The following is a 114,500-nucleotide window of genomic DNA, read 5'->3' on the forward strand; positions in this document are numbered from 1 at the left end:
CGTCTCAACCGAGGCGCGCATTCTACAGCAGCCTCTGTTGCTGTCAAGCGGTTATTTTTAGAAGTTTTCAAAGTTTCGCTTGGAAATCTTTAACAACTTCAACCACTTGCGCTTCCGATCTCTCGTTAGCGGGAGGCGAATTCTACAGCGTTACTCGCTGCTGTCAACACCTCTTTTTCTCCGCTTTCGACCGAGAGGATCGAACCGTCAATAAGGCGAAAACACACTGCCTTACCAACTCCTTCTGGCTTCGATGAACTGAAGCGTAACCGCTGCCGAAAACTGCGTAACTCTTTGTTTACCAAGGAGTTTTCCGTTTCGACTGCGCCGGAAGTGGGGCGAATTATAGACGTCCAGAATCTGCCGTCAACCCCTGATTTGGTTTTTCTATCAGGATGTCCAAAATCCCTGCTTATATATAGACGCGCCCGTAACGAATGCGCAGTATATTGCCCAACACATACAATAATACTCTCGCTTGCTACTTCGGACGATGCCACGCAATGAATGACCACCCCCGCAGTCTTGCCTCGACCCTGTTCTCGGTTGGCCTGCTCTTGATAGCCATGGCATCAATCCAGTCCGGAGCCTCCCTGGCCAAAAGCATGTTCCCGGTTATCGGTGCTCAAGGAACGACCACCCTGCGACTGATCTTTGCCAGTGTGATCATGCTGCTGATATTGCGCCCATGGCGAGCGAAGCTCACTGCGAAATCCCTGCGCACCGTTATCGTCTACGGGATGGCGTTGGGCGGCATGAACTTCCTCTTCTATATGTCCTTGCGCACTGTCCCCCTGGGTATCGCCGTAGCCCTGGAGTTCACCGGCCCATTGGCAGTCGCTATTTACGCCTCACGTCGAGCGATCGACTTTCTGTGGATCGCTCTGGCAGCCCTGGGTTTACTGCTATTGATTCCGACAGGCGCCACGAGCACGGGCATCGATCTGGTCGGAGCAGGTTATGCCCTCGGTGCTGGTGTCTGCTGGGCGCTGTACATTCTGTTCGGCCAGAAGGCTGGTGCTGATAATGGGGTGCAGACCGCTGCGTTGGGCGTGATGATTGCCGCCCTGTTCGTAGCTCCCATTGGTATTGTCCACGCTGGCGCTGCGCTACTGACACCCTCGTTGATTCCCGTGGCCATCGGGGTCGCCATTTTGTCCACCGCCCTGCCCTACACCCTGGAGATGGTCGCCCTCACACGGATACCAGCCCGGACCTTCGGTACATTGATGAGCATCGAACCTGCGATCGGTGCGCTGTCCGGCCTGTTGTTTCTCCAGGAATACCTTTCCCTGTCACAGTGGCTGGCTATCCTGTGCATCATTCTGGCTTCCGTCGGCGCGACCATGACCATGGGAAGTAACGCCAAGCCTGTGGTCGCAGCAGATTGAAACAAGATTGACGCAGGTCTGGTATTTACCGCTCAATTAGGCCATGTTTAGGCTACGTAACTCAGTGTCAGACATGGATTTTTTCAGATAGGGATATCAGAACGCTTCAAGCAAAAGCGAATGCAGGCAGACCCAGGCACAGATCCGGGGCCGCTATTAAGGACAGCAATGAAACGAATTTTGATACTGATCGCCGTACTTGCAATTGCGGGCTGCGCAGCGACCTCGAAACCCCAGACGAAACACGGCAAGAAAGGACTGCATATCAATTGTTCGGGGCTCTCGTCCTCGTGGGACAAATGCTACACCAGCGCCGCCAACTCGTGCGCGCCCAAGGGTTACAAGGTCATCGCCAAGTCAGGGGATACGGTGGAAGAGCCCGGTGACTATCCGTTCGGCCTCAACCCTGCCGGCTACACCAGCCGCAGCATGATCGTCATCTGCAAGTAACCCTCGCTTCCTATCGGGCTTGCGTAGCCCGATAGGCGCTTCGCCCCGATGCTGCTAACGTTCGTCAGTCAATGACCGTTCAGCAAAGGGCGATATCCATGACCACCGCAATCAATAACAAGAAAACCGTATTGGTCGTCGGCGCAGGCGATGCCACCGGCGGCGCCATCGCCAAACGTTTTGCCCGTGAAGGGTATATCGCCTGCGTCACACGTCGCAGCGCAGACAAACTCCAGCCATTGGTAGACTCCATCACCGCCAGTGGCGGTGAGGCCCACGGTTTTGCCTGCGATGCGCGTAATGAAGAAGACGTGATAGCGCTCATCGAGCAGATCGAAACCGAGCTCGGTCCCATCGAAGCGTTTGTCTTCAATATCGGCGCCAATGTGCCGTGCAGCATCCTCGAAGAAACCGCCCGCAAGTATTTCAAGATTTGGGAAATGGCCTGTTTCTCAGGGTTTCTCAACGCCCGTGAAGTGGCCAAGCGCATGGTCACCCGCCAACGGGGCACGATCCTGTTCACCGGCGCCACTGCTGGCTTGCGCGGCGCCGCGGGTTTCGCCGCCTTCGCCGGGGCCAAGCACGGGATTCGCGCCTTGGCGCAAAGCATGGCCCGCGAACTGGGGCCGATGAACATCCATGTCGCCCACGTCGTAGTGGATGGCGCCATCGATACCGACTTTATCCGCGACAACTTCCCGGAAAAATACGCGACCAAGGATCAGGACGGCATCCTCAATCCCGAGCATATCGCCGACAACTATTGGTACCTGCACAGCCAGCCACGGGACGCCTGGACCTTCGAGCTGGATCTGCGCCCCTGGAACGAACGCTGGTAGCCCTCCCCTTCCAACAATAAGAAGAGCACATCGACCATGAGCAAAACCGTGGAGTTCTTTTTCGACCTTGGCAGCCCCGCCACTTACCTGGCTTATACCCAGCTGCCCAAGATCTGCAAACAGACCGATAGTCAGCTGATCTACAGACCGATGCTGCTGGGTGGCGTCTTCAAAGCTACTGGCAATGCTTCCCCCATCACCGTACTGGCCAAGGGTCGCTACATGTTTCAGGACCTGGATCGCTATGCCAAACGCTATGGCGTACCGCTGAAGTTCAACCCGAACTTCCCGATCAATACCCTGATGCTGATGCGCGCTGTCACAGGTATGAAACTACGCCATCCCGAACGCTTTCAGGCGTTTATCGATTGCCTGTTTCACGCCCTTTGGGTTGAGGGACGCAGCCTCGATGATCCAGCGACTGTTGCCGCCGTGCTGACGCAAAACGGTTTCGATCCGAACGAGGTGCTGGCACTGACCGCCGATGAAACCGTCAAAGCCGCCCTCAAGGAAAACACCGAGGAAGCGGTGCAACGTGGTGTATTCGGTGCACCGAGCATGTTTGTCGGTGATCAGTTGTTCTTCGGCCAGGATCGGCTGGACTTCGTCCTTGAAGCCCTGCGTGCGCAATAACCAGCGCCGGCCTATGACCTGAGCCAGGCGCTGGACACAGCGCCTGGACTCAAACCGCTCAAATAGCCGCGGTTCGGGTGTTCAACCATTCGAGGGCCGCACCGTTGAGCAACGGGCTCAAGCGTTCACGCACCTCGGCGTGATAACCGTTGAACCACTGCTTTTCGTCTTCAGTCAGCAGCGACGGTTCCAGGCAACGAGTGTCGATCGGGCACAGGGTCAGGGTTTCGAATTTCAGGAACTCACCGAATTCGCTCTTGCCTGCTTCGCGATTCAATACCAGATTCTCGATCCGCACACCCCAGCGACCCGGACGGTAAGTGCCCGGTTCGATGGACGTGATCATCCCCGGCTGCATCGCGGTTTGCGGTGCCGCCGCGGCCTGATAGGCGATGACTTGCGGGCCTTCGTGAACATTGAGGAAATAGCCGACGCCGTGACCGGTGCCGTGGCCGTAGTCGACGCTTTCGGCCCAGATCGGTGCACGGGCAATAGCGTCCAGCAACGGCGACAGAATGCCTCGTGGGAACTGTGCACGGGAGAGCGCAATCACGCCTTTGAGTACGCGGGTGCAATCGCGCTTCTGCTCGTCAGTCGGCGTACCCACCGGCACCATTCGGGTGATGTCGGTGGTTCCGCCCAGGTATTGGCCGCCGGAGTCGATCAGCAACAAGCCGTCACCCTCGATCACCGCGTGTTCTTCTTCAGTGGCGTGGTAGTGCGGCATCGCACCGTTGGCGTTAAACGCGGCAATGGTGTTGAAGCTCAGCGACACATAATCCGGACGTAGGGTACGCGCCGCGGTCAGGTGTTCGTCGATGGTCAGTTCGGTGATGCGCTCACGCCCCCAAGCCGCTTCCAGCCAGGCGAAGAATTCACACAGCGCCGCGCCGTCCTGCTCCATTGCCCGACGAATGTGCTCAGCATCGGCCAGGCTTTTCTGCGACTTGGCCAGAGTGGTCGGGTTCAGACCTTCGAGCAGTTTCACGCCGCTGTTCAGGTTATCCAGCAGACCGGCCGTGACCCGCGCTGGATCGACTTGCAGGCTCTCGCCGCTCGGCACGGCGCGCAAGGCGGCGGTGACTTCGCTGTAATCGCGCAGGGTCACGCCGTCCTGTTCAAGAATGGCGCGTAGCTCGGCGCTCACTTTGCTCAGGGCGACGAACAAGGTGGCCTGCTGCTGGCTGATCAGGGCGAAGGACACGAACACCGGATTGAACGACACATCGCCGCCGCGCAGGTTGAACAGCCAGGCGATGTCATCGAGGGTGGCGATGAAGTGCCAGTCGGCACCGCGCTCTTTCAGCACCTCACGCAGTTTGGCGAGTTTTTCGCCACGGCTGACCGTCGCCTGAGGCGGCAAGTGTTGATAGATCGGCTCATTCGGCAGACTTGGACGATCACTCCAGACTTCACTCAGCAGATCGATGTCGGTGCGCAGACGTGCGCCGCGTTCTTCAAGTTTGCTGCTCAAAGTACGCGCGGAGGCCACGGCCATCACCGCGCCATCGACTGCGACGACACCGCCTTCAGGGGTTTGCTCGGCCAGCCAATCGAGCGGGCCGGGTTGACCCGGTTGCAGCTTGACCAGTTCGATGCCGCTGCCCTTGAGTTCCTTGCTCGCTTGTTCCCAATAGCGGCTATCGGCCCAGACACCGGCAAAATCCGGCGTGACGATCAGCGTGCCCACTGAGCCATGAAAACCTGACAGCCACTGCCGTCCCTGCCAATAGCCCGGCAGGTATTCCGACAGGTGCGGGTCGGCCGACGGCACCAGCAGAGCATGAATGCCCTCCCGGCTCATCAGCTCGCGGGTTTGCGCCAAGCGCTGGGGTACCAATCCATTGGTCAAAGGCTGTGTACTCATCGTGTCTCCTGCTAACCACTCATCATTATTATTCGGTGCCGATCGGAGTCGGCGCTTAAGGACCTGTCGCCCAGAATGCCGGAGCACTGGCGCAAGTTGCTTTAATCAGGTGTACCGCCTGGTCGACATCCTGCTCGGTGGTGAAACGCCCCAGGCTCAAGCGAATGGTGCGACTGGCTGAGCGTGCGTCATGCCCCAGGGCCAGCAATACATGGGACGGTGCATTGCTGGCGGAATTACAGGCCGAGGTCGCGGAAAACGCGATCGAGGTGCTCAAAGCCGCGGAACTGAACTCGCCTTCGTTGAAAGTCAGGCTCAGGGTATGGGGAATGCGCTGGGTCGGGCTGCCATTGAGGCGCACCCCGGGAATGCTCAGCAGCGGCTCGAGCAAGCGTTCACGCAGACGTGTGATGGTGGCTTTTTCTTCATCGAACGAGGTGGCCGCCAACGCGAAGGCTGCCCCCATTGCGGCAATCTGGTGCGTCGCCAGCGTGCCGGAACGCAACCCGCCCTCGTGACCGCCGCCGTGGATCTGCGCCTGCAGACGCTGCTGAACACGAGGACCGACATACAGCGCGCCGATGCCTTTGGGACCGTAGACCTTGTGCGCCGAGAACGACATCAAATCCACCGGCCACCGGGCCAGATCGATCGCCACTTTGCCCGCGCCCTGAGCCGCATCAACGTGGAATAACGCATCGCGATCACGCACCATCTGGCCGATGGCCGGGATGTCGTTGATGGTGCCCAGTTCGTTATTGACCAGCATCAATGACACCAGAAAGGTGTCCTCACGCATCGCTTCACTGACCGCTTGTGGAGTAATCAGGCCTTCGGCATCGGGCACCAGATACGTCACCGCAATGCCTGCGTCCTGCAACTGTTTTGCAGTGTCGAGAATCGCTTTGTGTTCGATCTGGCTGGTGATGATGTGACCGCCGGATACACCGCGAGCCTGGGCCACGCCCTTGAGGGCAAGGTTGTTGGATTCGGTGGCGCCGGAAGTCCAGACAATCTGTTCCGCCTGGGCGCCCACCAACTCGGCGACCTGGCGCCGTGCTTGCTCGACCGATTGCCGGGCCTGTTGGCCGAAGGCGTGGGAACTGGACGCTGGATTGCCGAAGTTACCGGTGAATCCCAGACACTCGATCATGACCTTGATGACCCGCTCATCCACCGGCGTGGTGGCGGCGTAGTCGAAATACAACGGACGTTTATTCATAAAAGACTCGCAGAGCGTGTTCCGGGATCAGGAAGCTCGTCACTGGAAATGTCAAAGCGCCGCCTCATGAGCGACGCCGAATTTTCAGAACGACAGCAATACCTGATCGGAGGCCATTAAAGAAGAACAACTTCATTTAAAAGTGCGTAGGAACGCTCCTGAAGTCGAGCTTAACAGGCATCGGGCCACCGGATGAAGCAATGCGTCAGCTAAAACTTTCGAGCAATAACGGATACATCGAAGCCACCAACAATAAGGCCATACCCCAGTTGAACAGCCGCAACCAGCGGCGATCGCGCAGCACATTGCGCAACAGCGTGCCGCAACCGGCCCACACCCCGACGCTTGGCAGGTTGATCAAGGCGAAGACCGCGGCAATCACAATCACATTGGTGAAATAGCCCTGCATCGGCGTGTAGGTGCTGATGGCACCGATGGCCATGATCCAGGCCTTGGGGTTGACCCATTGAAACGCTGCCGCACCCAAATAACTGATCGGCGTGCCCTCGCCCTGTTCACCCTCGGCTACCGGCCCGGAATGAGCAATCTTCCACGCCAGGTACAGCAAATACGCCGCGCCGACATAGCGCAACACGGTGTAAAGCATTGGATAGGTTTGAAACACCGTGCCCAGGCCGAAACCGACGGCGACCACCAGGACGAAGAAGCCACAAGTGATGCCCAGCATGTGGGGAATGGTGCGCTGAAAGCCGAAATTCACGCCCGAGGCCAGCAACATGGTGTTGTTCGGACCAGGGGTGATCGAGGTGACAAGGGCGAACAGGGCAAAGCCCAGCAGCAGGTCGAGCGAGAGTGTCATGGGTGGCAGTCCATCAGGGTCAGTCAGGTATTGACCCTATCGCACGCCTTGAGGGAAACCCATGGACAGTTGCGTGAAAGTTCGAGCCGTACAGTTGTCACTCAGCTTTGGCGACCGTGCAGCTGTACTGCGCGTTCGGCGTTCATCTCGCCTTGTTTGTCGAAACTGAACGATTTTGCCGGCTGGCCGAGCAATTCGGCTTTCTTCGCGTGGTACTCGTCGAAGGACAAGCCACGACGATTCAGCGCCTCCAGCGCCAGTTCCCGGGTTTCTTCAGCGGTATAGGGCCGCAATTCCGGTGAAACATGGCTGGCACATCCGGCGAGAATGGAGATGGCGAGCAGCAAGAAAGTGGCGAGCAGAGATTTCATTTCGGGCGTCCGCAGATCTGTGTTTGGGGCAATGAACACAGGCTACCCGTGCCGCTCGAAGGGTAGAAATCAACGCTCTCGATAGTGGGTATCGGATCAAAAGATCGCAGTCTTTGGCAACTGCTCGTCGGGCACTCGGTTGCGGGAAAAGGGCTGACCTATAGTTATTCGACCGGAAATCGGCGAAGGAACACCTTAACCCCACAACAAAAGGAGAACCGTCATGAGCGTAAAACCTATTCCAGAGGGTTATCACAGCATCACCCCTTATTTAGGCATTCAGAAAGCTGCCGAAGCCATCGACTTCTACAAGAAGGCCTTTGGCGCCACCGAAGTCATGCGCCTGGCCATGCCCGATGGCGGGATCGGGCACGCTGAGCTGCGTATTGGTGACTGCCCGATCATGCTTGGCACACCCTGCGACCAGGGCCCATTGAGCAACCCGGACAAGTCGCCGTCCGTGGGGCTGCATCTGTATGTGAACGATGTGGACAAGTCCTTTAAACAGGCCATCGATGCCGGTGCCACGGTGGTGTCGGAGGTCAAGGATCAGTTTTATGGCGACCGTTCGGGGACTTTGAAGGATCCCTACGGGCATCTATGGTTTTTGGCCACGCACAAGGAGGATTTGACTCAGGAGCAGATCGAACAGCGGGCGAAGGAGATGTTTAAGCAGGGTTGAGATCTTCGGTGCCTGATCAGACCTTATCGCGGGCAAGCCCGCTCCCACATTGGACGGTGTACACAAAGCCACTGTGGGAGCGGACTTGTCCGCGATGGGGCCACCACATTCAACATCAATGTTGACCGTCAGACGCCTTCCGCGAGCAAGCCCGCACAGGGCAGTAGAAACACGAAACATTTACTTTCATATCCCCTTTCGGGATTTTCGATGCTCATACGTCTTATTTAGATGCAGTCGGTCGCGTAGGCAAAAGCCACGGCCGGACTTTTCATGGACCGCACCGCTGGGAAGCCCGCAGCAGTCGTCCTCTCATCGAAACAAGACCTTTAATCATGTCGAAGAAATCCCGCTCAAAACTCTGGTTTCTGGTCCATAGCTGGCTGGCGCTGCCCATCTGGTTTTTTGTATTGATCGTCTGTGTGACCGGCACGCTGGCGGTGGTCAGTCAGGAAATCGTCTGGCTGGCCAACCCGCAAATGCGCGCCAGCGCGCCTTCAGACGACGCGCCGCTGCTCAGCTATGACCAGATCATCGCCGCTATCAAAAAGGCCGAACCCCAAACGCTGGTCGAGAGCATCAGTCGCCCCGACGAGTCGCATTTCGCCCTGGACGTGGACGTCAGTTACCCGGACGGCCGCTCGGTGACGGTCTATGTGAACCCCTACAGCGGGGTGATTCAGGGCACCGCTCCACAATTCAACTTCAAGGCATTCACCCGCGCACTGCATGGCTGGTGGCTGGTGCCGTTCACCAACGGCTACAGCTGGGGCTGGTATCTGGTGTCGTTCCTCGGGTTGCCGATGCTGGCGTCGCTGGTGACCGGGTTGGTGGTCTACAAACGGTTCTGGAAAGGCTTCTTCCGACCGACCCTGCGCATTCGCCATGGCGCGCGGATTTTCTGGGGCGACTTTCACCGGCTCAGCGGCATCTGGTCGATCTGGTTCATTGCGGTGATCTCGATCACCGGTGTCTGGTTCCTGATCAAGGCGATTCTGTTCGACAACCAGATTTCGATTACCACGGAACCGGTGGTGTCGGTCGTCTCGCGCGAAAGCGTGCCGTTGACCAGCACCGGCAAACCGGCCCCGATGATCAGCCTGGAACAGGCGATCAAGGTCGCTCAGGAACAGATCCCCGGACTGGAAGCGAGTTTCGTCAGCCTGCCAGGCAACGCCTATAGCCACCTGTCGGTCGGTGGTCGAAGCTGGTATCCGCTGATGTTCCAGACGGCCGAGGTCAACCCGTACAACGGCGATATTGCCAGCACACGACTGCTGTCCGATCGCTCCAGCCTGGAATTCGTGACCGAGTCGATGCGTCCGTTGCACACCGGTGACTTTGGCGGGATCTGGATCAAGCTGATCTGGTTCTTCTTCGGTTTGCTGCTGAGCATGATGGTGCTCAGCGGCTTGCTGATCTGGACCAAACGCACCGCCCTGGCCACCGCCAATGCGTTCAAGCGCAGCAACAAGGCTCCGCTCCCGGTGCCGAGACCGCAAACGGTCATGAACCAACAGACTCCGGAGGGCAACCTGTGAGCAAGACGATCACTGCACCGCAGCCTTCCCGGGCGAGCCAGCTCTGGCGCAAATGGCGCTTCCACATCAACATTTTCTTGCTGCTGATCCCTTTGGGCTTCATGCCCAAATACTTTGCCGACGCCTCGCTGTTTCGCGGCGACAGCGGACTGGGGGAACGGGAAATCGGCGAAATCCAGGTCGGTCCCTGGAGCCTGCAACTGGCCGAACTGCGCAACGAGGCGCCCCTGTTGACTGGCCCCGCCGGCTACATGAAAGGCTTCAACGCAGCACTGTGCGAGCGCTGTCGCGATGAGGTCAAGGCGACTTACCTGCGCATCGGCAAACCCCGCAGCCTGCGCGCGGCCGGGGTGATTTTCTTCGGCACGCCGTACCGCATGGGCGCGATGCTGCCGGTGCCCGAAAAGACCAAAACCGACGCCGAGCTGTGGATCACCATGGAAGGTTGGGACGGCGCCATGCATCAAGCGTCCATCCCCCTGAGCCAGGCATCCCCGGCCACCCTCGCCTGGCTGAACAAACAAGGAGGCAAACCATGATCAACGCTTTTCGCCCCGTTCTATTAATGTTCTGCGCCGCCTTCAGCACCAGCGCCCTGGCTCACAACCCGATGTGCGAATGCAAGGCCATCGATGCCGAACAGATCCAGTGCACCGGCGGTTTCTCCGACGGCAGCGGCGCGCCGGGCGTGACCCTGGACGTGATCGGCTACGACGAAACCATTCTGGTGCCGGGCAAACTCGGCGCCGATTCGACCCTGACGTTCAAGAAGCCCGGCGCCGAGTTCTACGTGCTGTTCGACGCCGGTCCCGGCCACGTCGTCGAGATCGACCAAGCGGACATCCAAGCCCCATGACTACACCAACCACACACATCGTCCGCCCGGCCGGCGCCGGCCATGAAACCCTCTATGTGTTGCTGCTGTGCCTGATGATCCTGGCGGTTGCCGGCTCGGTAGTCGCCTGGCGTGGCGAGGCTCAGGAGGTGAGCAGCGTGGGCAGCCATCAGTTGGATGCCCGTCGTGACCTGAGCGCCTCCGAGCAAGGTATTTACGCCGACCTGCGGGTCACGCTGGATGAAATTCATCTGTTGCGTCAGGAACAGCAGGCGCTGCCCACACCCGCCACCCTCGCCGATGAAGGCTTTGCGCCGTTTGCCCAGGACGCCAGTTCTGTCAGCCGCGGCAGCCATGCCTGGCAGTTGCTGGGCGCGAAGGCGTATTTCGGCCAAAGCCAGACCCCAACCGTTGCCGGTTCGTTTCTGATGCGCTTGACCGCTGAAGACGACACTGCGCCGGACATCTGGCTCAACCGCGCCAGCACCCTCAACGCCCCGAACGATCTCACCGACGCTGCGCTCAACGGCGCCGGCTGGCAGCAGATCGTCGCGCAATTCGATGCCGGCGTCACCCGCCAGCATCGGCATTGAACCCTCGCCTTCACCCGAGAGAAGACCGCTTTCCCATGCCTAGTTCATCTCAACGTCATTCCTTTTTGCGCCTGCTACTGGTCGGTCTGTTTGCCTGTTTGCTGACACCTCTGGCCAGTGCCGACGAAGCCAAACGCCTGCGCATCGGCATCACCCTGCACCCTTATTACAGTTACGTGGCCAACATCGTCGGTGACAAAGCCGAAGTGGTGCCGCTGATCCCGGCCGGTTTCAATCCGCATGCCTACGAGCCGCGGGCCGAAGACATCAAACGCATCAGCGGGCTGGACGTGGTCGTACTTAACGGCGTGGGCCATGACGACTTCGCCGACCGCATGATCGCCGCCAGCGAAACGCCGAACATCAAAGTGATCGAAGCCAACGAAAACGTGCCCCTGCTGGCCGCCACCGGTGTCGCTGCACGGGGCGCCGGCAAGGTGGTCAACCCGCACACATTCCTGTCGATCAGCGCTTCCATTGCCCAGATCAACAACATCGCCCGGGAACTGGGCAAGCTCGACCCGGCCAACGCCAAAACCTATACCCAGAACGCCCGCGCCTATGGAAAACGCCTGCGGCAGATGCGCGCCGACGCCCTGGCAAAACTGACCCAGGCGCCGAACGCCGAGTTGCGCGTGGCCACGGTGCATGCCGCCTACGATTATTTGCTGCGCGAGTTTGGCCTGGAAGTGACTGCTGTGGTCGAGCCGGCCCACGGTATCGAACCGAGCCCCAGCCAGCTGAAAAAGACCATCGATCAGCTGCGGGAGCTGGACGTGAAAGTGATCTTCTCGGAGATGGATTTCCCGTCCACTTACGTCGAGACCATTCAGCGTGAATCCGGGGTGAAACTGTATCCGCTGTCGCACATTTCCTATGGCGAATACACCGCCGACAAGTACGAAAAAGAAATGACCGGCAACCTCAATACCGTCGTCCGCGCGATTCAGGAGTCCGGCGCATGACCGCTAAAGAAACCATCACTCAATCCCCTGTGGGAGCGGGCTTGCTCGCGAAGAGGGAGTATCAGTCGACATCAATGTTGACTGATCCAGCGCTTTCGCGAGCAAGTCGGATCGCCGCACCGCCGCTCCCACAGGTTTCGGGGCCGACCCTGGATTTCGCAGAGGTCAGCCTCACGCTGGGGCGCACGACGATCCTCGACAAGGTGACCTTTGAGGTTCGGCCCGGCAGCGTGCATGCACTGGTCGGCCCCAACGGTGGTGGCAAGAGTTCATTGATCAAGACTTTGCTCGGGCAGATGCCGCATCAGGGCCGCTTGAGCCTGCAATGGCCCGGTGAACCGGGGACCATCGGCTATGTGCCTCAGGCGCTGGAGTTCGATCGCGGTTTACCGATGACTGTCGATGACTTCATGGCCGCGATGTGCCAGCGGCGCCCGGCGTTTCTCGGGTTGAGTAAACACTACGCGGCGGCCATCGGCGAAGCACTGGAACGGGTCGGCATGCAGGACAAGCGCAAGCGGCGCATGGGCGCATTGTCCGGCGGTGAGCGCCAGCGCGTTTTGTTGGCCCAAGGTTTGATTCCGGCGCCGCAGTTGCTGGTGCTCGACGAACCGATGTCGGCCCTTGATGAGGCCGGTATTCAAGTGTTCGAACGACTACTGGGCGACTGGCGCCAAAGCGGCATCACCGTGCTGTGGATCGAGCATGATCTGGAGGCGGTCGGGCGACTGGCGGACCGGGTCACCGGGCTCAATCGCCGGGTGCTGTTCGATGCCACGCCGAAACAGGCACTGACCCCGGAGCGACTGCTGACCTTGTTCTCGACCCATCCCCGGAGCGCCGCCTGATGAGTTACGAAGCCTTTCGTTTGATGGTCCAGGGTTGGGCCTCGTCGGGTTACCTGCCGGAAGCGCTGGCCTATGGATTTGTGGTCAACGCGCTGCTCGCGGGGCTGTTGATCGGCCCGGTGTTGGGCGGCTTGGGTACGCTGGTGGTGGTCAAGCGTTTCGCGTTTTTCTCCGAAGCCGTGGGCCATGCGGCGCTGACCGGTGTGGCCATCGGCATTCTGCTGGGTGAACCCTACACCGGGCCTTATGGCAGCCTGTTTGGTTACTGCCTGCTGTTCGGCATTTTGCTCAACTATTTACGCAACCGTACGGGGCTGGCGCCGGATACTTTGATCGGTGTGTTCCTTTCTGTGTCGTTGGCGTTGGGCGCCAGCCTGTTATTGATTCTGGCAGGCAAAATCAACGTGCACATCCTGGAAAACGTGCTGTTCGGTTCAGTGCTGACAGTCAACGGCAATGACTTGCTGGTGTTGGCCATTGTTGGTTCGCTGGTGATGGCGCTGGCCCTGCCGCTGTACAACCGCATCATGCTCGCCAGTTTCAATCCGCAGCTGGCGGCGGTACGTGGTGTGGCGGTGAAGACTCTGGATTACCTGTTCGTGATTCTGGTGACCCTGATCACGGTGGCGGCGGTAAAAGTCATCGGGGCGATTCTGGTCGGCGCACTGTTGGTGATTCCAGCGGCGGCCGCGCGATTGCTCAGTCAGTCGCTCAAGGGTTTTTTCTGGTGTTCGGTGCTGATCGCCACGGTGAGCACGCTGTGCGGAATTCTCGCGCCGATTGTCTTTGACCTGCCTATCCCGTCCGGTGCCGCGATCATTCTGGTGGCCGGTATCGCCTTCGCCCTGGCCGCGATTGCTCGTGGCATCGTTCCAAGTCTGAAAGGGAACCTCGGATAAATGTCTTTTTCTCTGCGTCAATTGACCCTGGCGCTGACCTTGTGTGGGCCAGCCTCGTTCAACGCATCCGCCACCGATACCTTCGAACCGATGCGTCTGGTGGCCAATCACGGTGTCGGTAACACCGCGCTCTTCGCCTCGACTTCAACGCACAAAATGCTGGTGCTGGCGGCGTTGCCTGTGACCTACGGTCTGGGTGCCCTGCTGCTGGAGGGCACCGATGTCAGCCTTGAGCGCGCCGCGCCGGCCAACCTGCCCGGCAGTCGGCAGACCGCTTATTTCACCGGCCGTGGCGCTCAAGCGCTCAATAAGCTGGCGATCGACGCCGATGCGGTCATCGGCCTGCGTTCGCTATGGCCGGATGATCCGCTGTACCCGAACGCCCGTCGCAGCAATATCCGCATCATTGAAATCGACGCCGCCCGCCCGGTGGACGGCGCCCTGCCCGGCATCGCCGTACAGCCAGGCAGCAAGATCGACGGTTTGAACAGTCAGCCTTGGTTGTCCAGCAACAACATGGGCCGGATGGCGGATGTGATGGCGGCAGACCTGGTGCGCCTGGCGCCAGCGGCCAAACCGAAGATAGACGCCAACCTGGCAGCACTCAAACAGCGCCTGCTCAAGCTCAGCGCTGACAGCGAATCACGCTTGGCCAATGCCGACAACTTGAGTGTGATGAGCCTGAGCGATCATTTCGGCTACCTGATCGGCGGCCTTAACCTGGAGCTGATCGGCCTGGATGCACGGCCGGATGCCGAGTGGACGCCGGAGGCGCTCAAACAACTGGGTGCGACGCTCAAAGACAATGACGTGGCGGTGGTATTGCATCATCGCCAGCCGCCGGACGCGGTGAAAGCGTTGATTGCCGAGACGGGTAGTCGGTTGGTGGTGTTGAGTGTCGATGCGGCGGATCCGGTGGCCGAATTGGAAGGGAATGTGGGTTTGGTGATTAAAGGGTTGGACGGCGCGTAACGTCAGTTGCACCGTGTAATCGTTCTTCGCGAGCAAGCCCGCTCCCACATTTGATCGGTAGTGATCGTAGATTCTGTGATCGACACAAGTCCACTGTGGGAGCGGGCTTGCTCGCGAAGGTGGCCTGACAGGCAACACGGAATCCAGACCAAGAAAAAGCCCGCTGAACCGATAAGATCAGCGGGCTTCTTTTTGCGCGGTGACTCAGTGAGCCACAGCCGCCTGTTCTTCCATTTTCTGGCGCAGGCTCAGTGGACGCATGTCGGTCCAGACCTCTTCGATGTAGGCCAGGCATTCCTTTTTCAGGCCACTCTTGCCCACGGTGCGCCAGCCTTGTGGCACGGCTTTGTAGTCGGGCCAGATCGAGTATTGCTCTTCGTGGTTGACCACGACCTGAAAGAGGATGTCCTCGCGGTCGAATACTGACGTCATGCTGTCTCTCCATCGCTGTAGGGTGGGCTGCACGCCGTGCGCAGCCGTTATGTAGAAGGAACGTTCAAGGCACCAAAAAATTTAGAGGCTGGCAGTGGCTGCGGCCATGGCCCTGCCGAAAATGTCGGCCACCCGATCGATTTCCGCGGCTGTGATCACCAACGGTGGCAGGAAACGCACGACACCGCCGTGACGCCCGCCCAGCTCGAGGATCAATCCGCGTTTGAGGCATTCGCGCTGCACCAACGGCGCCAGCCGAGCGAATATCGGTGGATGCCCTTGAGCGTCCGGCGCGCCGGTCGGGTCGACCAGCTCAACGCCCAGCATCAAGCCCCGCCCGCGGATATCGCCCAGTTGCGGGAAGTCCCGTTGCAGGATGTGCAGGTGTTCACTCAAGCGTTCGCCCATGGCGGCGGCGTGCTCGCAAACCTTGTGCTCTGTCAGGTAGCGCATCACCGCAGAGCCTGCGGCCATCGCCATCTGATTACCGCGGAAGGTCCCGGCATGGGCGCCCGGCAGCCAGGTGTCGAGCCAGTCGCGATAGACCACCACCGCCAGCGGCAGGCTGCCGCCGATGGCTTTGGACATCACCACCACGTCCGGAATGATCCCGGCGTGCTCGAAGGCGAACATCTTGCCGGTACGGGCGAAACCGCTCTGGATTTCATCGACGATCAGCGCTACGCCGGCCTTCTCGGTGATGCGTCGCAAGCCGCGCAGCCAGTCGAGATCGGCCGGAATCACCCCGCCCTCGCCCTGTACCGCTTCGACGATCACCGCAGCAGGCAATTGCACGCCGGCCTCTGGATCATTCAGCAGGTTTTCCAGGTAATTGAGGTTGACCTGCACCCCCTGCGCGCCGCCGAGCCCGAACGGGCAACGGTAATCATAGGGATACGGCATGAACTGCACGCCACTGCTGAGCAACGCACCCAACGGTTTCTTCGGCCCCAGACTGCCCATCAGGCTCAGCGCGCCCTGGCTCATGCCGTGATAACCGCCCTGGAACGACAAAACCGTGCTGCGTCCGGTGGCGGTGCGCACCAGTTTCAGCGCGGCTTCTACCGCATCGGTGCCGGTGGGGCCGCAGAACTGAATCTTCGCTTCAGCGGCCAATGCCGGCGGCAACAGACCGAACAGGTCCTGAACAAACTGATCCTTGACCGGCGTGGTGAGGTCGAGTGTATGCAGCGGCAGTTCATCGGTCAGCACTTGCTGGATCGCTTCGATCACCACCGGGTGGTTGTGTCCCAAAGCCAGAGTCCCCGCACCGGCCAGGCAATCAATGAAACTGCGGCCTTCGACATCCTCGACATAAATGCCCTTGGCTCGCTTGAGTGCCAGGGGAATGCGCCGCGGATAGCTGCGAGCGTTCGACTCCTGCTGGCTTTGACGAGCCAGCAATGGCGATTCGTTGAACTGATAAAGCGTCTCGGCAGGCGTCGGAACGATCCGGGCAGGCTGATCTTCGATAAGGCTGATAGCGACTGACATCTCTCGATCCCTCAATACGCTGTTGATAGTGACCAAAACTGCACACCGGGCAGGTGCGCGTTCCGGTCACGGGGCGCACTTGCAGGTTTTCCTGTTTTGGAAACGCATCAGGACCTCAAGGATTTAGACCCTCGATCAGCTTTCTATGAAGGTGGTGACAGCGCCTTGTGCATGGGAATGGCGTGGAGTCCCGCCACGGTGAAGGTTTCAGCGCAAGCCCGGTAACCCAGACGGTGATAAAACGCCTCACCGGTACGGGTGCTGTTGAGCCGCGCGTGAGGCAAACCCTGAGCGATCAACCAGGTTTCGAGATCATGCACCAGCGCTTGTCCGGCGCCTCGCCGAAACCATTCCGGCTGTACATAGCAGAACGCGACCTTGCCGCTGATCGCCGCCATAGCGACGCCGATAGGTTTGTCCTGCAACAGGGCGATGTTCAGGTACAACCGCGAGTCGGCCAGCCAGGGCTGCACGTGTTCGATGGTTTTATTGTGGGTCCAGGTGGCGACGGTTCGCGGATCGTTGCGATGGTCCAGCGCGCAGCCGACGCGAATGGAGCGCTCGACGATGCGGCTGATGATGCCGGCGTCGGCAGCCGTTGCCTTGCAGATGTGTATCGATGCATCCATGGCGCTGTTACCTCAATCCATTGAGTCAAAGCTGCCAGGGACGATAGCGCTGTGGGGGCCGGGTGGCTAATGGAGAGACGTTACATTTGGTGTGCGACACAGAAACAGTGTGGGAGCGGACTTGCCCGCTCCCACAGGGTTTTGTGTTGTTGGTTAGACCGGTTGCAGAGGCATCGTCAATTCGACCCGCAAGCCATCCGGGCGGCTGTCGAAATGCAGGGTGCAGCCGCAACGCTGGACGATGGCCTGGACAATCGCCAGGCCGAGGCCGCAACCGGTGCTCTGGCCGTTGCGCCAGAAGCGTTGGGTCAGGTGTTGCAGGTCATCTTCGGCAATCCCCGGGCCGTGGTCGCGGACCAAAAAGCGCACACGATTGTTGGTGGTCTCCAGGCTCAGCTCCACGGCCCCATTTCCTGGGGTATGGCGCAGGGCGTTGTCGAGCAAGTTGCGCAATGCGGCAATCGACAGCACCGCGGGCATTTGCAGCGGCGCATCGGAGAATGTGGTCGGCAACTGAAACTTGATCCGCTGACGATCACCGCTGGCCGCATCCTGTATCGCCAGTTTCGCCACCTGTTCGGCGCTGCATTGCACGCCATCATCGAACGACAGACTGCCCTCGACGCGCGCCAGCAGCAGCAATTGTTCAAGCGTGCGGTGAAGTCGGTCAGCGCCCTCTTCAGCCCGCGCCAGGGACTGATCCCGGGCGCTGCCTTCAGTCATGCGCGCCACTTGCAGATGGGTTTTGATCGCGGTCAGCGGGCTGCGCAATTCATGCGCGGCATCACCGGTCAGGCGCCGTTCGCGCTCGATGGTCTTGCCAATGCGCAAGAACAACTGATTCTGAGTTTCCAGCAGCGGTTGCAGTTCGCTGGGCAGCGGCTGGATCTGCAACGGCTCCAGAGAATCGGCACTGCGCCGCATCAGCGCATCGCGCATACGATTGAGCGGTGCCAGCCCCTGACCGATGCCGAGCCACAACAGACACAGGCAGCCGAGCAGCGCCACGCCGACCGGTACCGAGGCCGCCAGCAGGATGGACATGTTCAGCGCTTCGCGCTCGATTTGCCGGTCGGCGGTGGTAATGCGCACATCACCGCGCGCCAGGGTGAAACTGCGCCACGGTGCGCCGTCGATCATTTGATCGTGGAAGCCCATTTTTTCGGCTTCCAGGGTTTGTTCGGGGCTACTGTGGCTGCGGGCCAGGATTTCGCCGCGCAACGAGCTGACCTGACAGGCCATGCCGCCAGGGATGCTCAGCTGTTCAGCGCTGAAATGGGTCCCCTCGCCCTTGCTCGGCAACGCCGGCAGTTGCTCCAGCAGCCCGGCCACCATCCGCGCGGACGCCACTAGCCGCTGGTCCAGGGAAAACATCATCTGGTTGCGCAGATCACTGAGCATCCAGGCGGCGGCCAGGGCCCAGATCAGCGCAAACGCGGCGCCGAGGGTCAGGCTCAGGCGCAAACGCAGACTCATCACTTCGATTGCTCTCCGCCATCGGCCGGCCCCAGGCGATAGCCCAAGCCACGCACGGTCTCGACGATGCCGTTGCCGAGTTTGCGCCGCAGGTGATGGATATGCACGTTGAGGGCGTTGCTTTCCAGTTCGTCGTTGAAACCGTAGACGCTGTCTTTCAATTGCTCGGTGGACAGCACCCGGCCACGGTTGTGCAGCAAGGCCTGCAACAGTGACTGTTCGCGACGGGAAAGGTCCACCGGCTGACCGCCGAGCAGGGTTTCGCGGCTGCTGGGGTCGTAGGTCAAACGGCCATGTTCAATCAGGTTGACGCTGCGACCCGCCACCCGTCGCAACAGCGTATGCAGACGGGCGGCGAGTTCGCGCAGGTCAAACGGTTTGAGCAAGTAGTCATCGGCACCGGCTTGCAGGCCGTCGACCCGGTCGGTGACCGAATCCCGCGCAGTGAGGATCAGCACCGGGATTTCGAGGCCATGGTGACGCAACTGCTGCAACAACTTGAGGCCATCTTCGTCCGGCAGGCCGAGATCGAGCACCATGACGTCGAACTCGGCCACCTTGAGCATCGCCCGGGCGGCGGAAGCGGTGGCCACGTGTTCCACCGTCAGGCCCTGGGCCGTGAGGCCGGCAACAATGCCGCTGGCAATCAGCTCATCGTCTTCGCAAACCAGTACGTGCATGGGAGCTCCATGAGCAAAAACGCGAGTCAAACAGATGTGGATTAAGCCGCAATTATGGCAAGCCCCACGGCCGACGAGAAGCAGGCCTTTCGTTCAGTGGTCGTCCAGCGTACCAGATGGGTATTTGATGATCGCCTTAATCATTTTGACACCCTCCTCTTAGTTGACATGAAACATAGCAGTCTCAAACCGAAACAATCAACCCACAAAAAGCCATATCAAAGATCAATATCTAACGATAGTCTAACTCCGACATTAACACCCCACACTATCAGGCTCGAAGATATGCCATTTATTTACTATAAACACTCTTCAGCCAACTGAAAGGAATCAGATCATGCCGACACTCAAGAATTTTGTTGCCGTCGATTGGCGCGCAGGAAAAGATAAAATTTACTTCTTCTTCAAAGACAGCAATACATACTCCAGATTTGATCTTGGCGAGGACAAGGTTGACGAGGGATATCCTGCCGAGATAACAGCCGATAACTGGGGAAGCTTTCACGCTCACGTCAAAGATCTGCGTTTCGGGTTTACAGTCACCGGGGTTGGGGGCTACCCGAACGGAGGGGATGACATTTTATGGCTGTTCTATTATGCCAATGGCACTCCGATGGTCTGTAAGTACGACCAGGATTACGACAAAGTAACCGGGACCTATCGTCTTGAAGATTCGTTGTGGCACTCGCTACTTCCTTATTTCGACCGCATCGTGGCCGGCACATGGTGGGAAATATTCGGCCACAAGTATCTGTTCAAATTTTTGACGAATGATGGACACTACATCAACTTCAATTACACAACACAAAAAACATCAATAGCTCCCATCACATCTGGCTCCTGGCCTGGATTGGATCTTTATAAAAACCAAATCATTACGGCTGTGCAAAACGATGCCCCACTTTTCAACAGCTATTTCTATATCTTTCTGACCAACAACAGATACATCAGATACAACATAAAGGACAACAGGGCAGAGACTGGGCCGACAAGAGTAGATGACGACTCCTGGCCAGGGTTGATACAAGACTGAGACGGCATCGGATTCCGCTTCTTGGGAGGATCATGCCTTGGGCCGGGGGACCGCTGGCTTTTCTCCAGACGACGGGTGATTCCTCGCGCGTCATATATATATGTAACGCACGTCCTCCTTCTCACCTGAATAACCTGTGTGCGTACCACCCCAATTGTCCACTCACACAGGTATTGACTATGTATACACACTCATCCGCTTTGACGACGCTGTTCAGCTTGCTCAACACATTGAGCTCGCTGATTGCCCGGTTGACCAATGAGCAAGAAGCCGCCAGAAAAAAGGGGCTGGAGCTCTACAACCTGGGGGAATACCGGGATTCGGAGGCTTATCTGACCATTGCCGCCACCGCTGGAGATCGTGAATCGCAGTACGCACTCGCGGAAGTCATCAGGCGCCGGGAAAACAACCTCAAGGAGGAGGATAAAACCCACGCCGACGGAGAATGGTACGCCCTGGCAGCAGCTCAGGGCGACGTCTACGCCCTGCTGCGATTGGCTGATGACGCGTCCCTTAGGCAAGCCAAATTACTTGCGCAAGGGCGTGCCGACAGCGGCGATGGCGAAGCCATGCTTCAACTTTATGAAATAACCAAGGATATCGCCTGGCTGAAAAAATCGGCTGAAGCAGGTTTTCTGGAAGGGCAATACATACTCGCCATCGTGTATGACAAGGACCACACCCTCATTCCGGATGCGATTGAACGCAGTTCCACTATCGACCGTTGGCTCAAACGTGCGGCCGAGGCGGGGTTCTCCCGAGCGATGCACTGGCACAGCAATCGCCCACCCATTAGCCATGATCTTCCCGCCAGGAGAGAGTGGCTGATCAAAAGGGCGCAATTGAACGATGTAAACGCGGTGCTCGAGTACGGCTATGGGTTGGGTGGCGTCTACGAGGATGAGAACGGCATCGATACTGAATATGGCTTCGAGAAGGACCTGATCAAAAGTTATGGCCTCATTTGGCTGGTGCTCGATAACTCCCGGGAATCCCCGCGCTACAACACCGCGTTAAACAATCTTTCAATCATTGCGCAGGACATGTCCAAAGAAGACATAGAAGCCGGCAAGGTATTTGCGCAGGAGTGGAAGCGTACGCATCCCCCACTGTCGGAATTCAGATTGACCTACAGCGATCTTCAGTAAGCCATTAAGGATGATTCGCGTTGTGAATCCTGGATTCCAGCGCGAATCAGCCTGGCTAATAAATCATGTCCTGCTCGTTAACACCGGGTTAATCGGCAGCCATCATCGTGCTCGGCAATTGCAATGTTTAAGGCCTTGTCGATGCGCGGTTTTCTTGTTTTTCTTCTCTGGCTGTTTGCCAGCCTTGCTCAGGCGCAGCCGGGGAACAATCCATTCGACAGAAAACCCGACTTTCTACCCATCGAAAAAGCGTTCATCTTCACCTCCGAGCGCCTGGCGTCCGGTGAAACGCAATTGTTCTGGCAGATTGCCAACGGTTACTACCTTTACCAAAAACGCCTGAAGTTCGACGATTTGCCTGCGCAGTACAAACCGGTGTTGCCTGAAGGTGAAGCTCACAGCGATGAGTTTTTCGGTGAACAGCAGGTTTATCGCCAAGGCCTGGAACTGAAGATCCCGGCGGGTGCCAGCGGCCAGATCAAGGTGGGTTTCCAGGGCTGTGCCGATGCCGGGTTGTGTTATCCGCCCCACACTCAAGTGGTGTATTTAGGCAACACCACAATGCCGAGCCTTTTAAATGAGGCACCGGATCAAGCCTTGGCCAGCGACCTGCAACAACGGGCGCTGGGCTGGAGCTTGCTGGTGTTCTTCGGCTTGGGCCTGCTGCTGGCGTTCACGCCTTGCTCGTTGCCGATGTTGCCGATTCTGGCGGGGTTGATCGTTGGCAGTGGCGCCACGCCCAAGCGCGGTTTTGCACTGGCCGGCAGCTACGTGATCAGCATGGCACTGGTGTATGCGGCGATGGGCGTGCTGGCGGCATTGCTCGGGGCGAACCTTCAGGCACTGCTGCAGAATCCATGGCTGCTGGGCAGCTTTGCGGCGGTGTTCGTGCTGCTGGCCTTGCCGATGTTCGGTTTCTTCGAGCTGCAGTTGCCGGTGGCGGTGCGTGATCGACTGGAACATGTTTCGCGCAATCAGCGCGGTGGCAACCTGATCGGTGCCGGTGTGCTCGGGGCTTTGTCCGGCCTGCTGGTGGGACCGTGCATGACCGCCCCATTGGCCGGCGCCCTGCTCTATATCGCCCAGAGCGGCAATGCGCTGCACGGCGGGCTGATTCTGTTCGCCATGGGCATCGGCATCGGTATACCGCTGCTGTTGCTGGTGACCGTCGGCAATCGTTTCCTGCCCAAACCCGGCGCCTGGATGAACCTGCTCAAAGGCGTGTTCGGTTTCCTGTTCCTCGCCACCGCGCTGCTGATGCTGCGCCCGGTGCTGGATGAATCGCTGTGGCTCGGGTTGTGCGGTGCCTTGCTGCTGATCGCCGCCTATAGCGCCTGGAAGCAATCGCAGGGGTTTGGCCGGATTGCCCATCTGTTCGGCGCCAGTTCGCTGCTATTGGGTCTATGGGGCAGTCTGCTGGTGGTCGGTGCGGCGGGTGGCAGTGACGATCCGTATCAGCCATTGCAGGTGTACAGCGCCGGCCGTACCGACGCCGCCGCGCCCAGCATTCATGATGCCTTCACGACGATCAAGGAACCCGCGGTGCTGCAACGCGAACTCGATGCGGCCAAGGCCCAGGGCCAATGGGTGCTGCTGGACTACTACGCCGACTGGTGTGTGGCGTGCAAAGTCATGGAAAAACAGGTCTTCGGCAAACCGCAGGTCCTGCAAGCGCTCAGCGATGTACGCTTGCTACGGCTGGACGTCACCGCCGACAATGCCGCCAGCCGCGAACTGCTCGGCCGTTATAAAGTGCCGGGGCCGCCAAGCCTGTTGTGGATCGGCACTGACGGCATCGAGCGCCGCAGCCAGCGCATCACCGGCGAGGTCGATGCCGACACCTTCCTGCAACGCTGGACCACCACCCGAGACGCTCGTTAATGCTGACCTTTACCCTCGGCACCTTTGCCATCGCGCTTAATCACCTGCTGCTGATCAGTGCCCTGGCACTGGCGACTTTTGTCGGCTGGCGGGTGGCCAAGCGTGGTGGCGAGAACCCGGAGTCGGTGCTGTTCAGCCTGTTCCTGCTGGGCCTGCTGGCGGCCCGGGTCGGTTTCGTGATTGCCTACTGGGCGCAGTATCGCAACGATCCATGGCAGATCATCGACCTGCGCGACGGTGGTTTTCTCGCCTGGCCGGGGGTGGTCGTGTTGCTGCTTGCTGCGTTGTATCGAGGCTGGCGTCGCCCGGGCATGCGTCGGCCGTTGGGCTTCGGCGTAGGCAGCGGTTTGGTGTTCTGGCTGCTGGCGACGTTCTCCCTGAGTATTTACGAACAAGGCACACGCCTGCCGCAGATCACCCTGCGCAATGCCGCTGGCCAAACCATACAGCTCAGCGACTACCAGGGCGGTCCGCTGGTCATCAACCTTTGGGCGACCTGGTGCCCGCCATGCCGCCGGGAAATGCCGGTGCTGGAAAACGCCCAGATGCAGCGCCCGGACCTGACCTTCCTGTTCGTCAACCAGGCCGAAAGCATGCAGAGCGTCGCCACCTTCCTCGAAACCCAGGGCCTGAGCCTGACTAACGTGCTGTTCGATGGCCGCGGTCGATTGAGTCAGGCCGTGGGTTCCATGGCATTGCCGACTACGCTGTTCTATAGCCCCGACGGGCACCTGCTGGGCAGCCATCTGGGCGAGCTCTCTGAAGCCAGCCTGACCCGCGCCCTGGAAAACTTCGACACCCCGAACCCGGCCACCTCGGCCACGCCTTCAAGGAAATTGCCATGCTCCGCCTCCGCCACCTGCTGACGTTAACCCTGGGTGCCGCCCTGCTGCACTTGCCGTCGGTACAGGCCGAAGAATTGCCTGAAGCGATCAAGAAGATCGAAGCCAAAGGCGCCAAAATTGTTGGCACCTTCGACGCGCCCGACGGCCTGCGCGGTTATGCGGCGCAGTACCAGAACCGTGGCATGGCGTTGTACCTGACCCCGGACGGCAAACATGTACTGCTGGGCAATTTGTACGACGCCGAAGGCAATGACCTGAGCAGCGCGCCGTTGCAAAAACTGGTCTACGCGCCGATGGCCAAGGAAGTCTGGAGCAAGATGGAAGCGAGCAACTGGATCGGTGACGGCAACAAGGACGCACCGCGAATCGTCTATCTGTTCAGTGACCCGAATTGCCCGTACTGCAACATGTTCTGGGAACAGGCGCGGCCGTGGGTCAAGGCTGGCAAGGTGCAGTTGCGGCACATCATGGTCGGCATCATTCGCGAAGACAGCCCGGGTAAATCCGCCGCGCTGCTGGCCGCCAAGGATCCGCAAAAGGCGTTGGCAGACCACGAGAAATCCGGCAAAGACAGTTCGCTCAAAGCCCTGAAAGATGTGCCCCCGGCGATTCAGGCGAAACTCGCGGCGAACATGCAGTTGATGGAAGAGCTGGAACTGGCCGCCACGCCGGCGATTTTCTACATAGATGACAAGGGCCAGCTGCAACAGCAGCAAGGTGCGCCGTCGCCGGAGAAACTGGTGAAGATTCTGGGGCCGAAGTAAGTAATTCAGCCCGTCGGATTTGTGGTGACAGCAGTAACGCCATCGCGGGCAAGCCCGCTCCCACAGGGTTATACGACCTCCTGTGGGAGCGGGCTTGCCCGCGATGGCGTCTGTATGACCGACTAATTTCTTTGGGCTAGAAATGCCAGCAAGGCATCTGTAACGAACTGCGGATTCTCCAGATTGGAGATATGCCCCGCCTCCGGCACCAGCACATACGGACAACCAATCAACTCGGCCATTTCTTTGGTTTCCGACGGCGGTCGCGGTTTGTCCTGATCGCCACACATCAACAGCGTGGTTTCAGGGTTCAGTTCACCCAGGCGCGGCAACAGATCGTCACGACCAAAGGTAATCCGCCCCATCGGCACAATGCTTTCACGCAGACGGTCGGCCGGCAGCGCAGCCAGTCTGGCGTGGAAATCCTGATACAGCGCCGACTGCGGATCGATGCCTGGACGGAAGAAGATCGGCACAATAATGTCGAGCAGTTGCGGCGAGATCACACCGCTGTCTTCGATCTGCTGGAACAGCGAGAAATAGTATTGGCGGGTCGGTTCCGGCTCGACGCCGACGTAGGTGTCCATCAGCACCAGACCGTTGAGCCGCTGCGGTGCTGACAGCGCCAGTCGAACGCCCCACATGGCACCGACCGAAAGACCGACCAGCGTGACGCGATCGATGTCCAGATGATCGAGCAATGCCAGGGCCTGGCGTGCCACGTCATCCAGCGAGTTTGTGCATTCGGGCATCCGCCCGGATTGGCCATGGCCCCACAGGTCCAGGGCGATGACCCGATAGTGCTGCGACAGCGCCGTAATCTGCGGCGCCCACATAGCCTGATCCCACAGGTAACTGCCGGCCAGCAGTACCGCAGGGCCTGTGCCTTGATCTATGTAGTGAAGCGCTTGTCCATCAACCGTTACGAAGGGCATCGACTGTCTCCCTGGTGAAATAATATCCATTAAAAAAGCACAGGAAGACTGAGCCGGTGGCGATCGGCAGTCAACCCGAACCTTATGTGGTGTTTGCACTGGCCCTTTCGCGAGCAAGCCCGCTCCCACACTGGATCTGTATTCACAAGCCCCATGTGGGAGCGGGCTTGCTCGCGAAGGGGCCTTCACCAACGCTAAAGAACTACAGCCCCTCCAACGCCGCCATCAGGTCATTCAACCGATCCACCTTATCTTCGGTAATGTCGCTCGCCGCCAACCCGTCGATGTACTCGGCCAGCTCCGCCACCGTGCTGCACTCGAACATCGCCCGCAGCGGCACGTTGCGTTGCAGGGCTTTTTGCACCCGCGAGGCGATCTGTGTGGCCAGCAGCGAATGCCCGCCGAGTTCGAAGAAGTTGTCACGCACGCCAACCTTCTCGACCTTCAACACCTCGGCCCAAATATCCGCCAGGGTCTGCTCCAGCTCGTTGCGCGGCGCCTGATAGTCCTGGCTCTGCAACTGGCCAATCTCCAGCGCTGGCAAGGCCTTGCGATCGAGTTTGCCGTTGGCGTTGAGCGGCAGCTTGTCGAGCCACAACCAGTGCAGCGGCACCATGTATTCCGGCAATTCGACGCGCAGACGTTGCTTGATACGCTCCAGTCGTTCGTTCGGATTCAGCGCCGACTCCGGTGCGACCAGATAGCCGACCAAATGCTTGCCGTTGACGCCTTCCTGCACACCCACCGCCGCGTCGCGAACTTCCGGTTGCTCGTGCAGACGGGCCTCGATTTCACCCAGTTCGATGCGGTAACCGCGGATCTTCACTTGATGGTCGATGCGTCCGACGTATTCCAGCACGCCATCACTGCGACGTCGGGCCAGGTCGCCGGTGCGATACAGGCGATCCCCCGGTGCGCCGAACGGGTTCGGCACAAACACTTGCGCAGTACGCAACGGATCGCTCACATAGCCACGACCCACGCCGATGCCGGCCACGCACAACTCCCCCACCGCTCCCAATGGCACCAACTCCAGCGCGCCATCGAGCAGGTACAAACGGTTGTTGTCGGTCGGCGTGCCAATCGGCAGATAACTGCCGCGCGTCGAAGCCAGGTCGACGCGGAAGAACGCCACATCGTCCGAGCATTCCGCCGGCCCATAGGCGTTCACCAAACCAATCTGCGGGTAACGCAGCAACCATTGATGCGCCAGCTCCGGCGGCATCGCTTCGCCGGTCGGCAGCATCCAGCGCAGGCCATCGAGGCTCATGCGGTCCTGGGCGAGCATGCCCTGAATCAGCGACGGCACGCTTTCCAGCACGGTGATGCCCTGGCTCTGAACGTGAGCCAACAAGCCTTGCGGATCGTGGGCGATGCTGTTCGGGACGATGTCCACCCGAGCACCGAACAACGGCGCGGCGAGGAACTGCCAGACCGAAATATCGAAGCTTTGCGAGGCGGTCTGGGCGATCACGTCGGCGTCGCTCAGTTTCAGGTATGGCACCTTGCTCAACTGGTTATTGAGCATGCCGCGCTGCTCGACCATCACCCCCTTCGGCAGACCGGTGGAACCCGAGGTGTAAATAACGTAGGCGAGGTTGTCCGGGCCGCTGTAAATGCCCGGATTGGCAATCGAAACATCGCTCGCCTGCACGTCTTCCCAGACCAGCAATCGAGGTCGGTTGGCACAACCGAACTCTTCCAGCAGTGCGACGGCTTGTTCACGACACGCCCGAGAGCAAACCAGCAACGGCGTGCGGCTCAGGTCAATGATCCGGCTCAAGCGCTGACTCGGCAGGCCTGGGTCCAGCGGTAGGTAACCGGCACCGGCCTTGAAGCTGCCAATGATCATGCCCAACAGATCGAGGTTACGTTCAGCGAGCAACGCCACCGGTTGATCCAGGCCGACGCCGGCCGCAATCAGCGCATGACCGAGGCGGTTACTGCGCTGGTTCAGCTCAAGGTAGCTGTGCTGCTGATCCAGGCAACTGGCGGCAACTCGCTGCGGATGCTCGGCAACCTGCGCTTCGAACAATGAGACATAGCTCTGCTCCAGCGGGTATTCGTGTTCACTCTGGTTGCAGCCATGAATCAGGAAGTCCTGTTCCTCGGTGCCCAGCAACGGCAGGTCGGCCATGTCGCCATGGAAGCCTTCGACCAGCGCCAGCAGCAGGCGCTTGAATTCGCCGAGCATGCGCTCGACCGTGGATTCATCGAAATAACGCTGGTCGTAGGACAGGTGCAAGCCAAGGTCATCGCCCGGATAACACACCGCCGTCAACGGGAAGTTGGTGTGGGTGCGGCCCGAATCCGAGGTCGCGTTGAGGCTCTGCGCACGGTCCAGCACCGAGACTTCCACCGGGGCGTTTTCGAACACGAACAGGCTGTCGAACAGCGGCTGGCCTTTAGGCAGTTCGCTGTTTTCCTGAATGCTCACCAGCGGCAGGTATTCGTACTCGCGCAGCTGCATGTTGCTGTCGAGCAAACCGCTGAGCCACTGCCGAACGCTGCAACGCTGATCCTCTTCGGGCATTTTCACCCGCAGGGCGATGCTGTTGATGAACAGCCCGACGGTGCGCTGCATCTGCGGCATTTCCACCGGACGCCCGGCCACCGTGACGCCGAACAGCACGTCGCGATCGCCGCTCAAGCGACGCAGCACCAGCGCCCACGCTGCCTGGGCGAAGGTGTTGATGGTCAGCTGATGGGCCTGGGCCAGTTCGCGCAATTGCGCACCGTCGCGGGCATCGAGTCGGGTATAGCGGTCGCCGACGATCATGCCGCCGCTGTCGCCGGCATGTTCACGCAGGAACGGCCGGTCGCTCGGAATCGGCGTGGTGCGCTCGAAACCTCGCAGGTTCTGCTGCCACCACTGCCGCGCTTCGGCCAGGCTCTGGCGTTGCAGCCAACCGATGTAATCGCGATAACGCGGCGGCACAGCCAGTTGCGCTTCCCGGCCTTCGCCGAGGGCGGTGTAGATCTCGAAGAAATCGTTCATCAGCAGCGAACGGCACCAGGCATCGATGAGGATGTGGTGGTTGCTCATCATGAACCAGTAACGCGCCGCGCCCACGCGGATCAAGCGCAAGTGGAACGGTGCCTGGTTGAGCAAATCGAACCCGGCCTCGCGCTCGCTTTTCAGCAGCGCCTGCAACTTCGGCTCTTGCTCGGTTTCGACAACCGCGCTCCAGTCCAGATATTCGATCGGCGTGCTGCCCGGTTTGTGGATCACCTGCAGCATGTCTTCGCCGACGTTCCAGCAGAACGAGGCGCGCAAGGCTTCGTGACGGGCGATCACCGCTTGCCAGGCCTGGGCGAAACGCTCGGGGTCGAGTTCGCTGTTGATGCGGTAGCGATCCTGCATGTAGTAGAGGCCGGTGCCCGGTTCGAGCAAGGTGTGCAGCAGCATGCCTTCCTGCATCGGGGTCAGCGGGTAGACGTCTTCAATCATCGCCGCTGGCACTGGCAATGCGTCGAGTTGCGGCTGAGTCAGTCTGGCCAGCGGGAAGTCCGACGGCGTCAGCCCGCCCGCGTTGTCGCTCAGGCAATGCTGGATCAGGCTGTGCAATTCGCCCAGATACGCCTCTGCCAGTTCGGTGATGGTTTGCAGATCGTGGCGTTCGGCGCTGAAGGTCCAGCGCAGCACCAATTCACCACCGTAGACCTGACTGTCGATGCTCAGCTCGTTAGGCAGCGGCGCGTGTGGATCGTGTGCCTCCCCGACCGGCTCATCGAGCGGACGGAACAGCGCATCACTGCCGAAGCTCTGATCGAATTGGCCCAGGTAGTTGAAGGTGATCGGCGCCACCGGCAACGCAGCCATGGTCTGACGGCACAGGCCATCGGCCAGGTAACGCAGCACGCCATAACCCAAACCTTTGTGCGGCACCGCGCGCAGTTGCTCCTTGATCGCTTTGATCGAGGCACCCTGTTCACTCACGGGCGTGAGGCGCAGCGGATAGGCGCTGGTGAACCAGCCAACGGTGCGGGTCAGGTCGATCTCGTCGAACAGGGTTTCGCGACCATGGCCTTCGAGTTGAATCAACGCCGATTCGTGACCGCTCCAGCGACATACCACACGGGCCAATGCGGTCAACAGCAGGTCATTGACCTGGGTGCGATAGGCCGTCGGCGCCTGTTGCAGCAGTTGGCGGGTGCGCTCGCTGTCGAGGCGCACGCTGACGGTTTGCGCGTGACGATTTTGCTGACCACCCTGCGGACGATCACAGGGCAGTTCAGCGCTTGGGCCGGCCAGTTGCGTCTGCCACCAGCTCAATTCTTCACGCAGGGATTCGCTGCCGGCATAAGCCTGCAACCGTGCCGCCCAGTCCTTGAAGCCGCTGGTTTTCGCCGGCAGTTTTACTGACTGTCGGGACTCGAGTTGACGATAAACCGTTTGCAGATCGTCCAGCAGCACCCGCCACGACACCCCGTCCACCACCAGGTGGTGAATGGCAATGAACAGCCGTTGTTGCCCCTCGGAATCGTCGACCAGCAGCGCCCGCATCAGCGGCCCTTGCTCAAGGTCGAGGCTGCGTTGGGCATCGGCGAACAGCGCCGCGCAGTTGTCCATGGCCGGCACGTGCACCTGCCACAGCACGGCAGCGTCGGAAACCGCCTGGTGCCGGGCCTGCCAATGGCCGTCAACCTCGGTGAAACGCAGGCGTAAGGCGTCGTGCTGTTCGATCACCGCCAGCAGCGCTTGCTCCAGACGATGAGGCTCGAGCGCCACGGTCGGCTCCAGCAGCAACGCCTGGTTCCAGTGTTGACGCTGTGGAATGTCGGTATCGAAGAACCAATGCTGAATCGGCGTCAGACGCGATTCACCGCTCAGCAGGCCTTGCTCGGCGCTGATCTGCTCGGTGCGGGTCGCGACGGCGGCCAGCGTCTGCACGGTCTGATGCTGGAACAGGTCACGCGGGCTGAAGTGGATGCCCTGCTGCCGTGCACGGCTGACCACCTGGATCGACAGAATCGAATCGCCGCCCAGTTCGAAGAAGTTATCGTTGAGGCCGACCTGCTGGACGTTCAGCACTTCACACCAGATGCCGGCCAGAGTCAGCTCGAGTTCATTGCTCGGCGCCACGTACTGCTGACGATTCAACTCCGGGTCCGGGGCCGGCAGTGCGCGACGATCGAGTTTGCCGTTGGCGGTCAGCGGCATGCTGGCCAGCAGGATCAAGTGCGTCGGCACCATGTAATCCGGCAACTGCGCTTTGAGGTGCGCCTTCAACGCTTCGCGCAATGCAGTTTGTTGCGCTTCATCCTGTTCGGCGACGTGGGTGACCAGGTAGCCGACCAATTGCTTGCCGCTCGGCGCATCGAGGGCCAGCACCACCGCTTCACGCACGGATTCGTGTTCCAGCAAGCGGGTTTCGATCTCGCCCAGTTCGATGCGGAAACCACGGATCTTCACTTGATGGTCGATCCGGCCGAGGTACTCGACCAGACCATCGGCGCGCTGACGGACAAGGTCGCCGGTGCGGTACAAACGTCCGCCGTTCGCTGCAAAAGGGTCGGCAACAAACCGTTCGGCGGTCATGCCGGGACGCTGGTGATACCCCTGTGCCAGACCGGCGCCGCCGACGTACAACTCGCCCGTCGCGCCTTGCGGCACCAACGCCAGATCAGCGTCGAGGATGTACGCCACCCGAGCGCCAATCACACTGCCGATCGGCACGCTGCCCAGCCTCTCCTCCAATTGCTCGGGGGCCAGGCTGGCGAGCGGCATGACCACGGTTTCAGTCGGGCCATAAGCGTTGAAAAACAGGCTCGGTTTGAACGCCGCGCGAATCCGGTGCAGGTGTTCGCCGGTCAACGCCTCGCCACCGGTGATGCACATGCGCACCGGCAGGGTTTCGCCCTGAGTCGCCAGCCATTGCGCCAACTGGCTGCCGTAGCTTGGGGTGAAACCAAGAATGTTGATGTTATGACGACGAATCAGCCCGCAGATTTCTTGCGCATCCCACTGGCCTTGCGCACGCAGGACAACCTGCGCACCACTCAACAGCGGCACCAGCAGACGCTCGGTCGCGGCATCGAAGTTGATCGAATAGAAGTGCAATTCGCAGTCGTCGGGTCGCATGCCGAAGCGTTCGATCACGGCGCGGCAGTGCATGGCGATTTCACCGTGGGACACCACCACGCCTTTCGGTTTGCCGGTGGAGCCCGAGGTGTAAATCAGGTACGCCTGATGCTGCGGCAGGCTGATAAACGGCAGCTCAGTGGCCGGGTAGTTGGCCAGTGCAGCGGCATCTTCTTCCAGGCACCAGCGGCCGACGCTGGCCGGCAACTCGCCGAGCGCGGCGAACATCGCCGCATCGCTGAGCAGCAAACCGATGCCGCTGTCTGCGATCATGTAGTGCAAGCGATCCAGCGGGTACTCCGGGTCCAGCGGCACATAGGCGCCACCCGCCTTGAGAATTGCCAGCAGGCCGATGACCATCTCCAGCGAACGCTCCAGCGCCAAACCGACCCGAACCTGCGGCCCGACTCCACGCTCGCGCAGCATCCAGGCCAGACGATTGGCGCGACTGTCGAGCTCGGCGTAGCTCAGGGTTTGCCCGGCGAACGTCAGGGCCGGTGCGTCCTTGCGCACCAGCGCCTGTTCGCTGAACAGGTGATGGATGCATTGATCGAGACGATGTTCGCCCGGCTCAATGCCGAGGCTGTCGAGCAGGTTTTGCTGTTCAGTGGCTTCCAGCAACGGCAGTTCGCTGAGGCGTTGTTGTGGGTCGGCGAGCAACGCTTCCAGCAGGTTGCACCAGTGCCCGGCCATGCGCGCAATGCGCGGCTCATCGAACAAATCGGTGCTGTAGGTCAGGCAGCAACCGAGGCGATGGTCGAGGTCGGTGACTTCCAGATTGAGGTCGAACTTGGTCGCTCGCGCATCGTTGGCCAGGTACTCGACCGTCATCCCGGCCAGGGTCCGGCTCTGCTGGAATTCCCAGCGCTGCACATTGCACATCACCTGGAACAGCGGGTTGTAAGCCGCACTGCGGGTTGGTTGCAAGGCTTCCACCAGATGATCGAACGGCAGGTCCTGATGGGACTGGCCTTCGATCACGGTATGGCGAACCTGCTCGAACAACTCGCCGACAGACATCTGCCCGTCGAGCTGGCAACGCAGCACTTGAGTGTTGAGGAACGCGCCGATCAGCCCTTCGCTTTCCGGGCGAATGCGGTTGGCCACCGGCGCCCCGATGCGCAGATCGGTCTGGCCACTGTAGCGATAAAGCAACACCGCCAGCGCGGCAGTCATGGTCATGAACAGGGTCAGACCGTTGTAGGCATTGAAGGCACGGACCCGCGCCGCAAGATCATCACTGAGGTCGAAGCGGAACAGTTCGCCCTGATGGCTTTGCACCGGCGGACGCGGACGGTCGGCCGGCAATTCCAGCAGCGGGTGTTCGCGGCCCAGTTGCGCGGTCCAGTAATCGAGCTGGCGCTGACGCTCGCCGGACTCCAGCCATTGACGCTGCCACACGCTGTAATCCAGGTACTGCACCGACAGTGGCTGCAGCGGCGAATCGCGATCATCGACAAACGCTTCGTAGAGCGCGCTCAATTCCCGAGCGAAGATGTCCATCGCCCAACCTTCGGTGACGATGTGGTGCAGGGTCAGGACGAAGTAATGCTCCTGCTCGGCAGTCTTGACCAGGCAAGCTCGCAGCAGCGGTCCGGTTTCCAGATCGAAAGGTTTATGGGCTTCGTCATCGGCCAGTTGCTGGACCTGCCATTCGCGGCTATCGGCATCGAGCGTGGTGTAATCCTTCCAGTCCATGCGCAGGCGGGTGTCTGGATGAACCTGTTGCCGGGCCACGCCGTCGACGCTCGGGAACGTCGTACGCAGGGTTTCGTGGCGCATGATCAGCGCTTGCAGCGCCGCCTCGAAACGCCCGACGTCCAGCACGCCGCGCAACCGCGCCATGCCGCCGACGTTGTAGGCCGGGCTGTCCGGTTCCATCTGCCAGAGAAACCACATGCGTTGCTGGGAATAGGACAACGGCACCGGTTGGCTGCGGTCGACCTTCTCGATCGGGGGCTGCTTGTTGGTTTTGCCGCTGGCCTGGATCAAGCGAACCTGTTCGGCAAACGCGCCCAGTTCACTGGCCTCGAACAGCGCCCGCAAAGGCAACTCAACGTCGCACGCCTGGCGGGTGCGGGAAATGATTTGCGTAGCCAACAGCGAGTGGCCGCCGAGGGCGAAGAAATCGTCGCGCAGGCCGATCTGCGTTTGGCCCAGCACCTCGCGCCAGATACCGGCGATCTGTTGCTCAAGGGCAGTGACCGGTTCGACATGTTCGCGGATTTGCCACTGGGGCTGCGGCAAGGCGCGGCGATCGAGTTTGCCGCTCGGGCTCAGGGGCATTTCGTCCAGACGCATGAGTTGCGCCGGGACCATGTATTCCGGTAGCTCGGCGGCGAGTGCGGCTTTCAGGCGGGTGGTTTGAGCATCGATGGTTTCGCGGGTTTCAGTGGCGGTGTAGTAACCAATCAACTGCCCACCCGCCGCCGTTTCGCGCACCAGCACCACCGCTTGGGCGACGCCAGACTGCGCCAACAGCCGCGCTTCGATTTCTTCCGGCTCGACACGAAAACCACGCAGTTTGACTTGCTGATCGAGACGTCCGAGGTATTCGATCACGCCGTCGGCGGTCCAGCGAGCACGGTCACCGGTGCGGTACAGACGTGCGCCCTGCTCGCCCAGCGGATCGACCACAAAGCGTTCCGCAGTCAGACCCGGGCGACCCAGATAGCCACGGGCCAAACCGATACCACTGATACACAGTTCACCCGGCACACCGGCCGGTACCGGGTTGAGGTCACTGTCGAGCACGCGGCACAGCACGTTGCCCAATGGCCGGCCAATCGGCGAGCGCTCGCCATCAGCCGTTGTGCAATACCAGTGGGTGACGTTGATCGCCGTTTCGGTCGGGCCGTAGCGGTTGTGCAGTTGCACCGCTGGCAGTTGCGTTAGCACCCGGTTGCGCAGTTCGGCGGGCAAGGCTTCGCCGCCGGAGAACAGCCGGCGCAGGCTGGTGCATTCGGCGGTCAGCGGTTCGTCGATGAACAACGAAAGCAGCGGTGGCACGAAGTGCAGCGTGGTCACGCCGAATTGCTGGACCAGTTGCGCGATGCGGTGCGGATCGCGGTGTTCGCCAGGGCCGGCGATCAGCAGGCGGCCCCCGGTGATCAGCGGCCAGAAGCATTCCCACACCGACACGTCGAAACTGATCGGTGCTTTTTGCATCAGCACATCGGTTTGGTCCAGACGGTAGGTGGCTTGCATCCATTGCAGACGTTCAGCGAGGGCCGCGTGAGTATTGCCAACGCCCTTCGGCTGACCGGTGGAACCGGAGGTGTAAATCACGTAGGCCAGGTTGTCGCCGTGCAGGTGCAGACCGGGCGCATGGCTTGGCCAGTTCTCCAGATGCAGGGCGTCCATGGCAATCACGCTGACGCCGTCGGTGGCCGGCAGGCGGTCGAGCAACCCGGTTTGGGTCAGCAGCAACTCGACGCCGCTGTCACTGAGCATGTAGGCCAGGCGCTCGGCCGGGTAGTCCGGGTCCAGCGGCACATAAGCGCCGCCGGCCTTGATGATCGCCAGCAAGCCAATCAACAACTGCGGCGAACGCTCGGCGGCGATGGCCACGCACACGTCCGGGCCGACGCCTTTGTCGCGCAGGTAATGCGCCAGGCGGTTGGCCTGGGTGTGCAGTTCGGCGAAGTCCAGGCTGCCGCCGTCCCATAGCAGCGCGGTGCGTTCCGGGGTCTGGCGCGCTTGTTCGTTGAGCAACTCCGGCAGCCATTGGCTGGCCGGCGTGCAAGGTGTGGCGCTCCAGGCAGATTGCTGATCGTGCTCACTCGGGGTCAGCAGTTGCAGGTCGCCGATGGCGGTTTTCGGTTGCTCACAAATGGCTCGCAGCAGGTTGCTGAAATGCTCGGCCAGGCGCTCGATAGTCGCCGCGTCAAACAATTCGCTGGCGTAGTCGAACGACAGGCTCAAGCGGCCATTGCGGTCTTCTTCACTGTGCAATTGCAGATCGAACTTGGCTTCGCGACTGTGCCACGGCAGCTCTTCGGCGAGCAGTCCCGGCAAGCGACGCAGCGCAGTGAGATCCCGTTGCTGATGGTTGAACATCACCTGGAACAAGCCCTGCTCGCGGGCCTGGGGGAAGGCTTCGAGCAGTTGTTCGAACGGCAGGTCCTGATGCGCTTGCGCACCCAATGCGGCTTGACGGGTTTGCGCCAGCAACTCAACGAACGGCCGTCGCGAATCCACCTCGGCGCGCAGCACCTGGGTGTTGATGAAGAAGCCGATCAGCCCTTGGGTTTCCAGGCGCGGACGGTTGGCATTCGGTACGCCGATGCGGATGTCGCGTTGGCCGCTGTAGCGATGCAGCAGGCTCTGGAATGCCGCGAGCAACAGCATGAATGGCGTCGATTCATGGGCCTGGGCGGTCTGGCGAATGGCGTCGCTCAGACGCTTGTCCAAACGCAGCGTGTGGCGGGCGGCGCTGTGAATGTGTTGCGCCGAACGCGGATGATCGGTGGCCAGGTTCAGGGTCGGATGCTCATCACCCAACTGTTCTTTCCAGTAAGCGAGTTGACGCTCGCCCTCCCCTTGCGCCAACCACTGGCGCTGCCAACTGCCGTAGTCGGCGTATTGCGTCAGCAACGCTGGAAGGCTGACGGTTTGACCTTGAGAGGTAGCCGCGTACAGGCGCGAGAATTCGTCGATCAGCACGTTCATCGACCAGCCGTCGGCGATGATGTGGTGCATCGTCACCAACAGTTGATGGTCCTCATCGCCGAGGCGCACCAGGGTCACCCACAGCAGCGGGCCTTTTTCCAGATCGAACCGGGTGCGGGCTTCGTCCTCGCGAATTTGCTGCGCGCGGGCTTCACGCTCGGCGGCTGGCAGGTCACTGATGTCGATCACTTGCAGGTTGAATTCGCCGGCAGTAATGACCTGTTGCAGGGCTACGCCATCACGCTCGAAAAACCGTGTGCGCAGGGATTCGTGACGCTCGATCAGTTGCTGGAAACTGGCGCGCAAGGCGTCTTCGTCCAGTTCGCCGCGCAGGTGCAAAGCACCGGGAATGTTGTAGGCGCTGCTCTGCGGGTCGAGTTGCCAGGTGATCCACAGACGGTTTTGTGCCAGGGATTGCGGCATGGCGTCACTGCGCGACAGCGTGGTGATCGCGCCTTGAGCCTGGCCGCCATCCTGTTGTTGCCGGGCGATCGCCGCAGCGAATGCGCCGAGGGTTGGCGCTTCGAACAACAGGCGCAGATTCAGCTCCAGCCCCAGCTCTTCACGCAGGCGTGCGACCACTTGAGTGGCGGCGATGGAGTTGCCGCCGAGCAGGAAGAAGTGATCGTCGGCGTTGACCTGCTTGACCTGCAATTGCTCACACCAGATCTGGCCGATCAACGTTTGCAGCTCAGAGCCCGATTCAGCTTCGGATGGGTTTGCGATGTCTGCCGACGGGAACAGCGCATAGCTGTCGAGGCTGCCATCGGCCAGGCGATTGCGGCACGCCGAGCGTTGCAACTTGCCGCTGGATGTCTTGGGCAGCGCCCCCGGATTGAGCAATACCACCACGCTCGGCGCTTGCTGATACGCCTCGGCCACCGCTTGACGGATGGCTTTTATCAACGCCTCGGGCGGCAGGATTTTCTGCACGCTGCGGCTGATTTCCGCGGCGATGCCGATGCCCTCCTGCCCCTCGACGTTGACTGCGAACGCGGCCACGCGACCTTTGCGCACCACCTCCACTTCACGCTCGATGGTCTGCTCGATGTCCTGCGGATAGAGGTTGTGACCGCGAACGATCAGCATGTCTTTCAGGCGCCCGGTGATGAACAGTTCACCGTCGCGTAAAAAACCCAGGTCGCCAGTGCGCAGCCAGGTGCGGCCAGCGTGCTGGACGAACGTTTGGGCCGTGGCTTCGGGGTTGCGCCAGTAGCCATGGGCGATGCTCGGCCCGGTGGCCCAGACTTCACCGATCGCGTTGTCGGCGAGTTCTTCGAGCGATACGGAATCGACAATCAGCACCGCGTGATCCGGCTGGCTGACGCCGCAGCTCATGATCGCGCTGCCGTCGCCCGGCTCGGCACGGTTCTGCGCCAAGGCCTGATCATCCAGGCGCAACGATGGAATGCCCTGGCCGCGCGGGCTGCCGGCAACGAACAACGTGGCTTCCGCCAGGCCGTAAGAGGCCATGAAACTGTCCGAGGTAAAGCCACACGCCGCGAACTTCTCGGCGAAGCGTTCCAGGGTGTCGAGGCGAATCGGTTCGGAACCGGAATACGCCACGCGCCAGCCACTCAGGTCGAGGCGTTCCAGCGCTGATTCGCTGACCCGTTCGCTGCACAGTCGGTAGGCGAAGTCCGGCCCGCCGCTGATGGTGCCGCCGTATTCGCTGATCGCCTCCAGCCAGCGCAATGGTCGGCCGAGGAAGTAGGCCGGCGACATCAACACGCACGGCACGCCGCTGAAAATCGGCTGCAACAGGCCGCCGATCAAGCCCATGTCGTGGTACAGCGGCAGCCAGCTGACGATCACGTCATCAGGGTTCAGATCGATGCCGAATCCGTGGCGAATCAGCAGTTCGTTGGCCACCAGGTTGCCGTGACTGACTTGCACGCCTTTAGGCAACGCGGTGGAACCGGAGGTGTATTGCAAGAAGGCGATGTGCTCGCCTTGCAGGTCCGGCGCGACCCAATGCTCGGCCAGGGTGCTGTCGAGGGTGTCGACACACAGCAGCGGCGGCGCCTCGTCTATTTGCAGTAACGCGTCGCGCAGGTCGGCGCTGGTCAGCAGCAAGCGCGGTTCGGCATCGCTAATGATCGACAGCAGACGTTCCTGGTGATGACGACGGGTCGATTCAGGCGGATAGGCTGGCACCGCAATTACACCGGCGTACAGACAGCCAAGAAACGCCGCGACGTAATCCGGGCCGCTGGGAAACAGCAATACCGCGCGATCACCGAACGATGCCTCTGCCTGCAACGCGCCGGCAATGGTTCGCGCCCGTTGATCGAGCTCACGATAACTGAGCACCACAGCCTGATCCTGGGTTTCGGCGAGAAAACGCAAGGCCACCCGGTCCGGCGTCAGGGCCGCGCGGCGCTGAAGGGCTTGGACCAGTGTGCTAGGGAGTTCGAACGCGTCGGTCATGAGGTTTCCTGCCTGAATTCGGCTTGCAAGTGGAATCGGTTTTCGTACGTCACGCCCGTTCATGGGCATGCAGGACGCGGTCTTCGCCGACCGCGCAAGGCTTGGGAATGCTGGTTTGGCCGGGGCTTGCGCCCGGAACCATTCACCAATGAGAACGGATGAAGTCTTGAAATAATTAGTCGCCAGGCTTGAGCGCCGGCAGGCTTGCAGCCAGGTAGGTGAGTCAGCGTGTCGCCGTTCTCACTCTGCTCTTATGTGGAGCATTAATTCTCTTTCTCAATTGACAATCATTATCATTCAGCCTAATTTGTCGCTCGATGTGTAGGACGACTCCGACCCACTTGTCGTCCCACGACCCTATTTGCAGCAAGGTGATTTCCAATGACGGAACAAGTATCCACAAGCAGGTGCGATTCACCGCTACTTCAGGCCTTCGTCGACAACCGACTGATTCTGGTCAAAATTGCCGCCCGCATCACCGGTTGCCGATCACGCGCCGAAGACGTGGTGCAGGATGCGTTCTTCCGGCTGCAATCGGCGCCGCAGATCACGTCGTCAATCAAGGCGCAGCTCAGCTATCTGTTCCAGATCGTGCGTAACCTGGCGATCGACCATTACCGCAAGCAGGCGCTGGAGCAGAAGTATTCGGGCCCGGAAGAGGAAGGTCTGAACGTGGTGATTCAGGGCGCTTCGCCGGAAACCTCGCACATGAATTTCTCGACCCTGGAAAACATTGCCGATGCGCTGACGGAGCTGCCCAGCCGCACCCGTTACGCCTTCGAGATGTACCGCCTGCACGGCGTACCGCAAAAAGACATCGCCAAGGAACTCGGCGTCTCGCCAACCCTGGTGAACTTCATGATTCGTGACGCGCTGGTGCATTGCCGCAAAGTGTCGGGCAATCGTGCGGATACCTTTGCGCGCCGTTAAAAGCTTCGCGGGCAAGCCTCGCTCCTACAGGATTGTGTCGATTACATTATTTGTGAACGACACAACACTGTAGGAGCGAGGCTTGCCCGCGAAGACTGACTCAAGACCGCAACAGGCCTTGAGCGTTACGCATCAAGCCAACGAACACCGATCAAAAAACCGCTCACGCCCCAACACCATCAGCGCCGCGCGCTTGTGCGGGAAGTCGAACTCTTTTTCGCAGTGGAAACACTGATTGTGCATATGCCCGATCATCTTCGCGTTGTCGGCGCGAGGCTCGGCGACCACCCGTTGCGTGCGTGGATCATCGAGAAACAGGTAATGCACCAGCGCTGATAGCCAGCTCGCCACCTTGTGCGGCCCGCGGTGATGTTCTTCGCCCACCAGCATGTGAATGCCACGGTCGTAATCGCCGGCATCGTAGAACGGCGCAATGCGATCTTCCTTGGCCCAATAGGCTTCGAAATAGGCAAACGGCTGATCATCGAAGCAGCCGATCAGCGTCAAGGTATGCGGGTCGGCTTCGAGCTTGCTCAGGTATTCACGATGCTTCTCGAGACTGCCCTCCTCCTGCCAGAAACTCGCCACCCGCGGGCTGTTCTGCCAGCGGTTGAAACGCGCCAGGTCATGCTCGATTTCTACCGTGCGCAGGGAAACCCACGCACCGAGCCGCGCATCGAAGCGTCGATACACCTCACCACGGGGTTTCAACGCACGCAATGGATGGCGCTTGCCGCCACTGATGACCATTTGCTGCGGATAGCTGCCAGTGCGCGACTCGCCCAGCCAAGGCTGAGGCAATTGCCAGAACAGCGTGCGTTCGCAGTGATACTGGCCGGTGACTTCGGTCGCGATCAGCAGTCCGCTGAGCAAGGCTTCGGTGGGCACATCATCGAGTTGCCAGGTCAGACGCTGACACGCCGCGTCACGGGCAAACAGCCAATAGCAAGCCGCCCAGAATGCCTGACCGTCAGGACGGCCGAAGCGCTCCTCCAGCCGCAGATGCAACTCCGGCTCATGGGTCAGCCGCAGCTCGATCAACGGTTGCCCTTGCAGGCTGAGGCTCAGGCGGCTGGCGGTTTCATCGGCTACAAGACAGTTGCCTGACGGCAAGGCCAGGGTGGTCAGGTCATTCAGATTGGACATGGGTGGGGCTCACGGTAATCGTCGACAGTTCAACGATGTGACGTGAGCCGGGGCTGGAAATTTAAGCGCAGTCGCCAAATGCGCGTCTCATGGCACTAATCAGGGGCACGACTCAGGGTTTACGCACCGGTACCAAGGCAATTTTGTAGGGATCGAAAATCTTCAGCATCTGGCCATTGTTTCGCAGGCCTTGCAGCAACTTGCCAAATGCTTCACCGGTAATCGGCGCCTGCGGGCGAATCAGCGCGTAATGGTGATAGACCTGATCGATGCGCTGCGACACCAGCAATTGCTCGCCGACTTTCTGGTTACGCAGCAGGTAATCGCTCAGGTAGGAACGTGTCACCAAGGCAATGTCCGCTCGTCCACGCAGCACCATCAGCAGGTTGCTGTCGTGGGAATAAGTCAGCGTGGCCTTATAGGTTTCGGCCAGATACTTGGGATCGGCATTGAAACTGGCAAACTCGTAGTGATAGCCGCTGTACAGCGCCAGACGCTTGCCAGTCAGGTCCTTGAAGTAATTCTCATCGCGACCGGGTTGCTTCTGCGCGACAAAGATTTCTGCATCTTCCAGGCCCATGTCGACAAGGGTATGCGCAATGTCCTTCCAGCCCCAGTCCGGGTTCTCGAAAATCGCCATATCGACCCGGCCTTCCTTGAAGTCATTGAAACGCCGGGGAATGGAGGTGGGCACCAGCACAAACCGATAGTCGGTTTGCAACTGATTCAGCGCTTCCACCAGTTGCGGCAACAGACCGGTGTCGGCACCGGACTCCGGGCGCACGGTATAGGGTGGAAAATGCGCGGCACCGACCCGCACCTGTTGCGCAGCCTGAGACGGCAACACGCAGCACACTGCAAGCGCCGCCAGCAAAAGCCGAGACGCTGTCCGAATTGGCGAAGACATCAAAACAGCCTACTCCCCGAAAAAAATATCCATCAATGCATTCAAGCTAGGCGGTTTCGCCAACTTAGCCAGTTTCTTGTCGAGATAGACGGCTCACTGCCGTTCCTCAAGCACCAGAATCAACGCCTCATCGGCCAATTGATCAAGGCTCATGCTGCCATCGGCACGAAACCAGGTGGTGGTCCAGGACAACGCGCCCGTCAGGAAACGGCGAGTGATGAACACGTCGCCACGGATAAAACCGGCGTCCTTGGCTTCGCCCAGCACCTGCAACCAGATGTCCTCATAAATATCACGCAGCGCCAGAACCTGCGCCTGGCCTTCTGCTGACAGCGAACGCCACTCATACACCAGCACCGCCATGGCCTCGCCGCTGCCGCCCATGATCGACTGCAATTCACAACGAATCAGCGCCAGCACCCGCTCGCGCACACTGCCGGCCTCGGCCAGGGCTGCGCGCATCAATGCGGTATTGTAGCGAATGGTTTCCTCCATCACTGCCCGCAGGATCTCATCCTTGCTTTTGAAGTGATGAAAAATACTGCCTGATTGAATACCCACCGCACTGGCCAGATCACGCACGGTGGTGCGTTCATAACCTTTGTTGCGAAACAGGTGAGCGGCCACTTGCAGCAGTTTGCCGCGGGCGCTGTCCGGGTCGGTCAATTGGCCGCTGTCGACCAATTCGCGCATCACCCTCAGGGCTTTTTGCTCGTCCACCCGTTCTCTCCTACAGTCGATCAATCAATTGCGCCGCTGGCCGCTAAAACAGCGGGGTTGCGCGGGCAATTTAAGCTGGCGGGGGCGACCAAGCAAGCGCTTGGGCAGAAGATATTTCAGCCGTTTACAAACCAAGCGCTTGCTTGGTAGTCTCGAAGCACTTCTGTCGGAGGTGGTTATGGAATTGACTGCGCCTAAAACAATCCGCATCGGTTGCGCCAGCGCATTCTGGGGCGACACCTCGACCGCCGCCGCGCAACTGGTGGAAGGCGGGCGGCTGGACTACCTGGTGTTCGATTATCTGGCCGAGATCACGATGTCGATCATGGCCGGGGCGAGGATGAAAGATCCGGGGGCCGGCTACGCCAGCGACTTCATCGAAGTCCTCAGTCCCCTCCTCAACCAGCTTGCGGAACAACAAATTCGCGTCATCAGCAATGCCGGCGGCGTCAATCCACAAGCTTGCGCCGCTGCCCTGCAAGCGGCTTGCGACAAGGCCGGGGTGACGCTGAAGATTGCCGTGCTGTCGGGTGACGATCTGCAACCGCAGTTCAAACACCTGAGCAGCCTTGGCCTGCATGAGATGTTCAGTGGTACGCCCCTGCCGCCGATGTGCGTATCGACCAACGCCTACCTCGGCGCGCCGGGCATCGTCGAAGCCCTGCGCCTGGGCGCCGACATTGTGATTACCGGGCGCGTGGTCGACAGCGCCGTGGTCAGCGCCGCGCTGGTGCATAAGTTCGGCTGGTCGTGGCACGACTACGACAAACTCGCCCAGGCTGCATTGGCCGGGCACCTCATTGAATGTGGCGCCCAGTGCACCGGCGGCAATTTCACCGATTGGCGCGACGTGCCCGACTACGAACACATCGGTTTTCCGATCGTTGAAGTCGGCGTCGACGGCCAGTTTATCGTCAGCAAACCCGATGGTTCCGGCGGTCTGGTCACGCCGCTGACGGTGGGCGAGCAGATGCTCTATGAAATCGGCGACCCGCAGGCCTATTTGCTGCCCGACGTGGTGTGCGATTTCAGTCAGGTCAAACTCGTGCAACAAGGCAAAAACGCGGTACAGGTGCATGGCGCAAAAGGCTTGCCGCCGACCGATCACTATAAAGTCAGCGCCACGTATCCGGACGGTTTCCGCTGCACCGCCAGTTGCCTGATCGCCGGGATCGATGCCGTGGCCAAGGCCCGACGGGTCAGCCAGGCGATCATCAACAAGACCTCGGAAATGTTCAGCCAGCGCGGCTGGGCGCCCTACAGCGAAGTGAATATCGAACTGCTGGGCAGCGAAGCGACTTATGGCCCGCACGGCCAGCGCCAGGACAGCCGCGAAGTGGTGATCAAACTCGCCGTGCGCCACCCAAGCAAACAGGCCTTGATTCTGTTTTCCCGGGAAATCGCCCAAGCTGCCACCGGCATGGCGCCGGGGTTGACCGGGATCGTCGGCGGGCGGCCGACGGTGTACCCGCTGATCCGGCTGTTTTCATTCCTGATCGATAAAACGGCCTGCACCCTGCAAATCGACCTCGCCGGTGAGCGTCACCCGTGCGCCCTGCCCGCCCTCGATGTACTCGACCCGGCTGACTTGCCGCTACCGTTCGATCCGCCCCAACCCACAGAACGCGCCGACGCCAGCGTAGCCCTGATCAAACTCGCCGTGGCGCGCTCAGGCGACAAGGGCAATCACAGCAACATCGGCGTCATGGCCCGCCATCCCGACTACCTGCCATGGATCGCCGAAGCGCTGACACCTGAGGTGATGGTCGACTGGATGAGCCATGTCCTCGACCCGATCCACGGGCGTGTCGAACGCTGGTATTTACCCGGCACTCAGAGCTTTAATTTTCTTCTGGAGAACGCACTCGGCGGCGGTGGCGTGGCCAGCCTGCGGATCGATCCGCAAGGCAAGGCGTTCGCCCAACAACTGCTGGAGATCCAGATTCCGGTGCCGCAGCACATCGCCGATCAGGTCAACTAGAGGACCTTCGCCATGGCTTATGACTCGATTTACAAACCCGACCTGTTCGCCGGCCAGAACATCATCGTCACCGGTGGCGGCAGCGGCATTGGCCGTTGCACCGCCCACGAGCTCGCAGCCCTCGGCGCGCAGGTGCTGCTGGTGGGGCGTAATGCCGAGAAACTGAAAAAGGTCGCCGCTGAAATCACTGAAGACGGAGGGAAAGCCAGTTGGCAGGTCTGCGATATCCGCGATGAAGACGCCGTCACGCAATTGGTCAGCGAATTGATCCGCAAACACGGGCCGATTCATGGGCTGGTCAACAATGCCGGCGGGCAGTACCCCTCGCCCCTGGCGTCGATCAATCAGAAAGGGTTCGAAACCATACTGCGCACCAACCTGGTGGGTGGTTTTCTGATGGCCCGTGAGGTGTTCAATCAGTCCATGAGCAAGCACGGCGGCGCCATCGTCAACATGCTCGCCGACATGTGGGGCGGCATGCCCGGCATGGGTCACTCGGGCGCGGCGCGCTCGGGCATGGACAACTTCACCAAGACCGCCGCGTTTGAATGGGGCTATGCCGGCGTGCGGGTCAACGCCGTCGCGCCAGGCTGGGTCGCTTCCAGCGGCATGGACACCTACGAAGGTGCGTTCCGGGCCGTAATCCCGACCCTGTGCGAACACGTACCGCTCAAGCGCATCGGCACCGAATCGGAAATCAGCGCGGCGATTGTTTTCCTGCTCAGCCCGGCAGCCGCTTTTGTCAGCGGCAGCACGTTGCGCATCGACGGCGCCGCCAGCCTCGGCGGGCGGGCCTGGCCAATGCACAAGGCGCAGAACAGTCATTCGTACAACGGCTTTCACCGCGCCTATTTACCCGAAGTACTCAGACCCGACGCGTCCAAACCTGACACCTCCAAACCAGACGAACTCAAGGACAAGGAATAACCATGCCGGTCATCCAGTCCCAGGTAGACCCGTTCAGCGAATCGTTCGCCCGTAACCGTGCGGCCATGCTGGCCGGCATCGAGCAGGTCCGCCAGCTCGAACAGAACCTGCGGAGCAAAGCCGCCGAAGCCAAGCCCAGGTTCGACAAGCGCGGGCAACTGCTGCCCCGGGAGCGACTTAACCTGCTGCTTGACCCCGGCGCGCCGTTCCTCGAACTGGCGAGCCTGGCCGGCTACAAGCTGCACGACGACAAGGACGGCAGTTCGGCCGGCGGCGGCTTGATCGCCGGTATCGGTTACGTGTCCGGCGCGCGGGTATTGGTGGTGGCGAACAACAGCGCGATCAAGGGTGGAACCATTTCCCCCAGTGGTTTGAAAAAGTCCCTGCGCCTGCAACAGATCGCCATGGAAAACAGACTGCCGGTGATCACCCTCGCGGAGAGCGGGGGCGCCAACCTCAATTACGCGGCGGAGATTTTCGTCGAAGGCGCGCGCAGCTTTGCCAATCAGGCGCGGATGTCGGCCATGGGCTTGCCGCAAATCACCGTGGTCCATGGCTCGGCCACGGCGGGCGGTGCTTATCAGCCGGGGTTGTCGGATTACGTGGTGGTGGTGCGCGGCAAGGCCAAGCTGTTTCTTGCCGGGCCGCCGCTGCTCAAGGCCGCTACCGGTGAAGTCGCTACCGACGAAGAACTGGGCGGCGCCCAGATGCACGCGCAAACCGCCGGCACCGCCGAATACCTGGCCGAGAACGATGCTGATGGCGTGCGCCAGGTGCGCGAGATCATGAGCCTGTTGCCGTGGAACGATCAGTTGCCATGGTTACCCGAACGTCGGTGGGAAGAACCGCTCTACCCCATCGACGAACTGCTGGGACTGATCCCGGATGACCCGAAAAAGCCCTACGACGTGCGCGAAATCATCGCCCGGATTGCCGACGCTTCGAACTTCCTCGAATTCAAGGGCGAGTTCGACCAGCAAACAATCTGCGGGCATTTGCAGCTTCAGGGTCGAGCCTGCGGCTTCATCGGCAACAACGGGCCGATTACGCCCAAAGGTGCGAGCAAGGCCGCGCAGTTCATTCAGCTCTGCGACCAGAGCCAGACGCCCCTGCTGTTTTTCCACAACACCACCGGTTTCATGGTCGGCACCGAGTCGGAACAACAAGGCGTGATCAAGCACGGCGCGAAAATGATTCAAGCGGTGGCCAATGCCCGAGTGCCTAAATTGACGATCGTCGTCGGCGGTTCCTACGGCGCTGGCAACTACGCAATGTGCGGCCGCGGCCTCGACCCGCGCTTCATCTTCGCCTGGCCCAACAGCCGCACCGCGGTGATGGGCGGCGCCCAGGCCGGCAAAGTGCTGCGGATCGTCACCGAAGCCAAACAGCTCAAGGACGGGTTGGTGCCCGACCCGAAAATGCTCGACATGCTGGAACAAGTCACCGCGCAGAAGCTCGACAGCCAATCCACCGCGTTGTATGGCAGCGCCAATCTGTGGGACGACGGGCTGATCGATCCGCGGGACACCCGCACGTTGCTCGGGTATTTGCTGGACATCTGCCATGAGGCCGAGGTTCGTTCGCTGCAACCCAACAGTTTTGGTGTCGCGAGGTTTTGATTGATCGTTCCTACGCTCTGCGTGGGAATGCAGCCCGGGACGCTCCGCGTTCCAATGGCGGACGCAGAGCGTCCATAGAGGCGTTCCTTTGCTACGCATGGGAACGATCGGGTTCGTCAGGAGAACAATAAAAAATGATCTTCACCCAGGAACACGAAGCACTGCGCCGCACCGTCCGTCAATTCGTCGATCACGAGATCAATCCTCATGTCGAGGAATGGGAAAAGGCTGGGCGCTTTCCGATCCATGAGATCTTCCGCAAGGCGGGCGACCTCGGTCTGCTGGGGATTTCCAAACCGGAAAAATTCGGCGGCATGGGGCTCGACTACAGCTATTCGATTGTGGCCGCCGAAGAGTTCGGCACCATTCATTGCGGCGGTATTCCGATGTCCATCGGCGTGCAGACCGACATGTGCACCCCGGCCCTGGCGCGTTTCGGCTCCGATGAACTGCGCGAAGAATTCCTCCGCCCCGCGATCACCGGCGAGCAGGTTGGCTGCATTGGCGTCTCCGAAGTCGGTGCCGGCTCCGACGTAGCAGGTTTGAAAACCACCGCCCGCAAGGACGGCGACGACTACGTGATCAACGGCAGCAAGATGTGGATCACCAACTCGCCGAGCGCCGATTTCATTTGCCTGCTGGCCAACACCTCAGAAGACAAACCGCACATCAACAAGTCGCTGATCATGGTGCCGATGAACAGCCCTGGCATAAGCCTCAGCTCGCATCTGGACAAGCTCGGCATGCGCAGCTCGGAAACCGCCCAGGTGTTTTTCGACAACGTGCGTGTGCCACAACGCAACCGCATCGGCCATGAAGGCGCGGGGTTCATGATGCAGATGCTGCAGTTCCAGGAAGAACGATTGTTCGGCGCCGCGAACATGATCAAAGGCCTGGAGTACTGCGTCGACAGCACCATCGAGTACTGCAAGGAGCGCAAAACCTTCGGCAATGCGCTGATTGACAATCAGGTCATTCATTTCCGCCTGGCCGAGCTGCAAACCGAAATCGAATGCCTGCGGGCGCTGGTCTACCAGGCCACCGAGCAATACATCAAAGGCCAGGACGTCACCCGTCTGGCGTCCATGGCCAAACTCAAGGCCGGGCGCCTCGGTCGGGAGGTCAGCGACAGTTGCCTGCAATATTGGGGCGGCATGGGCTTCATGTGGGACAACCCGGTGGCGCGGGCTTACCGCGACGTGAGGCTGGTGTCGATCGGCGGCGGTGCCGACGAAATCATGCTGGGGATCATCTGCAAACTCATGGGCATCCTGCCGGGGAAAAAAAAATGAACACCCTCCCCATTTGTCAGACCCTGTTGCTCGAACGGCATAACGGCGTGTTGCACATCACCCTCAATCGCCCCGACAGTCGCAACGCCATGAGCTTGCAAATGGTCGCCGAGCTGCGTGCGGTGCTGGTGGCGGTGCGCGATGACCGGCAGGTTCGCGCGTTGGTGATCGGCGGTGCCGGCGGGCATTTTTGTGCCGGTGCCGACATCAAGGACATGGCCAATGCCCGCGCGCAAGGCGCGACCGCCTACCGCGAATTGAACCGTGCGTTCGGCACCTTGCTGGAAGAAGCTCAGCATGCGCCGCAAGTGGTCATCACGGTGCTGCAAGGCGCGGTGCTTGGCGGCGGCTTCGGTCTGGCCTGCGTCAGTGACATAGCCATGGCCGATCATCAGGCGCAATTCGGCCTGCCGGAAACCAGCCTCGGCCTGTTGCCGGCGCAGATCGCACCGTTCGTGGTGCAGCGCATCGGCCTGACCCAGGCCCGCCGACTGGCCCTGACCGCCGCACGGTTCGATGGCACCCAGGCCCGGCGGATGGGATTGGTGCATTTTGTCGAGCATGACCCGCAAGCCTTGGCCGAGCGCCTCGATGAAGTGCTGGCTCATGTGTTGTGTTGTGCTCCGGGGGCTAATGCGGCGACCAAAAAACTCTTGCTGGCGAGTGCGGGGCAACTCTCGGATGGCCTGCTGGATCAGGCGGCCGAGTGGTTCAGCGAAGCAGTGACCGGGGATGAAGGGATCGAGGGGACGATGGCCTTTGTGCAAAAGCGAAAACCGGGTTGGGCGATTTAAAAGCATCGCGAGCAGACTCGCTCCCACAGAGATCTGTGTCGTTCACAAAATCCTGTGGGAGCGGGCTTGCCCGCGATGGGGCCATCACATTCACCGTAATACAAAGGGAATAACCCATGCCCGCCTTCAGCAAAATCCTGATCGCCAACCGCGGTGAAATCGCCTGCCGCATCCAGCGCACCGCGCAAGCGCTGGGCTACCGCACCGTCGCAGTATTCAGCGACGCCGACGCCGATGCCTTGCATGTGCAGATGGCCGACGAAGCCGTGAACATCGGCCCGGCCCCGGTGCAGCAGTCTTACCTGAACATCCAGGCAATCATCGACGCCGCCCGGCGCACCGGTGCCGATGCGATCCACCCCGGTTACGGCTTTCTCTCGGAAAACGCAGAATTCGCCCGCGCCTGCCAACAGGCCGGCATCATCTTCATCGGCCCGAGCCCCGAGGCCATCGAACTGATGGGCAGCAAACGTCTGTCGAAACTCGCCATGATCAAAGCGGGCGTGCCCTGCATCAAAGGCTATCAGGGCAGCGAACAGGACGACGCGACTCTGAGTCGCGAAGCCGAACGCATCGGCTACCCGCTGATGATCAAGGCCAGTGCCGGTGGCGGCGGTCGTGGCATGCGCCTGGTGCACAGCGCTGGAGAGTTGCTGGAGCAACTCCGTACCGCACGCTCCGAAGCGCAGCATGGGTTTGGCAGCGACGAACTGATCCTCGAGCAAGCCTTGATCGACCCGCGTCACGTCGAAGTTCAGGTGTTTGGCGATCAGCACGGCAACCTGATCTACCTCGGTGAGCGCGATTGTTCGATCCAGCGCCGGCATCAGAAAATCATCGAAGAAGCGCCCTGCCCGGTGATGACTGCCGACTTGCGCCAGGCCATGGGCGAAGCGGCGCTCAAGGCGGGGCGCGCGGTGAATTATGTCGGCGCCGGCACTGTGGAGTTCCTGCTGGATGCTCGCGGGCAGTTTTACTTTCTGGAGATGAACACCCGGCTGCAAGTGGAACACCCGGTGACAGAGCTGATCACCGGCCTCGATCTGGTGGCCTGGCAGTTTCACGTGGCCGAAGGACTGCCACTGCCGTTGCAACAGGAGCAGGTTCAGCTCAACGGCCATGCCATGGAAGTGCGTCTGTATGCCGAAGACCCAGCCCAAGGATTTCTGCCGCAAACCGGGCGAATCGCAGCCTGGGAACCTGCGTTGCCGGGCGGTGTGCGGATCGACCATGGCTTGATCGAGGGCCAGTCTGTCAGTCCGTTTTATGACCCGATGCTGGGCAAGCTCATCGCCCACGGCGCCACCCGCGAAGAAGCCCGGCGCAAGTTGCTGCGGGCGGTACAGGACAGCGTGCTGCTGGGCGTGCAAAGCAATCAGCGCTTGCTCGCCTGCCTGCTGGAACATCCGCAGTTCATCAGCGGCAAGTTCAGCACCGGGTTCATCCCCACGCACTTCGCCGATCATCCCTGCCTGCATCCCCATGTGCCGAGCGCCGAAGAACTGGCCATCGCTGCGGCGCTGTTTTATCAGGCTTCAGCGCAGGCTCACCGCACCCCGCTGGCCGGTTGGCGCAACAACGCCAGCGTGCCCTTGCACTACCGAATAGGCCTGGAGGATCAGGATTGGCCGGTGGAATTGAACGCTGAACCTGGCAAACCCTACCGTGCTCAGATCGGCGCTCGTACCCTCGAACTGAAGGTCATCCAGTGCGACGGACGTTGGGCCACGCTGGAAATCGACGGCATCCGCCAACGCCATGCCTATCGCCTCAAGGCCGGGCAACTCTGGTTGTTCACGCGCCCCGGCAGCCTGCGACTGGTCGATCGGACCCAGGCGCTGGTCAGCGGCCAGGCCAGTGTCAGTTCCGGCACGCTCAAGGCGCCGATGGACGGGGCGATCGTCGACGTACTGGTCAGTGAGGGCAGCCCGGTCAGCAAAGGTCAGCTATTGGTGGTGCTCGAAGCAATGAAAATGGAGCATCCGCTCAAATCGGGGATTGACGGAGTGCTTAAACGCTTGCAGGTCAGGGTCGGCGATCAGGTCAAAAATCGTCAGATTTTGTTAGAGGTCGAATAAGCCGCTAGGCGGATCCGCCGGGTTTGGCTACGCTCAAGCCCTATCAGGACGCGGATACCAGGAACCCTGCGATGCCTCACTGGTTGGTCATTGATCTGGAAGCCACCACCGATGAGGGTGGCTGGCCAGTAACGGAAATGGAAATCATCGAAATCGGTGCCACCCTCGTGGACCGCAAGGGCCAGGAACTGGATCACTTCCAGTGCTTCGTGCGCCCATTGCGCCGGCCCTTGCTGACGCCGTTTTGCCGGGAACTGACCCACATCACCCAGGCCAATATCGATGCCTCACAACCGCTCACCGACGTCTGGCCGTTGTTCGAACGCTGGCTCGGTCAACATCACGCGAGCCTGGAAGGCTGGGCCAGTTGGGGCGATTACGACCGCAAACAGCTGCTTCAAGACTGGCAGCGCCTGCAACTCGACAGCGCCCTGAGCCGGGTGCCGCACATGAACCTCAAGCAACGCTTCGCCAAGGCTCGTCGACTGGAGCGCCCACTGGGGCTCAATGGAGCCTTGCAGTTGGCGGGCCTGCAGTTCACGGGTCAGCAGCATCGGGCGCTGGAAGACGCGCGCAATACTGCGCGTTTGTTACCGCTGGTTTTCCCCGCGAATCCTTGAGTGCAGGAGGTGACGCCTATCGACACCTTGTGCATACTGGCCGGCCCTTTTTAGCCCTTTTCGAGGAACCGCCCATGTTTAAAGTCAACGAGTACTTCGACGGCACCGTCAAGTCGATCGCCTTTGGCACCGCTGAAGGTCCAGCGACCATCGGCGTCATGGCACCGGGCGAATACGAATTCGGCACCAGCCAGCGTGAAATCATGCACGTGGTGTCCGGCGCCCTGACCGTCAAACTGCCTGACAGCGATGCTTGGGAAACCTTCGCCGCCGGCAGCCAGTTCAACGTGCCCGCCAACAGCAAGTTCCAGCTGAAAGTGGCCGTCGACACCGCTTACCTGTGCGAATACCGCGGTTAACCCCCCGGGTTTTCACAGAGACAAAAAAAAATGCCCGTGTCCTTGGACGCGGGCATTTTTTATTTTGAAGGGCTTTTATTCGAGGATCGTCACGGGCATGCCGACTTCAAGCCGGCCATTGCCGTCGTTGACCAGATTCTGCCCGAACATCGCGCCGTCGGCCTCGGTGCGGTATTTCTGCAAGGTCGCCAGCGGTTCACGATCTTCGCTGCGTTCGCCGGTCTGCGGGTCGATGGTGGTCAGAATGCAGCGTGAGCAGGACTTGACCACGCGGAACTCGACATCGCCAATGCGGATGCGCTTCCAGCTATCTTCGGCATACGCCTCGCTGCCCTCGATCACCAGATTGGGCCGGAAACGCAACATCTCCAGCGGCCGCCCGACCTTGCTCGACAAGTCATCCAGCGACGCCTGACCAATCAGCAACAACGGGAAACCGTCGGCAAACGCCACCTGATCGTCGTCCCTGCCATAGCCGGCCTGGGTGGTCCGCGCGCGATCAAGCGGCACTTGCACCAGACGCGTCGGCTTGCCGATAAACTCACTGACCCAGGCACCCGCCGCATCGCCGGCATCGGGGACGCGCAAGGTGTCGCGCCAGATGGTCACGCCACGCAAATCGGCATCGCCGTCAGGCAACGCAATATCGATCGTTGAATGGCCCGGGGCACTGAGGGTCAAGCCGCCGTCGGCATTCCACAACGCCGACAGCTGACTCATTTTCGCGACCGCGCGTTGGGTCAGAAAGCGCCCGCTGGCCTCGTCCACCAGCATCCAGCGTCGATCACCGTCCAGTCCCAGCTTGTCCAGGCTGACCTGATTGAGGGTCTCGCCCTTGCCGGATTTCAATGGAAAACGATAAAGCGCGCTCAGACGCATGGCCAGCTCCCTGGTGGGTAAAAACGCCACCCTATACGAGCTTGATTGCCGAATCAAAGGCTGATGTCAAACCAGCCTCTACTCGTCCTGTCAGGCAGGTATTGCGTCGAGCATCAGGCGCTGGCGCACTACGTCGACGAGTTTGTCGGGCTGGAATTTGGAGAGGAAGTTGTCGCAGCCGACCTTCTTCACCATCGAGTCATTGAAGCTGCCCGACAGCGAGGTGTGCAAGACCACATAAAGGCCGCGCAAACGGGGGTCATTACGGATTTCGGTGGTCAGGCGATAGCCATCCATCTCCGGCATTTCCGCATCGGTGAAGATCATCAGCAGCTTGTCGGTCATGACTTCGCCCGTATCTGCCCAGGCCTTGAGCATGTTCAGCGCCTTCAAGCCATCGCTGGCAATGTGCATCTTCACGCCCAACTGACCCAACGTGTCGCGCAATTGCGACAAGGCCACGTTAGAGTCATCCACCAGCAGCACTTCACGGCCACGGGCACGCTCCAGCACTGGATCGTCGAGTTTGTCGCGCGATACCTTGGCGTTGTACGGAACGATCTCCGCCAGGACTTTCTCGACGTCGATGATTTCCACCAACTGATCATCGACCTTGCTGATGGCGGTCAGGTAATGCTGGCGACCGGCACTGGCCGGCGGCGGCAAAATGGCTTCCCAGTTCATGTTGACGATGCGGTCCACGCCACCGACCAGGAACGCCTGCACCGAGCGATTGTACTCGGTGACAATAATGGTACTGGTGGGACTTGGCACCAACGGGCGCATGCCGATGGCCTGGGACAGGTCGATCACCGGCAGCGTCTGGCCACGCAGGTTGACCACGCCGCAAACAAAGGGATGGCGTTGCGGCATCAGGGTCAGCTTCGGCAGCTGAAGCACTTCCTGAACCTTGAAGACGTTGATCGCAAACAATTGCCGTCCGGCCAGCCGAAACATGAGAATTTCCAGGCGATTCTCACCCACTAGTTGCGTGCGTTGGTCTACCGTGTCGAGAATGCCGGCCATTAATGACTCCTGGGCTTGTTCTGATGAATTCACTAAAGGGAGTTATCGGCTGTTTTTGCCGGACCTTGACCCCCAGACAAAATGCCAGGCTCAGGCATTGATGTCACATTAACATCATGCTTTACTGGCTCCGTGATTTTCATCTGCTTCCTCCCCTGCGGCGCGACCTCGGTTTGCACGTTAGGTTCCCCTGCGTAAGGGATTCCCCTAGTAACAATCAGGCCCAACCTGATATTCGCAATATCCAATAGCCATTAATGTGACGCCATTCTCATTGCATGAATGGAGTCAGGCTTTTGTGTGCGATTGCAGGTCAGTGGCCATCCACCCTCTCGAGTTCCCCTGCCGGCGCTCAAACCTGCCGGAGCGCGATATCACGAAGGCTTGGCAGCGCGGGGACACCTATGGTTCTCGTCGGCACACACGACATTCCCTCATCTGACACGACGTTGTGGAGATAAGCATGCCGAACGACACCAAAGAGTGGGCTCAGCGATTTCCGGAATTTCTCGTTGAGGCTGAAACACTCTTGGCCAAATCCGAGGAATGCCTGAGTCATTTGCAACTGATCAGCAATGACAAGGACGCCATCGATTGCATGCTCAGCACCCTTCTCAAGCTGTCCAGCAAGGCCGATGCCTTGGCACTGGCGGCGGTCTCGGAGTTCTCGCTGCATATCCATGGATTACTGAGCTGCGCGCAGAACCACATGGACCTGCACGATCAAGCCCTGGACGCGCTCAAGGACTGCTTCACATTATTGGCCTGGCAACTCGAACTCATCGATCAGACTACCGGCCAACTCAGTCTCGATGACACTGAACAGACCTCACTGATAGAAGCGTTTGCGTTTCAAGTGGGACAAAGTCAGTTTCAGCCGCCCAGCCATGCCAGACCCTTCAGGTTGGTTTCGTTCTCGGAACGGCAAGCTTAAGAACATCAGCCCTGGTCGTGTTGTGCTTTTCTATTGCCATGACGCCGCCCTATAACTTGATGCGCTCATGCCGCAATTGAATGGGTCATTGCGTCGAAGACAGTTCGAGATAGTTATCCCTGTCTCGACTTCAGATAGTGGGCAATAAAAACAAAATGCCTGGCAGTCGATATCTTCCGACGACAACAATCGAAAGTTTTTCCATTATGGAACCATCGTCCAAAAACTGTATTTTGACTATATAGAGCTATATACCGAACGCGACCAACGGTATGTTAAGTGGTAGTATGCGGACCATTAGTTGACGCCAATTAATGGCACAGTGAAGCCAGCCAAGCACTCTGAAGGCTGCATTTCCAGCACTGCACCACAGCCATGAAGGCGACTTCACACAACGATTTCCACACAGAGACCCGTCAGTCCTTACGGCCGGTCTGCCCGCAGCGAACATCCATTGGCTCCATCCGCTATGTACGCCAGCCTCAAGTCAATTACCCTGTGGCCACCCTCCCGAAAAAACGCGCGCCGGTTCACGCTTTTTCTGTGTATCTGTTCGGCGCTTGGCAGCCTGCTGGTCTACAGCTTGTCCATATCTGTGCCGTTGAGTCTGCTGGTGCTCAATAGTGCAGCGCTGACCTGTGTCTGGGTGGGACATTGCCTTTCGCGCAAATCGATAAAGTTTCAACCTCAAGAACTGGCTGACCGTCTGCTGCAAGTGCAGGAAAACGAACGCCATCGGCTCAGTCGGGAACTGCATGATGACATCGGTCAATTGCTGACCGCCGCGAAACTTCAAAGTGAATGGCTCAAACGTCGAATGCCCGAAGAACTGCAGGGTCAGTGTTCGGTACTGTGCGATACGCTGGACGAAACACTCACCAAGGTGCGAGATGTGTCGGCCATCCTGAATCCGCGGCAACTGGCCAGTCTCGGGCTGGAAGCCAGCCTGCGTGCACATTTACTCAGGACCTTGGCCAATACCTCCGTGCACTGGAGCCTGGAGTGCCATCAACGCCTGACGGGCATACCGGAGGAAATGGCGGTGGCAGCCTTTCGCATCACCCAAGAAGCGGTTACCAATATACTGCGTCACGCCGAGGCCAGTAATTTGTTGGTCCGCCTGCAACGCCTGCCCCAAGGCCTGACGTTGTTGATCAGCGACGACGGCCTGGGTTTCGCGCCAGCGGCAGATCCCGCTCGCGAGGGGCAACGCGGAATGGCCGGGATGTCGGAACGGATCGATCAGTTAGGTGGCACACTGACCGTGACCAGCGAGCCGGGCAAAGGCACTCAAATCGAAGCACTCTTCCCCTGGGCGCCGCGTGCGCTAGAACGGGCCAGTACGAATAAGGTTATGCATTGACTTGTAACTTACTTCTGGTGGATGACCACTCGCTTATCAGGGCCGGCGTGCGCGCCCTGGTGCTGGATATTCCCGGCTATGCGGTAATCGGGGAGGCCAATGACGGCTCGCTGTTAGTCGAGATGGTCGAGCAGCTGTCCCCGGACATCATTCTGCTGGATATTTCCATGAAGGAAACCAGTGGTCTTGAAGCCTTGCAGCGACTCAAGCGCGTACGCCCGCAGTGCAAAGTGCTCATCCTGTCGATGCACACCGACCCGGCGCTTATCATGCAGGCCCTGGAATCAGGGGCTCATGGCTACCTGCTCAAGGACACCACGGCCACCGAACTCGAACATGCCCTGGATGCCTTGCGCAATAACGAACGCTACCTGAGCCCGGCCATTGCCCATACCGTCATCAACCAGGCGCTGACCCGAACCCAGAAAAATCAGACGCAAACCCAGGACTCGCACAATCTGACGGCACGTCAGCTGGAAATCCTGCGACTGATTGTTCGCGGAAAATCCACCCGGGAAATCGCCAATGGCCTGGGCCTGAGCATCAAGACTGTCGAAACCCACCGCTCGCAGATCATGAAACGCTTGCAGATCTACGATGTGGCCGGTCTGGTGCTGTTCGCCGTGCGCGAGCAAATCATCAGTCTGGACGATTAGCTGGATTCGAGACACTCAATAGCGGCGAGCCCTCGGGCAAATGCACCCGCAATGCCGCCGGGCGCGCCGAGAAACGCAGACTATCGCCCTCCAGAGGTTCACCATCAAGGTTGATATAAAGGCCCTCCGAGACTTTGATCTCCACCCATGGCAAGCGAGCTCGCACAAACATGTTATCGATGCCGAAGCCATCGGCCAGCAAATCTTTCAAGGTACCGACCACTTCCTGTGGCGCGGGCAAAATGCTGATATCCAGCAGACCATCGTCCGCCAGCGCCTGCGGGCACAACACATGACCACCGCCAGCCTGTCGGCCATTGCCAATGCCCAATGCCAGCAATTCGCCGCGCCAGTGAAAATCTGGCCCCTGCAACTCGCCATAGGCCGCATGCAACTCACTGAAGCGCGATAAACCCGTGAAGAGATAAGCGGCGCCGCCAAGAATTTTTTTCAGATCTTCGGAGGTATTGGCCGTGACCTGACTGCCAAAGCCGCCAGTGGCCATGTTCAGGAAAACCTGACCGCCTACTTCTCCCAGATCAATGGTTCGCGGGACAGCCTCCAGAAGATCCAACGCCTGAGCGGGCTCCAGAGGCACACCGGCAGCACGAGCAAAATCATTGGCGGTGCCCAAGGGCAAAAGTACCAGGCTGGCCTGCGTCGAATGCGCCGCCATGGCTTCAGCGATGTCACGCAAGGTACCGTCGCCGCCGCCGGCAATCAGATGCGTATAGCCTGCCGTCAGCGCTTCTTCCACCAACCGCTGCGCATCACCGGCCTCCCAGGTCAGTCGAACAGCCAGTTTCCAGCCCTGCTGGCGCTTGCCTTCGACGGCTGCACGGACCTCCTCATTGAGTGCCTGCTTGCCATGCAGAATCAACAGTGCCTTGCGCTCGCTCATTTTTGCCACTCCCATATCCGCAATTCCATGGGATATGTTGACCTCGCAGCCCCTGATAAAAGTCGACTGGATTTCAATTATTTCCAAGGGAAGGAAACGTGAGTCCTACAGAGCGGTATTTTTTCGTACAAAACATGAGGAATCGGCTCAATTGACCCATCCGAACAATTGGTAGACCGTTGGATCTCGGTTATCCGTTATCACCCGTTAATTACACAGGGACGTGAAACAATGAATGAAACCTTCTTAAGGGCCTCAAAAAGCGCAAGCAACAACGGCATCGATCACCTGAATGGTTTTAACGCAAGGAGCCAGTCAGTCCATGCAAAGCCATGACCTCAGACTACCGGTAACTCCGGTCGCGCCGTTCGCAGAAAATCGCGCCAATCATCAGGCTGAACTCAAAAACAGCGCAAAGCACACCGGAGAAGTGGACATGGAACCTCGCGTCATTGAACTGGAGACACACCTCAAGTACATCCGCAGAGACATGGATGAAGTCCGGGGTGACGTCAAATCCATCAAACACAGGCTTGCCTATTCAGCTGGCGCAACAGCCGTGATCCTGGGTCTTCTGGCCTGGATCGCCAACAGCCGCTTCGATCAGGTCGTGACACTTCTGGCACATTAAGAAATGGTCACGCACGCAAGCCCGATGCGATCAACCGGGCTTGCGGGGCAAAACCAGTGCCTGTATCAGCTCAAGACTTCACTCAGCGGGATGAAGCTCACCCAATCACCCTCAATCAGCGTACGGTCCTCCAGCACTTCAACCAGACCGTCAGCCCAGGCAGCACTGCGCAGTACGCCAGAGCTCTGATTCCTGTAGATGATTGCCCGGCCATTCTCCAGACGTCCGCGCAAGTACTCACGTCGGTTACCAGCCTTTGGCCAGACAAACCCTGCCGGCACCTGAAACTTCAGGGGCTCAACTTCTTTTACGCCTTGGCGGCGCAAAAGGTAGGGCCTTGCCAACAGAGCAAAAGTCACCAGGGTAGACGCCGGATTGCCGGGTAAACCGATCACGGGCACGCCGCGAAAATGCCCGAACGTCAGCGGCTTGCCTGGTTTGATGGCAAGCTTCCACAGCGTCAATTCGCCCTCTTCCCGCAAAGCAATGCCCAGAAAGTCAGCCTCTCCCACCGATACGCCACCGGTCGAGAGAATCAGGTCGACATCCTTCAACTCACCGAGGCGGGCACGAGTGGTCGCTAAATCATCGGGAAGAATACCGGCATCGATCACCTCACAACCTAACCGCTGCAACCAGCTGCAAAGCAACACTCGATTACTGTTGTAGATCTGTCCTGGCCCAAGGGCCTGACCAGGCTCAATCAACTCATCACCGGTAGACAAGACCGCAACACGAACCTTGCGAACCACGTCCAGCTCAGCGCATCCCAGCGATGCCGCCAGCCCCTGCTCAATAGGCCCCAGACGCGTTCCGGCGGGCAGGATCAGCTCACCGACGGTGGCTTCCTGACCTTGTGGACGGATGTTCTTTCCTGGGGTCATGGTTTCGGTGAAACGTACTCGCTCATCCGCCTGAACCTCGGCGTTCTCCTGCATCTCGACACAGTCGGCACCGGCGGGCACAGGCGCGCCAGTGAAGATCCGCGCACAAGTACCTGGCTTCAAGGGCTCCGGGGCCTGGCCTGCAAAAATCTTCTGACTGACCACCAACGGCTCTCCCGTCCAGTCGGCCACGCGCAAGGCATAACCGTCCATGGCACTGTTGGGCCAAGGCGGCAAATCAAGTGTCGAGACCAGGTCAGCGGCCAGGACACGCCCCTGAACCTGCGCCAACGGCAAGCGTTCGTGCTCACGAATCTTCGAGGCATCGGCCATCTCCAGTAAACGCGCCAGTGCCACCTCGACAGCCATCAGACTGCCTGTCTTGCCTGGCTTACCCGCGGGTTTCACAGGGTGCCGCCTGTTTCAGATGGGCCACGAAATTGCACGGACGGTGACGAGAATCCAGTTGCTCGGCGAGAATGCCGTCCCAACCGGTGCGCACCGCGTTGGTCGAGCCCGGCAAGCAGCACACCAGCGTGCCATTGGCCAGACCAGCCAAGGCCCGGGACTGAACCGTCGAGGTGCCGATATCCGCTACCGATATCTGCCGGAACAATTCACCAAAACCATCGACCTGTTTATCCAGCAGGCAACTCACGGCTTCGGGCGTGCTGTCGCGACCGGTGAACCCGGTACCGCCGGTGATCAGCACCACTTGCACGACCTCATCAGCAATCCAGTTGGCGACTTGCGCGCGAATTTTGTAGAGGTCATCTTTAAGCAATACACGGGCCGCCAGGTTATGACCGGCAGCGCTCAAACGGTCGACGAAGACCTGGCCTGAGGTATCGGTTTCCAGGGTACGGGTATCGCTGACAGTCAGCACCGCGATGTTGAGCGGTGCGAAAGGTACATCAGCCTTGGCTTTCATAGGCTCGTCCAGTTGTAGGAGAAACAGCCCGGTGTTATATCACAGCGCCTCATTTTTTCGCCGCCCTCATGGAGAAGTACGATGACCTCGAATACAACTCTGGCGCCCTGCTCCATTCTGCTCCTGGCCGGCGGTCGCGGCCAACGCATGGGCGGTCAGGACAAGGGATTGCTGGATTGGCACGGCGAACCGCTGATCGCGCATCTGCACCGCAAGACGCGCCCGCTGAGTGATGACCTGATCATCTCCTGCAACAGAAACCTGGAAAAATATGCGCCTTATGCGGATCAGTTGGTCCATGACGACGAAGGCGACTTTCCGGGGCCGTTGGCGGGTATTCGCGCTGGCCTGAAGGCCGCCCGTCACGCCTGCTTACTCGTGCTGCCCTGCGATGTGCCACGCATCGATGCCGCGCTGCTCCAGAGCATGCGTGAAACCGCCGGACAGCATCCGGACAAACCGCTGATGCTGCGCCATGGTGAACATTGGGAACCCTTGCTGTGCATGATTCCCGTCGCCCTTTCAGCGGCTTTCGAGACTGCCTGGAACGAAGGCGAGCGCAGCCCGGGTCGCCTTATGCGCAAGCTGGGCGCCACAGCCCTGCAATGCCCGGATAACGACCCCCGCCTGGCCAATCTCAATACGCCGGAACTGTTAAGCACACACCACACTGTGTCAGACTGACACGCGAAGGAACTTGCGCGCGTTGTATACGTCTCAAGCTCAGCAACCAAAAGAATTCCCATTCGGAGACACACCCATGACTCAACGGACCCTCGCCACTTTCATGCTCGCACTGGGCCTTGCCACTCTCGCCGGTTGCGCATCGCCTACAGTGATCACCTTGAATGACGGTCGAGAAATCCAGGCCGTCGACGCGCCTAAGTACGATGAAGAATCGGGCTTTTACGAATTCGAACAACTGGATGGCAAGCACACCCGCGTCAACAAAGATCAGGTCCGTACCGTTAAAGATCTGTAATCTTTACGGCGACAACCAGATACAGAAAAGCCCGCTTTTAAAGCGGGCTTTTTCGTGGCTTAAGAAAAGCAGGGTCGTTAGCCCTGTGATCACCACTGCAAGGTGATGGTGCTTTCGAATTCTCTTTCCTGCCCCGTGACCGGATCGACAAATCGCAGCCCCTGGGCCAACAGCTTCAAGGGGTTGGCATAGTCATCTTCTACGTCCTTGAGCACCTGCGGATAGAACGGATCATTGCAGATGCTGGCCCCCAGGGCTGTCATGTGAACTCGCAACTGATGTTTCTTGCCCGTCACCGGGTACAACGCATAACGCCAGAGTTCACCGTTTTTTTCCCTGATCTCGACAGCCGTCTCGGTATTGCTGATGCCCGGACCTTCTTGCATGCGAAAAAACGGCTCGCCATCGATAAGTCGACTTTTATGAACCAGCGGGAAGGAGTGTTCCGGCAATGCCCGGGCGATTGCTTCATAGCGCTTTTCGATCTGGCGTGTAGGAAACAATGACTGATACGCCGACCGACTCTGAGGGTTGGCTGAAAACAGCACCAGCCCCGCCGTATGCCGGTCGATGCGATGCAAAGGCACCAGATGCGGGTTATCCAGGCGACGGATCAGCCGTCGCAGCAATGTCTGCTCCACGTATTCACCCGCCGGAGTCACAGGCAGAAAGTGTGGTTTGTCCGCCACCACCAGATGCTCGTCGGCATAGAGGATCGACTCCACTACCGGGATCGGTTTTTCGTCCGGCACCTCACGGAAATAATGAATCCGCAGACCTTCCTTGTAAGGCAGGTCCAGGGGGATCGGCAAGCCTTGCCCATCAAGGACACGACCGCGAGCAATTCTGTCCAGCCATTGTTCACGACCGATGGCGCTGAAGTGTTCGCACAGGCAATCGAGGACGGTCTGCCACGTCCCCGGCGGCAGATAGAGCGTGCTGGCCTGGTTGTGTGCGGCAGAAAAAGATGAAGTGGACATACGAAAAGCTCTAACCCCTCAATACAGAGCGGCATTATCCAACAGTGGCCGGAACGAACCTAGAAGAGAATCCTCAGGCCGGTATCGACTGTGCTCGAGCGGCTGCTTCGGTGAACTCCTTGAGCCAGCGCAGCACATCGACCGCTTCCCAGCGCCCCGGATCATAAAGCGCATACAACAACCCCTGATAGCCCACGACATCCAGCTGCCGGTGGTAGCCCGCACGCTGGAACAAGGCTTCGATTTCGGCGAAACAGGTATTGAAATGCAATTTGTTGAAGGGTGTTTTCCCCTCCGTGACCAGACCATCCAAACGCAGTTCGAGGACAGCCTCGCGCACCACGTCCGCCGACATCCGGTTCACGCTGTTCTTCAATTGCTCGACATTGACCAAGGTTCATCCCTCTGACGTCCGGGATCGCCTGCGTAAACCCGAAACCGGGGAAAGCATGGCAGGCAATCGGAGTAACTGTATGAACATACAGTAACCGAATAACCTGTCTTTGGCCAAGGGATGAAACGAGGATCGCGACAGGTGGGGCGCATCGATAGCAGCGTCAGGGTTCGCGCAGGAACGCCACCACTTCATCGGCACCGAACGGCCAGCCCAACTCAGCGCCGGTATCGACCCGTCGCAACACTGGAATACGCAGGCTGTAAGCTTCGAACCAGGTTTCATCGTCAGCGATATCCACCAGTTCCACCAACAGACCACGCTCGACAAACTCCATCAGCATGGCTTCGGCGACTTCACAAAGATGGCAACCAACGGTGCCGAACAACTGACATTCAGGAGGCATGACGACAAGACCCATCGAAGTAAGCGCTCATTCTAGGCCCGCGATCAAAAGCAGTCGAGCCGATGCCCTATCTGTCTGAGCAATGGCATTTCAAGAGATTTCGGTAAACTCCTGACGCACATCATTCGCCTTAACTGCCATTTGCACGATGCTCGCGTCTTTTTTACTTCTACGCTTGAGTAGCCAGAACCCTCACCGGAGTTTTTTGTGTTCGCCAATCTGTTGATCATCTTCATCTCCTCTCTGGTGGTGATTGCATTGTTCCAGCGCCTGCGCTTGCCTCCGGTACTGGGTTACCTGTGCGTAGGGCTGATGATCGGGCCGACAGCGTTCGACTGGGTGAATGAAAGCGAAGAGTTGCCCGACCTTGCCGAGTTGGGCGTGGTGTTCTTGCTGTTTTCTCTCGGGCTTGAATTTTCTCTATCGAAAATGCTCGCACTGCGCCAAGTGGTGTTTGGCCTGGGCAGCCTGCAAGTGCTGGTTTCCGGGATCGCCCTGGGGGTGTTGCTGATGCTGTTCGGCATGCCAACCACGCCTGCACTGTTACTCGGTGCCGGTTTGGCGCTGTCGTCCACCGCCATTGTCAGCAAGGAGTTAAGCAGCCTCGGTGAGCTTTTCAGCCGCCACGGCCAGAATGCCATCGCCGTGCTGTTGTTCCAGGACGTGGTCGCAGTGCTGCTACTGACCCTGGTGCCGGTGTTCGCCGGTAACAGCGACCAGGTCTGGTATTGGGCTCTGCCATTGACGCTGGGCAAGACGATCGTGCTGTTCGTCGGTCTGCTGCTGGTCAGTCGCTGGTTTTTGCCACGGCTGTTTCATGAAGTCGCCGCGTCCCGGTCCGCTGAGCTGTTCGTGCTGTTGGCGCTAGTGATCGTTCTGCTGACGGCCTGGCTGACTCACCTGCTTGGCCTCTCCCCTGCTCTGGGCGCCTTTCTCGCCGGCATGCTACTGGGGGAGAGCCACTACCGACATCAGATCGAGGCGGACATCCGTCCGTTTCGCGACATTCTGCTCGGGGTATTCTTCGTCAGCATCGGCATGTTGATCGACTTGCGCTTGTTTGCCAGCCACGGCTTGCTGATTCTCGGACTGACGCTGGGATTACTGCTGATCAAAGGCACCGTGGTCGCGCTGCTGGTCAAATGGCGCGGCAGCGATGTCGAAACCGCCTGGCGCAGCGGCCTGGCCTTGGCTCAAGGGGGTGAATTCTGTTTTGCCCTGATGACACAAATGCAACAGAACAAACTGATGCCCGCCGACTTCGGTGGCCTGCTGCTGGCCGCCACGTTCTGCTCGATGCTGGTGACGCCTTTACTGCTGCGCGCCGCTCCCCACATCGCCACACGCCTGCACCACAAGCCCAACGAAGAAGCCGAACTCGAAAAAATCAGCGCACTCAACGCTGGCTTGCACAATCACGTGGTGATCTGTGGGTATGGCCGCGTAGGTCAGTCCATCGGGCGCGTCCTGCGTAATGTAGATCAACCGTACATTGCGCTGGATACCGACCCGGTGCGGGTTCAGGAAGCAGCCGTCAATGAAAACTGCGTTCATTACGGCGATTCACGTCGCGGCGAACTGCTGGTGGCCATAGGGCTGGAACGCGCCAGACTATTGGTGGTCGCCGTGGATCAGACGGACATCGCACTGTTGATACTCAAGGAGGCACGCCGGTTCAACCCGAGTGTGTCGATTCTGGTGCGCACACGGGACGACAGTCAGTTGGCCGAGTTGAAGGCAGCCGGTGCCAGCGAAGTCGTACCCGAGTTGCTGGAGTCGAGCCTGATGCTCGCCTCCCACGCGCTGATCATGCTGGGCATACCCGGCCAGCAGGTGCGAGACCGGGTCGACCAGGTACGGCGTGACCGCTATCGCCTGCTGCATGGCTTTTACCCCGGTGCCGACGATGAGGAACGCTGATTCAATCCTGGCTCACGGCACCGATCTTGTGAACCGACAAGTCCGCGCCGTAATACTCCTCTTCCTGGCTCAGGCGCAGACCATGGAACGCCTTGATTACGCCATACACCGCAAAACCGCCAACCAGCGCCACGATCACCCCCAGAGAAGTGCCGATCAACTGGCTGATCAGGCTCACGCCCCCCAAACCACCCAAGGCGGTTTGACCAAAGATGCCGCAAGCGATCCCGCCCCAGACACCACACAGTCCATGCAGAGGCCAGACGCCCAGCACATCATCGATATGCCATTTGCCTTGGGCTGCGGTAAAGCACCAGACAAACAGTGCCCCGGCGATGGCACCGGTCACCAACGCGCCCACCGGGTGCATCAGATCCGATCCGGCGCAGATCGCCACCAGTCCGGCCAATGGGCCGTTATGCAGGAAGCCCGGGTCATTGCGCCCGGCGATCAACGCCGCCACGGTGCCGCCGACCATGGCCATCAACGAATTCACCGCGACCAGCCCGCTGACCCCTTGCAATGTTTGAGCGCTCATTACGTTGAAGCCGAACCAGCCAACGATCAGAATCCAGGAACCCAACGCCAGAAAGGGAATGCTCGACGGTGCGAATGCCACCAGTCGCCCATCGCGATAACGACCTTGCCTTGGGCCGAGCAACAACACCGCCGCGAGTGCCAGCCAGCCACCCATGGCGTGAACCACCACAGAGCCTGCGAAGTCATGGAAACTGGCACCGAAGCGTTCCAGCAACCAGGCTTGCAAACCAAAGTTGCCATTCCAGATCATGCCTTCGAAGAAGGGATAGATGAACGCCACGATCAGCGCCGTCGCACACAACTGCGGGACGAACCGGGCGCGCTCGGCGATGCCTCCCGAAATGATTGCCGGTATCGCCGCAGCAAAGGTCAGCAGAAAGAAAAACTTCACCAGCCCATAGCCATGATCGGCGGTGATCACCACCGCCGGCTGCATGAAAGTGACTCCGTAGGAAATCCAATAGCCTATAAAGAAGTAGGCCAGGGTCGAAATGGCGAAGTCGCTGAGGATCTTCGACAAGGCGTTGACCTGGTTTTTTTGTCGAACCGTACCCACCTCGAGAAAGGCGAAACCGGCGTGCATGGCCAGGACCATGACCGCACCGATAAGGATGAACAACGTGTTGGAGCTATGGACCAGACTGTCCACAGCACTTTGCAGATTTTCCATGGATTGGCAGACCTGAAGGCTGAAAAAAAGCACCAAAGCAGTTCGCGCAGAAGGATGACGCACCAAGTTGCAGCCGATCCAGACTGAAGCGCTGATCCGGATGAACCGCTTTGGCGCACAAGAACGGAACCTTTGCGCGAGTTTTGATTATTTGAGTTAAGGTTTTCCTGAAATCATGCCCGGCAACAGCGCAACGGCGCAGGCTGACGCACCACGACATAGCAAAAGTTGTACCAGTCATTTGTACTGAACCTTCACGCAAGGCTCATACTCGAACGCTTCAGTAGCCACTCACGGAGATAACCAATGGCACGCACCACAGCAAAGACTGCTCAAGAAGTTTTGATGGAAGATTTTCAGACACTGGTCACCGACACTGAAAGGTTGCTGGAACACACCAAATCCCTGGCTGGCGACCAAGCCGATGAGTTGCGCCAGCAGATCCATGACAGTCTGCTGCGCGCGCGGGAAACCCTGAAGTTGACCGAAGACTCTGTGCGCGAGCGCGGCAAAGCCGCTGTCACCGCCACGGAAGATTACGTCCAGGCCAACCCATGGCAATCGGTCGGAATCGCGGCTGGCGTGGGCTTCCTGATCGGCCTGCTGGCCACTCGGCGCTAATATGGCGATCGGCGAATCCGGCCCGTCCGCGACGGGCACCGGCTCATCCCCGCGGCGCCTCGGTGCCGCGTTTCTTGGACTGCTGCACAGTCATGTCGAACTGTTCGGCATTGAATTGCAGGAACAAAAAGCACGCACGGTAAGCCTGTTGTTGTTTGCAGGCCTGACGCTGGTCTTTGCCTTGTTATTGCTGGTGGGCTTGTCGACGCTGGTGTTGATCCTGTTTTGGGACACCTATCGCCTGGCAGCAATCATCGGGCTCTGTGTGTTCTATACCCTCGCCGCGTTGTTCTGTGCGATGCGCTTGAGAGCAGCGATTTTCGATGAATCCTCGCCCTTCCACGGCACCCTGGAAGAGTTGGCCAATGATCGGGAGCGTCTGTTGCCATGAGCCTGTCTGAACTTCCCCGCAACAGCTCGCGCACGGAAATGCGCAAGGCGCTGATTCGCCTGCGCATGGAAATGCATCGCCAGGAAATCCGCCACGAATCCCAACAGCTGCTGCATCCCTTGCAACGGGTGCGTGGCATGACGCAAAACCTGCAAGACGGTCTCGGCATCAAACACGCCCCGCTCTGGGGCATCGCGGCCGTGATCGGGTTGGGCTTTCTGACCGGCAAGGGGGCCAAGGGTGGCGGTATCGGCAGCCTGACTCGGCTGGCTCGCCTGGGCGTCACGCTGGGGCCACTGATCAAACTGATCATGCAGAACTCGCGCAAACACTAATCAGTCCTGTTTGGCTGCATTCTTGCAACACCACCAGGATTAACCTCTTTTTCGAGAGGTTAATCCTGCGTGCCTGCTTGGTGTCCAGGGTTACCCAGAACAAAACCTTACTAAGGAGGCTTCGTGATCGACGGGCAACCGCTCGCCTGCTTTCAGCCGTTCATCGATACCGCCACGGGCCGCATCGCTGGCGTCGAAGCGCTGGGTCGACTGCGTCAGGCCGACGGTCAACTGACCTCGGTAGGACCTCTGTTCGCCAACCCACGAACCCCCGCCATCGCCCTGCGTCGTCTTGATCGCCAGATTCGCGATGATGCGCTGAGCCGTTTGCATGAAGCGCCCCCGGACTGGTTTCTCAGCCTCAACATATCGCCCCGCTGGATCAGTCGCTTGCACCGGGACCAGGCACTGCCAAGTCTCAAGCAGCTGAGCAGGCATGGCGTCGACGCGCAACGAATCGTCTTTGAGATCACCGAACTGGGCGGTGACAGCCAGCGTCTTGCCGAAGTCGTGGCCCGTTACCGACAAGCCGGGGCGCGGATCGCCATTGATGATTTCGGTGCCGGTTACTCTCAGCTCGATCGCGTGCTGGCCCTGCAACCGGACATTCTCAAGCTCGACATGCGATTGTTCCAGGCCGCCGCATTGGGAGGCCCCAGCAGCGAGGTGGTGAAGGCACTGGCGCAAATGGCGGAGAAAACCGGTTGCTGGATTATCGCTGAGGGCGTGGAAACCGAAGCTCAACTGAATTTTGCCCTGGAGTGTGGTTCACGCTACGTACAGGGCTTTCTGTTCGCCCGTGCACAAGCTGATTTCTTCGCCACAGATGCCTTTGTCGAGCGCTTCGCGCAACTGCGTCAGCGCTATGTTCAGCAAAAACTGGCTGAGCGCGCTCGCCTGATGATCATGCGCCAGCAACTCAGCGAACTGATGACCATCCTGCAAGCCTGGGCTCAAGCCAGCGCGCCCCTCAGCACCTTGCCGCAACTGGAAGCGTTCCCCTGGTTGTTGCGCTTTTATCAATGCGACCGCCACGGCACGCAGCTGACCCCCAACCTGGAATGGCGCAACAACGGCTGGGAAGCCGATAACCGCTACCTGGGCCATAACTGGTCATGGCGCCCCTACTTTTATCACTTGCTGGCCGAGGGTTGGGATGAGCGCCGGCTGACGCTTTCCAACACCTACCGCGATGCCACCAGCAATCAGTACTGCCTCACCGCCGGGCAATTCTTCGATAACGGCGAGCGACTGCTGCTCATCGATATCGATGCCGCGGGGCTCTAGTTCTCCTTGCAGGGACCGGCGCGAACCGGGAAGCTAGGGGATCAGTCACCTGACGGAGAAACCAGCCTTGGATTGGCAAACCCTGCTCACCCGCGAACGCCTCGGAAAGCCTGTGCACAGCCCGGAAGAACTCGGCCGCAGCCCTTTCCATAAAGACCACGACCGCATCATTTTCTCGGGCGCGTTTCGCCGCCTCGGGCGCAAGACCCAGGTCCATCCGGTCTCCAGCAACGACCACATCCACACACGCCTGACCCACTCGCTGGAAGTCAGCTGCGTCGGCCGTTCGCTGGGCATGCGCGTTGGTGAAACCATCCGCAGCGCCCTGCCCGACTGGTGCGAACCGAGCGACCTGGGCATGGTGGTGCAATCGGCTTGCCTGGCCCATGACATTGGTAATCCGCCTTTCGGTCATTCCGGTGAAGACGCAATCCGCCACTGGTTCCAGCAGGCCGCAGGCCGTGGCTGGCTGGATGCGATGAGCGAAGCCGAACGCAATGACTTCCTCAATTTCGAAGGCAACGCCCAAGGTTTCCGGGTACTTACCCAGCTTGAATACCACCAGTTCGAAGGGGGGACCCGGCTGACCTACGCCACGCTGGGCACCTACCTCAAGTACCCGTGGACTGCTCGACACGCCGACTCACTGGGCTACAAGAAGCACAAGTTCGGCTGTTATCAGAGCGAACTGCCACTGCTGGAACAGATCGCTCACAAGCTCGGTCTGCCCCAACTGGACGAACAACGCTGGGCGCGCCATCCGCTGGTGTACCTGATGGAGGCCGCCGACGACATCTGCTACGCGCTGATCGATCTGGAAGATGGCCTGGAGATGGACCTGTTGGAGTACGCCGAAGTCGAGTCCCTGCTGCTGGACCTGGTGGGCGACGATCTCCCGGAAACCTATCGCCAGCTCGGCCCGCAAGATTCGCGTCGGCGCAAACTGGCGATCCTGCGGGGCAAAGCCATCGAACACCTGACCAACGCAGCAGCCCGAGCGTTCGTCGAGCAACAGGACGCGCTGCTGGCCGGCACGCTGGCTGGCGACCTGGTGGAACACATGCACGGCCCCGCCAAGCGTTGCGTCTTGAATGCCAAGGACATGGCGCGCAAAAAAATCTTCCAGGACAAGCGCAAGACACTCCACGAAATAGGCGCCTACACCACCCTGGAAATCCTGCTCAACGCCTTTTGCGGCGCGGCACTGGAGCAACACAACGGCCGTACGCCATCCTTCAAGCACCGCCGCATACTCGACCTGTTGGGCAACAATGCACCCGATCCTCACGGCCCTTTACACACCTCCTTCTTGCGCATGATTGATTTCATCGCCGGCATGACCGACAGCTATGCCGGTGAAATGGCGCTGGAAATGACCGGGCGTTCAAGCCACCGATAAAAACGTATCGATCAGCCTGTCAGAGAGCTCTGAGCGGCTGATCGAATTTTCGACATTCATCTGTATTTCAACGTCGACAGAATCGCCCTACACCTTGTGCGGAGCGGACTGATCGATTGTTCGGCCATCTCGCGAAATAATCGCACTCCCTTTGCTCGACAGATGACTCATGAAAGCTCCTATGTTCAAACATGATTGGCGCATCTTGCTGGTGGAAGATCATCCCTTTCAGCTACGGGCGACTCAGTCCCTGCTCGAGAGTTTTGGCTTCACCCAACTGACCCCCACTGACAGCGCCAGAGGCGCCTTGCAACAAATGCTCAAGGCTGCGCAACCGTTCGACATTCTTCTGTGCGACCAATGCCTGCCCGACCTTGCAGGCCTTGATTTGATCGAATACGCCAGTCACCGGGGGATGATCAGGCAGGCAATACTTCTGAGCAGCCTGACATCCGTCGAACTGGACAAACTTAAAGTCATGGCCTACGAACATGGATTGCCCTTGCTCGGTTACTTGATCAAACCATTGAAACAATCAGACTTCAGAAACTTATTGACCTTGGCCTCCATATAAAAACACGAAAACCCAAACACACTAAAGCAATGACCAGCGCATAGATTCAGACCTCTAACTCAATGCTTTCAATCGCTTGACTAGACCTATCAAACCTTTGCCTTTCCTCATGCAAAACCTAGTTGATACGTAGTCCCATTCTTCTTCAGTTGTAGGACTTTTCCTATATTGCCGCTATAGCTCCCTCAGTTCATGCGGCCCCATAACTATCTGAGCTAAGGTGCGCGCATTATTTGTGCACGTATGGGATTTGATTATGAACTCCGTTTTTATTGTCGACGATCACCCTGTCATCCGCCTTGCGGTTCGAATGCTACTGGAACATGAAGGTTACAAAGTCGTCGGCGAAACTGACAATGGGGTCGATGCAATGCAGATGGTTCGCGAATGCATGCCTGACCTGATCATCCTAGACATCAGCATTCCCAAACTGGATGGACTGGAAGTTCTTTCCCGTTTCAACGCCATGAGCACACCCTTAAAAACACTGGTATTAACTGCACAGTGTCCGACACTTTTCGGTATTCGCTGCATGCAGTCCGGTGCATCGGGCTATGTATGCAAACAGGAAGACCTCAGTGAACTGATGAGTGCGATCAAAGCAGTTTTATCTGGTTACAACTACTTCCCCAGTCAAGCGTTGAACCCTGTTCGTCATGACGACGCGCGCTGGGCCGACCTGGAATTGTTCAAATCCGTTAATGATCGAGAACTGATGGTATTACAACTTTTCGCCCAGGGTCGTACAAACAAAGAAATTGCCAAGGGCATGTTTCTCAGCAACAAGACGGTCAGCACTTATAAAAAACGACTGATGCAGAAACTCAAGGCCAAATCCCTGGTTGAACTCATCGATATGGCAAAACGTAACGCGTTAGTGTGAGAAACAGGATGCCCAGCCGTTTCAAGGATTGCCTGATACTCATGGCCGCGGGTTTATGCCTGAGCACTTCAGTACTCGCGGCTCAGACAGCCAGCGAACACTACACCCTGCTCAGTCGTTCAACGGCCGGGCACATGGAAGTCCAGCTGGATACCTCACAACGACAATGGGCCAAAGACAAACGTGAATTGATCCTGGGTACATCGGCCCCGGATTATCCTCCTTTCGACCTGACCCTCAGCGGCCACGACTATGAAGGTTTCACCGCCGATTACGCAGGCATCCTCGGCAAGGCCATAGGGTTGCCGGTCAAGGTTCAGCGCTTCGCCTCCCGAGGGGCCGCTATCGAGGCGCTGGAGAAAGGCCAGGTCGACATGCTTGGCACCGCCAATGGGTTCGAGGCCGACAATGCCGACATTGCCCTATCCACGCCTTATGCGGTGGATCAACCCGTACTGGTGACACGAGAAGGAGAAACCAGATCGCTGACCGATGGGCTTGCCGGCATGCGGCTCAGCATGGTGTATCACTATCTGCCTCTGGACGAAGTCAGGGCGCTGTATCCGAAGGCAATCATCACCTCTTACCCGTCCTACCAGAATGCAATCAATGCGGTTGCCTTCGACCAGGCCGACGTTTTTCTCGGCGACACCATTTCAACCCACTACATAATCAACAAGGGGTATTTGAACAACATCCGCATGGCCAACTTCGGTAAACACGAAGCCCATGGTTTCAGCTTTGCCGTGCAGAAGGACAATCCGGATCTGCTCGCTATCATCAACGCAGTACTCAAGGCCATCCCCACCAGCGAGCGAGAAAACATCGCCAAACGCTGGAGTGCCGGCAGCGACATTCTTCTCACCGATCACAAGCTGCAACTCAGCCACCGTGAAGAGCGCTGGCTGGCACAACATCCAGTCGTGCGCGTCGTGGTCAATGAAGCGTTTGCGCCACTGACGTTTTTCGATAGCGACGGCAACTTTCGGGGCGTCACGGCTGATCTGCTCGAGCTGATCAGATTGCGCACCGGTTTGCGTTTCGAAATCCAGCGTAGCCGAAGCGATGACGAGATGATCGAGCAGATCGCTAACCATCAGGCCGATCTGATCGCCGCCCTGCTCCCCAGCGTTCAACGTGAAACGACGTTGAGCTTCAGCCGCCCCTATCTGGAAAACTCCTTTGTGCTGCTGACGCGCAAAGCGGCCGACAGCCCGACAAACCTCACGCAATTGCAGGACAAACGCCTGGCCATCGCCCAAGGCAACCCACTGGTGGATTACCTGCGTAGCGAGTTTCCGCGAATCAACCTGGTTGAGACCCCGGACACGTTCAGTGCCGTTGAGTTGCTCGCCGAGGGCCAGGCAGAAGGTGCGGTGAACTCACTGGTGATCGCCAACTACTTCATCTCATCGCGGATCTTCGAACAGACACTTCAGATCAGCACCACCATCGGTACCCGACAGGCAGCGTTTTCCCTGGCGACCGGGCGCGACGCCAAGGAACTGAATGCCATCCTCGACAAGGCACTGCTGAGCATCGCCCCCGAAGAGCTGGGCATCATCAACAACCGCTGGCGCGGCTATTCAGCAGCCTCGCAAAGTACCTGGCGCAACTATCATCGCGTGTTCTATCAGATCGTTATAGGCGCCGGTGTGTTGCTGCTGATATCCGTTGCCTGGAACGCCTATATGAGGCGCCAGATCAAACAGCGGCAGGCGGCCGAGCGCGCTTTGAACGATCAGCTGGAATTCATGCGATCGCTGGTCAATGGCACGCCTCATCCCATTTACGTGCGTGATCGCCAGGGATTGCTGCAAAGCTGCAACGACAGCTACCTGGAAGCCTTCCGTGCAAAACGCGAAGACATCATCGGTAAAGGCGTCATACCGGGCACCCTTGGCAACCTCTTCGAAGCACGGGAATATCAGGCGGACTACCAGCGCGTCATGGCCGAGGGAACGCCGCTGATTCTCGACCGTCCGTTGCACATCGAAGACCGCAAGCTGACGATCTATCACTGGATTCTTCCCTATCGCGACTCGAGCGGTGACGTGCAGGGCATCATTGGCGGCTGGATCGACATCAGCGAACGCCGGCAACTGTTCGATGAACTACGGGCCGCGAAGGAACAAGCCGATGCTGCCAACCGAGCTAAAAGCACCTTTCTGGCGACCATGAGTCATGAGATCCGCACGCCCATGAATGCAATCATCGGCATGCTCGAACTGACGCTCAAACGTATCGATCACAGTCATCCGGATCGCCCCGCCATCGACGTCGCGTACCACTCGGCGAAAGACCTGCTGGAACTGATCGGGGACATTCTTGATATTGCGCGCATCGAATCCGGGCGTCTGAACCTGAGCCCGGAGCGCGTCAATCTGGCTGAAACCGTAGCCTCGGTGGTGCGGATTTTCGACGGGTTGGCTCGGCAGAAAAATCTCGGACTGCAACTGGAGTTCAGCCCTGCCAAACCGACCACCGATGTCGTGTTGGACCCGATGCGCTTCAAGCAGGTGCTGTCCAATCTGATCAGCAATGCCATCAAGTTCACGCAACAGGGCCAGGTCAGGATCAGCGTCGAGTTGCAGTCGACCGACGAGCCCGACCGGGCCCAGTTGCAGTTACTGGTGGAAGACAGTGGCGCAGGAATCAGCGAGCAGGATCAACAGCGGTTGTTCGAGCCTTTCGTCCAGGCCGATAACTCCGGCCAGTTAGCCAGAGGCGGTGCGGGGCTAGGCCTGGTGATCAGTCGCAATCTGTGCGAAATGATGGGCGGCAGCCTGCAATTGAACAGTCAGTCGGGCGTCGGCACGCAGGTCCGCATTTCGCTGAACCTGGCCACCCTGCCGACGGAACGGATGCCGGAATCTGTCGAGCCGCAAATCCAGCCAAGCACTACCCCCTTGAACGTGCTGGTGGTCGATGATCATCCGGCCAATCGCTTGCTCATGTGTCAGCAACTGGAGTTTCTGGGGCATCGGTTCAACGTCGCAGCGGATGGCAAGGCGGGGTTCGAAGCCTGGAAGAGTCAGCCATTCGACCTGGTGATTGCCGATTGCAACATGCCGATCATGAATGGATATGAGCTGGCCAGGGCCATTCGCCAACATGAACAGCACCTGCAACGCCCTCCCTGTACCGTTCTGGGTTTCACCGCCAACGCACAGCCGGAGGAAAGACAACGCTGCAAACTGGCCGGGATGGACGATTGCCTGTTCAAACCCCTCAGCCTGACGGCCTTGAGCCAGAGGGTCGAAGGCATCACGCCGACGGTCCGCGCACCCGCCTTCAGTCTGGAGGGGCTGCACCTGTTGACCGGTGGCAACCCGACACTGAACCAGCGATTGTTGACCGAACTGCTGAACAGCACCCGCCTGGACCGCAAAGCGCTGCTGGCGTTATCCGAGTCAAAGGACCGGCAATCACTCCTCGACATTGCCCACAAAATCAAGGGCGCGGCCCGAATCGTCCAGGCCTGCCGACTGATCGACAGCTGCGAGGCGCTCGAACAGGCCTGCAATAACAGACTCCACCACGATGAAGTGGCCGATTGCAGCAAGGCCATGGAGCGCGCCATGCTCGAACTGGAGCAATCATTGCAACAACAGATGGCACGCCATGACAAAAGCACAATGAAGGAGCATTAACTATGCTTGGGGGCTGAGCAGTGTGTTAATCATCATGGAGAAAGCTGCAATGCCCAGCCCACTGCGCCCGGATCAACGCCGGTTTCCTCTGCACATCCATATCAGCGTGATGTTCACCTTCCTGTTGTTACTGACCGGGGTGGTACTGGGTATTTTCAACTATGGGCAAACCACCCATATCATCCTTTCCAGCAGCGAAAAACTCTTCAACCGCATCGAGCAGGATGTCCGTCTGGACCTGCACCGCACCTATCAGCCGATTCGTCATCTGCTCAACCTGCTGGCGGACAACCCGGCGACCCAGGCGCCTGACCTTGAGCAACGCCTGGCGTTGCTCAAGCCCTTCAGCCAATCGCTCAAGGACAATCCCGATCTGGCCTCGCTGTACCTGGGCTACGCCAATGGCGACTTCTTCATGGTTCGCCCCCTGCGTACCGTCACCCTGAAAACACAGGTCAAGGCACCGGCCACGGCGACGTATCAGGTGTGGAGCATCGAACACCCAGGCGCCGGCCAGATCCGCTCCCAATCATTGTTCTTCGATCAGAACCTGGCCCTTGTCAGCCGCCAGGACAACCCCGACGAGACCTACGATCCCCGTACCCGCGCCTGGTTCTCCAGCGCCCTTGGCAACCACGATCAGATCACCACCGAGCCCTACCTTTTTTTCTCCACCCACAACGTCGGCACCACACTGGCCCGGCGCAGTGGCGAGCATGCAGTGATGGGGGCCGACCTCACGCTGGCTGAACTGTCCGCGACCCTGGCCGAACATGTGGTGACCCCCAGTACCGAAATTGTGCTGTTCGATGCCCAGGGCAATGCCATCGCTTACCCCGACAGCAGCAAGCTGATCGTCGACGATCAGACCGCCCGGTTGATCAAAGCCGCCGATCTGAGCCCCACGCTCGCGGCTCTGCTCACCAGCCCCTCCGAGGTCAATCGCTTGAACACCGCGGGCCGTCAATGGATCGTGGCGCGCAGCAGCATCCAGGAGGGTGGCCCGCAGGGACTGCAACTGGCGCTACTGGTGCCGGAGGACGAATTGCTCGTCGATGCCTACCGCATACGCTGGCAAGGCGCGTTGATTACCCTGGCGACGCTGCTGTTGTGCCTGCCGATGGGTTGGCTGACCTCGAGAATCCTGGTCAAACCCTTGCACGCCCTGGTGCAGGAAGCCGATGCGATTCGCAGTTTCGATTTCAACTTTCCCGCCTCCCGTCGCTCGCCGGTGCTTGAAGTCGACCAACTGAGCGTGTCGATGGCGCGCATGAAAGACACCCTGGCGAGTTTTTTCCAGATCACCGACAGCCTGAGCGCCGAGACCCGTTTCGCCCCGTTGCTGCAACGGGTGTTGTTTGAAACCGTGAAAATCGGCCAGGCCCAGGCCGGTCTGCTCTACCTGCGGGAAAGTGATGACGATCGCGTGGAGCCTCATGCGCTGGTCATCCATGGCAACTCACAGGCGTTGCCGTCATTCGCCATTCAAGGACACACGCCTCAGGATCCGCAGAGCCCTCAATGGATGCAGAAATTGTCGAACGCCGACAATGTCGTCACCAGCCTGGGGTTCGAAGAGGCGGGAGATTTGCAGAAGGTTTTGCTCGCACTGGAGTGCCCACGGGTTCATCTGATCGGTATCCGGCTGCACAATCGTCATAACGAAACCGTCGGGCTTCTGGTCCTGCTGCTGGCCGACAGCGGCACGCAAGACGACCTGGAAAAACTTCGCCCGGACCGCATCGCGTTTCTCCAGGCGGTTTCCGGTGCCGCCGCCGTGAGTATCGAAAGTCAGCGCCTGCAAGCCAAACAGAAGCAGCTGCTGGACTCTTTTATTCAACTGCTGGCTGGCGCGATCGATGCCAAAAGTCCCTATACCGGCGGTCATTGCCAACGGGTGCCGGCACTGACGCTGATGCTGGCGCAGGCGGCCGCAGCCAGTCAGGCCCCGGCCTTCAGCAGCTATCGGCCCACCGACGATGAGTGGGAAGCCCTGCACATCGCTGCCTGGCTGCATGATTGCGGCAAGATCACCACGCCTGAATACGTGGTCGACAAAGCCACGAAGCTTGAGACCCTGAACGACCGCATCCACGAAATCCGCACACGGTTCGAAGTGCTCAAGCGTGATGCCTGGATCAACTATTGGCAGGCCATCGCCCTAGGGGGTGACGAGCAGCCTCTGACGCAATTACGCCATGCCAACCTGGCGGCGCTGGATGATGATTTCGCGTTCATTGCCCGCTGCAATCTTGGCAGCGAGGCCATGGCCGAGGCCGATCTGCAACGCCTGAACACCATCGCCAAACGCACCTGGACCCGAACCCTGGACGATCGACTGGGGGTTTCGTGGGAAGAGAACCGTCGTCAGGCACGGACCCCGCCGCCGACTCTGCCGGTCAGCGAGCCGCTGCTGGCGGATAAACCCGAACACTTGCTCGAACGCGCCGACAGTGAACTGATTCCGGCCGACAATCCGTGGGGATTCAAGCTTGACGTGCCACGCTACAAGTACAACCGGGGCGAGCTCTACAACCTGAGCATCACCCGAGGCACCCTGACTCGCGAGGAGCGTTACATCATCAATCACCACATGGTGCAGACGATACTGATGCTCAGTCACCTGCCCTTCCCCGGCCACCTCAGTAACATCGCGGAGATCGCCGGTGGCCACCACGAAAAAATGGACGGCACCGGTTATCCCAAACGGTTGAAGCGCGAAGACATGAGCTTGCCGGCGCGGATGATGGCGATTGCCGATATTTTCGAAGCGCTGACCGCCGCCGATCGCCCCTACAAGAAAGCCAAGTCCTTGAGCGAAGCGCTGGGCATCATGGCCACCATGTGCCGTGACGCCCACATTGACGCTGAGTTGTTCGGGCTGTTCATCAACGACGAAGTCTACTTGCAGTATGCCAACCGTTTTCTCGACCCACGACAGATTGATGCGGTCGACCCGTCAAGCCTGTTGATCAAGGCCGGCTTGAAGACCTGATCAGCAGTCAGTCAGACGCAGGAAAATCGCTGCCAGTTGCTCGATACCGGCCTGATCTTCAGCGGTAAAACGTGCAAGTTTCGGGCTGTCGAGGTCCAGCACACCGATCAGTCGACCGTCCTTGACCAGCGGCACCACCAGCTCACTGTTCGAGGCACTGTCGCACGCGATGTGCCCGGGGAACGCATGTACATCTTCGACCCGTTGAGTCTGCAAGGTGGCCGCTGCCGCCCCGCACACACCGCGACCGAACGGAATCCGTACACAGGCGATCTGCCCCTGAAACGGGCCAAGCACCAGTTCTTCATTGCGATTAAGGTAGAAACCTGCCCAGTTCAGGTCATCGAGCTGGTTGAACAGAAACGCCGAAAATTGTGCGGCATTGGCGATAAAATCACGCTCGTCTGCCAGCAGTGATTCCAGCTGCGCCCACAGCATGCCGTAGCCCTCCAGGCCCTGGCCGCTCTTTTGTAAATCGATCATGCCTTGTGCTCCAGCAGCTTCAGCCCGACCCAATAGCGGGCAAATTGATACGCGCAACGTCCGTTGCGATTGCCCCGGCCCGTGGCCCAGCGCACTGCGAGGATGTCCAGCTCTTCGTCACGCTGCCACTCAAGGCCGGCCTTGTCGGCCAATTGGCCGATCCAGTGTTCGACGACGTTGAGGAAATGCTCCTGAGTAAACGGATAGAACGACAGCCACAGGCCAAAACGGTCCGACAGCGCGATCTTGTCTTCCACCGCCTCACTGGGATGGAGTTCGCCATCGACCCTTTTCCAGTTCTCGTTATCGCTTTCCTTTTCCGGCACCAGATGGCGACGGTTGGAGGTGGCGTACAGCAGAACGTTATCTGGCGCCTGTTCGAGAGAACCATCGAGCACGCTCTTGAGCACGCGGTAATCGCCCTCGCCCGAATCGAACGACAGGTCATCGCAAAACAGCACAAAGCGCTGAGGCAACTTGGCGATCTGCTCGACCACGCGCGGCAAGTCCGCCAGATGATCGCGTTCGATCTCGATCAGCCGCAGGCCGCTCTTGGCATGTTCGGACAGCAAGGCGCGCACCAGCGACGATTTACCGGTGCCTCGCGAACCCCAGAGCAAAGCATGGTTGGCCGGCATGCCGTCGAGGAACTGGCGGGTGTTGCGGCCCAGTTGCTCCAGTTGCCGGTCAACGCCGATCAGGTCGGACAAACGCGTGTCCAGGCTGACTTGCAGCGGCAACAGAAAACCGCTGCGCCCCTCGCGCTGCCAGCGTGCGGCCAGGCAGTGCGTCCAGTCGATGGCTTGCCGAGGCGCAGGGAGCAGCGGCTCGATGCGGGCCAAAACGGCATCGGCGCGTTCAAGAAAAGCATTCAATCGGGAATCCACGTCTTCTCCTCGGGCACGTTCAAGGTAATGATGGCGATACAGCGACGAAACACAGCGTCTATACCCCTACAAGTGTTTTGCCAGAACATCGGTATCCATTGATGATCGACTATGCTTGAGCAGCGAAGGGAAACGGAAGTGGTTCAACATCCCATGGATATCAAGTTCAGCCACCGGCTGTCATACAAACAAGCCAGGCTTACGGTGCTGGCTGGATTCATTCTGGGCACGCTGCTCAGCCTGCTGCAAATAGGCATCGATTATGCCAGCGAAGACGCCTCCATCAACCGCGAAATACTGTCCTTGCTGGAAATCAGCCATAACCCCGCATCTCGCATCGCCTACAACATCGATGCCGAACTTGCTCAGGAACTGGCCCTGGGTCTGTTGCGCTCCCCGGCAATCATCGGCGCGCAATTGACCGACAACAACAGTACCGTGTTGGCCAGCGTCAAACGTCCGGGCCTGGAAAACAGTGACCGGATGATCAGCGACTTCCTGTTCGGCGCCAACCGGCAGTTCGCAGACCGCCTTTACCTCGACCACTTGCCCGACGAATCCCTCGGGACCTTGCAACTGGAAGTCGATACCTACACCTTTGGCAGTCGTTTCCTGCGCCGGGCCGAAGTGACCCTGCTCAACGGCTTCGCGCGCAGCCTGATTCTCACGGGCATTCTGCTGGCGCTGTTTTATGTGATGCTGACCAAACCGCTGGTGCGGGTTATCCGCGAACTCAGTGGCCGTGATCCGCGCAGCGCGGAACCGACGTTGCTGGAGTGTCCGACGGGGCATGAAAACGATGAAATCGGGGTCTTGGTCAAGGTCGCCAACCAGCAGTTTGAAAACATAGCCACTGAAATCCAGCAACGGCGAAACGCCGAAAACCGCCTGACCGACTACCTCTCGCAACTGGAAAACATCGTCTCGGCCCGCACCGCGGAACTCAAGGCGATCAATTCCCGCCTCAGCCAATCGAACGAGGAGCTGGAGGTCGCCCGCAGCACTGCCCTGGACATGGCCGAAGCGCGTTCGGTATTCCTGGCCAACATGAGTCATGAAATCCGCACGCCCCTCAACGGTCTGTTGGGGATGATCGCGCTCTCGCTGGACGGCCCGCTCAATGCCGAGCAGCAACAACAGCTGTCCATCGCCCATGACTCGGGCAAAGTGCTGGTGGAACTGCTCAACGATATTCTCGACCTGTCGAAGTTCGATGCCGGCCAGCTCGAACTCGAACACATTCCGTTCGACCTTGGTTCGCTGATCGAAGACACCGCCAACCTGCTGTCCCAGAACGCCGCGCCCAGTGTCGAGCTGGCATGCCTGATCGACCCGCAATTTCCCGCACTGGTGCTCGGTGATCCGACCCGGGTCCGGCAGATCGTCAGCAACCTGTTGTCCAACGCCCTCAAGTTCACCCGTTTCGGACGGGTCGATGTGCGTCTTTCAACGTTCGAAGACGGTGTGCGAATCGAAGTCTGCGACACGGGCATCGGCATCGCCCAGGATGCGCAGGTCAAAATCTTCCAGCCCTTCACCCAGGCCGGAGCCGGTATTACCCGGCAATTTGGCGGCACCGGGTTGGGCCTGGCGCTGACTTATAGCCTCTGCGAAGCCATGCAAGGGCGTCTGACGATCAGCTCGGAAGCGGGCTTCGGCAGCCAGTTCTGCGCCGACCTGCCCCTGCCCTGCCATACCAGGGCCATTTCCCCGGCCGCACTGCGGGGCAACATCGTCGCGATCACCGCCGCCAGCAGCGGTCTGGCGGAACTGCTGCACAGTCTGCTGCCCAGCTGGGGCCTCGACTATCAGCAGCGTTCCATCGATGACCGGTTGATCGGGCTGAAGCCGGATGTGCTGATCACCGACTGCCCCGAATGCCTGTTTGGCCTGCGCCCTACCTTCACCGCGCCGATTCTGCTGGTGACCGCCTACGGCAGTTTCCTGCCCAGCGACCAAGTCAACGCCCTCGCGCCCTTGCAGCAACAGGCGCGACCTCTGGCGCGCAATGCGCTTTACCAGACATTGCGGCGGATATTGCAGCCGGAACTCACCACCATCAACGGGGCGCGGATCGAAGCCATCTCACCCCTGCGACGCGGACGCATCCTGCTGGTGGAAGACAACCCGGTCAATCAGTTGGTGGCCAAGGGCATGCTCGGAAAACTCGGTTGCGAGGTGAGTGTCGCGGCCCACGGCGGCGAAGCGCTGGATCAGCTTGAGCAGAGCGAATTCGATCTGGTGCTGATGGACTGCAACATGCCGGTGATGGATGGCTATGAAGCCAGTCGGCAGATTCGTCGCAGCGGGCGCTGGCCACAGCTGCCCATCGTCGCCCTGACCGCCAACGCCATGTCCGAAGAGCGTGAACGCTGCCGTGCGGCGGGCATGAGTGACTACCTGGCCAAGCCTTTTCGCAGGGAGGAACTGGCCGCCCTGCTCGACTTGTGGATACCCACTACGACAGCGCTTTGATTTGCCCCAGCAGGTGATCGAGGCCATCGCGCAGATCATTCAGGCGATCCAGATCGACGCCGCTATCGCATAACAGCCGGGCCTTGAGCGGCCCGACCTGATCGCGCAAAGCCTTGCCGGCGGGCGACAGGCTCAAGTGCACCTCACGCTCATCTCGCGCCGAACGCTGACGCTGCACCAGTTGCAGTTGCTCAAGGCGCTTGAGCAGCGGCGTCAAGGTTCCAGAGTCCAGCGCCAGGCGCTCACCCAGGGCCTTGACCGTCGGCTGCTCTGGCGCCGTCTCCTGCCATTCCCACAACACCAGCATCGCCAGGTATTGCGGGTAAGTCAGGCCCAACTGATCGAGCATAGGCTTGTAGGCACGGATCACCGCCCGCGATGCGGCATACAGCTTGAAGCAGAGCTGACTGTCGAGCTTCAGTGAATCAACTGACAACGTATTCATTTGAGCAGGGCTTCGATCTCGCGGCTCAGGTCCTGCGGCTTGGTCGCCGGAGCAAAGCGCTTGACCAACTTGCCGTCCTTGCCGATCAGGAACTTGGTGAAGTTCCACTTGATGCCCTGGGATCCCAGCACGCCCGGTGCGCGTTTTTTCAGCTGAACGAACAGTGGATGGGCGCCGGCACCATTCACTTCAATCTTCTTGAACAGCGGGAAGCTCACCCCGTAGTTCAACTCGCAGAACTCGGAAATCGCCCCCTCGTTGCCCGGCTCTTGCTTGCCGAACTGATTGCAGGGAAAGCCGAGCACCACCAGGCCTTGATCCTTGTAGGTCTGCCACAACTCTTCGAGACCTTTGTATTGCGGGGTGAACCCGCATTTACTGGCGGTGTTGACCACCAGCACTGCTTTGCCGGCGAAATCGGCCAGGGTCTTTTGCTCGCCCTTGATGGTGGTGCAAGGGATGCTCAGCAGGTTGTCGCTCATGGCACGAACTCCGAGTGGAAGAACAAAGACCAAACATAGCGAGCAATTGAATTGTGTGCAATTTAAAATATTGAACGCCGTTCATCTGTAGGAGCGAAGCTTGCTCGCGAAGGCGCCGGGCCAGTCAACATCAGTGCTGAATGCCAAGACGCCTTCGCGAGCAAGCTTCGCTCCTACGGGGCTCGCCTTACTCGCGGGGAACCAGGTCCAGGCACACCGAGTTGATGCAGTAACGCAGACCAGTGGGCGGCGGACCATCCGGGAACACATGCCCAAGGTGCGCATCGCACTTGGCGCAGACCACTTCGGTGCGGATCATGCCGTGGCTGACATCACGGATCTCGACCATCGCGCTGTCGCCGATCGGCGCGTAGAAGCTCGGCCAGCCGCAGCCGGAATCGAATTTGGTCTTTGAGTCGAACAGCGGCGCGTTACAGCAGATGCAGTGGTAGACACCGTCGGTTTTGGTGCCGTTGTATTTGCCGGAGAATGGCCGTTCGGTGCCCTTGAGGCGGCAAACGTTGTACTGCTCCGGATCGAGCATTTCACGCCATTCTTCCAGGGTTTTTTCCAACTTTTCCATTGTTACACCTCAGCAGCTGAAAAAGCCCGATCTGTACCTTTTCCACGGATCGGGCGGCACGTATGATTGCGCCTCGTCAAACGCCAGTCTGGCAGCCAGACCACGTGCATTCAAACGGATTTATGAGTGCCGCCACTCAAGGTGCCAGGCCTGTGTGAATACGCAGGATTCCCAGTACGGTCGTTCATACGCCGCCTGGATCGTTCATTTTCGGGAACACATCGCCATGCAGGTCAGCAAATCGAACAAGCTCGCCAACGTCTGCTACGACATTCGCGGCCCAGTGCTCAAGCACGCCAAACGCCTGGAAGAGGAAGGCCATCGCATCCTCAAGCTGAACATCGGCAACCCGGCGCCCTTTGGTTTCGAAGCGCCGGATGAAATCCTTCAGGACGTGATCCGCAACCTGCCGACCGCCCAGGGCTACAGCGACTCCAAGGGCCTGTTCAGCGCCCGCAAGGCCGTGATGCAGTACTACCAGCAAAAGCAGGTGGAAGGCGTCGGCATCGAAGACATCTACCTGGGCAACGGCGTTTCCGAGCTGATCGTGATGTCGATGCAGGCCCTGCTCAACAACGGCGACGAAGTGCTGGTGCCGGCCCCCGACTATCCGCTGTGGACTGCCGCAGTAAGCCTGGCGGGCGGCAACCCGGTGCATTACCTGTGCGACGAGCAGGCCAACTGGTGGCCGGACCTGGCCGACATCAAGGCCAAGATCACCCCGAACACCAAAGCGCTGGTTATCATCAACCCGAATAACCCGACCGGTGCGGTGTACTCGAAGGAAGTGCTGCTGGGCATGCTGGAACTGGCCCGCCAGCACAATCTGGTGGTGTTCTCCGACGAGATCTACGACAAGATCCTGTACGACGATGCCGTACACATCTGCACCGCCTCACTGGCGCCGGACTTGCTGTGCCTGACCTTCAACGGCCTGTCCAAGTCCTATCGCGTGGCCGGCTTCCGTTCCGGCTGGATCGCCATTTCCGGTCCGAAACACCATGCACAGAGCTACATCGAAGGCATCGACATGCTGGCCAACATGCGCCTGTGTGCCAACGTGCCGAGCCAGCACGCCATCCAGACCGCGCTGGGCGGCTATCAGAGCATCAACGATCTGGTGCTGCCGCAAGGGCGTCTGCTGGAACAGCGCAACCGTACCTGGGAGCTGCTGAACGACATTCCGGGCGTTAGCTGCGTCAAGCCGATGGGCGCGCTGTATGCGTTCCCGCGGATCGATCCGAAAGTCTGCCCGATCCACAACGACGAGAAATTCGTGCTCGATCTGCTGCTCTCGGAGAAGCTGCTGGTGGTACAAGGCACGGCCTTCAACTGGCCATGGCCGGACCACTTCCGTGTGGTCACCCTGCCACGACTCGACGACCTGGATCAGGCAATCGGCCGGATCGGTAACTTCCTCAAATCCTATCGCCAGTAAGTGGCCTGTCACCGTGCGACGCGGGTTAAAGTCGCACGGTGATTAATTCAGCAACACATCTGTGCACCCTACCCTGTATCGTTGTTTCAAGCGCTGACGGACGACACGTTTCATGCCCGCGCCTAACAACTGCGGGGGCCTGCGACGCTAATTGGCTGACAACCGTTTCCCATGCCGACATCGGAAATGCCCTTCAAGCCGCTAGACTGTTGTTGTAGGACACAGTTTGAAATAGTCACTCGGTTGAATAGCCCGGTGCAGCACCTTATATACCCCGCAGTACGCTACATCTTTAGCACGAGGAGATTTCTACAACCATGATGCGCATTTTGCTGTTTTTGGCCACTAACCTGGCGGTCGTGCTGATTGCCAGCATCACCCTGAGCCTTTTCGGCTTCAACGGGTTCATGGCGGCCAATGGGGTTGATCTCAACCTCAATCAGCTGCTGATTTTCTGTGCGGTCTTTGGTTTCGCCGGCTCCCTGTTCTCGCTGTTCATCTCCAAGTGGATGGCGAAAATGAGCACCAGCACCCAGATCATCAGCCAGCCGCGCACCCGGCACGAGCAATGGCTGCTGCAAACCGTCGAGCAATTGTCCCGCGAAGCCGGGATCAAGATGCCCGAAGTCGGGATTTTCCCGGCCTATGAAGCCAACGCCTTCGCCACCGGCTGGAACAAGAACGACGCACTGGTCGCGGTCAGCCAGGGCTTGCTCGAGCGTTTCTCGCCGGATGAAGTGAAAGCCGTTCTGGCCCACGAAATCGGCCACGTGGCCAATGGCGACATGGTTACCCTGGCGTTGATCCAGGGCGTGGTGAACACCTTCGTGATGTTCTTCGCCCGGATCATCGGTAACTTTGTCGACAAGGTGATCTTCAAGAACGAAGAAGGTCAAGGTATCGCCTACTACGTAGCGACCATCTTCGCCGAACTGGTTCTGGGCATCCTGGCCAGCGCCATTGTCATGTGGTTCTCGCGCAAACGCGAATTCCGGGCCGATGATGCCGGCGCACGCCTGGCGGGTACCAGCGCAATGATCGGTGCCCTGCAGCGTCTGCGTGCAGAACAAGGGCTGCCAGTGCACATGCCGGACACGCTGAATGCCTTCGGCATCAACGGTGGCCTCAAACAAGGGTTCGCCCGTATGTTCATGAGCCACCCGCCGCTGGAAGAGCGCATTGACGCATTGCGTCGTCGGGGCTGACAGGCTCCGCACCAAAAGAAAAGGCCCGCAGCGCGATGCGGGCCTTTTTTTGTTTGTTTGATTAGTGCGGTGCTCTTCAGGGCCTCTTCGCGGGCAAGCCTCGCTCCTACAGGTTTTGTGTTATTCGCCGATTATGTGAACGACACAAGATCTGTAGGAGCGAGGCTTGCCCGCGAAGAGGCCGGTACAACCGCCACATATCTATCGGCTGGCAACCCGATAGACTCGCTCCTCCAGCCGCGTGACTCCGGCCTCGAGAAACTTCCAGCTCTCACCCAGGACGTCCTGGTCTTCCAGAATCTTCAGCGCCCACACATCGCCGAACAACCGTTGCACTTCATCATCCAGCACCGCAAACGGCGGCCCGTCCATCTGCGCCTGATCGTAATCCAGGGTAATCAACAGCCCCAGAGAATCCTTCGGCAGAATGCGAATCAAATGAGCCGCGTATTGCTCACGCATCGCCGGCGGCAGGGCAATCAATGCCGCGCGGTCGTACAAACCGCTGCAGTCGGCCACATCGCCTGCCGTCAACTCAAAGAAATCGCCACACCACAACTCGATTGAACCGGCACGGTAGACCTTGAACGGCCCCTGCTCACTGACATCCGGGTCAAATTGATGCTCACTGAAGAAATCCTCCACGGCCTTTTCCGACAGCTCAATCCCCAAGACCTCATGACCTTGGTGCGCCAGCCACAACAGATCCAGGCTTTTCCCACACAGCGGCACCAGCACGCGAGCGCCCTCTTCCAGGCTCAACGCTGGCCAGAACCGTTGCAGATGAGGATTCACTTCCGGCAGATGAAAGCCGATCTGATTCGACGCCCATCGTTTGTGCCAAAACTCCGGCTGCATAATTAACCCCGAAAAATTCGATCAAAAGACCCTAAAACTTATATTAGATTTAGATCAATGATCTGACTGAAGATGGTGCCATCTTACTCTCAGGAGCTCATTCATGTTTCCCAGCCTGTATATCTCTCATGGCTCTCCGATGCTAGCCCTGGAACCGGGCGCCAGCGGGCCGGCCCTCGCGCGCCTGGCCGCCGCATTGCCGAAACCCAAAGCCATCGTGATAGTTTCCGCGCACTGGGAAAGCAGTGAACTGCTGGTCAGCGGCAACCCTCAGCCTGAAACCTGGCACGACTTCGGCGGCTTTCCGCAGGCCTTGTTCGAGGTGCAATACCCGGTCCCGGGCAATCCGCAACTGGCGGCGGAGGTGGTCGAGCTGCTGAAGGCCGATAGCCTGCCCGCACGCATCGACCCCCAGCGACCGCTCGATCATGGCGTCTGGGTACCCTTGTCGTTGATGTATCCGCGAGCTGATATCCCGGTGGTGCAGGTCTCGCTGCCCACCCGTGGCGGCCCCGCCCTGCAAACCCGCGTCGGCCATGCCTTGGCCAGCCTGCGCGAGCACGGCGTGCTGTTGATCGGCTCCGGCAGCATCACCCACAACCTGCGCGAACTGGACTGGCACGCCGGCCCGGAAAGCGTCGAACACTGGGCCAAGGCGTTCCGCGACTGGATGATCGAGAAACTCGAAGCGAACGACGAAGCCGCGTTGCACGACTATCGTCAGCAAGCTCCTAATGCTGTGCGCAGCCATCCGAGTGACGAGCATCTGCTGCCACTGTACTTTGCCCGTGCGGCTGGGGGTGAGTTCAGCATTGCGCACCAGGGTTTCACCATGGGGGCGCTGGGGATGGATATTTATCGCTTTGGCTGACACTTGATCGTTCCCACGCTCTGCGTGGGAATGAATCAATGGACGCTCTGCGTCCGCTTCTGGGACGCGGAGCGTCCCGGGCTGCATTCCCACGCAGAGCGTGGGAACGATCAGGCAAAAAAAATCCCCGAACCAGTCGGGGATTTTTTATGTGCGATCAATCAGCTCGAGAGCGGATCAATCTTCGCGATAGCGACGCAGCTTCAATTGCTTACCGGCAACGCGAGTGTCCTTCAGTTTGGTCAGCAGCTTCTCCAGACCATCTTCCGGCAGCTCGACGAGGCTGAAGCTGTCACGCACCTGGATGCGGCCGATGGCTTCACGCGCCAAACCGCCTTCATTCAGGATGGCGCCCAGCAGGTTCTTGGCAGCGATACCATCACGCGCACCCAGCGCGGTACGGCAACGAGCACGACCTTCGGCCAATGGAACCGGAGCACGACGCTCGCGATCACCACGGTCCGGACGATCACCGGTACGCTCTGGACGATCGCCACGCGGTGCGTTGTTCGGCACCAATGGACGTTCTTTCTCGATTGCGGCCAGGGTCAGCGCCTGAGCGTTGGTTGCCTTGCGCAGCAGAGCAGCGGCCAGTGCACGCGGGGTGCAACCGATGTCGGCGGTCAGGCGATCCAGCAGATCACCGTGAGTCGATTCGGCATCAGCGACCAGCGGCGACAGGCTGTTGGTCAGTTTCTTGATGCGAGCATCGAGAACGGCCTGGGCGTCCGGCAGACGAACTTCGGCAACTTTCTGACCGGTTACACGCTCGATCACTTGCAGCATGCGGCGCTCACGAGGAGTCACCAGCAGCAGTGCACGACCTTCGCGACCGGCACGGCCGGTACGGCCGATACGGTGAACGTAGGATTCCGGGTCGTACGGCATATCAACGTTGAATACGTGAGTGATACGCGGAACGTCCAGACCACGAGCGGCAACGTCGGTCGCCACAACGATGTCCAGACGGCCATCCTTGAGGGATTCGATCACGCGCTCACGCTGGTTCTGAGCAATGTCACCGTTCAGCGCAGCGGCTTTGTAGCCTTTGGCTTCCAGGGCACTGGCCAGGTCCAGGGTCGCTTGCTTGGTGCGCACGAACATGATCAGCGCGTCGAAATCTTCCACTTCCAGCAGGCTCAATACAGCCGAGGTCTTCTGGTCAGCGTGAACCAACAGGTGAGCCTGTTCGATCGCGGTAACGGTCTGAGTCTTGGTCTGGATCTTCACGTGTTGCGGATCGCGCAGATGGCGTTCGGCAATGGCACGGATCGACTGCGGCAGGGTGGCCGAGAACAATACGGTCTGACGGGTTGCAGGCAGTGCCTTGAAGATAACTTCGAGGTCGTCCATGAAACCCAGTTTGAGCATTTCATCGGCTTCGTCGAGAACCAGGTGGTTCACGGTTGCCAGGACTTTTTCGTCACGACGCAGGTGGTCGCACAGACGGCCCGGCGTGGCGACAACGATCTGTGCGCCATTACGGATTGCTTTCAGTTGTGGGCCCATAGGCGCGCCGCCGTAAACGGCCACAACGGTAACGCCCGGCATTTGCTTGGCGTAGGTTTCGAAAGCGGTTGCTACTTGCAGCGCCAACTCACGGGTTGGCGCCAGGATCAGGGCTTGCGGCTCGCGCTTTGCAGGATCGATGCGGTGCAGGATCGGCAGGGCGAACGCGGCGGTTTTACCCGTACCGGTTTGCGCCTGACCAATCATGTCGTGACCGGCCATGATGATCGGGATCGATTGCTGCTGAATAGCCGAAGGTTCTTCGTAGCCGGTCGCAATGACAGCTGCAAGAATATTCGGATTAAGATTAAAAGCGGCGAAGCCGCCGGTTTCCTGGGTCATGGGTCTGCCTCTAAGTGCATCCGCAAAGACCCATGCTCCAAAGCTGCGCATGCCGTGTAAGACTCAAGAGTCGCCCTGGCTGCTTTGTCGGCGGGGATTTGCGAAAACGAATGAATGAAAAAGATTCGTCAAGGAAGAGTCCGCTGTGCGGACGTGCAGCCGAAGCTGGCTTCGGGGAATTGCGCTACCTAAACGCGGCCCGGTTAAAGGCCGGCGCGCACTATACCGGAATTCGCCCAAAAAGGGAGCTTTTTTTATCGGAAAAAACCGGCGCATACCGTTGTGTCACGGGCTTTGCGGATAATTGTGCGACGGTCTATTTTGCAAAGGCCCGGCCCTGCTGACGATGGCGCTAAAACGGTTCACTCTAGCGACGCAGCCCCTTCGGTCTGACACCCGCTTCCCCACCCGAGGAAATGTCCCATGAATCAGCCCAGTCCCAGTCGTGTAACCCGTGAACGACACGGTCATGTCCTGATGATCGGTCTGGATCGGGTTGCCAAACGCAATGCCTTCGACCTCAACCTGCTCAACGAACTCAGCCTGGCCTATGGTGAGTTCGAGGCCGACAGCGAGGCGCGGGTGGCGGTGGTGTTCGGTCATGGTGAGCATTTCACTGCAGGGCTCGATCTGGTCAGCGCCGGCGCCGCCCTGGCCGAAGGCTGGCAGGCGCCGCCCGGTGGCTGCGACCCATGGGGCGTGCTCGCAGGCCCTCGGGTCAGCAAACCGGTGATTGTCGCTGCGCAAGGCTACTGCCTGACCGTTGGCATCGAGCTGATGCTGGCCGCCGACATCAACCTGTGCGCCAGCAATACCCGTTTTGCCCAGAAGGAAGTGCAGCGCGGAATCTTCCCGTTTGGCGGCGCGACCTTGCGCCTGCATCAGGTCGCCGGCTGGGGCAACGCCATGCGCTGGCTGCTTACTGGCGATGAGTTCGATGCTCATGACGCCTTGCATCTGGGATTGGTGCAGGAGGTCATGGCCAGCGAGGACTTGTTGCCGCGGGCCATTGAATTGGCGGAGCGGATTGCCCGACAGGCACCGCTGGGGGTTCAGGCGACGTTGATGTCGGCCCGGCAGGCGCGCTATGAAGGTGAAATGACGGCAGCTCAGGCCTTGCCGGCGCTGGTGAAAAATTTGCTGAATAGCGAGGATGCCAAGGAGGGTGTGCGGTCGATGATCGAGAAGCGACCGGGGGTTTTCAAAGGGGTTTGAGGGATGTATTGGCTGCGAGGCCCTCTTCGCGAGCAAGCCCGCTCCCACAGGTCCGTGAACGACGCAAATCACTGTGGGAGCGGGCTTGCCCGCGATGAGGACCTCACAGACGCCGACTTATGTCGCCGGCCGAATAGCCTTGATCAACGACTGCAACGAATACCCCAATCGCGGCGCCAGGCCTTCAGCGCGAGCGATCAGCCCATCCAAATCCAGTTCCTGATCCAGCTCGGATGGAACGATCAGAATCACGTTGCCCTCCTTCACTGGCAGTTCCCAGTAATGCCGGTGATAGAGGCCGCGCAACAACGCCGCGCCCAACGGCTTGCCATCGTCGGTGGCCCACTGGTTGATCACCAGCCAGCCACCCGGATTCAGCCGTTTCTGGCAGTCCTCCAGAAAACTCCAGGCAAGATGCCCGACACCCGGCCCGACATCGGTATAGAGGTCGACGAAAATCAGATCGGCCGGTTCAGCCGTTTCGAGTAGCTCCAGGGCATCGCCGACGCGGATGTACAGCCGCGGATCGTCATCCAGCCCGAGGTATTCGATGGCCAGGCGCGGCACATCGGGGCGCAGCTCGATGGCTTCGACGTCTTCCAGTGGCAGGAACTTGAGGCAAGCCTGGGTCAGCGTGCCGGCGCCGAGCCCGAGGAACAGCGCGCTTTCCGGCAGTTCGTGGCACAGCGCGCCAATCAGCATCGCCCGGGTGTAATCGTACTCGAGCCAGCTCGGGTCAGCGGTGAACACGCAGCTCTGTTCGATGGCATCACCGAACTCCAGGAAACGGTAATCGGCCACTTCCAGCACGCGAATCACGCCGAACTCATCCTGTACCTCGGCGAGCAGATGCTCGACGCGCTCCTCAGTCATTTCGTCTCCTGATCGTCACCGGGATCCGGCAACGTAATAAGACCGCGTGGGTGGGGCGGCAAAGGCGCGATTGTCCGCGAAGCGACGGGAACAGGTCACGCACTAATTGCTGATAACATAACCGTCCGAGCGTAAAACACTAGAGACTGCAATGAGCCAACCCTGGAGCCCTGACAGCTGGCGCGCCCTGCCGATCCAGCAACAACCTCAATACCCCGACGCAGCGCATTTGCTGCACGTCGAGCAAACCCTGGCGAGCTATCCGCCGCTGGTGTTTGCCGGTGAAGCCCGGGAGTTGCGCCGTCAGTTTGCCGAAGTGACCCAGGGCCGGGCGTTTCTGTTGCAGGGCGGCGACTGCGCCGAAAGCTTCGCCGAATTCTCCGCCGCGAAAATTCGTGACACGTTTAAAGTGTTGCTGCAAATGGCGATCGTCATGACCTTCGCCGCCGGTTGCCCGGTGGTCAAGGTCGGGCGCATGGCCGGCCAGTTCGCCAAACCCCGTTCGGCCAACGATGAAACCATCAACGGCGTGACGCTGCCGGCTTACCGTGGCGATATCGTCAACGGCATCGGTTTCGACGAAAAAAGCCGTGTACCGGACCCTGATCGCCTGCTGCAGTCTTACCACCAGTCCACCGCAACCCTGAACCTGCTACGTGCCTTTGCCCAGGGTGGCTTTGCCGACCTGCATCAGGTGCACAAGTGGAACCTGGACTTCATCGCCAACTCGGCGCTGGCCGAGAAATACAGCCATCTGGCCGACCGCATCGATGAAACGCTGGCCTTCATGCGCGCCTGCGGCATGGACAGCTCGCCGCAACTGCGCGAAACCAGTTTCTTCACTGCCCACGAAGCGCTGCTGCTGAACTACGAAGAAGCCTTCGTGCGTCGCGACAGCCTGACCAACGACTACTACGATTGCTCGGCCCACATGCTGTGGATCGGCGACCGTACCCGCCAACTGGACGGCGCGCATGTCGAATTCCTGCGCGGGGTGCACAACCCGATCGGCGTGAAGGTCGGCCCGAGCATGAACCCCGAAGACCTGATTCGCCTGATCGATGTGCTCAACCCGGACAACGATCCGGGTCGCCTGAACCTGATTGCGCGGATGGGCGCGAACAAGGTCGGCGATCACCTGCCGCAGCTGATTCGCGCGGTGCAGCGCGAGGGCAAGCAGGTGCTTTGGAGTTCCGACCCGATGCACGGCAACACCATCAAGGCCAGCAGCGGCTACAAGACCCGCGACTTCGCGCAGATCCTTGGCGAGGTGAAACAGTTCTTCCAGGTTCACGAAGCGGAAGGCAGTTATGCCGGCGGCATCCACATCGAAATGACCGGGCAGAACGTCACCGAATGCATTGGCGGCGCGCGGCCGATTACCGAGGATGGGTTGTCGGACCGTTACCACACCCACTGCGACCCACGGATGAATGCCGATCAGTCGCTGGAATTGGCGTTTTTGATTGCTGAAACCCTGAAGCAGGTTCGGCGGTGAGTCAGTAGGTTTTTTATTACCTGACAGGCCGCCATCGCGGGCAAGCCCGCTCCCACAATGACCGCGTCGTTCACAAATTATGTGTTTGGCACAAACCCTGTGAGAGCAAGCTTGCCCTCATCCTGAATGACCTGTCGTTCACAAATTATGTGTCTGGCACGAACCCTGTGGGAGCGGGCTCGCCCGCGAAGGCGTCAGCTCAATCACCCTCAATCTGTGCCAATGCCACCCGCAACCGCGCCGCACTCGCCCGCGGGCAATTCAATTGAATCTGCGCCAGCCCCAACCAATCCGCCATCCGCCGCAGATTGACCGCCAACGCCAACATCCCCGCCTCATCCAGCCCCGGCTCTTCCTCATGCACGGCATGCACCGCCAACCGACCCAACGCCCGTTCGGCCCGTAAGTCGACCCGCGCAGCAACCCGCTCATTGTGCAAAAACGGCAATACGTAATACCCATAGACGCGCTTGTGCTGCGGCGTATAAATCTCCAACCGATAACGGAAATCGAACAATCGCTCGGTACGGCTGCGTTCCCAGATCAGCGAATCGAACGGTGAAAGCAGCGCACTCGCCTCGACCTTGCGCGGCACTTTCGGCTTTGCCAGGCAATAGGCCGGTTGCCGCCAACCTTCAACCTCACACACCAGCAGATCACCCGCCTCTACCAGCTCCACCAGACGCGGCCGACTGTCTGCCGGGCTCAGGCGAAAATAATCCCGCAGGTCCTTTTCCGTCGCCACGCCCAACGCATTGGCGGCATGCAGCAACAGGCCGCGCTGAGCCTCGGCCTCGCTGAGCAAGGGCTGTTGAAGTATCGCCGAAGGAATCACCCGCTCCGGCAAATCATAAAGCCGTTCGAACCCGCGCCGGCCGGCCACGGTCACTTCGCCGGCGGCGAACAGCCATTCCAGTGCATGCTTTTCCGCGCTCCAGTCCCACCACGGCCCTGCCCGCTCCTGACGGGTCGACAAACTGCCCGCACCCAGCGCACCGAGTTCCTGAACCGACGCCAACACGCGGCGAATCGTTTCTTGCTGCTCACGACCGAAACGCGCCAGTTGCTGATAGATGTCTTCGCCGCGGGTCGCGCGCTGCATTCGCCAGCGCATCAAGGGGTACATCGACAAGGGCAACAAAGACGCTTCATGGCCCCAGTACTCGAACAACGTGCGCCGACGGCCCTGACTCCAGGCAGCCTGATCGAGCAAGTCGGAGGAGTAATTGCCAAGACGGGAAAACAAGGGAAGGTAGTGCGAACGCACTAACGCATTGACCGAATCGATCTGCAGAATGCCCAGGCGCTCGATCAGCCGGTTGAGCTGAACCGGTTTGACCGCCGCCGGCGGCTGACGCCCGTTGAACCCTTGGGCAGCCAGCGCCAGACGCCGAGCCTGTTTGAGGGAAAAAGACAGTGTGGCGGGCATGAGCATCTCCTTGTCTGCTCGCAACCTACCTCACCCGCAAGTGGTTTGTGTAGCGATGGCATCATCATTTATGCATCGGATCATCCCAGAACGGTCTTACCGTCTCATGCTCCACATCCGCACGGCTCACGCCGATATCCTTCAGTGCTTCGTCGCTCAAACCCGCCAACATTTCACGTTCACGGTGAAGTTCGTACCAGCGACTAAACTTGTGCAGCAGATCGGATACCGCGTGGATTGAGAATTTTTGTTCCGTTACATGCTCGTTGTGACCTTTCATCGTATTGCCCTCCTTTAGGGATGGCCCAAGTCTCGCGCCAGCGATAAGATCAATCCAACGAATGTTTCTGATGGCATACATCTCGGAGATTGATGAATGTCCGCCTACCCCAGTATCGACACCGATGTACTGCGCACCTTCGTCGCGATTGCCGATCAGGGCGGTTTTACCCGCGCCGGTGAAATGGTCAACCGCACCCAGTCGGCGGTGAGCATGCAGATGAAACGCCTGGAAGAAGACGTGTTGCAGCGCCAGCTGTTCGAACGCGACGGGCGCCAAGTCAAACTGACCGCCGAAGGCCAGGTATTGCTGGGCTATGCGCGGCGCATCCTCAAACTCCACAGCGAAGTCTTCAATACCTTGCGCGAGCCGCACATGGTCGGCACGGTGCGCATCGGCACACCCGACGATTACGTCATGCGCTTTCTGCCGGGCATCCTGTCGCGCTTTGCGCAGTTCTACCCGCTGATCCAGATCGAGGTTCATTGCGAATCGACCCGGCAACTGTTGCAGCGCCAGGACCTGGACCTGTCCATCGTCACCCGCGAGCCGGGTAACGAAATCGGCCAATTGTTGCGCAAGGAGCGTTTTGTCTGGGCCGAAGCCCAATGCTTCAGCGCCCATGAGCAAACACCGTTGCCGCTGGCGATGTTCAACAGTGATTGTTTCTGCCGCCTCTGGGCATGCAATGCCCTGGATGCCATGGGCCGCGACTACCGCATTGCCTACAACAGCTCCAGCCTGTCGGCGTTGATGGCCGTGGTCAGCGCGGGTCTGGCGATCACCGCGCAGCTGGAAAGCCTGATCACACCGGACATGCGCATCCTCGGCGCCAACGAAGACCTGCCGCTGTTGCCGGAGGCCAGCATCATGCTGATCCGCAACCTGAACAATCCTTCGCCGATCACCGAATGCCTGGCCGAGCACATCGTCGAAGGTTTCAAACTTTAAACGCGAGCATCACCGCACAGACCACCAGAAAACCACAGAACAGCCCGCGCAGGAGCCGCTCCGGCAATGCGTGGGCAATTCTCACGCCCCAACTGATGCTCATCAATCCACCGACCGCCAACGGCACACCGATCGCCCAATGCACCTGATCGTGCACCGCATAAGTCGCCAGGGTGACGCCCGTACTCGGCAACGCCAGCGCCAGCGCCAACCCCTGGGCAACCACTTGAGTGGTACCGAACAGGCTGGTCAACACCGGCGTTGCCACCACCGCCCCGCCCACTCCAAACAGTCCGCCCATCGTCCCGGAAGCCGCGCCGAGCACACCCAGCCATGGCCAGGAATAGCGCATCTGCGAAGAGGCTGGTGCGTTGGTGGTGAACATTCGCATCAGGTTGTAGGCCGACAGCGCGATCAGGAAAGCGACGAAACCCAAGCGCATGGATTGCGCATCGATACCCACCGCCCAGATCGAACCGATCCAGGCAAAGCAGAACCCCATCAAGGCCAGTGGCAGCGCATGCTGCAATTCGATGCGATTGCGCTGGTGATAGCGCCACAGCGCCAGCATCACGTTCGGCACCACCATCACCAGCGCCGTGCCTTGGGCAATCTGCTGATCGAGACCGAACCACACGCCCAGCAGCGGGATCGCGACCAACCCGCCACCAATGCCGAACAGGCCGCCGAGGGTTCCCAAGGCCGCGCCAAAAACCAGATACAACAAGAACTCAATCACAGGCGATTTCCTTTTGTCAGGCTGTTCATCCTACGCAGTCGGCTCTGGCGGGGAAACGCACAGCAACGCACAATGGCTGTGCCAATTTCGCACAAGCGCAAACAAACCATGAACCCCAATCAGTTGACCGAACAACTTGGCCTGTTTCTCGATGTGCTGGAAAGCGGCAGTTTTTCCGCTGCGTCCCGACGCCATCCCTTGACGCCTTCGGCCGTGGCGCGACGCATCGACAGCCTCGAAAGCGCCGTCGGCAGCCAGTTGTTCATTCGCAGCACCCATGCGGTGCGTGCTACCCCGGCCGGCCTGGCTTTTGCCGAGCGTGCGCGGCGGATCGTCGCTGAACTGCGCCTGGCCCGGGCGGAAGCGGTGTCTCTTAGCAGTGCGCCAGAAGGCTTGATCCGGGTGGATGCGCCGGCAGCGTTCGGACGACGACACCTGGCGCCGGTGATTGCCGATTTCCTGACGCTTTACCCTGGTCTCGACGTGCAATTGCACCTGATCGACAGCTTTGTCGACATGCAGGGCTCGAATCTGGGCAAGGTCGATCTGGTATTACGTGCCGGGCAGATGGCCGATACCCGACTGGTGGCGACGCCGCTGGCGAGCATGGTGCGCATCGCCTGCGCCAGCCCCGATTACCTGCAACGCCGTGGCGTGCCGACCGATCCGGCGCAGTTGGTCGACCATGATGGCCTCGACTGGGAGGGCCTGGCTCCGCCCTTCGCCTGGCGCTTCGAGCGAGATGGGCAGATGCACTTGCACCGGCCAGCGCGAATCCGCATGAGCGCCAACAATGCCGAGGCGCTGGTGTGCGGTGCACTGGCCGGATTGGGCGTCGCGCACTTGCCGACCTGGCTGGCCAGCGAATATTTATTACGCGGCGAACTGCTGCCGCTGTTCTGCGAGAACGGTCTGCCAAAACCGGAAAGCACCGGCATTTATGCGTTGCGCCTGGAACAGCAACCCAGCTCGCGCAGCCGCTTGTTGCTGGAATACCTGAAAACCCGTTTCAGCCCCATCCCGCCGTGGGATCTGGCGCTGCAAACCAATCTGGACCGCCACTAGTCCAGAATTATCTGGCGCATTAAAGATTCGCCCGCTAGATTTATGACGATCACTGATCAAGGCTTTGAAATGAACACCGAGCGCAACAACCCGGATAACTGCGACGACCTGCTGCTGGACAATCAGGTCTGCTTCGCCCTGCATTCCACCTCGCTGCTGATGACCAAAGTCTACAAGCCGCTGCTGCAAGCGCTGGGCCTGACCTATCCGCAGTACCTGGCGATGATGGTGTTGTGGGAAAAGGATGGGTTGACGGTCGGCGAAATCAGCACCCGACTGCTGACCGATCCCGGCTCCCTCACCCCGCTGCTCAAGCGCCTGGAAGCCGAAGGCCTGCTGAGCCGCACCCGTAGCCGTGAAGACGAGCGAGTAGTGATTGTCGAACTGACCGAGCAAGGCCGTGCGCTGCGAGACAAGGCGCGGGGCATTCCCCAGTGCATCCTCGGCGCCAGCGGACAAACGCTGGAACAGCTGAAAAAGCTGCAAGCGGACCTTCAAGCGCTGCGTAGTCATCTGCAAGATAGCCTCTGACCTCAAAACACCACCAATCCCTTGTGGGAAGCGGGCTTGCTCGCGAAGGCGGTTTGTCATTCAGCATCAGTGTTGCCTGACAGTCCGCTTTCGCGAGCAAGCCCGCTCCCACATTGGTTTTGTGGTGTCCTTTCCAGCTTCGCCCGCCTCTCTCGAAAAAAACTCCCCACCAAAAATTCCGTCCCGACAGCTCTAGCTCAATACTTTTAACCGCATGCTTTCATTCGGGATCAAATTATTTCGAAAATTTATATTGCGCGCTAAATACTTGCGAGCTACATTCACCTCGCACTTACTTAGCGCGCAAACATTTAGCGCAAAAACACCAAAACCCGAACGAGGCTCACACCATGCAAACTCTCTACACCGCAATCGCAACCTCCACTGGCGGCCGTGACGGTCGTGCGATCTCCAGCGACAACGTCCTCGACGTCAAACTCGCTACCCCGAAAGAACTCGGTGGTGCTGGCGGTGCGGCAACCAACCCTGAACAACTGTTCGCTGCCGGCTACTCCGCCTGCTTCATCGGCGCGCTGAAATTCGTCGCCAGCCAGACCAAACGCAAAATTCCGGACGACGCATCGATCACCGCCCATGTCGGCATCGGCCAGATCCCTGGGGGTTTCGGTCTGGACATCGACCTGCACATCAGCCTGCCGGGCCTTGAACAAGCCGACGCACAAAGCCTGGTAGAAGCAGCACACCAGGTTTGCCCGTACTCCAACGCCACCCGTGGCAACGTCGATGTGCGCCTGCACGTTACCGTCTAACTGCTGACTCCAAGGCCTGACAGGAAATGAATATGAACACTTTCAGCAAAGTCTTGACCGGTACTCTTCTCGCCCTGTCCATCAACAGTGCATTCGCAGGCAATGGGGTTGAACACAACACCCAGGCGTTCCTCGATGTACTGAATGCCGGCACCGGCAAACCGATGGAACAGCTCACCCCTGCCGAAGCCCGCGCGGTATTGGTGGGTGCGCAGGCCGGGGTAAAACTGACGCCGCCCAAAGCCGACGTCAGCGAGAAGACCATCCAGGTCGACGGCCAACCGATCAGCCTGACCATCGTTCGGCCAGCCGGGGTCAAAGGCGAGCTGCCGGTGTTCATGTTCTTCCACGGTGGTGGTTGGGTGCTGGGGGACTTCCCGACCCACGAACGACTGGTTCGGGATTTGGTAACGGGTTCGGGCGCAGCGGCGGTGTTCGTCAATTACACCCCGTCGCCGGAAGCGCATTACCCCGTGGCAATCAACCAGGCCTACGCCGCGACAAAGTGGGTGGCCGAGCACGGTAAAGAGATCAACGTCGACGGCAAACGTCTGGCCGTGGCCGGCAACAGCGTCGGTGGCAACATGGCAGCCGTGGTTGCGCTGATGGCCAAAGACAAAGGCACGCCGGCGATCAGGTATCAGGTGTTGTTGTGGCCGGTGACTGACGCCAGCTTCGAAACGGCGTCTTACAACCAGTTCGCCGAGGGGCACTTCCTCACCAAAAACATGATGAAGTGGTTCTGGGACAACTACACCACCGACGCCAAGCAACGGAACGAGATCTACGCGTCACCGCTGCGGGCGAGTACCGCGCAACTCAAGGGTTTGCCACCCGCGCTGGTGCAGACAGCCGGCGCCGATGTACTGCGCGATGAGGGTGAAGCCTACGCCCGCAAACTCGATGAGGCGGGGGTGCCGGTCACGGCAGTGCGCTACAACGGCATGATCCATGACTACGGTTTGCTCAATGTGGTGAGCCAGGTGCCCGCGGTGCGTTCGGCGATGTTGCAGGCGTCTGAAGAGCTCAAGCAGCATTTGAAGAAATAACGCAGGACAAATGTGGGAGCGGGCTTGCTCGCGAAAGCGGTAGATCAGTCAATATTTCTGTTGAATGTGAAGCCGCCTTCGCGAGCAAGCCCGCTCCCACAATGGATTCGCGTGTTTCTTGCAGTCAAAAAAAAGCCCGACACAATGGTCGGGCTTTTTCATTACTCAAGCGGTGCTTATTTGGCACGGCCTTTGTAAGAACCGCCTTCGCGGGTATCGATCTCGATCATGTCGCCGATTTCGATGAAGTCAGCAACCGACAGCTCGGTACCGTTCTTCAGTTTGGCAGGCTTCATCACCTTGCCGGAAGTGTCACCGCGAGCGGAACCTTCGGTGTAGTCAACCTGACGCACGATAGTGGTCGGCAGCTCTACGGAAACCAGACGCTCTTCGAAGAAGATCGCTTCGCAAACATCGGTCATGCCTTCTTCAACGAAAGGCAGAACGGCTTCGATGTCTTCAGCGTTCAGTTCGTACATGGTGTAGTCAGTGGTGTCCATGAACGTGTAGGAGTCGCCGCTGATGAAGGACAGGGTCGCTTCTTTGCGGTCGAGGATTACGTCGTCCAGTTTGTCGTCGGCGCTGTAAACGATCTCGGTCTTGTAACCGGTCAGCAGGTTTTTCAGCTTGGTCTTCATGATCGCGCTGTTACGACCCGACTTGGTGAATTCAGCTTTCTGAACCAGCCAAGGATCGTTTTCGAGACGGATCACCATCCCGGGTTTCAGTTCTTTACCAGTTTTCATTGCGAATATCCGAATTTGGATGGGATTTACAAAAATCTAGGCCGCGTATCATATCCAATTTAGGTAAAACTGTACCAGCGCTGCGGCAAGATCTGCCTGCAAGGCTTGTTCCAGACACCATGTCTCGGCATGTTTTTCCAGTTCAGGCCAGTGTTTGCGGGTTGATTTCCAGTGATTGGTCATTGTCTCACCTGCATTCCATGCCCGCCATAGACCGCTGATCGCCTCGCGGGCAGGCCCGGACAGGCCTTGGGTGTACAGGGTCAGGAAAGCGTCGAGCTTGTCCAGGTGGATGTCTTCGTCCTGCCGATAGATGTGCCAGAGCAGCGGCCGGCCGGCCCATTGGGCGCGGACGAAGGAATCTTCGCCACGCACAGCGTTGAAATCGCAACTCCACAGCAGCAGGTCATATTGATCCTGCCGGACGAACGGCAACACTTGCACGGTCAAGGCACCGCGCACATGCACCGCACCGGCCTTCAGCCCATCCACCCCGAGCCAGCGTTCGACGTCGCCGAGAATCCTCCCTTCGGGCACCAGCAAATGCGTCGGCGTCGAGTCGGCCGCCATCGCGTCGAGCCAACTGGCCAGCCCGGTATTTTCGTAGGCAAACAGCGAGATCAGTTGGGCATTCGGCGCACGATCAATTCCCAAGCCTTGCAGGAATTCTTGCTGAGCTTGCGGACTTTGCTGAAACTGCCGACGCCGCTCCAGCAATCCGCTTTCACGCAACAAGCCGCCGGTGCCCTTGCGAAAGCCCGGGAAGAAAAAGAACTTCTGCACGTTCTTGTACTTCACCGACGGCAAGCCGTGGCAGCCGGCGACCCAGTCTTCGGCACTCAGGTAATCGAGGTTCATCCACAGCGGCGGTTTTTCCCGTTCCGCCATGGCCTCCATATAGGCACTCGGCAACTGGCAGGCGAATGCGGCGATGACGACATCAGCGGCTTCGGTGGGCTGCCAGTCGGCCGACCACTGTCGCACCTCAACGCCCTGCTGCCACTGCTGTGCAGCGTTGATGTCGATGTCCGGACACAAACGCTCGAAGGCTCGCAAATCGTCGACCCACAAGCGCACCGTCACGGCATGTTCGGCCACCAGTTGTCGGGCCAGGCGCCAGGTCACACCGATGTCGCCAAAGTTGTCGACCACGGTGCAAAAAATATCCCAGCGCCAGCGGTTTTTCACTTGAGGCATTTCAGGCATTCCAGGCTCCCGTTGGCAAAGGCGCCGATTGTCCGCATAAATTACCCCGTGCAGAAGAGCCGACGGCGATTAATCTTCATGCGACAATCGCCACTTGCCCGCGACCACCCGCCAGGAGGCAGTAATGCCCTACCGTCCCAACCCGCGCCGTCCCTTGCCGATCCAGTTTAATGCGCTGCAACTGACCGGCAGTATTGCCCTCGGTTTGTGGCTGGGATTCATCGCGATCGCACTGACTTGCTGGCTCGCCTGGCGCTTGTTGTTCAACGAGCAATTGGCGCCCTTGGCCCAAGCGGTGGAGCAACTGGCCAAGCCACCGGTGATTGAGCAACCCGCCTCGCAGAACCCGATGTTCGAACAGTACGAGGACCATCTGCGCAGGAATGAACAGCAGCAAATGGTGGAACAGGCCAGAAGCAGTAAACACAATCTGTCCAATCCAAAATGCCAATTCTGGCTGCAGCAAAATCAAACGGCGCCGAGCGAAAAAAGCCGCGCCAACGTCCTGCAATTCTGCGACTGATCAAGAAGCTCTCCATGCACAAGCCGACCGTCCACCAACTGATTATCGACAAGCTGCGGATCGATCTCGACATCGCTGAACGTGCCGCGCAAACCGCTTACGAAACCGCGACCCACGAAGAAAACATAGCCGAAAACAAGTACGACACGCTGGGGCTGGAGGCGTCTTACCTGGCGGTCGGACAGGCCAGACGAGTGGAAGAAATCAGGCAGTCATTGACCCTTTGCCAGAACCTGACTTTACGGCCTTATGACGATCAGCGCGGCATCGAAGTCGGTGCCCTGCTCGGTCTGGAAGACGAAAAGGGTCGCGAACAATGGCTGTTCCTGGCCCCCGACGCGGCCGGGCTGAAGATCGATCTGGTGGGGCAATTGATTACCGTCATTACCCCTCGCTCGCCGCTGGGCAAAAGCCTGCTGGGCAAGTTCGAAGGGGATGAAGTGGAGATTCTGGTGGCGGGCGCTCGGCAACAGTTTTCTGTCACCGAGGTGATTTAGCGATTAATGCACCGGCAGTTCGACGCCGTCGAACAGCTCTTCCAGTTCCTGTTTGTTGTGGCACTGAATGGCCTTGGCCATGACTTCGCGGGTCAGGTGCGGCGCGAATTTCTCGATGAAGTCGCACATGAAACCACGCAAGAAGGTGCCGCGACGGAAACCGATTTTGGTAATGCTGGATTCGAACAACTCGCTGGCATCGAGCACCACCAGGTCGCTATCGAGTTTGGTGTCGACCGCCATTTTCGCCACGATGCCCACGCCCAGGCCCAGACGAACATAAGTCTTGATCACGTCGGCGTCGGCGGCGGTGAACACCACTTTGGGTGTCAGACCACGATGGCTGAAGGCTTCGTCGAGTTTCGAACGGCCGGTAAAACCGAACACGTACGTCACGATCGGGTATTCGGCCAGGGCTTCAAGGGTCAGCTTCGACAGCTTGGTCAGCGGGTGGCCTTGAGGCACGACCACGCAGCGGTTCCAGCGGTAGCACGGCATCATCACCAGGTCGCCGAACAACTCCAGCGCTTCGGTCGCGATGGCGAAATCGACGGTGCCGTCAGCGGCCATCTCGGCGATCTGCATCGGCGAACCCTGGTGCATGTGCAGGGCAACGTCCGGGTATTGCTTGATGAAATTGCTGATCACCGGTGGCAATGCATAACGCGCCTGGGTGTGCGTGGTGGCGATCGACAGGGTGCCTTTTTTCTCGTTGGAGAATTCCTGGGCGATCTGCTTGATGCTTTCAACTTTGCGCAGGATTTCGCCGGCGGTGGTGATGATGCGCTCGCCAGCCGGGGTAACTCGGGTCAAGTGCTTGCCGCTGCGGGCGAAAACCTCGACCCCCAATTCGTCTTCCAGCAGACGGATCTGTTTGCTGATGCCCGGTTGCGAGGTGTAGAGGCTTTGGGCTGTAGCTGAAACGTTGAGGTCGTGGTGCGCCACTTCCCAGATGTAGCGCAATTGTTGAAGCTTCATATGAATCCCTCAAAGCAGGTAGACGCCACGGGCATCAGCGACGATATATAACTATATTAATGGTTTGATTAATAAATCTAGAACTTTTTTATCAAAACGCCATTATTCGTGTCCTAGCGATCCCCTTTGCGACGACGTTCCATCAGCGGCACCAGATAGACCGGCACCCTGGACAGTTGCAACACGCGCGCAGCGGTTCGGCCCAATGGCGTTTCGGCGCCAGCGCCATGACTGTGACTTCCTACGATCAGCAAATCGACGGAGAGTTTCTGCGCCTGCTCGAGAATCACCTGCGACGGATCGCCCTGCAGCACCCGCACTGCCCGAATCCGTTCCAGGTCCTGCTCCCCCTCATCCCCCAGTTCTTCGCGAAAGCTGTCGAGCACCCGCTGCTCGATATTGGCAATCACCGTATTCAGGCCCTGGCTGTGAAACTCGTTCAAGGCCTGCTCATCGAGGTAACTCTGAAGCACCGATTCGGCGAACAACCCCATCGGCTCAACCGCGTGCACCACATACAAGTCGGCATTGAATGTTCGAGCCAGTGCCAACGCATGCTGCATCACAAAAGGTGCATACAGACCGAGGTCGGTGGCATACAGCATCGAATGAATCATTGGGACCTCCTGAATGCCAACATGGCGGAGATTGATTCAGCTTAGCAGTGCGGTGACGAGTGCGGCGTTCGGCGCAACGCATTGAACCGCAGCGCTTTAAATCGACGGCTCGTTACTGATGCCATGCGGCACGTGACCGGTGGCGACCACTTCGCGGGCCAGCTCGCAATGGCCGGCCTGGTCATCGAAAAATACGTCGGCGGCAAAGGCTTCGAGAAAGGCTGATTTGGTCAGCCCTCCCAGGAACAGCGACTCGTCCAGACGGATGTCCCATTCGCGCAAGGTGCGGATCACCCGTTCATGGGCCGGCGCCGAGCGCGCCGTCACCAGCGCGGTGCGGATCGGACAGGCATCGTCGGGGAACTCGCGCTGCAAAAGGTTGAGCGCCGCGAGGAATCCTTTGAACGGCCCGCCGCGCAAAGGCTCGCGGGCGGCCTCACGCTCGCTGGCCTGAAACGCTGCAAGGCCTCCCGATTGATAGACCCGCTCCGACTCATCGGAAAACAGTACCGCGTCACCGTCGAATGCAATGCGCAATTCATCGCTGGCGGCGCGACTGGCACCGCCCGACAGAATAGTCGCTGCCGCGAAACCGGCATCCAACGCACTGCGCACATCGTCGGAATGGGTCGAAAGAAACAGGTCGCAGCCAAAGGCCTTCAGGTATGGGTAAGGACTGCGCCCGCCGACAAATGCCGCACGCGAAATCGCCAAGCCATAATGATGAATAGAATTGAAAACCCGCAGGCCGGTGTCGGCGCTGTTGCGCGACACCAGGATTACCTCGACCCGGGCACGGCCGAGACTGGCGTTCAGCTTCAGGAGTTTTTCGACTAACGGGAACGCATCGCCGGGCTCGAGAATTTCGTCTTCGTGTTCGATCTGGTATTGCCGATAGGCCTCGACGCCGCTCGACAGATAAACCTTGTGGCTCTCGCTCAAGTCGAACAGTGCTCGCGAAGAAATCGCCAACACCAGTTTGTCGTCTATGCCATTGGCCATGCCCTTCCCTCTCCTTTTGGCCGACTCAGTGATTACGTCGGTCGATAAAACTCAAGCTGCGATACAAGGCTTCAATTCGCGGCAACTCACATCCCGCCGCTTTCGCCGCTGCCAGTGGCCGAGTGTAGATGGCATCCAGTTCCAGCGGTCGCTTGTGCAGGAAGTCGTGGTACATGCTTGGCCAATAGTCGGGCATTTTCTCAGTCATCATGAACAGATGGTCGGCATATCCGGCCGGCATTTCGTGACCGCAGGCCGTTGCCCCCTGAACCACTTCGGTCATCAGCGCCTTGATCAGCTCCCGGCAGTCGGTATCGGCCATCAACGGCGTGGTGCTTGCCCCAAGCAGAACCGACAGGCCGTTGTAGGGGATATTCCAGACCAGTTTCTGCCAACGCGCCTGATGCAGGTTCGGCATGGCCTGGGAATCGATTCCGGCGGCGCGGAACAGCCCGGCGCCTTCCTCGACAATCGCCATCCGCGCCTGCTCATCGATTGCCGGGCCGCTGTGGTAGCCGACATTCACCGCGCCGAGCGCCTGATGGGTGATGACGCCAGGTCCCTCGCGATGGACGCAGATAAAACAGAGCCCACCAAGCAAGTGCAGCGAATCGGGGAGCAAGTCGCGCAGGCTGTCTTCGACGTCCAGGCCATTTTGCAACGACAGCACTTTGGCATTCGGAGCGGCAGCTTGAATGATTGTCGGCGCCAAGTCCGCGTTACTGGTGGTTTTCGTGCCCACCAGCAACCAGTCGCAGGGCGGCATATCTTCGGCCGTCGAATAGGCCTGAACCGGGTTCAATGTCAACGTGCCGTGCATCGCACTGTCGAGTTGCAGCCCGTGTTCGGCCACCGCTGAAAATTCACTGCGCAACAGAAAATGCACATCGAAGCCGGCACGCGCCAGCATCAACCCGTAGAAACCGCCGATCGCGCCGGTTCCGATAATACCGATTGTCGGCTTGGCAACTGCCCCTATCATGGTAATTCCTCTGCTATTCGACTCAACGCCAGCCCCACGGCTGCATTGAGCTCGGCGCTGATCAAACGCGACTGTAGTGCCCCAAAGAATTCACCGTCGCGCACTACAAACAGCGCCGGCAAATGAAAGACCCGATAACGCTCGACCACGCCACCATTGTTCCCTGCATCGATCCAGCACAGTCGATCGACCGCCAGATCGAACCTGGGCAATTGCTCACGGGCAAAACGGCAGCTCGCGCAGCCGACGCTGGTAAAGATCACCAGGGAAATACCGTTCATCGCCAACAGCCGTTGGTCGGCGTCGAAATCGGTCAGTTCCGATTCGACCACTATACTGGGAGAAACGATGTCAGATGGCCGACACAGGGAGTCCGTGTTCATGGGACGTTATCTTCCTCATCCTGACGATGTACCCGTCGAATTGACGTTGCTCAAACATGAGTGCATTTCGCGGCAACAGCTGCACACTATCAGCCTCGGCGGCGTGGCTTGCAATTACCACCGCGGATGGCGAAGGGGCACCGCACTTCAAGTGCGCATGCCGACCCTGAGCACCACAATCTGTTACCTGGGCTATGTGGCGTGGTGCCTGCGACGAAAACGCAGCTACCTGGTGGGCATCGCTTTTGTCGACGAACAGACCCTGTTCAGCGCACGAATGGGTGAGCAGGTTTGCCAGATCGAACGTTACTGCCGTCAGCACGAACCCCAAAGCGAACAGGTGAACAACCAGACCCTGGCCCTCGAATGGGTCCAGCTGCACGCCAACGAGTTCTCCCACGACACGGTTCGCAAGGCATTTGCATAGGTAACGCTGGTTTAGGGGGCGTTCTCGGTCAGTTTCCCCGGCGCGGCGGGGAAACTAACCGAGAATGCCCCTCTAACCGGTGTCTGCCCATTGTCGAGCCACGGTGTAACGCGCTAAGGTTCAGCTCCCCGACGCGCTTAATTTGCTGTGCTCCGCCGCGCGGGTTCGCTGGCGGCCGGCACCCGTGACCTGACGAGTAAACGATGGCTGATTTACCGATCAACGACCTTAACGTCGCCTCCAACGAGACCCTGATCACTCCCGATCAGCTCAAGCGTGATATCCCTCTGAGCGACGCTGCCCTGCGCACCGTCACCAAGGGCCGCGAAGTCATTCGCAACATTCTTGATGGCACCGACCACCGCCTGTTCGTCGTGATCGGGCCGTGCTCGATCCATGACATCAAGGCTGCCCACGAATACGCCGAGCGTCTGAAAGCGCTCGCGGCGGAAGTGTCCGATACCTTGTATCTGGTCATGCGCGTGTATTTCGAGAAGCCACGCACCACCGTCGGCTGGAAAGGCCTGATCAACGACCCGTACCTGGACGACTCGTTCAAGATTCAGGATGGCTTGCATATCGGGCGTCAGTTGCTGCTGGACCTGGCCGAAATGGGCCTGCCGACCGCAACCGAAGCCCTCGACCCGATCTCCCCGCAATACTTGCAGGATCTGATCAGCTGGTCGGCGATCGGTGCACGCACCACCGAATCCCAGACTCACCGTGAAATGGCTTCCGGCCTGTCCTCGGCTGTCGGCTTCAAGAACGGCACCGATGGCGGCCTCACAGTGGCCATCAACGCCTTGCAATCGGTCTCCAGCCCACACCGCTTCCTGGGCATCAACCAGGAAGGTGGCGTGTCGATCGTCACCACCAAGGGCAACGCCTACGGTCACGTGGTGTTGCGCGGCGGTAATGGCAAACCGAACTACGATTCGGTCAGCGTCGCGCTCTGCGAGCAAGCGCTGAACAAGGCGAAGATCAAGCCGAACATCATGGTCGATTGCAGCCACGCCAACTCCAACAAGGACCCGGCCCTGCAACCGCTGGTGATGGAGAACGTCGCCAACCAGATCCTCGAAGGCAACCAGTCGATCATCGGCCTGATGGTCGAAAGTCACCTGAACTGGGGCTGCCAGGCGATCCCGAAAGACCTCGCCGACCTGCAATACGGCGTGTCGATCACCGATGCCTGCATCGATTGGACCGCCACCGAAAACACCTTGCGCAGCATGCACGCCAAGCTCAAGGATGTGTTGCCTAAACGCGATCGCAGCTGATCACCGTTTCACGCATAAAAAAACGCCAGGCTTAAACCTGGCGTTTTTTTATGCGTTCGCTTTATTCACAGCTTGGCGGCATGCCGCGCGTGACGCTCCATGTAGCGCTCCACATAGGAACACGATGGAATGACTGTGTAGCCCATTTCCTCGGCGTATTGCAGTGCCTGCTCGGTCAACGCCGCCGCGATGCCGCGACCACGCAGCGCGTTAGGCACAAAGGTACGATAAATATCCAGGGTCTGTTTCCCCAGATCCATATAGGTCAGGTAGGCACGATAACCGTCCACAGTGGTCTCGAACTGATGACCAGCCTGGTCATGGTGGATGGACAACGCCTCGCTCATCACTACTCCTCGCGGGTCTTTAATTCTGACCCCTACCTTACCGATGTTTTTCCGGCGAAGGAACATCTACGCCACCCTGTGCCTGAATGGACACCGAGAGAGCAACACCAATCTCGCGCAACCGAGCACGTATCAAATAGTAGGCACCATTGGCAGAAATGCTCAAGGGACGCTCGTCATGCTGGCAGGCGGATGTTGCTTGGGTAATGCAGGGGCGGCCTGACCGGAATCTTCCCGAGTCGAGCCTGAACATTGCCGGATATTGCGACTTAAGACGAGCGCCCTTTGTTTAAGTCACCTCAACATGGATAAAGATATGAGAGCCGCTGCGCAAAATCCGAACAAAAGTCTGGACGATTCCATCTAGACAGACTTTAGTCGAGACTGAAAAACAGCTGCCGAGGTGGGGAACTTTTCTTTGGCGGCTCGCTCAGCTCGGGCCTCGCAGCTGGATATTTTTTATACAATGCAGTTAAAAGTTGCTCGAAAAAGAATCAACGCCTACAATTTTTTTTGCTTCTTGCTCTACGTCAGTTTACTTACTACAAGTAATGGGTAGTATGTACGCCGGCTATTTCCTCACTCTGAGGAGACAGCTACTTAATAGAAAGTCCTTGAAGGGGAACACGATGAACAACGTTCTGAAATTCTCTGCTCTGGCTCTGGCCGCAGTTCTGGCTACCGGTTGCAGCAGCGTATCGAAAGAAACCGAAGCACGTCTGACTGCTACTGAAGACGCAGCAGCTCGCTCCCAGGCTCGTGCAGACGAAGCTTACCGTAAAGCTGATGAAGCTCTGGCTGCTGCTCAAAAAGCACAACAGACTGCTGACGAAGCTAACGAGCGTGCTCTGCGCATGCTGGAAAAAGCTAGCCGCAAGTAATAGTCCTTCGGGATTGTTATCAAGCCGACCCATTTTTTGGGTCGGCTTTTTTATTGCCCGCTGTTTCTGCAGGCCATAAAAAACCCGCCGACGCGGCCTGCGTCGGCGGGTTCCTTTAAAGCGTTACTGCTGCAGGTCGATCGGCGCACTCGTTACCATCGACGCCGACGCATTCGGCACGGCGATTTCCACCGGCAGGCCATCTTCAGCGGCAACCACGTCACGCACCACATCCCAGTTCATGCGCAAGTTGTTGGTGATGTCCTCACGCTTGAGCATCGCATTGATCACTGCGGTGTGCTTGTCGACTACCGAAGGGTTGCCCTTGTCGTCCAGCGGCGTGTGCGCTTCCAGATAAACCTTGCCGGCGCTGAGGCCGAACTTGTATGGGTCGTTGATGATCCGCACCGACGTCCCGACCGGCACCATGCTGGCCATTTCCAGCACGTTGTTGTTGAACATGCGGAAGCAGCCGTGGCTGGTGCGCATGCCGATACCGAATTTCTTGTTCGAACCGTGGATCAGGTAGCCCGGAGTGCCAAGAGTGAACTTGAACGGCCCCAGCGGGTTGTCTGGGCCGGCTGGCACCACATTCGGCAGTGGATCGCCATCAGCGGCGTGCTCGGCCTTGATCGACGCTGGAGGCGTCCAGCTCGGGTTCGGCGTCTTGGCGATGATGCTGGTGTGGGCAATCGGCGAGCCCCAGCCTTCACGGCCGATACCCAGCGGGAAGGTGTACACCACGTCCCGGCCTTTCGGGAAATAGTAGAGACGGTATTCAGCCAGGTTGATGACGATGCCTTCACGAGGACCCGGCGGCAGGATGAAACGCGTCGGCAAGACGATTTCGGTCCCGGCGCCCGGCAGCCATGGATCGACCCCAGGGTTGGCCGCGACCATTTCCGAGTAGCCCAGATCGTAGGTGGTGCCAAGGTCGGCGAAGGTGTCTTCGTACTTGGCCTTGATCACTTGCACCTGGCCGATGATGTCTTCACCGGGAGGTGGCAGGGGTAGCTCCAATGCTGCTACCGGACCCGCGACACAGAGGGCGGCAAGAGACAGGCAGCGGGTGACGGCGGGAAAGCGCGGCAACATCCGGAAAATCCTTCGCATGATCGACAAGGGTATAAAAACGGGATTGTACACCGCCTCCCGTTATTTCGGGGAGACGTAAAGACCTGTGGTTGCGGGGCTTGCCTGGGGAGGTTATGGAGGCATAGGTATTTATCTTGATGGTGTACATATCCGTTTCTGCGGTCGCGGCTTCTATTGGTTTCGCTTTTACAGCGAGTCACTTTCGAAAAGCGCGAAAGTGACTCGCTGTAAGAGCGAAACCCTAAGCCGCTGTTACCGCAGAAACGGATATGTACACCATCAAAAAACAAGCCGCCTGGTATACAGCCTTCGCGGGCAAGCCTCGCTCCTACAAGAGCGGCGATAACTGCCGGCCCAACACAGAGGAAGCCCCCTCGCCACAGGCGATCTAAAGCTCGAACCGCAACTCAGGCCAGATCGGCGAGGTGCCGCGTTTTTGCGACTCCAGAATGGCCCGGCACAGCGAGCACAGACGCTGGTCCTGGAACACGGTACGGTCGACGCTCGACCAGCGCGGTTGCGCCGGCAACAGGCTGCCGCACAAGGTTCGGTCCACCGAGCCGCCCAACTCCAGCTGACGCGTCACCAGATGCACGCGCACTTCCTGGCAGGCGAACAGATCCAGCTGTTCGTCAGGCTCGATCAGTTGGTAGGCAAATAGGGACCAGGCAGGACGCGGCATCGGGGGCTCCAAATCGGGGGCGCCACCTTAGCCGAAACACCGCCGCTAGAAAAGCGTCAAAGCAGCGGTTTCAGTGTCGGCCAGACATTTTCCAGCAACTTGTTCTGCGCCGCCTCAGCCGGGTGCAGGCCGTCGCCTTGCATCAGGTCCGGATGACCGCCCACACCGTCGAGAAAAAACGGCACCAGCGGGATCTTTTTCTCGTTGGCCACCTTGATGAATACCTCGGCAAAGGCCTGGGTGTAACGCACGCCATAATTGGGTGGCAATTGCATGCCCAGCAACAGCACCTTGGCGCCACTGACGCGGGAGCTGTCGATCATCGACGCAAGATTTTGTTGCAATTGTGTTGGCGGCATTCCGCGCAGCCCGTCATTGCCTCCCAACTCGAGGATAACCAGCGCAGGCTTATGCTCTGCAAGCAGCGCCGGCAGGCGCGCCCGGCCTCCGGCGCTGGTGTCGCCGCTGATGGATGCATTGACCACCTTATCGTCGAAACCTTCGCGCTTGAGCCGTTGCTCAAGCAATGACACCCACCCCAAGCGGGTATCCAGCCCGAAACCGGCGCTGATACTATCGCCAACGATCAGGACGGTACCCGCCGCTGCGTTCTGGGCCATGCACATCAAGGCCAGGCCAGCACTCAAAAACCACACACGCATCGGATTCTCCATGGGCGCAAGCATTCTCACCGCGAAGAACCTCAGCAAAGTGGTTCCGAGCGCGGAAGGTGAACTGACTATCCTGCACGAACTCAGCCTGGAACTGAACAAGGGCGATAGCCTGGCCATCGTCGGCGCCTCCGGTTCCGGCAAATCCACCCTCCTGGGCCTGCTCGCTGGCCTCGATCTGCCGAGCAGCGGTGAAGTCACCCTCGCCGGGCAAGGCCTGAGCAATCTCGATGAAGACCAACGCGCACGCATCCGAGCCGAGCATGTGGGGTTTGTTTTTCAATCATTCCAGCTGCTCGACAGTCTCAATGCTTTAGAAAACGTCATGCTGCCGCTGGAGCTCGATGGCCGCAAAGACGCCCGCGAGCGCGCCACCGAACTGCTGCAACGGGTCGGTCTGGGCCAACGCCTGACCCACTCGCCGCGCCAGCTTTCCGGTGGCGAACAGCAACGCGTAGCGATTGCCCGGGCCTTCGCCGCCGAGCCCGACGTGCTGTTCGCCGATGAGCCCACCGGCAACCTCGACAGCCACACCGGCGAGCGCATCAGCGATTTGCTGTTCGAACTCAACCAGGAAAGCGGCACGACCCTGGTGCTGGTGACCCACGATGAACGCCTGGCACATCGCTGCCGGCGCCTGATCCGCCTTGAAGCCGGCCTGCTGGTCGCCCCTCTGGAGCCTTGATGGCACGCTTGCCGCTGTTGCGCCTGTTCAGTATCGCCCTGCGCCAATTATGGCGCGATGCCCGCGCCGGTGAATTGCGCGTTTTGTTCTTTGCCTTGCTGGTGGCGGTGGCGGCGAGTACCGCTATCGGTTACTTCGGTGCCCGCTTGAACAGCGCCATGATGCTGCGCGCCACCGAGTTTCTCGGTGCCGACCTAGTGCTTGAAGGCAGCTCACCGGCGCGACCGGAACAGATCAGAAGCGGCACGGAGCTGGGCCTTGAACACGCTCAAGTGGTGGAGTTTTCCAGCGTCATCGCCACCGACAACGGCATTCAGCTGTCCAGTATCAAAGCCGCCGATGACGTCTACCCATTGCGTGGCGAACTGAAAAGCGCCCCCGCGCCCTTCGCGCCGGAAGAACCCGGTGGCGGACCGAAACCCGGCGAAGCCTGGGTCGAAGCGCGACTGCTGACCGCATTGGACTTGAAGATCGGCGACAG

General features: G+C 59.4%; 106 protein-coding genes (1 of these 106 running past the window's edge). 61 read left to right on the forward strand and 45 right to left on the reverse strand.

Features of this window, described 5'->3' with window-relative positions:
• Positions 1-503: 503 nt before the first annotated feature.
• From rhtA to AC1RQB_RS05340, 4 genes are all read left to right on the forward strand, one after another.
• Complete coding sequence (gene rhtA / locus AC1RQB_RS05325; protein ID WP_008075554.1) at positions 504-1,391, forward strand: threonine/homoserine exporter RhtA; 888 nt, start codon at positions 504-506, stop codon at positions 1,389-1,391.
• Positions 1,392-1,559: 168 nt separating this feature from the next.
• Entirely contained in the window at positions 1,560-1,841 is a 282-nt protein-coding gene (locus AC1RQB_RS05330) for a hypothetical protein (protein ID WP_063341042.1), read from the forward strand.
• Positions 1,842-1,939: 98 nt separating this feature from the next.
• The gene (locus AC1RQB_RS05335) at positions 1,940-2,680 is read left to right on the forward strand and encodes an SDR family oxidoreductase (RefSeq protein WP_063341043.1); all 741 of its coding nucleotides are present in this window, start codon (positions 1,940-1,942) and stop codon (positions 2,678-2,680) included.
• A gap of 36 nt (positions 2,681-2,716) precedes the next feature.
• The gene (locus AC1RQB_RS05340; RefSeq protein ID WP_063341044.1) at positions 2,717-3,313 is read left to right on the forward strand and encodes a 2-hydroxychromene-2-carboxylate isomerase; all 597 of its coding nucleotides are present in this window, start codon (positions 2,717-2,719) and stop codon (positions 3,311-3,313) included.
• 58 nt (positions 3,314-3,371) lie between these two features.
• Here AC1RQB_RS05340 and AC1RQB_RS05345 read toward each other — a convergent pair whose 3' ends face one another.
• The 4 genes from AC1RQB_RS05345 to AC1RQB_RS05360 form a co-directional block, all read right to left on the reverse strand.
• Positions 3,372-5,180 carry an aminopeptidase P family protein gene (locus AC1RQB_RS05345; protein ID WP_063341045.1) on the reverse strand — a complete coding sequence of 603 codons (1,809 nt, stop codon included), beginning with the start codon at positions 5,178-5,180 and terminating at the stop codon, positions 3,372-3,374.
• A 55-nt stretch (positions 5,181-5,235) separates the two neighbouring features.
• On the reverse strand, positions 5,236-6,402 hold the full coding sequence (locus AC1RQB_RS05350; RefSeq protein WP_063341046.1) for a cysteine desulfurase family protein: 1,167 nt from the start codon (positions 6,400-6,402) through the stop codon (positions 5,236-5,238).
• Between the two features lie 205 nt (positions 6,403-6,607).
• Entirely contained in the window at positions 6,608-7,222 is a 615-nt protein-coding gene (locus AC1RQB_RS05355; RefSeq protein ID WP_063341047.1) for a LysE family translocator, read from the reverse strand.
• A 101-nt stretch (positions 7,223-7,323) separates the two neighbouring features.
• Positions 7,324-7,593, reverse strand: coding sequence for a hypothetical protein (locus AC1RQB_RS05360; protein WP_063341048.1), 270 nt, complete (start codon positions 7,591-7,593; stop codon positions 7,324-7,326).
• A 223-nt stretch (positions 7,594-7,816) separates the two neighbouring features.
• Here AC1RQB_RS05360 and AC1RQB_RS05365 point away from each other — a divergent pair, with 223 nt between their 5' ends.
• The 9 genes from AC1RQB_RS05365 to AC1RQB_RS05405 all read left to right on the forward strand — a co-directional run bounded on the left by AC1RQB_RS05365 (position 7,817) and on the right by AC1RQB_RS05405 (position 14,928).
• Positions 7,817-8,275, forward strand: coding sequence for a VOC family protein (locus AC1RQB_RS05365; protein ID WP_063341049.1), 459 nt, complete (start codon positions 7,817-7,819; stop codon positions 8,273-8,275).
• Positions 8,276-8,610: 335 nt separating this feature from the next.
• A complete protein-coding gene (locus AC1RQB_RS05370) occupies positions 8,611-9,816 on the forward strand; it encodes a PepSY-associated TM helix domain-containing protein (RefSeq protein WP_063341050.1) in 1,206 nt (401 codons plus the stop codon).
• On the forward strand, positions 9,813-10,355 hold the full coding sequence (locus tag AC1RQB_RS05375) for a PA2404 family protein (protein WP_063341051.1): 543 nt from the start codon (positions 9,813-9,815) through the stop codon (positions 10,353-10,355). The genes AC1RQB_RS05370 and AC1RQB_RS05375 overlap by 4 nt, the downstream gene beginning before the upstream one ends.
• Positions 10,352-10,672, forward strand: a complete 321-nt coding sequence (locus AC1RQB_RS05380; protein ID WP_063341052.1) for a hypothetical protein — start codon at positions 10,352-10,354, stop codon at positions 10,670-10,672. The genes AC1RQB_RS05375 and AC1RQB_RS05380 overlap by 4 nt, the downstream gene beginning before the upstream one ends.
• Complete coding sequence (locus tag AC1RQB_RS05385; RefSeq protein WP_008075577.1) at positions 10,669-11,244, forward strand: DUF6162 family protein; 576 nt, start codon at positions 10,669-10,671, stop codon at positions 11,242-11,244. Before AC1RQB_RS05380 ends, AC1RQB_RS05385 begins: the two co-directional genes overlap by 4 nt.
• Before the next feature lie 35 nt (positions 11,245-11,279).
• Positions 11,280-12,209 (forward strand): metal ABC transporter substrate-binding protein, encoded by a 930-nt coding sequence (locus tag AC1RQB_RS05390; protein ID WP_063341053.1) that lies wholly within the window; start codon positions 11,280-11,282, stop codon positions 12,207-12,209.
• A gap of 74 nt (positions 12,210-12,283) precedes the next feature.
• Positions 12,284-13,057 carry a metal ABC transporter ATP-binding protein gene (locus AC1RQB_RS05395; RefSeq protein ID WP_404943050.1) on the forward strand — a complete coding sequence of 258 codons (774 nt, stop codon included), beginning with the start codon at positions 12,284-12,286 and terminating at the stop codon, positions 13,055-13,057.
• Positions 13,057-13,956, forward strand: a complete 900-nt coding sequence (locus tag AC1RQB_RS05400; RefSeq protein ID WP_007906536.1) for a metal ABC transporter permease — start codon at positions 13,057-13,059, stop codon at positions 13,954-13,956. The genes AC1RQB_RS05395 and AC1RQB_RS05400 overlap by 1 nt, the downstream gene beginning before the upstream one ends.
• Positions 13,957-14,928 (forward strand): metal ABC transporter substrate-binding protein, encoded by a 972-nt coding sequence (locus AC1RQB_RS05405; RefSeq protein ID WP_081235218.1) that lies wholly within the window; start codon positions 13,957-13,959, stop codon positions 14,926-14,928. It abuts the gene before it with no gap.
• A 204-nt stretch (positions 14,929-15,132) separates the two neighbouring features.
• On the opposite strand, the gene AC1RQB_RS05410 is transcribed toward AC1RQB_RS05405, so the two are convergent.
• The 5 genes from AC1RQB_RS05410 to AC1RQB_RS05430 form a co-directional block, all read right to left on the reverse strand.
• A complete protein-coding gene (locus AC1RQB_RS05410; RefSeq protein WP_007934245.1) occupies positions 15,133-15,360 on the reverse strand; it encodes an MbtH family protein in 228 nt (75 codons plus the stop codon).
• An 81-nt stretch (positions 15,361-15,441) separates the two neighbouring features.
• Complete coding sequence (locus AC1RQB_RS05415; RefSeq protein ID WP_063341054.1) at positions 15,442-16,854, reverse strand: aspartate aminotransferase family protein; 1,413 nt, start codon at positions 16,852-16,854, stop codon at positions 15,442-15,444.
• A gap of 143 nt (positions 16,855-16,997) precedes the next feature.
• Positions 16,998-17,483 (reverse strand): GNAT family N-acetyltransferase, encoded by a 486-nt coding sequence (locus AC1RQB_RS05420; protein ID WP_063341055.1) that lies wholly within the window; start codon positions 17,481-17,483, stop codon positions 16,998-17,000.
• A 153-nt stretch (positions 17,484-17,636) separates the two neighbouring features.
• Complete coding sequence (locus AC1RQB_RS05425) at positions 17,637-18,962, reverse strand: ATP-binding protein (RefSeq protein WP_063341056.1); 1,326 nt, start codon at positions 18,960-18,962, stop codon at positions 17,637-17,639.
• Positions 18,959-19,639 (reverse strand): response regulator, encoded by a 681-nt coding sequence (locus AC1RQB_RS05430; protein ID WP_063341057.1) that lies wholly within the window; start codon positions 19,637-19,639, stop codon positions 18,959-18,961. Before AC1RQB_RS05430 ends, AC1RQB_RS05425 begins: the two co-directional genes overlap by 4 nt.
• A 337-nt stretch (positions 19,640-19,976) precedes the next feature.
• Between AC1RQB_RS05430 and AC1RQB_RS05435 the strand changes: the two genes are divergently transcribed.
• The 5 genes from AC1RQB_RS05435 to dsbG all read left to right on the forward strand — a co-directional run bounded on the left by AC1RQB_RS05435 (position 19,977) and on the right by dsbG (position 25,310).
• Entirely contained in the window at positions 19,977-20,672 is a 696-nt protein-coding gene (locus tag AC1RQB_RS05435; protein WP_063341058.1) for a hypothetical protein, read from the forward strand.
• A gap of 179 nt (positions 20,673-20,851) precedes the next feature.
• Positions 20,852-21,820 carry a tetratricopeptide repeat protein gene (locus tag AC1RQB_RS05440; protein ID WP_063341059.1) on the forward strand — a complete coding sequence of 323 codons (969 nt, stop codon included), beginning with the start codon at positions 20,852-20,854 and terminating at the stop codon, positions 21,818-21,820.
• Positions 21,821-21,961: 141 nt separating this feature from the next.
• Complete coding sequence (dsbD, locus tag AC1RQB_RS05445; protein WP_063343867.1) at positions 21,962-23,701, forward strand: protein-disulfide reductase DsbD; 1,740 nt, start codon at positions 21,962-21,964, stop codon at positions 23,699-23,701.
• On the forward strand, positions 23,701-24,567 hold the full coding sequence (locus tag AC1RQB_RS05450; RefSeq protein WP_063341060.1) for a TlpA disulfide reductase family protein: 867 nt from the start codon (positions 23,701-23,703) through the stop codon (positions 24,565-24,567). Before dsbD ends, AC1RQB_RS05450 begins: the two co-directional genes overlap by 1 nt.
• Positions 24,543-25,310, forward strand: a complete 768-nt coding sequence (dsbG, locus tag AC1RQB_RS05455) for a thiol:disulfide interchange protein DsbG (RefSeq protein WP_063341061.1) — start codon at positions 24,543-24,545, stop codon at positions 25,308-25,310. Before AC1RQB_RS05450 ends, dsbG begins: the two co-directional genes overlap by 25 nt.
• A 122-nt stretch (positions 25,311-25,432) precedes the next feature.
• Here dsbG and AC1RQB_RS05460 read toward each other — a convergent pair whose 3' ends face one another.
• Positions 25,433-26,245 (reverse strand): alpha/beta fold hydrolase, encoded by an 813-nt coding sequence (locus AC1RQB_RS05460; RefSeq protein WP_063341062.1) that lies wholly within the window; start codon positions 26,243-26,245, stop codon positions 25,433-25,435.
• 202 nt (positions 26,246-26,447) lie between these two features.
• A complete protein-coding gene (locus AC1RQB_RS05465; RefSeq protein WP_207267291.1) occupies positions 26,448-39,431 on the reverse strand; it encodes a non-ribosomal peptide synthetase in 12,984 nt (4,327 codons plus the stop codon).
• Positions 39,432-39,812: 381 nt separating this feature from the next.
• On the opposite strand from AC1RQB_RS05465, the gene AC1RQB_RS05470 reads away from it, so the two are divergent.
• Positions 39,813-40,361, forward strand: coding sequence for an RNA polymerase factor sigma-70 (locus tag AC1RQB_RS05470; protein ID WP_007894994.1), 549 nt, complete (start codon positions 39,813-39,815; stop codon positions 40,359-40,361).
• Between the two features lie 132 nt (positions 40,362-40,493).
• On the opposite strand, the gene AC1RQB_RS05475 is transcribed toward AC1RQB_RS05470, so the two are convergent.
• From AC1RQB_RS05475 to AC1RQB_RS05485, 3 genes are all read right to left on the reverse strand, one after another.
• Positions 40,494-41,507: a GNAT family N-acetyltransferase gene (locus AC1RQB_RS05475; RefSeq protein WP_063341063.1), complete on the reverse strand. Its 1,014-nt coding sequence runs from the start codon at positions 41,505-41,507 to the stop codon at positions 40,494-40,496.
• Between the two features lie 112 nt (positions 41,508-41,619).
• A complete protein-coding gene (locus AC1RQB_RS05480; protein ID WP_063341064.1) occupies positions 41,620-42,414 on the reverse strand; it encodes a substrate-binding periplasmic protein in 795 nt (264 codons plus the stop codon).
• A 93-nt stretch (positions 42,415-42,507) separates the two neighbouring features.
• Entirely contained in the window at positions 42,508-43,134 is a 627-nt protein-coding gene (locus AC1RQB_RS05485; protein ID WP_008015249.1) for a TetR/AcrR family transcriptional regulator, read from the reverse strand.
• A 178-nt stretch (positions 43,135-43,312) separates the two neighbouring features.
• On the opposite strand from AC1RQB_RS05485, the gene AC1RQB_RS05490 reads away from it, so the two are divergent.
• The 8 genes from AC1RQB_RS05490 to ppnP all read left to right on the forward strand — a co-directional run bounded on the left by AC1RQB_RS05490 (position 43,313) and on the right by ppnP (position 52,804).
• Positions 43,313-45,115 carry an acyclic terpene utilization AtuA family protein gene (locus tag AC1RQB_RS05490; RefSeq protein WP_063341065.1) on the forward strand — a complete coding sequence of 601 codons (1,803 nt, stop codon included), beginning with the start codon at positions 43,313-43,315 and terminating at the stop codon, positions 45,113-45,115.
• 12 nt (positions 45,116-45,127) lie between these two features.
• Entirely contained in the window at positions 45,128-46,042 is a 915-nt protein-coding gene (locus AC1RQB_RS05495; RefSeq protein WP_063341066.1) for an SDR family oxidoreductase, read from the forward strand.
• Positions 46,043-46,044: 2 nt separating this feature from the next.
• Positions 46,045-47,661, forward strand: coding sequence for a geranyl-CoA carboxylase subunit beta (gene atuC / locus AC1RQB_RS05500; RefSeq protein ID WP_063341067.1), 1,617 nt, complete (start codon positions 46,045-46,047; stop codon positions 47,659-47,661).
• Between the two features lie 134 nt (positions 47,662-47,795).
• Entirely contained in the window at positions 47,796-48,953 is a 1,158-nt protein-coding gene (gene atuD, locus AC1RQB_RS05505; protein ID WP_063341068.1) for a citronellyl-CoA dehydrogenase, read from the forward strand.
• A complete protein-coding gene (locus tag AC1RQB_RS05510; protein WP_063341069.1) occupies positions 48,950-49,747 on the forward strand; it encodes an enoyl-CoA hydratase/isomerase family protein in 798 nt (265 codons plus the stop codon). The genes atuD and AC1RQB_RS05510 overlap by 4 nt, the downstream gene beginning before the upstream one ends.
• A gap of 116 nt (positions 49,748-49,863) precedes the next feature.
• The gene (locus tag AC1RQB_RS05515) at positions 49,864-51,825 is read left to right on the forward strand and encodes an acetyl/propionyl/methylcrotonyl-CoA carboxylase subunit alpha (protein WP_063341070.1); all 1,962 of its coding nucleotides are present in this window, start codon (positions 49,864-49,866) and stop codon (positions 51,823-51,825) included.
• A gap of 71 nt (positions 51,826-51,896) precedes the next feature.
• Complete coding sequence (locus AC1RQB_RS05520; RefSeq protein WP_063341071.1) at positions 51,897-52,445, forward strand: 3'-5' exonuclease; 549 nt, start codon at positions 51,897-51,899, stop codon at positions 52,443-52,445.
• A 74-nt stretch (positions 52,446-52,519) separates the two neighbouring features.
• Positions 52,520-52,804, forward strand: a complete 285-nt coding sequence (gene ppnP / locus AC1RQB_RS05525) for a pyrimidine/purine nucleoside phosphorylase (protein WP_008009347.1) — start codon at positions 52,520-52,522, stop codon at positions 52,802-52,804.
• Positions 52,805-52,879: 75 nt separating this feature from the next.
• Here ppnP and AC1RQB_RS05530 read toward each other — a convergent pair whose 3' ends face one another.
• Complete coding sequence (locus AC1RQB_RS05530; protein ID WP_063341072.1) at positions 52,880-53,683, reverse strand: MOSC domain-containing protein; 804 nt, start codon at positions 53,681-53,683, stop codon at positions 52,880-52,882.
• Between the two features lie 90 nt (positions 53,684-53,773).
• Positions 53,774-54,709 (reverse strand): chemotaxis protein CheV, encoded by a 936-nt coding sequence (locus tag AC1RQB_RS05535; protein ID WP_063341073.1) that lies wholly within the window; start codon positions 54,707-54,709, stop codon positions 53,774-53,776.
• Between the two features lie 463 nt (positions 54,710-55,172).
• On the opposite strand from AC1RQB_RS05535, the gene AC1RQB_RS05540 reads away from it, so the two are divergent.
• From AC1RQB_RS05540 to AC1RQB_RS05550, 3 genes are all read left to right on the forward strand, one after another.
• Positions 55,173-55,643 carry a hypothetical protein gene (locus tag AC1RQB_RS05540; protein ID WP_008075619.1) on the forward strand — a complete coding sequence of 157 codons (471 nt, stop codon included), beginning with the start codon at positions 55,173-55,175 and terminating at the stop codon, positions 55,641-55,643.
• A gap of 469 nt (positions 55,644-56,112) precedes the next feature.
• Positions 56,113-57,006 (forward strand): sensor histidine kinase, encoded by an 894-nt coding sequence (locus tag AC1RQB_RS05545; RefSeq protein WP_063341074.1) that lies wholly within the window; start codon positions 56,113-56,115, stop codon positions 57,004-57,006.
• Entirely contained in the window at positions 57,003-57,662 is a 660-nt protein-coding gene (locus AC1RQB_RS05550) for a response regulator (RefSeq protein ID WP_032830712.1), read from the forward strand. The genes AC1RQB_RS05545 and AC1RQB_RS05550 overlap by 4 nt, the downstream gene beginning before the upstream one ends.
• Here AC1RQB_RS05550 and yegS read toward each other — a convergent pair.
• Positions 57,646-58,563: a lipid kinase YegS gene (yegS, locus tag AC1RQB_RS05555; protein ID WP_008075624.1), complete on the reverse strand. Its 918-nt coding sequence runs from the start codon at positions 58,561-58,563 to the stop codon at positions 57,646-57,648. The two genes, AC1RQB_RS05550 and yegS, sit on opposite strands and share 17 nt — an antisense overlap.
• 322 nt (positions 58,564-58,885) lie before the next feature.
• On the opposite strand from yegS, the gene AC1RQB_RS05560 reads away from it, so the two are divergent.
• Positions 58,886-59,194: a hypothetical protein gene (locus AC1RQB_RS05560; RefSeq protein WP_063341075.1), complete on the forward strand. Its 309-nt coding sequence runs from the start codon at positions 58,886-58,888 to the stop codon at positions 59,192-59,194.
• Between the two features lie 65 nt (positions 59,195-59,259).
• Here the strand turns inward: AC1RQB_RS05560 and AC1RQB_RS05565 are convergent, their stop codons facing one another.
• Positions 59,260-60,486 (reverse strand): molybdopterin molybdotransferase MoeA, encoded by a 1,227-nt coding sequence (locus tag AC1RQB_RS05565; protein WP_008075629.1) that lies wholly within the window; start codon positions 60,484-60,486, stop codon positions 59,260-59,262.
• Positions 60,470-61,009, reverse strand: coding sequence for a molybdenum cofactor biosynthesis protein B (gene moaB / locus AC1RQB_RS05570; protein WP_008075630.1), 540 nt, complete (start codon positions 61,007-61,009; stop codon positions 60,470-60,472). The genes AC1RQB_RS05565 and moaB overlap by 17 nt, the downstream gene beginning before the upstream one ends.
• An 81-nt stretch (positions 61,010-61,090) precedes the next feature.
• Between moaB and mobA the strand changes: the two genes are divergently transcribed.
• Positions 61,091-61,693: a molybdenum cofactor guanylyltransferase MobA gene (gene mobA, locus AC1RQB_RS05575; protein ID WP_063341076.1), complete on the forward strand. Its 603-nt coding sequence runs from the start codon at positions 61,091-61,093 to the stop codon at positions 61,691-61,693.
• Between the two features lie 76 nt (positions 61,694-61,769).
• On the forward strand, positions 61,770-61,991 hold the full coding sequence (locus AC1RQB_RS05580; protein WP_007895056.1) for a YgdI/YgdR family lipoprotein: 222 nt from the start codon (positions 61,770-61,772) through the stop codon (positions 61,989-61,991).
• Positions 61,992-62,080: 89 nt separating this feature from the next.
• Here AC1RQB_RS05580 and AC1RQB_RS05585 read toward each other — a convergent pair whose 3' ends face one another.
• The 3 genes from AC1RQB_RS05585 to AC1RQB_RS05595 all read right to left on the reverse strand — a co-directional run bounded on the left by AC1RQB_RS05585 (position 62,081) and on the right by AC1RQB_RS05595 (position 63,771).
• Positions 62,081-62,971, reverse strand: coding sequence for a pseudouridine synthase (locus tag AC1RQB_RS05585; RefSeq protein WP_063341077.1), 891 nt, complete (start codon positions 62,969-62,971; stop codon positions 62,081-62,083).
• A gap of 73 nt (positions 62,972-63,044) precedes the next feature.
• Positions 63,045-63,365: a hypothetical protein gene (locus AC1RQB_RS05590; RefSeq protein WP_008075636.1), complete on the reverse strand. Its 321-nt coding sequence runs from the start codon at positions 63,363-63,365 to the stop codon at positions 63,045-63,047.
• A 163-nt stretch (positions 63,366-63,528) separates the two neighbouring features.
• On the reverse strand, positions 63,529-63,771 hold the full coding sequence (locus AC1RQB_RS05595; protein ID WP_032835369.1) for a glutaredoxin family protein: 243 nt from the start codon (positions 63,769-63,771) through the stop codon (positions 63,529-63,531).
• Between the two features lie 207 nt (positions 63,772-63,978).
• On the opposite strand from AC1RQB_RS05595, the gene AC1RQB_RS05600 reads away from it, so the two are divergent.
• Complete coding sequence (locus AC1RQB_RS05600; protein WP_063341078.1) at positions 63,979-65,691, forward strand: cation:proton antiporter; 1,713 nt, start codon at positions 63,979-63,981, stop codon at positions 65,689-65,691.
• Between the two features lies 1 nt (position 65,692).
• On the opposite strand, the gene AC1RQB_RS05605 is transcribed toward AC1RQB_RS05600, so the two are convergent.
• A complete protein-coding gene (locus AC1RQB_RS05605) occupies positions 65,693-66,901 on the reverse strand; it encodes an ammonium transporter (protein WP_063341079.1) in 1,209 nt (402 codons plus the stop codon).
• Between the two features lie 306 nt (positions 66,902-67,207).
• Between AC1RQB_RS05605 and AC1RQB_RS05610 the strand changes: the two genes are divergently transcribed.
• The 9 genes from AC1RQB_RS05610 to AC1RQB_RS05650 all read left to right on the forward strand — a co-directional run bounded on the left by AC1RQB_RS05610 (position 67,208) and on the right by AC1RQB_RS05650 (position 79,039).
• On the forward strand, positions 67,208-67,522 hold the full coding sequence (locus tag AC1RQB_RS05610) for an ElaB/YgaM/YqjD family protein (RefSeq protein ID WP_007895050.1): 315 nt from the start codon (positions 67,208-67,210) through the stop codon (positions 67,520-67,522).
• A 1-nt stretch (position 67,523) separates the two neighbouring features.
• On the forward strand, positions 67,524-67,913 hold the full coding sequence (locus AC1RQB_RS05615; protein ID WP_007895049.1) for a phage holin family protein: 390 nt from the start codon (positions 67,524-67,526) through the stop codon (positions 67,911-67,913).
• Positions 67,910-68,248 carry a hypothetical protein gene (locus AC1RQB_RS05620; protein WP_007895048.1) on the forward strand — a complete coding sequence of 113 codons (339 nt, stop codon included), beginning with the start codon at positions 67,910-67,912 and terminating at the stop codon, positions 68,246-68,248. Before AC1RQB_RS05615 ends, AC1RQB_RS05620 begins: the two co-directional genes overlap by 4 nt.
• Before the next feature lie 123 nt (positions 68,249-68,371).
• Complete coding sequence (locus AC1RQB_RS05625) at positions 68,372-69,535, forward strand: EAL domain-containing protein (protein WP_063341080.1); 1,164 nt, start codon at positions 68,372-68,374, stop codon at positions 69,533-69,535.
• Between the two features lie 67 nt (positions 69,536-69,602).
• A complete protein-coding gene (locus AC1RQB_RS05630) occupies positions 69,603-70,934 on the forward strand; it encodes a deoxyguanosinetriphosphate triphosphohydrolase (protein ID WP_008075647.1) in 1,332 nt (443 codons plus the stop codon).
• Between the two features lie 169 nt (positions 70,935-71,103).
• The gene (locus tag AC1RQB_RS05635; protein WP_008075649.1) at positions 71,104-71,508 is read left to right on the forward strand and encodes a response regulator; all 405 of its coding nucleotides are present in this window, start codon (positions 71,104-71,106) and stop codon (positions 71,506-71,508) included.
• A gap of 256 nt (positions 71,509-71,764) precedes the next feature.
• Entirely contained in the window at positions 71,765-72,391 is a 627-nt protein-coding gene (locus AC1RQB_RS05640) for a response regulator transcription factor (protein WP_008075651.1), read from the forward strand.
• An 8-nt stretch (positions 72,392-72,399) separates the two neighbouring features.
• A complete protein-coding gene (locus AC1RQB_RS05645) occupies positions 72,400-76,044 on the forward strand; it encodes a transporter substrate-binding domain-containing protein (protein ID WP_207267292.1) in 3,645 nt (1,214 codons plus the stop codon).
• A gap of 49 nt (positions 76,045-76,093) precedes the next feature.
• Positions 76,094-79,039, forward strand: a complete 2,946-nt coding sequence (locus tag AC1RQB_RS05650) for an HD domain-containing phosphohydrolase (RefSeq protein ID WP_063341081.1) — start codon at positions 76,094-76,096, stop codon at positions 79,037-79,039.
• On the opposite strand, the gene AC1RQB_RS05655 is transcribed toward AC1RQB_RS05650, so the two are convergent.
• Together AC1RQB_RS05655 and AC1RQB_RS05660 are read right to left on the reverse strand one after the other, a co-directional pair.
• Positions 79,040-79,522: a GAF domain-containing protein gene (locus AC1RQB_RS05655; protein WP_008075659.1), complete on the reverse strand. Its 483-nt coding sequence runs from the start codon at positions 79,520-79,522 to the stop codon at positions 79,040-79,042. It abuts the gene before it with no gap.
• Complete coding sequence (locus AC1RQB_RS05660; RefSeq protein ID WP_008075660.1) at positions 79,519-80,409, reverse strand: ATP-binding protein; 891 nt, start codon at positions 80,407-80,409, stop codon at positions 79,519-79,521. Before AC1RQB_RS05660 ends, AC1RQB_RS05655 begins: the two co-directional genes overlap by 4 nt.
• A 153-nt stretch (positions 80,410-80,562) precedes the next feature.
• Between AC1RQB_RS05660 and AC1RQB_RS05665 the strand changes: the two genes are divergently transcribed.
• Complete coding sequence (locus AC1RQB_RS05665) at positions 80,563-82,884, forward strand: hybrid sensor histidine kinase/response regulator (protein ID WP_063341082.1); 2,322 nt, start codon at positions 80,563-80,565, stop codon at positions 82,882-82,884.
• On the opposite strand, the gene AC1RQB_RS05670 is transcribed toward AC1RQB_RS05665, so the two are convergent.
• The 3 genes from AC1RQB_RS05670 to msrB form a co-directional block, all read right to left on the reverse strand.
• Positions 82,868-83,329, reverse strand: coding sequence for a MarR family winged helix-turn-helix transcriptional regulator (locus AC1RQB_RS05670; protein WP_007895038.1), 462 nt, complete (start codon positions 83,327-83,329; stop codon positions 82,868-82,870). The two genes, AC1RQB_RS05665 and AC1RQB_RS05670, sit on opposite strands and share 17 nt — an antisense overlap.
• On the reverse strand, positions 83,326-83,811 hold the full coding sequence (locus AC1RQB_RS05675; protein WP_008075665.1) for a glutathione peroxidase: 486 nt from the start codon (positions 83,809-83,811) through the stop codon (positions 83,326-83,328). The genes AC1RQB_RS05670 and AC1RQB_RS05675 overlap by 4 nt, the downstream gene beginning before the upstream one ends.
• Before the next feature lie 187 nt (positions 83,812-83,998).
• Entirely contained in the window at positions 83,999-84,394 is a 396-nt protein-coding gene (gene msrB / locus AC1RQB_RS05680) for a peptide-methionine (R)-S-oxide reductase MsrB (protein WP_007895036.1), read from the reverse strand.
• 226 nt (positions 84,395-84,620) lie between these two features.
• Here msrB and AC1RQB_RS05685 point away from each other — a divergent pair, with 226 nt between their 5' ends.
• Together AC1RQB_RS05685 and htpX are read left to right on the forward strand one after the other, a co-directional pair.
• Positions 84,621-85,832, forward strand: a complete 1,212-nt coding sequence (locus AC1RQB_RS05685; RefSeq protein ID WP_008009397.1) for a pyridoxal phosphate-dependent aminotransferase — start codon at positions 84,621-84,623, stop codon at positions 85,830-85,832.
• Between the two features lie 317 nt (positions 85,833-86,149).
• On the forward strand, positions 86,150-87,037 hold the full coding sequence (gene htpX, locus AC1RQB_RS05690; protein ID WP_008075669.1) for a protease HtpX: 888 nt from the start codon (positions 86,150-86,152) through the stop codon (positions 87,035-87,037).
• Between the two features lie 201 nt (positions 87,038-87,238).
• Here htpX and AC1RQB_RS05695 read toward each other — a convergent pair whose 3' ends face one another.
• Complete coding sequence (locus tag AC1RQB_RS05695) at positions 87,239-87,895, reverse strand: thiopurine S-methyltransferase (RefSeq protein ID WP_007899902.1); 657 nt, start codon at positions 87,893-87,895, stop codon at positions 87,239-87,241.
• 103 nt (positions 87,896-87,998) lie between these two features.
• Between AC1RQB_RS05695 and AC1RQB_RS05700 the strand changes: the two genes are divergently transcribed.
• Positions 87,999-88,766, forward strand: a complete 768-nt coding sequence (locus AC1RQB_RS05700; RefSeq protein WP_063341083.1) for a DODA-type extradiol aromatic ring-opening family dioxygenase — start codon at positions 87,999-88,001, stop codon at positions 88,764-88,766.
• Positions 88,767-88,943: 177 nt separating this feature from the next.
• Here AC1RQB_RS05700 and AC1RQB_RS05705 read toward each other — a convergent pair whose 3' ends face one another.
• Positions 88,944-90,617: a DEAD/DEAH box helicase gene (locus tag AC1RQB_RS05705; protein WP_007943712.1), complete on the reverse strand. Its 1,674-nt coding sequence runs from the start codon at positions 90,615-90,617 to the stop codon at positions 88,944-88,946.
• Positions 90,618-91,040: 423 nt separating this feature from the next.
• Between AC1RQB_RS05705 and AC1RQB_RS05710 the strand changes: the two genes are divergently transcribed.
• Positions 91,041-91,832 (forward strand): crotonase/enoyl-CoA hydratase family protein, encoded by a 792-nt coding sequence (locus AC1RQB_RS05710; protein ID WP_063341084.1) that lies wholly within the window; start codon positions 91,041-91,043, stop codon positions 91,830-91,832.
• A 117-nt stretch (positions 91,833-91,949) separates the two neighbouring features.
• On the opposite strand, the gene AC1RQB_RS05715 is transcribed toward AC1RQB_RS05710, so the two are convergent.
• Positions 91,950-92,705, reverse strand: a complete 756-nt coding sequence (locus AC1RQB_RS05715) for a spermidine synthase (protein WP_007899907.1) — start codon at positions 92,703-92,705, stop codon at positions 91,950-91,952.
• Positions 92,706-92,856: 151 nt separating this feature from the next.
• Between AC1RQB_RS05715 and AC1RQB_RS05720 the strand changes: the two genes are divergently transcribed.
• Positions 92,857-94,203, forward strand: a complete 1,347-nt coding sequence (locus AC1RQB_RS05720; RefSeq protein ID WP_007899909.1) for a class II 3-deoxy-7-phosphoheptulonate synthase — start codon at positions 92,857-92,859, stop codon at positions 94,201-94,203.
• 199 nt (positions 94,204-94,402) lie between these two features.
• Here AC1RQB_RS05720 and AC1RQB_RS05725 read toward each other — a convergent pair whose 3' ends face one another.
• The gene (locus AC1RQB_RS05725; protein WP_063341085.1) at positions 94,403-95,632 is read right to left on the reverse strand and encodes a winged helix-turn-helix domain-containing protein; all 1,230 of its coding nucleotides are present in this window, start codon (positions 95,630-95,632) and stop codon (positions 94,403-94,405) included.
• A 64-nt stretch (positions 95,633-95,696) separates the two neighbouring features.
• The gene (locus AC1RQB_RS05730; protein WP_008075682.1) at positions 95,697-95,912 is read right to left on the reverse strand and encodes a DUF1127 domain-containing protein; all 216 of its coding nucleotides are present in this window, start codon (positions 95,910-95,912) and stop codon (positions 95,697-95,699) included.
• A gap of 96 nt (positions 95,913-96,008) precedes the next feature.
• Here AC1RQB_RS05730 and AC1RQB_RS05735 point away from each other — a divergent pair, with 96 nt between their 5' ends.
• Positions 96,009-96,863 (forward strand): LysR substrate-binding domain-containing protein, encoded by an 855-nt coding sequence (locus tag AC1RQB_RS05735; protein WP_007899911.1) that lies wholly within the window; start codon positions 96,009-96,011, stop codon positions 96,861-96,863.
• Here the strand turns inward: AC1RQB_RS05735 and AC1RQB_RS05740 are convergent.
• Positions 96,853-97,602: a sulfite exporter TauE/SafE family protein gene (locus tag AC1RQB_RS05740; RefSeq protein ID WP_007899912.1), complete on the reverse strand. Its 750-nt coding sequence runs from the start codon at positions 97,600-97,602 to the stop codon at positions 96,853-96,855. The genes AC1RQB_RS05735 and AC1RQB_RS05740 overlap by 11 nt on opposite strands.
• A 108-nt stretch (positions 97,603-97,710) precedes the next feature.
• Between AC1RQB_RS05740 and AC1RQB_RS05745 the strand changes: the two genes are divergently transcribed.
• From AC1RQB_RS05745 to AC1RQB_RS05760, 4 genes are all read left to right on the forward strand, one after another.
• Positions 97,711-98,667 (forward strand): LysR family transcriptional regulator, encoded by a 957-nt coding sequence (locus tag AC1RQB_RS05745; protein ID WP_063343868.1) that lies wholly within the window; start codon positions 97,711-97,713, stop codon positions 98,665-98,667.
• A 69-nt stretch (positions 98,668-98,736) separates the two neighbouring features.
• Complete coding sequence (locus AC1RQB_RS05750) at positions 98,737-99,198, forward strand: MarR family winged helix-turn-helix transcriptional regulator (RefSeq protein WP_007899914.1); 462 nt, start codon at positions 98,737-98,739, stop codon at positions 99,196-99,198.
• A 350-nt stretch (positions 99,199-99,548) separates the two neighbouring features.
• Positions 99,549-99,968: an organic hydroperoxide resistance protein gene (locus tag AC1RQB_RS05755; protein ID WP_008009416.1), complete on the forward strand. Its 420-nt coding sequence runs from the start codon at positions 99,549-99,551 to the stop codon at positions 99,966-99,968.
• Between the two features lie 32 nt (positions 99,969-100,000).
• On the forward strand, positions 100,001-101,017 hold the full coding sequence (locus AC1RQB_RS05760; RefSeq protein ID WP_063341086.1) for an alpha/beta hydrolase: 1,017 nt from the start codon (positions 100,001-100,003) through the stop codon (positions 101,015-101,017).
• Positions 101,018-101,193: 176 nt separating this feature from the next.
• Here the strand turns inward: AC1RQB_RS05760 and AC1RQB_RS05765 are convergent, their stop codons facing one another.
• Both AC1RQB_RS05765 and earP read right to left on the reverse strand, forming a co-directional pair.
• Entirely contained in the window at positions 101,194-101,763 is a 570-nt protein-coding gene (locus AC1RQB_RS05765; RefSeq protein WP_007899917.1) for an elongation factor P, read from the reverse strand.
• Between the two features lie 48 nt (positions 101,764-101,811).
• Complete coding sequence (earP, locus tag AC1RQB_RS05770) at positions 101,812-102,969, reverse strand: elongation factor P maturation arginine rhamnosyltransferase EarP (RefSeq protein WP_063341087.1); 1,158 nt, start codon at positions 102,967-102,969, stop codon at positions 101,812-101,814.
• A 124-nt stretch (positions 102,970-103,093) separates the two neighbouring features.
• Here earP and AC1RQB_RS05775 point away from each other — a divergent pair, with 124 nt between their 5' ends.
• Positions 103,094-103,492, forward strand: a complete 399-nt coding sequence (locus AC1RQB_RS05775) for a hypothetical protein (RefSeq protein ID WP_008075695.1) — start codon at positions 103,094-103,096, stop codon at positions 103,490-103,492.
• A 14-nt stretch (positions 103,493-103,506) separates the two neighbouring features.
• Positions 103,507-103,989 carry a GreA/GreB family elongation factor gene (locus tag AC1RQB_RS05780; RefSeq protein ID WP_063341088.1) on the forward strand — a complete coding sequence of 161 codons (483 nt, stop codon included), beginning with the start codon at positions 103,507-103,509 and terminating at the stop codon, positions 103,987-103,989.
• A gap of 3 nt (positions 103,990-103,992) precedes the next feature.
• On the opposite strand, the gene cysB is transcribed toward AC1RQB_RS05780, so the two are convergent.
• From cysB to AC1RQB_RS05805, 5 genes are all read right to left on the reverse strand, one after another.
• Positions 103,993-104,967, reverse strand: a complete 975-nt coding sequence (gene cysB / locus AC1RQB_RS05785; protein WP_007899921.1) for an HTH-type transcriptional regulator CysB — start codon at positions 104,965-104,967, stop codon at positions 103,993-103,995.
• Between the two features lie 113 nt (positions 104,968-105,080).
• On the reverse strand, positions 105,081-105,584 hold the full coding sequence (locus AC1RQB_RS05790; protein WP_008075701.1) for a universal stress protein: 504 nt from the start codon (positions 105,582-105,584) through the stop codon (positions 105,081-105,083).
• Between the two features lie 96 nt (positions 105,585-105,680).
• On the reverse strand, positions 105,681-106,586 hold the full coding sequence (locus tag AC1RQB_RS05795) for a 5'-nucleotidase (protein ID WP_063341089.1): 906 nt from the start codon (positions 106,584-106,586) through the stop codon (positions 105,681-105,683).
• A 25-nt stretch (positions 106,587-106,611) separates the two neighbouring features.
• A complete protein-coding gene (locus tag AC1RQB_RS05800; RefSeq protein WP_063341090.1) occupies positions 106,612-107,568 on the reverse strand; it encodes a putative 2-dehydropantoate 2-reductase in 957 nt (318 codons plus the stop codon).
• Positions 107,565-107,951: a thioredoxin family protein gene (locus AC1RQB_RS05805; protein WP_063341091.1), complete on the reverse strand. Its 387-nt coding sequence runs from the start codon at positions 107,949-107,951 to the stop codon at positions 107,565-107,567. Before AC1RQB_RS05805 ends, AC1RQB_RS05800 begins: the two co-directional genes overlap by 4 nt.
• On the opposite strand from AC1RQB_RS05805, the gene AC1RQB_RS05810 reads away from it, so the two are divergent.
• Together AC1RQB_RS05810 and AC1RQB_RS05815 are read left to right on the forward strand one after the other, a co-directional pair.
• Positions 107,950-108,378, forward strand: coding sequence for a PilZ domain-containing protein (locus AC1RQB_RS05810; RefSeq protein WP_063341092.1), 429 nt, complete (start codon positions 107,950-107,952; stop codon positions 108,376-108,378). The two genes, AC1RQB_RS05805 and AC1RQB_RS05810, sit on opposite strands and share 2 nt — an antisense overlap.
• 203 nt (positions 108,379-108,581) lie before the next feature.
• On the forward strand, positions 108,582-109,658 hold the full coding sequence (locus AC1RQB_RS05815) for a 3-deoxy-7-phosphoheptulonate synthase (RefSeq protein WP_007899930.1): 1,077 nt from the start codon (positions 108,582-108,584) through the stop codon (positions 109,656-109,658).
• A gap of 65 nt (positions 109,659-109,723) precedes the next feature.
• Here AC1RQB_RS05815 and AC1RQB_RS05820 read toward each other — a convergent pair whose 3' ends face one another.
• Positions 109,724-110,005, reverse strand: a complete 282-nt coding sequence (locus AC1RQB_RS05820; RefSeq protein ID WP_007899932.1) for a GNAT family N-acetyltransferase — start codon at positions 110,003-110,005, stop codon at positions 109,724-109,726.
• Between the two features lie 629 nt (positions 110,006-110,634).
• Between AC1RQB_RS05820 and oprI the strand changes: the two genes are divergently transcribed.
• Positions 110,635-110,886, forward strand: a complete 252-nt coding sequence (gene oprI / locus AC1RQB_RS05825; RefSeq protein WP_003172710.1) for an outer membrane lipoprotei OprI — start codon at positions 110,635-110,637, stop codon at positions 110,884-110,886.
• A gap of 123 nt (positions 110,887-111,009) precedes the next feature.
• Here oprI and AC1RQB_RS05830 read toward each other — a convergent pair whose 3' ends face one another.
• From AC1RQB_RS05830 to AC1RQB_RS05840, 3 genes are all read right to left on the reverse strand, one after another.
• Complete coding sequence (locus AC1RQB_RS05830; protein ID WP_008075710.1) at positions 111,010-111,981, reverse strand: L,D-transpeptidase family protein; 972 nt, start codon at positions 111,979-111,981, stop codon at positions 111,010-111,012.
• 388 nt (positions 111,982-112,369) lie between these two features.
• Positions 112,370-112,663, reverse strand: a complete 294-nt coding sequence (locus tag AC1RQB_RS05835; protein WP_008075246.1) for a hypothetical protein — start codon at positions 112,661-112,663, stop codon at positions 112,370-112,372.
• 56 nt (positions 112,664-112,719) lie between these two features.
• Positions 112,720-113,325, reverse strand: a complete 606-nt coding sequence (locus AC1RQB_RS05840) for an arylesterase (protein ID WP_063341093.1) — start codon at positions 113,323-113,325, stop codon at positions 112,720-112,722.
• 10 nt (positions 113,326-113,335) lie between these two features.
• Between AC1RQB_RS05840 and AC1RQB_RS05845 the strand changes: the two genes are divergently transcribed.
• Both AC1RQB_RS05845 and AC1RQB_RS05850 read left to right on the forward strand, forming a co-directional pair.
• The gene (locus tag AC1RQB_RS05845) at positions 113,336-114,019 is read left to right on the forward strand and encodes an ABC transporter ATP-binding protein (RefSeq protein ID WP_007899869.1); all 684 of its coding nucleotides are present in this window, start codon (positions 113,336-113,338) and stop codon (positions 114,017-114,019) included.
• Positions 114,019-114,500: the 5' end (the start) of an ABC transporter permease gene (locus AC1RQB_RS05850; protein ID WP_063341094.1), read on the forward strand. Its footprint extends 2,023 nt past the window's final position; only the first 482 of its 2,505 coding nucleotides appear in the window; it begins with the start codon at positions 114,019-114,021; the stop codon falls past the right edge of the window. The genes AC1RQB_RS05845 and AC1RQB_RS05850 overlap by 1 nt, the downstream gene beginning before the upstream one ends.

It is taken from the genome of Pseudomonas sp. GW822-FHT02E03 (genome assembly GCF_058802325.1).

Excerpts from the sequence above, each read along its gene's own strand:
- AC1RQB_RS05545 (WP_063341074.1), top strand. The coding sequence starts at position 56,113 with ATGTACGCCAGCCTCAAGTCAATTACCCTGTGGCCACCCTCCCGAAAA.
- AC1RQB_RS05335 (WP_063341043.1), top strand. The coding sequence starts at position 1,940 with ATGACCACCGCAATCAATAACAAGAAAACCGTATTGGTCGTCGGCGCA.
- AC1RQB_RS05640 (WP_008075651.1), top strand. The coding sequence starts at position 71,765 with ATGAACTCCGTTTTTATTGTCGACGATCACCCTGTCATCCGCCTTGCG.
- AC1RQB_RS05400 (WP_007906536.1), top strand. The coding sequence starts at position 13,057 with ATGAGTTACGAAGCCTTTCGTTTGATGGTCCAGGGTTGGGCCTCGTCG.
- AC1RQB_RS05405 (WP_081235218.1), top strand. The coding sequence starts at position 13,957 with ATGTCTTTTTCTCTGCGTCAATTGACCCTGGCGCTGACCTTGTGTGGG.
- AC1RQB_RS05710 (WP_063341084.1), top strand. The coding sequence starts at position 91,041 with ATGAATCAGCCCAGTCCCAGTCGTGTAACCCGTGAACGACACGGTCAT.
- AC1RQB_RS05530 (WP_063341072.1), bottom strand. The coding sequence starts at position 53,683 with ATGCGTCTGAGCGCGCTTTATCGTTTTCCATTGAAATCCGGCAAGGGC.
- yegS (WP_008075624.1), bottom strand. The coding sequence starts at position 58,563 with ATGAGCGAGCGCAAGGCACTGTTGATTCTGCATGGCAAGCAGGCACTC.
- AC1RQB_RS05365 (WP_063341049.1), top strand. The coding sequence starts at position 7,817 with ATGAGCGTAAAACCTATTCCAGAGGGTTATCACAGCATCACCCCTTAT.
- AC1RQB_RS05665 (WP_063341082.1), top strand. The coding sequence starts at position 80,563 with ATGGATATCAAGTTCAGCCACCGGCTGTCATACAAACAAGCCAGGCTT.
- AC1RQB_RS05620 (WP_007895048.1), top strand. The coding sequence starts at position 67,910 with ATGAGCCTGTCTGAACTTCCCCGCAACAGCTCGCGCACGGAAATGCGC.
- AC1RQB_RS05595 (WP_032835369.1), bottom strand. The coding sequence starts at position 63,771 with ATGCCTCCTGAATGTCAGTTGTTCGGCACCGTTGGTTGCCATCTTTGT.
- AC1RQB_RS05490 (WP_063341065.1), top strand. The coding sequence starts at position 43,313 with ATGGAATTGACTGCGCCTAAAACAATCCGCATCGGTTGCGCCAGCGCA.
- AC1RQB_RS05450 (WP_063341060.1), top strand. The coding sequence starts at position 23,701 with ATGCTGACCTTTACCCTCGGCACCTTTGCCATCGCGCTTAATCACCTG.
- AC1RQB_RS05815 (WP_007899930.1), top strand. The coding sequence starts at position 108,582 with ATGGCTGATTTACCGATCAACGACCTTAACGTCGCCTCCAACGAGACC.
- AC1RQB_RS05800 (WP_063341090.1), bottom strand. The coding sequence starts at position 107,568 with ATGATAGGGGCAGTTGCCAAGCCGACAATCGGTATTATCGGAACCGGC.
- AC1RQB_RS05795 (WP_063341089.1), bottom strand. The coding sequence starts at position 106,586 with ATGGCCAATGGCATAGACGACAAACTGGTGTTGGCGATTTCTTCGCGA.
- AC1RQB_RS05520 (WP_063341071.1), top strand. The coding sequence starts at position 51,897 with ATGCCTCACTGGTTGGTCATTGATCTGGAAGCCACCACCGATGAGGGT.
- AC1RQB_RS05840 (WP_063341093.1), bottom strand. The coding sequence starts at position 113,325 with ATGCGTGTGTGGTTTTTGAGTGCTGGCCTGGCCTTGATGTGCATGGCC.
- AC1RQB_RS05460 (WP_063341062.1), bottom strand. The coding sequence starts at position 26,245 with ATGCCCTTCGTAACGGTTGATGGACAAGCGCTTCACTACATAGATCAA.
- msrB (WP_007895036.1), bottom strand. The coding sequence starts at position 84,394 with ATGGAAAAGTTGGAAAAAACCCTGGAAGAATGGCGTGAAATGCTCGAT.
- AC1RQB_RS05560 (WP_063341075.1), top strand. The coding sequence starts at position 58,886 with ATGCAAAGCCATGACCTCAGACTACCGGTAACTCCGGTCGCGCCGTTC.
- AC1RQB_RS05435 (WP_063341058.1), top strand. The coding sequence starts at position 19,977 with ATGCCGACACTCAAGAATTTTGTTGCCGTCGATTGGCGCGCAGGAAAA.
- AC1RQB_RS05715 (WP_007899907.1), bottom strand. The coding sequence starts at position 92,705 with ATGACTGAGGAGCGCGTCGAGCATCTGCTCGCCGAGGTACAGGATGAG.
- AC1RQB_RS05510 (WP_063341069.1), top strand. The coding sequence starts at position 48,950 with ATGAACACCCTCCCCATTTGTCAGACCCTGTTGCTCGAACGGCATAAC.
- AC1RQB_RS05350 (WP_063341046.1), bottom strand. The coding sequence starts at position 6,402 with ATGAATAAACGTCCGTTGTATTTCGACTACGCCGCCACCACGCCGGTG.
- AC1RQB_RS05390 (WP_063341053.1), top strand. The coding sequence starts at position 11,280 with ATGCCTAGTTCATCTCAACGTCATTCCTTTTTGCGCCTGCTACTGGTC.
- AC1RQB_RS05720 (WP_007899909.1), top strand. The coding sequence starts at position 92,857 with ATGAGCCAACCCTGGAGCCCTGACAGCTGGCGCGCCCTGCCGATCCAG.
- AC1RQB_RS05750 (WP_007899914.1), top strand. The coding sequence starts at position 98,737 with ATGAACACCGAGCGCAACAACCCGGATAACTGCGACGACCTGCTGCTG.
- AC1RQB_RS05610 (WP_007895050.1), top strand. The coding sequence starts at position 67,208 with ATGGCACGCACCACAGCAAAGACTGCTCAAGAAGTTTTGATGGAAGAT.
- AC1RQB_RS05340 (WP_063341044.1), top strand. The coding sequence starts at position 2,717 with ATGAGCAAAACCGTGGAGTTCTTTTTCGACCTTGGCAGCCCCGCCACT.
- AC1RQB_RS05730 (WP_008075682.1), bottom strand. The coding sequence starts at position 95,912 with ATGAAAGGTCACAACGAGCATGTAACGGAACAAAAATTCTCAATCCAC.
- AC1RQB_RS05745 (WP_063343868.1), top strand. The coding sequence starts at position 97,711 with ATGAACCCCAATCAGTTGACCGAACAACTTGGCCTGTTTCTCGATGTG.
- AC1RQB_RS05410 (WP_007934245.1), bottom strand. The coding sequence starts at position 15,360 with ATGACGTCAGTATTCGACCGCGAGGACATCCTCTTTCAGGTCGTGGTC.
- AC1RQB_RS05805 (WP_063341091.1), bottom strand. The coding sequence starts at position 107,951 with ATGAACACGGACTCCCTGTGTCGGCCATCTGACATCGTTTCTCCCAGT.
- AC1RQB_RS05675 (WP_008075665.1), bottom strand. The coding sequence starts at position 83,811 with ATGAGCGACAACCTGCTGAGCATCCCTTGCACCACCATCAAGGGCGAG.
- rhtA (WP_008075554.1), top strand. The coding sequence starts at position 504 with ATGAATGACCACCCCCGCAGTCTTGCCTCGACCCTGTTCTCGGTTGGC.
- AC1RQB_RS05465 (WP_207267291.1), bottom strand. The coding sequence starts at position 39,431 with ATGACCGACGCGTTCGAACTCCCTAGCACACTGGTCCAAGCCCTTCAG.
- AC1RQB_RS05790 (WP_008075701.1), bottom strand. The coding sequence starts at position 105,584 with ATGATTCATTCGATGCTGTATGCCACCGACCTCGGTCTGTATGCACCT.
- AC1RQB_RS05370 (WP_063341050.1), top strand. The coding sequence starts at position 8,611 with ATGTCGAAGAAATCCCGCTCAAAACTCTGGTTTCTGGTCCATAGCTGG.
- AC1RQB_RS05655 (WP_008075659.1), bottom strand. The coding sequence starts at position 79,522 with ATGATCGATTTACAAAAGAGCGGCCAGGGCCTGGAGGGCTACGGCATG.
- AC1RQB_RS05470 (WP_007894994.1), top strand. The coding sequence starts at position 39,813 with ATGACGGAACAAGTATCCACAAGCAGGTGCGATTCACCGCTACTTCAG.
- dsbD (WP_063343867.1), top strand. The coding sequence starts at position 21,962 with ATGCGCGGTTTTCTTGTTTTTCTTCTCTGGCTGTTTGCCAGCCTTGCT.
- atuC (WP_063341067.1), top strand. The coding sequence starts at position 46,045 with ATGCCGGTCATCCAGTCCCAGGTAGACCCGTTCAGCGAATCGTTCGCC.
- dsbG (WP_063341061.1), top strand. The coding sequence starts at position 24,543 with ATGCTCCGCCTCCGCCACCTGCTGACGTTAACCCTGGGTGCCGCCCTG.
- AC1RQB_RS05645 (WP_207267292.1), top strand. The coding sequence starts at position 72,400 with ATGCCCAGCCGTTTCAAGGATTGCCTGATACTCATGGCCGCGGGTTTA.
- AC1RQB_RS05440 (WP_063341059.1), top strand. The coding sequence starts at position 20,852 with ATGTATACACACTCATCCGCTTTGACGACGCTGTTCAGCTTGCTCAAC.
- AC1RQB_RS05835 (WP_008075246.1), bottom strand. The coding sequence starts at position 112,663 with ATGCCGCGTCCTGCCTGGTCCCTATTTGCCTACCAACTGATCGAGCCT.
- mobA (WP_063341076.1), top strand. The coding sequence starts at position 61,091 with ATGACCTCGAATACAACTCTGGCGCCCTGCTCCATTCTGCTCCTGGCC.
- AC1RQB_RS05585 (WP_063341077.1), bottom strand. The coding sequence starts at position 62,971 with ATGTCCACTTCATCTTTTTCTGCCGCACACAACCAGGCCAGCACGCTC.
- AC1RQB_RS05700 (WP_063341083.1), top strand. The coding sequence starts at position 87,999 with ATGTTTCCCAGCCTGTATATCTCTCATGGCTCTCCGATGCTAGCCCTG.
- earP (WP_063341087.1), bottom strand. The coding sequence starts at position 102,969 with ATGCCTGAAATGCCTCAAGTGAAAAACCGCTGGCGCTGGGATATTTTT.
- atuD (WP_063341068.1), top strand. The coding sequence starts at position 47,796 with ATGATCTTCACCCAGGAACACGAAGCACTGCGCCGCACCGTCCGTCAA.
- AC1RQB_RS05820 (WP_007899932.1), bottom strand. The coding sequence starts at position 110,005 with ATGAGCGAGGCGTTGTCCATCCACCATGACCAGGCTGGTCATCAGTTC.
- AC1RQB_RS05780 (WP_063341088.1), top strand. The coding sequence starts at position 103,507 with ATGCACAAGCCGACCGTCCACCAACTGATTATCGACAAGCTGCGGATC.
- AC1RQB_RS05685 (WP_008009397.1), top strand. The coding sequence starts at position 84,621 with ATGCAGGTCAGCAAATCGAACAAGCTCGCCAACGTCTGCTACGACATT.
- AC1RQB_RS05830 (WP_008075710.1), bottom strand. The coding sequence starts at position 111,981 with ATGTTGCCGCGCTTTCCCGCCGTCACCCGCTGCCTGTCTCTTGCCGCC.
- AC1RQB_RS05760 (WP_063341086.1), top strand. The coding sequence starts at position 100,001 with ATGAACACTTTCAGCAAAGTCTTGACCGGTACTCTTCTCGCCCTGTCC.
- AC1RQB_RS05765 (WP_007899917.1), bottom strand. The coding sequence starts at position 101,763 with ATGAAAACTGGTAAAGAACTGAAACCCGGGATGGTGATCCGTCTCGAA.
- AC1RQB_RS05755 (WP_008009416.1), top strand. The coding sequence starts at position 99,549 with ATGCAAACTCTCTACACCGCAATCGCAACCTCCACTGGCGGCCGTGAC.
- AC1RQB_RS05345 (WP_063341045.1), bottom strand. The coding sequence starts at position 5,180 with ATGAGTACACAGCCTTTGACCAATGGATTGGTACCCCAGCGCTTGGCG.
- AC1RQB_RS05810 (WP_063341092.1), top strand. The coding sequence starts at position 107,950 with ATGGGACGTTATCTTCCTCATCCTGACGATGTACCCGTCGAATTGACG.
- AC1RQB_RS05480 (WP_063341064.1), bottom strand. The coding sequence starts at position 42,414 with ATGTCTTCGCCAATTCGGACAGCGTCTCGGCTTTTGCTGGCGGCGCTT.
- AC1RQB_RS05515 (WP_063341070.1), top strand. The coding sequence starts at position 49,864 with ATGCCCGCCTTCAGCAAAATCCTGATCGCCAACCGCGGTGAAATCGCC.
- AC1RQB_RS05775 (WP_008075695.1), top strand. The coding sequence starts at position 103,094 with ATGCCCTACCGTCCCAACCCGCGCCGTCCCTTGCCGATCCAGTTTAAT.
- AC1RQB_RS05845 (WP_007899869.1), top strand. The coding sequence starts at position 113,336 with ATGGGCGCAAGCATTCTCACCGCGAAGAACCTCAGCAAAGTGGTTCCG.
- AC1RQB_RS05415 (WP_063341054.1), bottom strand. The coding sequence starts at position 16,854 with ATGTCAGTCGCTATCAGCCTTATCGAAGATCAGCCTGCCCGGATCGTT.
- AC1RQB_RS05735 (WP_007899911.1), top strand. The coding sequence starts at position 96,009 with ATGTCCGCCTACCCCAGTATCGACACCGATGTACTGCGCACCTTCGTC.
- AC1RQB_RS05360 (WP_063341048.1), bottom strand. The coding sequence starts at position 7,593 with ATGAAATCTCTGCTCGCCACTTTCTTGCTGCTCGCCATCTCCATTCTC.
- AC1RQB_RS05725 (WP_063341085.1), bottom strand. The coding sequence starts at position 95,632 with ATGCCCGCCACACTGTCTTTTTCCCTCAAACAGGCTCGGCGTCTGGCG.
- AC1RQB_RS05580 (WP_007895056.1), top strand. The coding sequence starts at position 61,770 with ATGACTCAACGGACCCTCGCCACTTTCATGCTCGCACTGGGCCTTGCC.
- AC1RQB_RS05615 (WP_007895049.1), top strand. The coding sequence starts at position 67,524 with ATGGCGATCGGCGAATCCGGCCCGTCCGCGACGGGCACCGGCTCATCC.
- cysB (WP_007899921.1), bottom strand. The coding sequence starts at position 104,967 with ATGAAGCTTCAACAATTGCGCTACATCTGGGAAGTGGCGCACCACGAC.
- AC1RQB_RS05420 (WP_063341055.1), bottom strand. The coding sequence starts at position 17,483 with ATGGATGCATCGATACACATCTGCAAGGCAACGGCTGCCGACGCCGGC.
- AC1RQB_RS05475 (WP_063341063.1), bottom strand. The coding sequence starts at position 41,507 with ATGTCCAATCTGAATGACCTGACCACCCTGGCCTTGCCGTCAGGCAAC.
- AC1RQB_RS05695 (WP_007899902.1), bottom strand. The coding sequence starts at position 87,895 with ATGCAGCCGGAGTTTTGGCACAAACGATGGGCGTCGAATCAGATCGGC.
- AC1RQB_RS05650 (WP_063341081.1), top strand. The coding sequence starts at position 76,094 with ATGCCCAGCCCACTGCGCCCGGATCAACGCCGGTTTCCTCTGCACATC.
- AC1RQB_RS05535 (WP_063341073.1), bottom strand. The coding sequence starts at position 54,709 with ATGGCCGGCATTCTCGACACGGTAGACCAACGCACGCAACTAGTGGGT.
- AC1RQB_RS05380 (WP_063341052.1), top strand. The coding sequence starts at position 10,352 with ATGATCAACGCTTTTCGCCCCGTTCTATTAATGTTCTGCGCCGCCTTC.
- AC1RQB_RS05330 (WP_063341042.1), top strand. The coding sequence starts at position 1,560 with ATGAAACGAATTTTGATACTGATCGCCGTACTTGCAATTGCGGGCTGC.
- AC1RQB_RS05605 (WP_063341079.1), bottom strand. The coding sequence starts at position 66,901 with ATGGAAAATCTGCAAAGTGCTGTGGACAGTCTGGTCCATAGCTCCAAC.
- oprI (WP_003172710.1), top strand. The coding sequence starts at position 110,635 with ATGAACAACGTTCTGAAATTCTCTGCTCTGGCTCTGGCCGCAGTTCTG.
- moaB (WP_008075630.1), bottom strand. The coding sequence starts at position 61,009 with ATGAAAGCCAAGGCTGATGTACCTTTCGCACCGCTCAACATCGCGGTG.
- AC1RQB_RS05395 (WP_404943050.1), top strand. The coding sequence starts at position 12,284 with ATGTTGACTGATCCAGCGCTTTCGCGAGCAAGTCGGATCGCCGCACCG.
- AC1RQB_RS05385 (WP_008075577.1), top strand. The coding sequence starts at position 10,669 with ATGACTACACCAACCACACACATCGTCCGCCCGGCCGGCGCCGGCCAT.
- ppnP (WP_008009347.1), top strand. The coding sequence starts at position 52,520 with ATGTTTAAAGTCAACGAGTACTTCGACGGCACCGTCAAGTCGATCGCC.
- htpX (WP_008075669.1), top strand. The coding sequence starts at position 86,150 with ATGATGCGCATTTTGCTGTTTTTGGCCACTAACCTGGCGGTCGTGCTG.
- AC1RQB_RS05540 (WP_008075619.1), top strand. The coding sequence starts at position 55,173 with ATGCCGAACGACACCAAAGAGTGGGCTCAGCGATTTCCGGAATTTCTC.
- AC1RQB_RS05355 (WP_063341047.1), bottom strand. The coding sequence starts at position 7,222 with ATGACACTCTCGCTCGACCTGCTGCTGGGCTTTGCCCTGTTCGCCCTT.
- AC1RQB_RS05635 (WP_008075649.1), top strand. The coding sequence starts at position 71,104 with ATGAAAGCTCCTATGTTCAAACATGATTGGCGCATCTTGCTGGTGGAA.
- AC1RQB_RS05670 (WP_007895038.1), bottom strand. The coding sequence starts at position 83,329 with ATGAATACGTTGTCAGTTGATTCACTGAAGCTCGACAGTCAGCTCTGC.
- AC1RQB_RS05495 (WP_063341066.1), top strand. The coding sequence starts at position 45,128 with ATGGCTTATGACTCGATTTACAAACCCGACCTGTTCGCCGGCCAGAAC.
- AC1RQB_RS05705 (WP_007943712.1), bottom strand. The coding sequence starts at position 90,617 with ATGACCCAGGAAACCGGCGGCTTCGCCGCTTTTAATCTTAATCCGAAT.
- AC1RQB_RS05430 (WP_063341057.1), bottom strand. The coding sequence starts at position 19,639 with ATGCACGTACTGGTTTGCGAAGACGATGAGCTGATTGCCAGCGGCATT.